The 115,343-nt window shown below is 62.5% G+C and carries 104 protein-coding genes, 1 tRNA gene and 1 pseudogene (1 of these 106 running past the window's edge); 30 read left to right on the top strand and 76 right to left on the bottom strand.

From position 1 onward, the window contains the following. Positions 1-113 precede the first annotated feature (113 nt). Genes ACREP4_RS15815 through lexA form a run of 4 tightly spaced genes read right to left on the bottom strand, consistent with a single transcriptional unit; the run spans position 114 to position 6,012 of the window. Positions 114-3,371 (bottom strand): error-prone DNA polymerase, encoded by a 3,258-nt coding sequence (locus tag ACREP4_RS15815; protein ID WP_431597156.1) that lies wholly within the window; start codon positions 3,369-3,371, stop codon positions 114-116. Then, positions 3,368-4,786: a Y-family DNA polymerase gene (locus ACREP4_RS15820; RefSeq protein WP_431597157.1), complete on the bottom strand. Its 1,419-nt coding sequence runs from the start codon at positions 4,784-4,786 to the stop codon at positions 3,368-3,370. The genes ACREP4_RS15815 and ACREP4_RS15820 overlap by 4 nt, the downstream gene beginning before the upstream one ends. Positions 4,787-4,792: 6 nt before the next feature. Beyond that, a complete protein-coding gene (imuA, locus tag ACREP4_RS15825; protein ID WP_431597158.1) occupies positions 4,793-5,407 on the bottom strand; it encodes a translesion DNA synthesis-associated protein ImuA in 615 nt (204 codons plus the stop codon). 2 nt (positions 5,408-5,409) lie between these two features. Continuing rightward, entirely contained in the window at positions 5,410-6,012 is a 603-nt protein-coding gene (lexA, locus tag ACREP4_RS15830) for a transcriptional repressor LexA (protein WP_431597159.1), read from the bottom strand. A 389-nt stretch (positions 6,013-6,401) separates the two neighbouring features. Between lexA and ACREP4_RS15835 the strand changes: the two genes are divergently transcribed. Both ACREP4_RS15835 and ACREP4_RS15840 read left to right on the top strand, forming a co-directional pair. Further along, positions 6,402-6,701, top strand: coding sequence for a hypothetical protein (locus tag ACREP4_RS15835; RefSeq protein ID WP_431597160.1), 300 nt, complete (start codon positions 6,402-6,404; stop codon positions 6,699-6,701). Between the two features lie 88 nt (positions 6,702-6,789). Next, a complete protein-coding gene (locus tag ACREP4_RS15840; protein ID WP_431597161.1) occupies positions 6,790-7,830 on the top strand; it encodes a formylglycine-generating enzyme family protein in 1,041 nt (346 codons plus the stop codon). Between the two features lie 293 nt (positions 7,831-8,123). Here ACREP4_RS15840 and ACREP4_RS15845 read toward each other — a convergent pair whose 3' ends face one another. The 5 genes from ACREP4_RS15845 to ACREP4_RS15865 are packed head-to-tail and all read right to left on the bottom strand — an operon-like array spanning position 8,124 to position 12,944. Next, the gene (locus ACREP4_RS15845; protein ID WP_431597255.1) at positions 8,124-9,068 is read right to left on the bottom strand and encodes a DUF6708 domain-containing protein; all 945 of its coding nucleotides are present in this window, start codon (positions 9,066-9,068) and stop codon (positions 8,124-8,126) included. Continuing rightward, positions 9,068-9,793, bottom strand: coding sequence for a hypothetical protein (locus tag ACREP4_RS15850; protein WP_431597162.1), 726 nt, complete (start codon positions 9,791-9,793; stop codon positions 9,068-9,070). Before ACREP4_RS15850 ends, ACREP4_RS15845 begins: the two co-directional genes overlap by 1 nt. Before the next feature lie 12 nt (positions 9,794-9,805). Then, a complete protein-coding gene (locus ACREP4_RS15855; RefSeq protein ID WP_431597163.1) occupies positions 9,806-11,635 on the bottom strand; it encodes a T6SS effector BTH_I2691 family protein in 1,830 nt (609 codons plus the stop codon). Next, the gene (locus tag ACREP4_RS15860) at positions 11,635-12,504 is read right to left on the bottom strand and encodes a DUF4123 domain-containing protein (protein ID WP_431597164.1); all 870 of its coding nucleotides are present in this window, start codon (positions 12,502-12,504) and stop codon (positions 11,635-11,637) included. The genes ACREP4_RS15855 and ACREP4_RS15860 overlap by 1 nt, the downstream gene beginning before the upstream one ends. Further along, positions 12,501-12,944 (bottom strand): DUF2345 domain-containing protein, encoded by a 444-nt coding sequence (locus ACREP4_RS15865; RefSeq protein ID WP_431597165.1) that lies wholly within the window; start codon positions 12,942-12,944, stop codon positions 12,501-12,503. Before ACREP4_RS15865 ends, ACREP4_RS15860 begins: the two co-directional genes overlap by 4 nt. On the opposite strand from ACREP4_RS15865, the pseudogene ACREP4_RS15870 reads away from it, so the two are divergent. Next, positions 12,936-13,415: pseudogene (locus tag ACREP4_RS15870) on the top strand (type VI secretion system protein TssA); the annotation flags it as partial. The gene ACREP4_RS15865 and the pseudogene ACREP4_RS15870 sit on opposite strands and share 9 nt — an antisense overlap. Positions 13,416-13,449: 34 nt before the next feature. Here the strand turns inward: ACREP4_RS15870 and ACREP4_RS15875 are convergent. Genes ACREP4_RS15875 through ACREP4_RS15885 form a run of 3 tightly spaced genes read right to left on the bottom strand, consistent with a single transcriptional unit; the run spans position 13,450 to position 16,228 of the window. Continuing rightward, positions 13,450-14,235, bottom strand: coding sequence for an OmpA family protein (locus ACREP4_RS15875; protein WP_431597166.1), 786 nt, complete (start codon positions 14,233-14,235; stop codon positions 13,450-13,452). After that, on the bottom strand, positions 14,235-15,218 hold the full coding sequence (tagF, locus tag ACREP4_RS15880) for a type VI secretion system-associated protein TagF (protein ID WP_431597167.1): 984 nt from the start codon (positions 15,216-15,218) through the stop codon (positions 14,235-14,237). Before tagF ends, ACREP4_RS15875 begins: the two co-directional genes overlap by 1 nt. Then, positions 15,215-16,228: a type VI secretion IcmF C-terminal domain-containing protein gene (locus tag ACREP4_RS15885; RefSeq protein WP_431597168.1), complete on the bottom strand. Its 1,014-nt coding sequence runs from the start codon at positions 16,226-16,228 to the stop codon at positions 15,215-15,217. Before ACREP4_RS15885 ends, tagF begins: the two co-directional genes overlap by 4 nt. Positions 16,229-16,348: 120 nt before the next feature. On the opposite strand from ACREP4_RS15885, the gene ACREP4_RS15890 reads away from it, so the two are divergent. From ACREP4_RS15890 to tssM, 3 genes are read left to right on the top strand one after another with little or no spacing between them, the layout of a single operon-like run. Beyond that, on the top strand, positions 16,349-16,609 hold the full coding sequence (locus ACREP4_RS15890; RefSeq protein ID WP_431597169.1) for a PAAR domain-containing protein: 261 nt from the start codon (positions 16,349-16,351) through the stop codon (positions 16,607-16,609). A gap of 38 nt (positions 16,610-16,647) precedes the next feature. Beyond that, positions 16,648-18,063, top strand: a complete 1,416-nt coding sequence (locus ACREP4_RS15895) for a hypothetical protein (protein ID WP_431597170.1) — start codon at positions 16,648-16,650, stop codon at positions 18,061-18,063. 15 nt (positions 18,064-18,078) lie between these two features. Next, positions 18,079-20,361 carry a type VI secretion system membrane subunit TssM gene (gene tssM / locus ACREP4_RS15900; protein WP_431597171.1) on the top strand — a complete coding sequence of 761 codons (2,283 nt, stop codon included), beginning with the start codon at positions 18,079-18,081 and terminating at the stop codon, positions 20,359-20,361. 10 nt (positions 20,362-20,371) lie between these two features. On the opposite strand, the gene ACREP4_RS15905 is transcribed toward tssM, so the two are convergent. Next, complete coding sequence (locus ACREP4_RS15905) at positions 20,372-21,247, bottom strand: M15 family metallopeptidase (RefSeq protein ID WP_431597172.1); 876 nt, start codon at positions 21,245-21,247, stop codon at positions 20,372-20,374. Positions 21,248-21,398: 151 nt separating this feature from the next. Between ACREP4_RS15905 and ACREP4_RS15910 the strand changes: the two genes are divergently transcribed. After that, positions 21,399-22,250, top strand: coding sequence for a hypothetical protein (locus ACREP4_RS15910; RefSeq protein WP_431597173.1), 852 nt, complete (start codon positions 21,399-21,401; stop codon positions 22,248-22,250). Between the two features lie 559 nt (positions 22,251-22,809). Here ACREP4_RS15910 and ACREP4_RS15915 read toward each other — a convergent pair. Then, positions 22,810-23,937, bottom strand: coding sequence for a CsgG/HfaB family protein (locus ACREP4_RS15915; RefSeq protein ID WP_431597174.1), 1,128 nt, complete (start codon positions 23,935-23,937; stop codon positions 22,810-22,812). A gap of 133 nt (positions 23,938-24,070) precedes the next feature. Between ACREP4_RS15915 and ACREP4_RS15920 the strand changes: the two genes are divergently transcribed. Beyond that, the gene (locus ACREP4_RS15920; protein WP_431597175.1) at positions 24,071-24,454 is read left to right on the top strand and encodes a hypothetical protein; all 384 of its coding nucleotides are present in this window, start codon (positions 24,071-24,073) and stop codon (positions 24,452-24,454) included. Between the two features lie 286 nt (positions 24,455-24,740). Here ACREP4_RS15920 and ACREP4_RS15925 read toward each other — a convergent pair. Further along, positions 24,741-24,827, bottom strand: a tRNA-Leu gene (locus ACREP4_RS15925). 124 nt (positions 24,828-24,951) lie between these two features. On the opposite strand from ACREP4_RS15925, the gene ACREP4_RS15930 reads away from it, so the two are divergent. After that, on the top strand, positions 24,952-25,320 hold the full coding sequence (locus ACREP4_RS15930) for a response regulator (protein ID WP_431597176.1): 369 nt from the start codon (positions 24,952-24,954) through the stop codon (positions 25,318-25,320). 73 nt (positions 25,321-25,393) lie between these two features. On the opposite strand, the gene ACREP4_RS15935 is transcribed toward ACREP4_RS15930, so the two are convergent. The 10 genes from ACREP4_RS15935 to ppsR form a co-directional block, all read right to left on the bottom strand. Continuing rightward, positions 25,394-27,778, bottom strand: coding sequence for a Tex family protein (locus ACREP4_RS15935; RefSeq protein WP_431597177.1), 2,385 nt, complete (start codon positions 27,776-27,778; stop codon positions 25,394-25,396). A gap of 109 nt (positions 27,779-27,887) precedes the next feature. After that, on the bottom strand, positions 27,888-28,103 hold the full coding sequence (locus ACREP4_RS15940) for a hypothetical protein (RefSeq protein ID WP_431597178.1): 216 nt from the start codon (positions 28,101-28,103) through the stop codon (positions 27,888-27,890). A 131-nt stretch (positions 28,104-28,234) separates the two neighbouring features. Continuing rightward, the gene (locus tag ACREP4_RS15945) at positions 28,235-28,711 is read right to left on the bottom strand and encodes a hypothetical protein (RefSeq protein ID WP_431597179.1); all 477 of its coding nucleotides are present in this window, start codon (positions 28,709-28,711) and stop codon (positions 28,235-28,237) included. A 15-nt stretch (positions 28,712-28,726) separates the two neighbouring features. Continuing rightward, entirely contained in the window at positions 28,727-29,101 is a 375-nt protein-coding gene (locus ACREP4_RS15950) for a DUF5329 domain-containing protein (protein ID WP_431597180.1), read from the bottom strand. Beyond that, positions 29,098-30,165: a class III poly(R)-hydroxyalkanoic acid synthase subunit PhaC gene (locus ACREP4_RS15955; protein ID WP_431597181.1), complete on the bottom strand. Its 1,068-nt coding sequence runs from the start codon at positions 30,163-30,165 to the stop codon at positions 29,098-29,100. Before ACREP4_RS15955 ends, ACREP4_RS15950 begins: the two co-directional genes overlap by 4 nt. Continuing rightward, positions 30,162-31,517: a class III poly(R)-hydroxyalkanoic acid synthase subunit PhaE gene (gene phaE / locus ACREP4_RS15960; RefSeq protein WP_431597182.1), complete on the bottom strand. Its 1,356-nt coding sequence runs from the start codon at positions 31,515-31,517 to the stop codon at positions 30,162-30,164. Before phaE ends, ACREP4_RS15955 begins: the two co-directional genes overlap by 4 nt. Then, on the bottom strand, positions 31,433-32,047 hold the full coding sequence (locus ACREP4_RS15965; protein ID WP_431597183.1) for a CDP-alcohol phosphatidyltransferase family protein: 615 nt from the start codon (positions 32,045-32,047) through the stop codon (positions 31,433-31,435). The genes phaE and ACREP4_RS15965 overlap by 85 nt, the downstream gene beginning before the upstream one ends. Before the next feature lie 135 nt (positions 32,048-32,182). Next, the gene (locus ACREP4_RS15970; protein ID WP_431597184.1) at positions 32,183-32,671 is read right to left on the bottom strand and encodes an NUDIX hydrolase; all 489 of its coding nucleotides are present in this window, start codon (positions 32,669-32,671) and stop codon (positions 32,183-32,185) included. A gap of 53 nt (positions 32,672-32,724) precedes the next feature. Next, positions 32,725-33,234 (bottom strand): DUF1249 domain-containing protein, encoded by a 510-nt coding sequence (locus tag ACREP4_RS15975; RefSeq protein ID WP_431597185.1) that lies wholly within the window; start codon positions 33,232-33,234, stop codon positions 32,725-32,727. Between the two features lie 295 nt (positions 33,235-33,529). Next, positions 33,530-34,351 carry a posphoenolpyruvate synthetase regulatory kinase/phosphorylase PpsR gene (gene ppsR, locus ACREP4_RS15980; RefSeq protein WP_431597186.1) on the bottom strand — a complete coding sequence of 274 codons (822 nt, stop codon included), beginning with the start codon at positions 34,349-34,351 and terminating at the stop codon, positions 33,530-33,532. A gap of 197 nt (positions 34,352-34,548) precedes the next feature. On the opposite strand from ppsR, the gene ppsA reads away from it, so the two are divergent. Beyond that, positions 34,549-36,927 carry a phosphoenolpyruvate synthase gene (gene ppsA, locus ACREP4_RS15985; protein ID WP_431597187.1) on the top strand — a complete coding sequence of 793 codons (2,379 nt, stop codon included), beginning with the start codon at positions 34,549-34,551 and terminating at the stop codon, positions 36,925-36,927. 120 nt (positions 36,928-37,047) lie between these two features. Here the strand turns inward: ppsA and ACREP4_RS15990 are convergent, their stop codons facing one another. The 12 genes from ACREP4_RS15990 to dapB all read right to left on the bottom strand — a co-directional run bounded on the left by ACREP4_RS15990 (position 37,048) and on the right by dapB (position 51,214). Continuing rightward, complete coding sequence (locus tag ACREP4_RS15990) at positions 37,048-37,905, bottom strand: EcsC family protein (protein ID WP_431597188.1); 858 nt, start codon at positions 37,903-37,905, stop codon at positions 37,048-37,050. A gap of 115 nt (positions 37,906-38,020) precedes the next feature. After that, the gene (gene orn, locus ACREP4_RS15995; RefSeq protein WP_431597189.1) at positions 38,021-38,593 is read right to left on the bottom strand and encodes an oligoribonuclease; all 573 of its coding nucleotides are present in this window, start codon (positions 38,591-38,593) and stop codon (positions 38,021-38,023) included. A gap of 90 nt (positions 38,594-38,683) precedes the next feature. Beyond that, entirely contained in the window at positions 38,684-39,199 is a 516-nt protein-coding gene (gene tadA, locus ACREP4_RS16000; protein WP_431597190.1) for a tRNA adenosine(34) deaminase TadA, read from the bottom strand. A gap of 317 nt (positions 39,200-39,516) precedes the next feature. Further along, entirely contained in the window at positions 39,517-41,193 is a 1,677-nt protein-coding gene (locus ACREP4_RS16005; RefSeq protein WP_431597191.1) for a PA domain-containing protein, read from the bottom strand. Positions 41,194-41,206: 13 nt separating this feature from the next. Beyond that, positions 41,207-41,584, bottom strand: coding sequence for a hypothetical protein (locus ACREP4_RS16010; RefSeq protein ID WP_431597192.1), 378 nt, complete (start codon positions 41,582-41,584; stop codon positions 41,207-41,209). Between the two features lie 567 nt (positions 41,585-42,151). Beyond that, positions 42,152-43,879 carry a single-stranded-DNA-specific exonuclease RecJ gene (gene recJ, locus ACREP4_RS16015; RefSeq protein WP_431597193.1) on the bottom strand — a complete coding sequence of 576 codons (1,728 nt, stop codon included), beginning with the start codon at positions 43,877-43,879 and terminating at the stop codon, positions 42,152-42,154. Continuing rightward, positions 43,872-44,795: a phosphoglycerate mutase gene (locus ACREP4_RS16020; protein WP_431597194.1), complete on the bottom strand. Its 924-nt coding sequence runs from the start codon at positions 44,793-44,795 to the stop codon at positions 43,872-43,874. Before ACREP4_RS16020 ends, recJ begins: the two co-directional genes overlap by 8 nt. Before the next feature lie 2 nt (positions 44,796-44,797). After that, a complete protein-coding gene (gene greA / locus ACREP4_RS16025; RefSeq protein ID WP_269790989.1) occupies positions 44,798-45,274 on the bottom strand; it encodes a transcription elongation factor GreA in 477 nt (158 codons plus the stop codon). Continuing rightward, a complete protein-coding gene (gene carB / locus ACREP4_RS16030; RefSeq protein ID WP_431597195.1) occupies positions 45,271-48,513 on the bottom strand; it encodes a carbamoyl-phosphate synthase large subunit in 3,243 nt (1,080 codons plus the stop codon). Before carB ends, greA begins: the two co-directional genes overlap by 4 nt. Before the next feature lie 54 nt (positions 48,514-48,567). Next, entirely contained in the window at positions 48,568-49,125 is a 558-nt protein-coding gene (locus tag ACREP4_RS16035; RefSeq protein ID WP_431597196.1) for a hypothetical protein, read from the bottom strand. Then, positions 49,125-50,252 (bottom strand): glutamine-hydrolyzing carbamoyl-phosphate synthase small subunit, encoded by a 1,128-nt coding sequence (carA, locus tag ACREP4_RS16040; RefSeq protein WP_431597197.1) that lies wholly within the window; start codon positions 50,250-50,252, stop codon positions 49,125-49,127. Before carA ends, ACREP4_RS16035 begins: the two co-directional genes overlap by 1 nt. 236 nt (positions 50,253-50,488) lie before the next feature. Continuing rightward, positions 50,489-51,214 (bottom strand): 4-hydroxy-tetrahydrodipicolinate reductase, encoded by a 726-nt coding sequence (dapB, locus tag ACREP4_RS16045; protein WP_431597198.1) that lies wholly within the window; start codon positions 51,212-51,214, stop codon positions 50,489-50,491. A 120-nt stretch (positions 51,215-51,334) separates the two neighbouring features. Here dapB and ACREP4_RS16050 point away from each other — a divergent pair, with 120 nt between their 5' ends. Next, on the top strand, positions 51,335-51,523 hold the full coding sequence (locus ACREP4_RS16050; RefSeq protein WP_431597199.1) for an SDR family oxidoreductase: 189 nt from the start codon (positions 51,335-51,337) through the stop codon (positions 51,521-51,523). Positions 51,524-51,575: 52 nt separating this feature from the next. Here ACREP4_RS16050 and ACREP4_RS16055 read toward each other — a convergent pair whose 3' ends face one another. From ACREP4_RS16055 to ACREP4_RS16065, 3 genes are read right to left on the bottom strand one after another with little or no spacing between them, the layout of a single operon-like run. Beyond that, the gene (locus ACREP4_RS16055) at positions 51,576-51,830 is read right to left on the bottom strand and encodes a DUF6587 family protein (RefSeq protein ID WP_431597200.1); all 255 of its coding nucleotides are present in this window, start codon (positions 51,828-51,830) and stop codon (positions 51,576-51,578) included. Beyond that, positions 51,830-53,686 (bottom strand): ferrous iron transport protein B, encoded by a 1,857-nt coding sequence (gene feoB, locus ACREP4_RS16060; RefSeq protein WP_431597201.1) that lies wholly within the window; start codon positions 53,684-53,686, stop codon positions 51,830-51,832. The genes ACREP4_RS16055 and feoB overlap by 1 nt, the downstream gene beginning before the upstream one ends. Continuing rightward, on the bottom strand, positions 53,683-53,931 hold the full coding sequence (locus tag ACREP4_RS16065; RefSeq protein ID WP_431597202.1) for a FeoA family protein: 249 nt from the start codon (positions 53,929-53,931) through the stop codon (positions 53,683-53,685). The genes feoB and ACREP4_RS16065 overlap by 4 nt, the downstream gene beginning before the upstream one ends. A 132-nt stretch (positions 53,932-54,063) precedes the next feature. On the opposite strand from ACREP4_RS16065, the gene ACREP4_RS16070 reads away from it, so the two are divergent. The 5 genes from ACREP4_RS16070 (at position 54,064) to yeiP (ending at position 59,905) form a co-directional block, all read left to right on the top strand. Next, a complete protein-coding gene (locus tag ACREP4_RS16070) occupies positions 54,064-54,852 on the top strand; it encodes an enoyl-CoA hydratase-related protein (protein ID WP_431597203.1) in 789 nt (262 codons plus the stop codon). A gap of 33 nt (positions 54,853-54,885) precedes the next feature. Further along, entirely contained in the window at positions 54,886-55,779 is an 894-nt protein-coding gene (locus ACREP4_RS16075) for a hydroxymethylglutaryl-CoA lyase (RefSeq protein WP_431597204.1), read from the top strand. Further along, positions 55,776-58,328, top strand: coding sequence for a sensor domain-containing protein (locus tag ACREP4_RS16080; RefSeq protein ID WP_431597205.1), 2,553 nt, complete (start codon positions 55,776-55,778; stop codon positions 58,326-58,328). Before ACREP4_RS16075 ends, ACREP4_RS16080 begins: the two co-directional genes overlap by 4 nt. A 93-nt stretch (positions 58,329-58,421) precedes the next feature. Beyond that, positions 58,422-59,192, top strand: a complete 771-nt coding sequence (locus tag ACREP4_RS16085) for an SDR family NAD(P)-dependent oxidoreductase (RefSeq protein WP_431597206.1) — start codon at positions 58,422-58,424, stop codon at positions 59,190-59,192. 146 nt (positions 59,193-59,338) lie between these two features. Beyond that, positions 59,339-59,905 carry an elongation factor P-like protein YeiP gene (gene yeiP, locus ACREP4_RS16090; protein WP_431597207.1) on the top strand — a complete coding sequence of 189 codons (567 nt, stop codon included), beginning with the start codon at positions 59,339-59,341 and terminating at the stop codon, positions 59,903-59,905. A 161-nt stretch (positions 59,906-60,066) separates the two neighbouring features. On the opposite strand, the gene ACREP4_RS16095 is transcribed toward yeiP, so the two are convergent. The 4 genes from ACREP4_RS16095 to ACREP4_RS16110 form a co-directional block, all read right to left on the bottom strand. Continuing rightward, entirely contained in the window at positions 60,067-61,179 is a 1,113-nt protein-coding gene (locus tag ACREP4_RS16095; RefSeq protein ID WP_431597208.1) for a two-component system sensor histidine kinase NtrB, read from the bottom strand. Then, a complete protein-coding gene (locus ACREP4_RS16100) occupies positions 61,160-63,013 on the bottom strand; it encodes a DUF4105 domain-containing protein (RefSeq protein ID WP_431597209.1) in 1,854 nt (617 codons plus the stop codon). Before ACREP4_RS16100 ends, ACREP4_RS16095 begins: the two co-directional genes overlap by 20 nt. Positions 63,014-63,057: 44 nt before the next feature. Next, positions 63,058-63,360, bottom strand: coding sequence for a DUF2388 domain-containing protein (locus ACREP4_RS16105; protein WP_431597210.1), 303 nt, complete (start codon positions 63,358-63,360; stop codon positions 63,058-63,060). 216 nt (positions 63,361-63,576) lie between these two features. Continuing rightward, the gene (locus ACREP4_RS16110; protein ID WP_431597211.1) at positions 63,577-64,965 is read right to left on the bottom strand and encodes an FAD-binding oxidoreductase; all 1,389 of its coding nucleotides are present in this window, start codon (positions 64,963-64,965) and stop codon (positions 63,577-63,579) included. Between the two features lie 206 nt (positions 64,966-65,171). Between ACREP4_RS16110 and serA the strand changes: the two genes are divergently transcribed. Continuing rightward, positions 65,172-66,413, top strand: a complete 1,242-nt coding sequence (serA, locus tag ACREP4_RS16115; protein WP_431597256.1) for a phosphoglycerate dehydrogenase — start codon at positions 65,172-65,174, stop codon at positions 66,411-66,413. Between the two features lie 80 nt (positions 66,414-66,493). Here serA and ACREP4_RS16120 read toward each other — a convergent pair whose 3' ends face one another. Then, positions 66,494-66,892: a nuclear transport factor 2 family protein gene (locus tag ACREP4_RS16120; RefSeq protein WP_431597212.1), complete on the bottom strand. Its 399-nt coding sequence runs from the start codon at positions 66,890-66,892 to the stop codon at positions 66,494-66,496. A gap of 157 nt (positions 66,893-67,049) precedes the next feature. On the opposite strand from ACREP4_RS16120, the gene ACREP4_RS16125 reads away from it, so the two are divergent. Then, the gene (locus ACREP4_RS16125) at positions 67,050-68,732 is read left to right on the top strand and encodes a long-chain fatty acid--CoA ligase (protein ID WP_431597213.1); all 1,683 of its coding nucleotides are present in this window, start codon (positions 67,050-67,052) and stop codon (positions 68,730-68,732) included. A gap of 269 nt (positions 68,733-69,001) precedes the next feature. Here ACREP4_RS16125 and lysS read toward each other — a convergent pair whose 3' ends face one another. Both lysS and prfB read right to left on the bottom strand, forming a co-directional pair. Next, positions 69,002-70,522 (bottom strand): lysine--tRNA ligase, encoded by a 1,521-nt coding sequence (lysS, locus tag ACREP4_RS16130; protein ID WP_431597214.1) that lies wholly within the window; start codon positions 70,520-70,522, stop codon positions 69,002-69,004. A 99-nt stretch (positions 70,523-70,621) separates the two neighbouring features. Beyond that, positions 70,622-71,747 (bottom strand): peptide chain release factor 2 gene (gene prfB, locus ACREP4_RS16135; protein WP_431597215.1). Its coding sequence is split into 2 segments (ribosomal slippage): positions 70,622-71,671 and positions 71,673-71,747, totalling 1,125 coding nucleotides; the frame shifts between segments, so codons are not numbered across the junction. 172 nt (positions 71,748-71,919) lie between these two features. Between prfB and ACREP4_RS16140 the strand changes: the two genes are divergently transcribed. Both ACREP4_RS16140 and ACREP4_RS16145 read left to right on the top strand, forming a co-directional pair. Further along, the gene (locus tag ACREP4_RS16140) at positions 71,920-73,092 is read left to right on the top strand and encodes a pre-peptidase C-terminal domain-containing protein (RefSeq protein ID WP_431597216.1); all 1,173 of its coding nucleotides are present in this window, start codon (positions 71,920-71,922) and stop codon (positions 73,090-73,092) included. Positions 73,093-73,222: 130 nt separating this feature from the next. Beyond that, positions 73,223-74,569 carry an ABC transporter substrate-binding protein gene (locus tag ACREP4_RS16145; RefSeq protein WP_431597217.1) on the top strand — a complete coding sequence of 449 codons (1,347 nt, stop codon included), beginning with the start codon at positions 73,223-73,225 and terminating at the stop codon, positions 74,567-74,569. A gap of 299 nt (positions 74,570-74,868) precedes the next feature. On the opposite strand, the gene ACREP4_RS16150 is transcribed toward ACREP4_RS16145, so the two are convergent. The 9 genes from ACREP4_RS16150 to ACREP4_RS16190 form a co-directional block, all read right to left on the bottom strand. Continuing rightward, entirely contained in the window at positions 74,869-75,567 is a 699-nt protein-coding gene (locus ACREP4_RS16150; RefSeq protein ID WP_431597218.1) for an OmpA family protein, read from the bottom strand. Between the two features lie 132 nt (positions 75,568-75,699). Continuing rightward, on the bottom strand, positions 75,700-77,109 hold the full coding sequence (locus ACREP4_RS16155; protein ID WP_431597219.1) for a cryptochrome/photolyase family protein: 1,410 nt from the start codon (positions 77,107-77,109) through the stop codon (positions 75,700-75,702). A gap of 12 nt (positions 77,110-77,121) precedes the next feature. After that, positions 77,122-78,546, bottom strand: a complete 1,425-nt coding sequence (locus ACREP4_RS16160) for a replicative DNA helicase (protein WP_431597220.1) — start codon at positions 78,544-78,546, stop codon at positions 77,122-77,124. 239 nt (positions 78,547-78,785) lie between these two features. Beyond that, a complete protein-coding gene (locus ACREP4_RS16165) occupies positions 78,786-79,343 on the bottom strand; it encodes an NADPH-dependent FMN reductase (RefSeq protein ID WP_431597221.1) in 558 nt (185 codons plus the stop codon). Positions 79,344-79,431: 88 nt separating this feature from the next. Next, the gene (gene cfa, locus ACREP4_RS16170) at positions 79,432-80,547 is read right to left on the bottom strand and encodes a cyclopropane fatty acyl phospholipid synthase (RefSeq protein WP_431597222.1); all 1,116 of its coding nucleotides are present in this window, start codon (positions 80,545-80,547) and stop codon (positions 79,432-79,434) included. Positions 80,548-80,563: 16 nt separating this feature from the next. Further along, positions 80,564-81,397 carry a DUF3298 and DUF4163 domain-containing protein gene (locus tag ACREP4_RS16175; RefSeq protein ID WP_431597223.1) on the bottom strand — a complete coding sequence of 278 codons (834 nt, stop codon included), beginning with the start codon at positions 81,395-81,397 and terminating at the stop codon, positions 80,564-80,566. Positions 81,398-81,454: 57 nt separating this feature from the next. Beyond that, positions 81,455-81,748 (bottom strand): GNAT family N-acetyltransferase, encoded by a 294-nt coding sequence (locus ACREP4_RS16180; protein ID WP_431597224.1) that lies wholly within the window; start codon positions 81,746-81,748, stop codon positions 81,455-81,457. Positions 81,749-81,960: 212 nt separating this feature from the next. Further along, positions 81,961-82,572, bottom strand: a complete 612-nt coding sequence (locus ACREP4_RS16185; protein WP_431597225.1) for a rhomboid family intramembrane serine protease — start codon at positions 82,570-82,572, stop codon at positions 81,961-81,963. Positions 82,573-82,596: 24 nt separating this feature from the next. Next, positions 82,597-84,174 (bottom strand): oligopeptide:H+ symporter, encoded by a 1,578-nt coding sequence (locus ACREP4_RS16190; protein ID WP_431597226.1) that lies wholly within the window; start codon positions 84,172-84,174, stop codon positions 82,597-82,599. A gap of 190 nt (positions 84,175-84,364) precedes the next feature. Between ACREP4_RS16190 and ACREP4_RS16195 the strand changes: the two genes are divergently transcribed. After that, complete coding sequence (locus ACREP4_RS16195; protein ID WP_431597227.1) at positions 84,365-85,171, top strand: endonuclease/exonuclease/phosphatase family protein; 807 nt, start codon at positions 84,365-84,367, stop codon at positions 85,169-85,171. A gap of 109 nt (positions 85,172-85,280) precedes the next feature. On the opposite strand, the gene ACREP4_RS16200 is transcribed toward ACREP4_RS16195, so the two are convergent. Next, positions 85,281-85,892, bottom strand: coding sequence for a superoxide dismutase (locus ACREP4_RS16200; RefSeq protein WP_431597228.1), 612 nt, complete (start codon positions 85,890-85,892; stop codon positions 85,281-85,283). Positions 85,893-86,153: 261 nt separating this feature from the next. Between ACREP4_RS16200 and ACREP4_RS16205 the strand changes: the two genes are divergently transcribed. Together ACREP4_RS16205 and ACREP4_RS16210 are read left to right on the top strand one after the other, a co-directional pair. Continuing rightward, complete coding sequence (locus ACREP4_RS16205; protein ID WP_431597229.1) at positions 86,154-86,618, top strand: ribonuclease domain-containing protein; 465 nt, start codon at positions 86,154-86,156, stop codon at positions 86,616-86,618. Beyond that, positions 86,611-87,066 carry a barstar family protein gene (locus ACREP4_RS16210; RefSeq protein ID WP_431597230.1) on the top strand — a complete coding sequence of 152 codons (456 nt, stop codon included), beginning with the start codon at positions 86,611-86,613 and terminating at the stop codon, positions 87,064-87,066. The genes ACREP4_RS16205 and ACREP4_RS16210 overlap by 8 nt, the downstream gene beginning before the upstream one ends. A 293-nt stretch (positions 87,067-87,359) precedes the next feature. Here the strand turns inward: ACREP4_RS16210 and ACREP4_RS16215 are convergent, their stop codons facing one another. Beyond that, complete coding sequence (locus ACREP4_RS16215) at positions 87,360-89,249, bottom strand: ATP-binding cassette domain-containing protein (RefSeq protein WP_431597231.1); 1,890 nt, start codon at positions 89,247-89,249, stop codon at positions 87,360-87,362. An 18-nt stretch (positions 89,250-89,267) separates the two neighbouring features. Then, a complete protein-coding gene (locus ACREP4_RS16220; protein ID WP_431597232.1) occupies positions 89,268-90,173 on the bottom strand; it encodes a LysR family transcriptional regulator in 906 nt (301 codons plus the stop codon). Between the two features lie 97 nt (positions 90,174-90,270). On the opposite strand from ACREP4_RS16220, the gene ACREP4_RS16225 reads away from it, so the two are divergent. Both ACREP4_RS16225 and dbpA read left to right on the top strand, forming a co-directional pair. Next, positions 90,271-91,326, top strand: coding sequence for a YeiH family protein (locus tag ACREP4_RS16225; protein ID WP_431597233.1), 1,056 nt, complete (start codon positions 90,271-90,273; stop codon positions 91,324-91,326). 267 nt (positions 91,327-91,593) lie between these two features. Then, a complete protein-coding gene (gene dbpA / locus ACREP4_RS16230; RefSeq protein ID WP_431597234.1) occupies positions 91,594-92,970 on the top strand; it encodes an ATP-dependent RNA helicase DbpA in 1,377 nt (458 codons plus the stop codon). 270 nt (positions 92,971-93,240) lie between these two features. Here dbpA and ACREP4_RS16235 read toward each other — a convergent pair whose 3' ends face one another. From ACREP4_RS16235 to ACREP4_RS16260, 6 genes are all read right to left on the bottom strand, one after another. Next, entirely contained in the window at positions 93,241-93,573 is a 333-nt protein-coding gene (locus ACREP4_RS16235; RefSeq protein ID WP_431597235.1) for a hypothetical protein, read from the bottom strand. A gap of 50 nt (positions 93,574-93,623) precedes the next feature. Continuing rightward, positions 93,624-94,406, bottom strand: coding sequence for a thioesterase family protein (locus tag ACREP4_RS16240; protein WP_431597236.1), 783 nt, complete (start codon positions 94,404-94,406; stop codon positions 93,624-93,626). Positions 94,407-94,441: 35 nt separating this feature from the next. Next, on the bottom strand, positions 94,442-94,972 hold the full coding sequence (locus ACREP4_RS16245) for an adenine phosphoribosyltransferase (RefSeq protein ID WP_431597237.1): 531 nt from the start codon (positions 94,970-94,972) through the stop codon (positions 94,442-94,444). Between the two features lie 25 nt (positions 94,973-94,997). Next, entirely contained in the window at positions 94,998-96,560 is a 1,563-nt protein-coding gene (locus ACREP4_RS16250) for a protein adenylyltransferase SelO (protein WP_431597238.1), read from the bottom strand. Positions 96,561-96,590: 30 nt separating this feature from the next. After that, positions 96,591-97,283, bottom strand: coding sequence for a glutathione S-transferase family protein (locus ACREP4_RS16255; RefSeq protein ID WP_431597239.1), 693 nt, complete (start codon positions 97,281-97,283; stop codon positions 96,591-96,593). A 141-nt stretch (positions 97,284-97,424) separates the two neighbouring features. Continuing rightward, complete coding sequence (locus ACREP4_RS16260; RefSeq protein WP_057631873.1) at positions 97,425-97,634, bottom strand: cold-shock protein; 210 nt, start codon at positions 97,632-97,634, stop codon at positions 97,425-97,427. A gap of 321 nt (positions 97,635-97,955) precedes the next feature. Here ACREP4_RS16260 and ACREP4_RS16265 point away from each other — a divergent pair, with 321 nt between their 5' ends. Continuing rightward, positions 97,956-98,429: a YaiI/YqxD family protein gene (locus ACREP4_RS16265; RefSeq protein WP_431597240.1), complete on the top strand. Its 474-nt coding sequence runs from the start codon at positions 97,956-97,958 to the stop codon at positions 98,427-98,429. An 83-nt stretch (positions 98,430-98,512) separates the two neighbouring features. Here ACREP4_RS16265 and ACREP4_RS16270 read toward each other — a convergent pair whose 3' ends face one another. Further along, positions 98,513-99,400 (bottom strand): pseudouridine synthase, encoded by an 888-nt coding sequence (locus tag ACREP4_RS16270; RefSeq protein WP_431597241.1) that lies wholly within the window; start codon positions 99,398-99,400, stop codon positions 98,513-98,515. Positions 99,401-99,442: 42 nt separating this feature from the next. On the opposite strand from ACREP4_RS16270, the gene ACREP4_RS16275 reads away from it, so the two are divergent. The 3 genes from ACREP4_RS16275 to ACREP4_RS16285 all read left to right on the top strand — a co-directional run bounded on the left by ACREP4_RS16275 (position 99,443) and on the right by ACREP4_RS16285 (position 103,366). After that, the gene (locus ACREP4_RS16275; RefSeq protein WP_431597242.1) at positions 99,443-99,991 is read left to right on the top strand and encodes a YaeQ family protein; all 549 of its coding nucleotides are present in this window, start codon (positions 99,443-99,445) and stop codon (positions 99,989-99,991) included. A gap of 7 nt (positions 99,992-99,998) precedes the next feature. Continuing rightward, positions 99,999-101,189: an NAD(P)/FAD-dependent oxidoreductase gene (locus ACREP4_RS16280; protein ID WP_431597243.1), complete on the top strand. Its 1,191-nt coding sequence runs from the start codon at positions 99,999-100,001 to the stop codon at positions 101,187-101,189. A gap of 104 nt (positions 101,190-101,293) precedes the next feature. Beyond that, the gene (locus ACREP4_RS16285; RefSeq protein ID WP_431597244.1) at positions 101,294-103,366 is read left to right on the top strand and encodes an EAL domain-containing protein; all 2,073 of its coding nucleotides are present in this window, start codon (positions 101,294-101,296) and stop codon (positions 103,364-103,366) included. Positions 103,367-103,565: 199 nt separating this feature from the next. Here the strand turns inward: ACREP4_RS16285 and fabV are convergent, their stop codons facing one another. The 10 genes from fabV to ACREP4_RS16335 form a co-directional block, all read right to left on the bottom strand. Beyond that, positions 103,566-104,825 (bottom strand): enoyl-ACP reductase FabV, encoded by a 1,260-nt coding sequence (fabV, locus tag ACREP4_RS16290; protein WP_431597245.1) that lies wholly within the window; start codon positions 104,823-104,825, stop codon positions 103,566-103,568. A 207-nt stretch (positions 104,826-105,032) separates the two neighbouring features. After that, the gene (gene secF / locus ACREP4_RS16295; RefSeq protein ID WP_431597246.1) at positions 105,033-106,001 is read right to left on the bottom strand and encodes a protein translocase subunit SecF; all 969 of its coding nucleotides are present in this window, start codon (positions 105,999-106,001) and stop codon (positions 105,033-105,035) included. Between the two features lie 61 nt (positions 106,002-106,062). After that, positions 106,063-107,910, bottom strand: a complete 1,848-nt coding sequence (gene secD / locus ACREP4_RS16300; RefSeq protein WP_431597247.1) for a protein translocase subunit SecD — start codon at positions 107,908-107,910, stop codon at positions 106,063-106,065. 60 nt (positions 107,911-107,970) lie between these two features. Next, positions 107,971-108,297, bottom strand: a complete 327-nt coding sequence (gene yajC / locus ACREP4_RS16305; protein WP_057631865.1) for a preprotein translocase subunit YajC — start codon at positions 108,295-108,297, stop codon at positions 107,971-107,973. Between the two features lie 123 nt (positions 108,298-108,420). Continuing rightward, entirely contained in the window at positions 108,421-109,560 is a 1,140-nt protein-coding gene (gene tgt / locus ACREP4_RS16310) for a tRNA guanosine(34) transglycosylase Tgt (RefSeq protein WP_431597248.1), read from the bottom strand. Positions 109,561-109,628: 68 nt separating this feature from the next. After that, positions 109,629-110,630, bottom strand: coding sequence for an ABC transporter ATP-binding protein (locus tag ACREP4_RS16315; RefSeq protein WP_431597249.1), 1,002 nt, complete (start codon positions 110,628-110,630; stop codon positions 109,629-109,631). After that, positions 110,627-112,279 (bottom strand): ABC transporter permease, encoded by a 1,653-nt coding sequence (locus ACREP4_RS16320; RefSeq protein ID WP_431597250.1) that lies wholly within the window; start codon positions 112,277-112,279, stop codon positions 110,627-110,629. The genes ACREP4_RS16315 and ACREP4_RS16320 overlap by 4 nt, the downstream gene beginning before the upstream one ends. A gap of 75 nt (positions 112,280-112,354) precedes the next feature. Continuing rightward, on the bottom strand, positions 112,355-113,434 hold the full coding sequence (locus ACREP4_RS16325; RefSeq protein WP_431597251.1) for a Fe(3+) ABC transporter substrate-binding protein: 1,080 nt from the start codon (positions 113,432-113,434) through the stop codon (positions 112,355-112,357). Between the two features lie 94 nt (positions 113,435-113,528). Beyond that, positions 113,529-114,572, bottom strand: a complete 1,044-nt coding sequence (queA, locus tag ACREP4_RS16330) for a tRNA preQ1(34) S-adenosylmethionine ribosyltransferase-isomerase QueA (RefSeq protein ID WP_431597252.1) — start codon at positions 114,570-114,572, stop codon at positions 113,529-113,531. An 83-nt stretch (positions 114,573-114,655) separates the two neighbouring features. Continuing rightward, on the bottom strand, positions 114,656-115,087 hold the full coding sequence (locus ACREP4_RS16335; protein WP_431597253.1) for an Lrp/AsnC family transcriptional regulator: 432 nt from the start codon (positions 115,085-115,087) through the stop codon (positions 114,656-114,658). A 116-nt stretch (positions 115,088-115,203) separates the two neighbouring features. Between ACREP4_RS16335 and ACREP4_RS16340 the strand changes: the two genes are divergently transcribed. Then, positions 115,204-115,343, top strand: the 5' end (the start) of a protein-coding gene (locus ACREP4_RS16340) for an aminotransferase class III-fold pyridoxal phosphate-dependent enzyme (RefSeq protein ID WP_431597254.1). Its footprint extends 1,357 nt past the window's final position; the window shows 140 of its 1,497 coding nt (coding positions 1-140); the start codon lies at positions 115,204-115,206; its stop codon lies off the right edge, out of view.

The following is a 115,343-nucleotide window of genomic DNA, read 5'->3' on the forward strand; positions in this document are numbered from 1 at the left end:
GGCGATGGTGGATACCGCGAGCGGCGACATCGTTGGCTTCGCGGCTGAAGCCGCTCCTACGTGTCCACATACACATTTCAAAGAACATTGGGCCGTACAAGCCAGTCCCGCACTCAATGGAAATCACGCGACCCCACCTGCAGCTCGCCCAACAATTCGCTCAGGTCGTAAAGATCACCGGCGATCAAATGCTCCACGCCATCTACCCGCTCCCAGCGCCCCCGCACCGCCATCAACCGTGATTCCAGCAATGCGCGACGGCGGCGCAATGCCACATGCGGCCAGACGATCACGTTGATCATGCCGTGCTCGTCTTCCAGAGTGACGAAGATCGTGCCCTTGGCGGTGCCGGGCCGCTGCCGCTGTGTCACCAGCCCGGCCACATGCGCGCCGCTGCCGTGCGGGCGGGCACGCAAGGCCTGCAGATCGATGATGCGACGCTGCGTCATCTGCGCGCGCAGCAGGGACATCGGATGCTGGCGCAGGGTCAGGCCAGTGCTGTTGTAATCGGCAAGAATCTCCTCTCCGGCCGCAGGCGCGATCAACGCCACCTCACGCTCCTCAGGGCTGCCCGGCAACAACGGCCGCCGCCGCTCGACACCGGCCACGGCCCAGCGCGCCGCATTGCGGTTGCCGGCCAACGACTGCAGCGCACCGGCTTCGGCCAAGGCTTCGCGCGCCCGGGCATCCAAACCCGCGCGCAGACACAGATCGCCCACGCTGCTGAAAGCACGTTGTTTGCGTGCCTCCATCAACGCAAGTGCTGCGGCTTCCGAGAATCCGGCCACTTGCCGCAGACCAAGCCGCAACGTGGGTTGCGCGCCCTGATCGGCCGCACTGCACCAGGCGCGACCACCTTCCAACAGATTGTCCCAATCGCTGTGCATCACATCGACCGGCAACACGTCCACCGGCTCACGCTCGGCGCAGCCACGACGCGCGTCCTGCACGAGCTGGCTGGCCGAGTAGAAACCCATCGGTTGTGCATTGAGCAGGCCACAGGCGAACGCCGCCGGCTCGTGCCGCTTCAACCAACAACTGGCGTAGACCAATTTGGCAAAGGAGGCGGCGTGGCTTTGCGGGAAACCATACGAGCCAAACCCCTTTATCTGCTCGAAGATCTGGTCGATGAATTCGGACGAATAGCCTTTGCCCTCCATCAGTTCCCGGATGCGTTTGCGATGCGGCTCCATATCGCCACCGCGCCGCCATGCCGCCATCGAGCGGCGCAGATGATCGGCCTCGTCGGCGTTGTAACCGGCGTGCATCACCAGCTCCATCACCTGTTCCTGAAACAGCGGGATGCCCAGCGTCTTACCGAGAATGTCCTTCACCCCATCGGACGGATACGTCACTGGCTCCAGACCCTGCCGGCGCCGCAGATACGGATGCACCATGTCGCCCTGGATCGGCCCTGGCCGCACGATCGCCACTTCAATTACCAGGTCGTAGAACGTTTTCGGCTTCAAGCGCGGCAGCATCGCCATCTGCGCCCGCGATTCAATCTGGAACACGCCAATGGTGTCGGCGCGCTGGATCATCGCGTAGGTCTGCGGGTCTTCGGACGGGATGCTGGCCAGGTCGAAGTCACGGCCGCGATGTTGACGCACCAGATCCATCGTCTTGCGCAGGCAGGTGAGCATGCCCAACGCCAAACAATCGACCTTGAGCAGGCCCATGCTTTCCAGATCATCCTTGTCCCACTGGATGATGGTCCGGTCGGCCATCGCCGCGTTTTCCACCGGCACCACCGACGACAGCGGCGCATCGGAAATAACAAAGCCGCCGACGTGCTGCGACAGATGACGCGGATGATCGATCAGCATCGACGTCACTGCCAACACGCGCGCCACCAGCGGGTTGTGCAGATCAAAACCAGCCTCGGCAATGCGCTGTTCCATCGGCGTGTCGCCATTGCCCCAGCCGTAGCAATCAGCCAGCAGAGTGATCTGATCCGGCGGCAACCCGAACGCCTTGGCCACGTCACGCACCGCACTCTTGCCACGATAACGAATGACCGTCGCCGCCAGCGCCGCACGCGAACGTCCGTACTTTTTATAGACGTACTGCAGCACTTCTTCGCGACGTTCGTGCTCGAAATCGACATCGATATCCGGTGGCTCGTCGCGTGCCTTGGACAGAAACCGCGCGATCAGCAGCTTGTTCTCACCCGGGTCGACCGACGTAATGCCCAGCGCGTAACAGACCGCCGAGTTGGCCGACGAGCCACGGCCTTGGCAGAGGATGTTGCGTGACCGCGCGAAGCGCACGATGTCGTGCACGGTAAGGAAGAAGGCTTCGTACTTCAGCTCGGCGATCAACGCCAGCTCCTGCTCGATATCCGCGCGCACTCGTTCCGGCATCGGCTTCGCATCGTTCCACCGCTCACGGACGCCGATTTCGGTCAGTTCGCGCAGGTAGCTGGCCAGCGTATGTCCGTCCGGCACCAACTCCGCCGGGTACCGGTAATCCATGTCGCGCTTGAGGTCGAAATTGCAACGCGCCGCCAACTGCACCGTCGCCTGCAACAACTCCGCCGGATAGATATTGCCGAGCGTGCGCCGTGCGCGCAGGTGATGTTCGCCATTGCGGAACAGATGCGCACCGGCCTCGGCCAACGGCAAGGTATGCCGAATGGCGGTGAGTGTGTCCTGCACCATGCGTTCGCGGCGCGTGGCCATGTGTACGTCGCCGCTGGCCAGCGGCACCAGATCCAACTGCCGTGACAACGCCAACAACTGCGCCAAACGTGCGGCGTCATCACACTCGCGATGCAATGCCACCGCGAGAAACACGCGCTCGTTGAAGACGCGTTTGAGCCAGCTGCCCTCCTCCACATCGGGCACCGTTGCCGGCAACCACAATGCGAACAGGCCCAGCGCCTGTTCCTTCAATACGTCTTCCATATCAGCGCGACTCAAGCGGTATTCGCCCTTGTTCGCCGCACGCCGCGCCTTGGTGATCAGGCTGCACAGCTGCGTATAGCCGATGGCGTTCTCCACCAGCAGCACCAGCTTCACGCCGTCGATAAGTTTGAACTCGCTACCGACAATCAGCTTCAAGCCGGTTGCCTTGCCGGCCTCCCAGCCGCGCACGATGCCGGCCAACGAGCACTCATCGGTGATCGCCAATGCTTCGTAGCCGCAGTGACGCGCACGCTCGAACAATTTCTCCGCATCGGACGCACCGCGCAGGAACGAGAAATCCGACATGCAATGCAGCTCCGCATACGCAGGACTGCCATCTCGGTCGTGATGCACGATGTCGTCATTGGCCGCCGCACTCAGCCGCTGGCCCACACTCCAACGACGCGGCGGGCGGGCGCCAGGTGTATCGGCTTGTACGCCCGGCGGCAGGTCATCCCAACTCATGCAAACCAGCCCTGCAGCATCCAGCCGTGCTGCTCGCCAGGTGCGGCGAATACCCAAGCACGCTGACCGTGCACGGTCTCCACCACGTAGTAATCGCGACGCGCATCGTCGCCATCCCACCAACCGCTTTCAAGTCGTTCGGGGCCGGAAAGAATGCGCACGCGCGTGTCACGCAACGGCACCGGATGCGGCAACAACCAGGTCGGGCGTGGTGGACGCTCGGGCGCAGTCACCTCTGGAAGTTCATCGCCGACCACGCGCCGCCATGCACGCTCCGGGCGCGGATCATCGCCAGCCACCAAGCGATACACCGCGTCGTCCCCCAATCGTGCGCGCAAACGCTCACGCAGATGCGGCCAATCCATCGCCTGTTGCGGGCGCGTGTCGAATAGATCGCGCGCCGCAGGAATGAACGGCGGCAACTGCCGCGCCAGCAATCGCATCGCCACTACCGGACGCGGTATCTCCACGCGTTCCAATCGGTTGCGCGACAGTTCAAACAACATCGACGGCGAACGCTCCGCCGCCAGCAGACCAACCTCCACATCGGTATGGCCTTCCTCGTGTTCCAGCCGCAATGCAAAACGCTGCACACCGCCATCGCGAATGGAGAGATAGGTGCACAAATCGCCGATCAAACGTCGCAGTGGGAACAACAGCGCAGTGTGCGTTTCAACTTCGTACCCCAGCTCCAACCGGGAGTCGAAATGATCCGGCGGCGCGTAGCAGGTCAATGGATCGTCGGCCTCGCCATAGAGCTTGCGCAGGTGCTCCAGCACGTCGCCGCCGAAACGACGACGCACGCCATCACTGGGCAGCGCCCGCAAGGCCGCCAACGTACGCACACCCATGCGATGCAGCCGTTCGCCCGCATCATCGGGCAAGGCCGCGCGCCGCACCGGTACTTTGTCCAACATGGACTGCATCTGCGCCAGCTGCGTCACCGCCATGCCATCGCGCAAACCAACCAATACCCGCGCCGCGCGCGGCGTTGGCGCCAGCGCGATGCGATGACGAAAGCCCAGCGTTTCCAGCTCACTGCGCAGGCGCCGCTCAAAACGTGGCCACGGCCCAAACAACTGAAAACTGGCCTGCACTTCCAGCACGATTGCATGCGACCACTGCTGGCTGACCAGCGAGCTGTGCCGGTACGCCCACGCCGCCAGAAACCGATGCCAATGCGCTTCGGCTTTGGGGTCGTAATCCAAGGTGCGCACCTGCGCCAACAACGCGTGCGCCGCAGACAAACGCATACCCGGCGTAAGCCCGTGCTCGGCAGCACTGTCGTTGACCGCATGCAAACGACGCAGCTGCGCCGGCCCTTCGACCAACGCCAGCGGCTCGTGCGGATCAGGCAGACGACGGAGGACAGCATCCAGCGCCAGCTGCGGCAGCAATATGCAGGCCCAGAGCATGGCGGCTTACTGCACCAGACGCAGTGGCTGCGTCGGAACCTGTCCGCCGCGGCATTTGCGCACCTGCCAGGCATCATGCGCAGGCAGATATTCCAGCCGCAGCGCCGCTGGCGACGCGTTCACTGCATGGCGGCGGTCGCGCAACGCAAAGCCGCAGCAATCACCGCTGTCGGCTGCCACCTGCAAGCGACGCAATGCGCGTGCATCGGCCGTCTTCGGCCAACCCAACACCGCCGCGCAGGCACCACTGCGCAGGCATTGCTCAAACGCCCACAACGCATCGCGCGGCTCGGCCTCCACCACGTCCATGCCGGCCAGTTCCACGCCACCGGATTGCCACGCCGCCGCGTAAGGTATGAACGGCGGCGCCACCAGCACCACGCGCTTGCCGGCGGCGGTCATCCGCGCCAGCGTCGGCAGCAACAAGGAAACTTCGCCCACGCCATCAGCGGGCAGCAGCAATTCGGTCAAGGCTTTACGCGGCCAACCACCGGTCGGCAGCACCGCATCCAGCGTCGCATGTCCCGTGGGTTCACCCTCATGGTTGAGCGCACTGCCACGGCTGGCACGCCACACCGTGCGCGCCGCCATCAGCTCATCCAGGGCCAACACTTCGCCCATGCTCAAGCCTGCCTGATCAGGCCGCAGTAAATGCCTTCAATCGCGAAGTCGGCATCGGCCGCCACCACGATCGGCGCATGCGCCGGATTGCGCGGCAGCAAACGGATGCCGCTCGATGAGCGCTCCAACCGTTTGATGGTGATTTCGTCGTCAACGCGCGCCACCACGATCTGACCATTGCGCGCATCGCGACTGCGGTGCACGCCCACCAGATCGCCATTCAGAATGCCGTCATCGATCATCGAGTCGCCCTGCACCTGCAGCAGATAATCCGGCTGCAGCGCGAACAGCCCACGATCCAATCGCAACTGGCGGTCCAAGCCGATGTCCGCCCCCACCGGCAGCCCCGCCGCCACCCGCCCCAGAACCGGCAAGGTCAGCAAAGCATCCGGCTCGCCACCGGGGATACGGATACCCCGCTTCTGCCCAATGCGCAGCTCGATCAGCCCCGCAGCCGCCAGCGCCTGCACATGCTTCTGCGCGGCATTGCGTGAGGCAAAGCCACAGTGGGCGGCGATTTCAGCCAGGCTGGGCGGCGCACCCTCCCCCACCCGCTCACGCAGGAAGGCAAGTACCGCAGCACGTTGTGAGGACAATTCGGACATGGTGTACATATGTACACCAATGGGCAGGGGCTGCCAATGAATGATTGCGGCGATGGCAGGAAGCAGGTGCCGGAAGGCGCTCTGAGGATTCGATGGCCGCAAAGTCCTCGACGACTCGCGTGGATGCACTACGTCAGCTTCACCAGGAAATAGAAGGCAGCCTGCCCGGATAGCTTCATGAAACTGTGGGGCTGCGTATCACCTTCGTCCCGGAGTCACCGCATCTATCTGCGCCTGGATGCCAGCCGCATCCAGCGGTGCCCCACCAACCTCAGCAAGAATCTCCGCCGGAAACGTCGACACCCTGCTCACATCCGTCTTCCGCAATTGATCCTTCGGTTGTAACGGCGGGCCGTCTTCTTCCATGTACTGGCGAATATGTTCCCACAATGCCAATTGGTCGCTGTCAAAACTATTGGCCTGATTTGCTCGATGCCGTCGAGTGTTTAGGCCGCCAGCACATCGCTGCCAAGCCAGATATGCAGCAGGAGGAATCGACGGGGTCTGCAGGTTTCGAGAGGCAGCATGATGGCTCAGCCCATGCTTTCACAGACGCCTCCCGGCGCGCATTTGCCGCGGCTGCGGTCAGCAAGCATCAGCATGTGCAAGCCGAAGTTTGCATCATCACTCTCTCACTCACACTCGAATTCAACGACCTGCATAGCCATGCAGCGAATCTCCTCGAATGAGGCCGGAATGAACACTCGGTCACTGCGGCAACGCAACACTCCAATGTGCAAGAATCCGAGCGACTTCAACGTATGGACACACTTTTAGATGAAGCCCTCCCTGTTCCTGTTTATTGGTAGCGCAGCTCTTCTGACGACGCAGGTGGCATGCGCTACCAGCCACGAAAAAGGCATATATCCGGATGAAATCGTCCACCCGATTCCTGAAGATCTGTCGGTATTCAAGCAACCCGAGAGCCTGGTGGCAGACTTGGCAAAGATCCAGAGGGGGTCTTTGCGAGATCGCATTCGCGCCTTGGCCGACAAATCCAAACGGGACCAGATATTCGTGGAGGGCGGCACTTTCCAGATGGGTGATTTCGGCCGTCTGCAAAGCGAAGAAAAGCTGCCGTGGGATGGCAATGTCAACAGCAGTCCATTGCATGAAGTGACGCTGGATAGCTACTCCATCAGCAAGTACAAGGTCACGCTGGCAGAATTCGATCTGTATGCCGAGGCCAACAAAGTGCCGACCGTACAAACCGAAGATATCTATACGAAAATATTGGGCGACCGTCCCGCATGGCGCGCGCCCGACAAGCCTGCTGGCGTAATCTGGGAACAAGCCGATGCCTACTGCAAATGGGTCGGCAAGATCACCGGCCAATCGTTTTCCCTACCAACCGAAGCGCAATGGGAATACGCCGCCCGTGATCGGGGTCGCTGGATTGTCTACCCCACTGATAACGGCAAGTTGGAATGGAATCGCAATGTGCCGAGTCGCCAGCTTATTGCAGCCATCAACGGAGGACGAGGTGGCAGCCCTTACCGTATCGCTTCGTTCTCACCCAATCCACTTGGGCTATACGATCTGACCAAAAACTCTCTCGACTGGGTGCAGGATTGGTACGCTGATGATTGGTACGACCACAGCGACAAAGCCCACAACCCAACCGGCCCAGAAACTGGCACTGAAAAGGTTCTGCGCAGCTGGCCGGCAAGCGATAGCCGCAGCACGATGACCATGACACGCCTACATGAGAAACCAGGGCAAGAAATTGACCAGAATGGGAATCTCAAATCCACCCTACTCTATGGTTTCCGCTGCACCGTCAACAATCCAGCACCCGTTTCTCTACATAATAAATAGCCTTACGCGTAGCGCGGCTGGCCATCATTGCCATTCTGCTAAGCAGCCCGTTCCGCCTCAGCAGACGCAGCTAGCCCCCCTGCGGCGGGAACTGCCGCCACTCCACCCATAAAGATGTCACAGCGGGTGTATTTACGTCGGCCCTGCTTAGCGTCACCAAAGGTCGGCCATAGCGGCGGATATTGCTCTGAAAACGCAATTGGCACCCTGATACTCCCGATCTAAACAACGCAGATTCACTCTAAATGAATGCTATTGTTTGAAAACTTAAACGTAATCATCAGCATCATCAATCAGCGCAGTCCAGGCGGATTTATTCTCGCATCAATGCAATATGAGTCATCCGTGCTCACTTCGTTCATCGCCTCAATTTCTGCAGGCCAACGCGGAACCTTGCTCGTACGCATTGCCACCCAGCGGGCGAGCGAAGACAGCGCCAATACTGGCCACATAATAACGTACATCACGAAGCCCAACACGGACTCCGTATCTCTATAGTGGGACATCAGAACTTCATAACCCACACGAAAGGATTCGCGCCTACCATCAATCGGCAGTACCTGCTTTACATAAGGCGCCACTGCCTCAGCTCCATCCTCCATATAACGCCGACAGAACTCCCAGTGCGCGTGAATCTTACGCAATCCCTCTTTATTATTAATACTCGAAACACCGAGTGCAAATGTTTCCCGCACTGTGATGCCGTCTGGATCAAGCACATGCCCCCTGGGCTCCCAGAAATTGGCATCGCTATCCAAGGTAAAGAACAGGCCATCCCATGATGTACTTAACACGCTACCGTCTTTGCGAAACACGTGGACCATGCGAGTCTTCCGATTAAAACGAATAGGGAAGTGAGTGTAGTGAATCCAGTCATGCCGCCCAAGCACGAAAGCCACAGCCCCCATAGAAAATAGAACAACCCCCACTACCAATCCGAAATACACGTCGGACCGGCCCTCCATAAAGAACTGGAAGGAAGAGAAAATGAACATTCCACCAGCAAAGAAGGTGAACAGACACATTACAAACGTCCAGGCAGTCAAATATCCTTTCCAGTCGAAATATTTATCCACCAGTTCCAAATAGGACGAATTGAGCCTGATCACCATAAGGCCCGCGCATGGAGTCAACTCATCCATTCGATGCCGTTGTTCAAGTCGATATGCATCATCCTGTTTGGTCAGATGGCGATTTACCGGAAACGGCCTTAAAGGAACAATCCCCTGATAGCGCATCAGCAAGCCCCCACGGCAAGCCGATATTCCGCTTGTTCGGTGTCCTTGTCATCATAACGCTCGCTGCTTAAAAATCCCCACATACAACGATCCAGCCACGCATGCCGCGAGTTATCACCCCAAACCATTAATGCGATAACAATCAGAACAACAGCCAGCAAGAGAAAAGCCGACAAAACGAGAGCACCATAATAAATCGCCACGGCCAATCCAAAGCCAGCCAAACCTGATAACGCGCATAGCGTTGCCATTTTATTGTTACCCCTCTGATACTCTTTCCAAGCCCTATAAAAATCCACAGCTGAAAGAATAAATCCACCAATAGCACTAAAAACGCGACCGATAGAAACCAGTCGTTCACCAATCGCTAAATAACGCGCAAAGCGAAGCTTCGCAGCCGCAAGCCTCTCCACCTGCTTTCCTCCCGCTTCCAGTGCAGTACCAATCAGGGCAGCGCAACTGGTCCAAACTCGCGCCCAAGACTCTTCGTACTCATGCTGCATCCCGTTGATCGCTTTCTTGTACACCGTACCCAATGCCACCGCTGATAGAACCGATCCAGCTAAACCTACACGCATGTCGGCATTAATTACTTCACGCCAGTTCGCCAACTTATTGTTGATAAAATTCGCGCGCTCTTGTCGATACCGCAGCTCTGGCACCAGGCTACCATCCTGACGAACCCCTATGAAACTGATATCCGAACGCGACTTCCGCAGATCCAACCCGAGTATCTGCTATCGCCTCAGCTCCGCATGAACTGCTTGGTAGGGAGTGCGCCGCCCTGTCGCTCTCTCCATCGAAGCCATCACCTGTCGCACAATGTCTCCCGATTTTTTCCCCATCAGCGTCACTTTTTCCAGCGGCATTTTTCCGGCCATACCCCATGCCAGTACGCCGTACAGCTTTACTGGACCATCGACCACCTTGCTCAACAGCTTTGCGACAGGCCCGATGGTTTCTTTGATGAGCCTCGCCACATATATATTCGCTGCCCCTTCGGAGGCAGCGAGCGCCGTACCATAGAGCCCGAACAAGGTGGACCAAGGAAGGCTGCCCCAGTCCATTGCTCCTGCACTCTCCGCAGCCTTTGAAACTTCGTCGGCTAGCTGATCCTGATTGAGCGTGTAGGCTCGTAGCAGCAAGTTATTCTTGTCCTGCGGACTGCTTTCCAGCCAGCGCGCATACAACTCCATCTGCGGCACCTTATCCTGCGTATCGACAATGCATGAAAGAACAGTGCCCAAGTAGGCTGCGCCGCTCAGCGCATGATTCGGGTCGTAGTTGCACTGCAAGTGCACCTGTAGATTAAGTGACTCCAGCAACTTCACATGTGCACCCGCTAGCGGGGCAATTACCGCCTCATCCAATGCTTGAAGCTCTTTGTCGTGAGCTAGCTGCCATTCCGCACGCTTAGCCTCGTCATAGCGTTCCTGGTAACCATTGCTCTTCCACGCACCAGAACGCACCCGCTTCAGGTCCTCAGCGGTGAGTGGAATGCTCTCACGCATGGGATCACCACTCCCCATCCCAGCTCGGAAATCTGCATAGTCCCCCAAAGAATCCGCTGCGGCTTGCATGGCCTCCCCTGCCTTCAGCACTGTCTGATGTTCCACAGCATCGCGTAACTGCAGGATCGCCGCAGATGCAGCCAAGGGCCGCACGCGATCAGGCTGCGACATCAATGCATCAAGTCGATCATTCATCAACTCCGCAATTTCGCTAGTGATGCCAACAGGATCATCCAATGCAACCATCGCGAACGGCTGATCGGGCGGCGCTGTATCGGGGTTCTTCCCCCACAACACCCCCTTGAAATCACTGCGATCCCGGGCTGCAAAATCGTAACTCGATAACATAAAGGCCGGCTGGGGCGATACATTCATACCACGCATGTTTACCGCACCGACTCCCGCACTGCCGCGATCTCTTTCAAGCTTGTCGAAATAGAGTGCTTCCGCAGCCGGCAATGCGTACTCACTGACCCGTTCAAATACATCTTTCAGTGTTGACAGATGTGCCTGTGTTCGTTTCCCGTTGCTTTGAAACCAGCCCCCCACATCAATACAGCTCATATGTTTTGAACGATATGCAGCTTCATCATGGCTAGCCTTCACCGCTGCCGTCCATTGCGCATCACTATGCGAGAGCCACAGCTTGCTCGCCTTGGCGGCATCCTTGACCTGAATGCATCGTGCAAGTGAGGGCGATATCGCACGACTACACATATCTGGCGCCGGTTTGCCCCCCGGACTGGGCCCGTCATCGATTTCGAAAGCAAACAGAGAACCATCGGAAGCCACTTCGTATGAGGACCATTCACGACGCGCCTCATCGTAGACATATAGATAGCCAGCTCGCAGCATCCGCAATGTGTAGTACGCCGACGCCGTACCCAGATCCGGGTATGTACCTGCATCGAACGGCGCATCCACGCGCGGAGCATGCTTGCCCTCAGGCACATCCTCGCCCGCCCAAGCCAATGCATAACGCAACGGCATGATTGGGAGGCCGACCATCGTGCATACCGGGCATTGATGGGATGGTGTTTGGCTGGCGACAGACATCAGAAATACCTCGTAACTGGTTCTATTTCATGCACAGAAAGGTGTTGATCATCCGCAAGAGAGCGAACCAAGGATTGCTGCCCTTGCTCCGCTTGTCGGATTGCCTCACGAATACGCGGAACTTCCGGCCAACGAGGCCCGTTACGCTCAATGCAAAGTGCGTACAGACAAGCGTCATCTCGATCTTTCAAACCTAGTGACCATGCTTCGTGCAAGGCAGTGTCCAAGCGCTTTGCCAATGAATGGTAATCACCCGAAATTTGCTCATCCTGCTTGATTTGTTTTAGGCATCGATTCAAGTAAGGCAGGCGCTGGAGAGCAGCCCATTGCTCAGCCTCCAGCCTGCCGGGCATGGCATTCTCTACCCGTGTCGGCCTTTGGCATATATGCCAATTGTCCGCCCACACGTCGAACCAAGCCCATGCAGTTATTGGACCGAATAGTCGACGCAGCTGAACATCATTGAGCAGCCAACTCAGCCGGGCGAAGACGCGTGGATCATGGAATCGCAGCCAACATTTCTGCTGCTTGAAACTAATCGTCATCTGACTAACAAGATGTGCCGACAACGCAACCCGTTCGCAATCACTGCGCATCAAGGCACTGAGTAATGGCGCCTGATTGTTCCTCATCCATCGCGCGCAACGCGCGAGTAGCTCCTCTCGCTGGCTATCGCTCATTTCATTGAGCGCAACCAAACGCGGAAGCACTTCTGGATTAACCCTAAACGCCGGGCTATTCAGGGCCTCGGAAGGCAAATCTCGCCATTGACTATCATCAACCTGCATTGGATTTATCAATGCGTATTCGTACGCGTTGAACTCCCGGTGTCCAATTTTCAGCGCAGGGCTCCTTCTCATTTGGCTCATGCCAGGGGCACCAACGCAGCACCATCGTTGTCGGCCTGCTGAGTGGTGAACCCACAGGGTTTGACGTCGGATTCCCCAAACTTCAAAGATTCCGGACCAGCACTCTTCGCCCCAACCCACTCCCTCTGACTCCCCCTAAACTCAATCCTTCCCGGCGCGCCCAACTCGATGTTGTCGCCTTCGATTCGGATATACGCACCAGCGGCGCTCGCCAACAGGTGTTTACTCGGTGCAGAAAGCAGCACATCTGCTTCAGTGCTGCTGATGCGCACCTGGGTTTTGGCGGCCACTTTCATTTGATTCTTGTGCGCGCGGGCGCTGACTTTTCCCTGTGCTGCATGCAGTGCTATGCCCCCCTCTTGATAGGGGCTTCCGGCAGCAGGGGCATTGCCTGCGGTGTACAGCACCAAACCATCAGCACCCTCCCCGACTGCAAACACGCACTGCTGGAACTGCAGGCCGCCGTCGACAATCGTTTGGGACTGGACGGCCCCAGCTTCACCGCAGCGCGTGAGCTACTGGATCAACTGGAGCGCACCACGCTGCGCTTTGCACGCGATGCCGGATTACTACTGGACAACGACGGCGAAGCCGCCAGTCCTACAGACATCGACGAACCGGATGCTTTCGTTGCAGACATTCCCCTCGCTGCAACCGGCGCCGTGACCACGCGTACCGGCCCGGCCGGCGCGCTGGCCACACGCAAAGAAGCCCTGGCGCAACTGCGGCAGGTGGCGGAATTCTTCCGGCGTACCGAGCCGCACAGCCCGGTCGCTTACATCGCAGAGAAGGCAGCGCGCTGGGGTGAGATGCCGCTGCATGTGTGGCTGAAGCGCGTCATCAAGGACCACGGCACGCTGGAGCAGATGGAAGAGATGCTGGACATCGCCGCGGACACGCACGGGGATTGACCCCGTGCGCAGCCGGCGCTGAAACGGCAATCCGTTACTGAATCTGGAATTCGATACGTCGGTTGCGCGCGCGACCGTCGTTACTGGTGTTGTCGGCCACCGGCTCGTCCGGACCCTTGCCGAGCACGTCCAGGTGCGATACGGGAATACGCTTCATCACCATATAGTTCTTCACCGCCAAAGCGCGCGCGTGGCTCAACGCCAGGTTCGATTCACGCTGACCGACGTTGTCGGTGTGTCCGATGATCAGGAAGCGACTGTCAGGCATCTGCAGCATCTTGGCGACCATCTCATCGAGAATGCTCATGCCGAACGGCGTCAGCTTTGCACTGCCGCTCTGGAACTCGATGATGCGGTTCGCCAAGGTCTGATCCAGCACTTCCTGTTGCGAACTCAGCTTGAGCGCATTGGTGACCGTGTACGACGTGTTGCTTGCCAAGCTGAGGTCGCTGGCCACTTGCTGCCGCAGCGCTTCATTGCTGACTTCACCGGTAATCCGCACGGATTGACCGCTGACTTCGAGCTTTCCCGGTGAAACGCGGGTCAGGCCGGAGCTGATCATGCTGGCGACGTAGTCGCCCCAGTTCGGTGGCATGGCGATGTCGTCCACCTGGATGCGGTCGACGACGCGGCTGGCCCCATAAACCGCTCTCAGGTTGGTCAGCAGCTTGGTTTTGGTCGCCTGATCCGGCACCACGCCTTCGATCACGACCGGGCGCTCTGCCGCTGCAAGCGCCGGGGCAGTTTGCTGTGCAATAGAGGGTGATGCCGCCAGCAGTAGCGCCAAGGCAACGGAAGTTGTTTTGAACAAATGCATCATCAGGTTCCCAGGAAGGTCTCGCCGAACAGCCGCCGTGCGGTGCCCAGGGCCAGGTCATCGCGTTGCAGAAAACTGTCCAGGCGATTGAGGTTGTAGTCGGCCTGCAGGAAGTCCTCGACCCATTCCGAATGTTGCAGACGGATCAGGAAGTCGCCCGCCTCCGCCGGATCCAATGCGGCACGCAAGGCCTGATGGTCCGCGCCCTTGAAGCCCACCACCATGGTCGGCGCAGCGTCATTGCGAATCAGCACCGCCAGTTCGAAGTCGGCGCGGGCGACAAAACAGGACACCATCTCCAACCAGAACGCCGCGACCAGAGGCCGGTACACCGGGTCGCGCACCAGCGGGAACACGAGCGCCTTGTCGACGTTCGCGCCGCCACCGCCAAGCACCGGCTGCAGCAGCATGCCCAAGGCTGGGAACGCGTTCTGCATCGACACTTCGCCGTGGCCGCTATCGCGCAGCCGTTGTTCCAGCTCGCCCAGCGTGGTGCCGTCCATGAAGTCCTGGAAGCTACCGCTGTAATCGGCCGGATCGGTGCTGATGCTGAAGCGTGCATCGGCCAATTGTGCCAACGCCGGGCCGGCATCCTCTTCCTGGCACGCATTGCGCGCCAAGCGGGCAAGCCCCGACCAAGCATTGGCCATTGCCAACGGACTGCAGCCGATAAAGCGCAGCGGCTCGGCCGCATCCAGGCGCACCGCCGAGAGCAACGGGAAGCGACGCTCGGAGGAATCACGGCTGGCCAGGAAGTGGCCACACAACACCAGCTTGCTGCGCGAGCCAAGGAAGGCGTACTGGATATCCGGCGACTCATCGTAGCGCTGCTTCCAGTCCGGACTCTGGCTCAGCAGGTCCAGACTTTCTCCTGCCCAGCGGTCCAACCAGCCCAACAGTTGATGGTTGTCACCGGCGCGGACGAAGTCGCCGCGCGAAGGCACTTTGCCGAAATATGAAACACCGGCATTGACGACGAGGCTCATGGCGAAGCTCCTGCATTGACCGATCCGGCCGGGCTGGCAGCCGCAACCGGTGCGCTCCCAGCAACCCGCTCAGGAAGTTGAAGACCCTTTTGCCAATCGCTGCCATCCGAGCCTGCCCCAGCACGGCGAACGATCCGCATTTCCACCGTCACACCCACACCTTCAGCTGCCCAGGTGATTCGGCTTGAGTCGCCAACGCGCTCGTAGCTACCTTCCGCCATCAATCGCTTGAAGCCGTTGGTGCCGGGCGCATTGAAGATTTCCAGCGTGCGGCCGTCACCAGTGACTGCCGTGATCCTTACGCCGGGCATGTGCCCCGGGTTCGGGTACTGCATGGTCATCCACTGCGGCGGCGTGTTGCGGTAGCGCAAGGCCTGGCCATCAATCTCGATGGTGTACTCCACCGCACCGGTGGCCGGCGCCGGCAGAATCTCGAAGATGGTGCTGTCCTGCGCGACGCCTGCTGCCGAACCGCTCACCCAGTTGCCATAGTTGGCCACCAGATCCGCCGACAGGTTGATGCCTATACCGGCCCAACGACGCGCCTCAAGCAACGGTCCGCGCTGGATCACCAAGGTTCCCATCGCATCCTTGTTGAACGTCGCGATGCTGCCCGTGGCGCCAAAAATGCCCGCAATATCGCTGGCTGCCGCGTCCACATCCGAATTCAGATTGAACGGATACTGCGCCCCAATACGCGCCTTGAATGGCCCGTACACCTGCGCCTTCCAGCTTTTATTGATTTCCTCTTCGGCCAACGGCGCCAGCGCCGCAAAGGTCTGTGTCAACGGACGCAGCAACAGCGGACGCAACGCCTCACGCTGTTTTTCATCCAGCCCGGTCAGCACTTGTTCGTCGACCAATGCCAAGGCGGCGGTAAACTCGGAACCTTCATTCTTGAAGGTGTCCTGCATCAGATTGCGTGCACCGACGCCGATATCGCCCTGACTCTTGATAGCATTCAAACGCCCGCGCAACTTGCTCAGCGTGTCGAAGTAGCGGCTGATCACGGCCGGCTGATCGCCACGCTCGTTGACCAGTCGCGCAATGCCTTCAAACGCCTTGCCGATCGCCAGTGAACAGGGGGCGATGGAATGACTGGATCACGCTGATCATAAGGAGCGTGACAAATGGGACGAGCATTTATCGTCGTCGGCGACAAGTTGGATCACGGCGGCAGCGTGATATCTGGCGCCAGTCAAACTGACATCAATGGGAAGGCAGTTGCTCGCAAGGGTGACCGCGCCGTGTGTTCGCGCCACGGGCCAACATCGATTGTCAGTGGAGATGTCAGCGTGCTGATCGATGGTCAGCCAGTTGCCAGGGACGGTGATAAGACTGCTTGCGGTGCCGCGTTGTTGGCATCGCAGACAAGTACGGACGTGCGCTGAGTACAGGTGCGAAACAAGCGCATGGAGCAGGACGATTGATGGCTGGATGGTCAAAAAAAGCCGTGCTGGTAGGCGTGATTGCTATCGCGACCTGGGGCGGGGCAATCATTTACTGGCGAAGCAGTGGCGTGACTCCCTCTGGTCTGCAGTTGCTTGCCTGGTTGGTCTTGCTGCCGGCCGGGTTGATCGGCGCTGGCCTCATGCTGCGCGGCGCTGTGCGTCAACGGAAGCGCGTGTCTTCCGATACGAGCGGCTCGCACAGCGGCGCGGTTGATGCAGTGGCCGATGCAACAGCGTCTGCTGTCGCACTGTTAGCGGCGGGGCTGCACGTTGGCGATGAGATGAATGCCAGTGCGCTGTTGAATTCAGCGGGTCGTTCAAGGGGACCAACGCTGAGTGCACGGTTCCGCGATATGCATGGTTTGCCGGTGCGCGTGAGCGCGGCGTCGGATTTGGATGAAGAACGCGTGTTGCTGTCGCAGCAGGATGGCCTGGATACCGCCGCCCACGAACGTCGTGCACTGGCGCTACTAGAGCCGGTTCTGGAGGAGTTGCTGGACGCTGCCGTTGGTGTGCTTCCTGTGTTGGAAAATGGCGAAGAAGTGGTAATCGCAGGTTTGCGTCGTCGCACGGATCAGGTCATTGATCGTGTGCTCGTTGTCGAATTGCTGGTTCCTCCGCAATGGTCGGAAGCGCTGCATGGCTGGGTAAAGACGTGGCTGCATCGGCAGGTCACGCAGACCGGATTGGATGAGCGGCGCTTTGAAGTTCGGCTGACGGCGTTGGCCGACGCGCGTGGTGTATGGCCGCATCTGCAACAGTTGATTGCGGCACTTACTGCAGGAAAGCCGCGTTGGCATGTGTTGTTAGCCTGTTGCTCGCATATCGATCAAGTCGTGATCAATGCGTGGCAGGCTAGCGGTGTGCTGGCGACTGCTGCACAGCCATCAGGACGCGTGCCGGGTGAAGGTGCCGCGGGATTGCTGCTATCCACGACACAGCTGGCAGGCGATGCAGCGACGCGATTGGTAAGGCCGCATCTGTTGCATCCGGATCAGATCGAAGTGCAGCGCCCCGCTGAGCGACGCCGCAAGCTGTCGGCGCTGGCGAAGCAATGGCAGCAGTCGTTGACACTGGATGAAGAGAAAATCCAGTTCGTCCTGCATGACGCGGACCGTGATGTAGACGCGGTGGTGGATGCGGCCGCAGTCACTGCGGCGCTGAATCCAGACCTTGAGTTCAGCCCGCAAAGTTTCTCGCTGGCGCTGCATGCCGGCGACATCGGGCTGGTCATGCCGTTGGCACAACTGGCATTGGCGCTGGCCCAGCGTGAGCAGTATCCCAATGACGCAGTGTTGTTGCTCGGTGTCGCAGACGAGCAGCAACGCATGTTTGCACTGGTCGACCCTCTTTCCCCCTCGTTGCGTGTGGCCGGAGTGCCACCCGCCAACTAACCCTTGGATCCCTGCATGAGTTTGAGCAATTACAGCTACTACTTGCGCGACTACCGTCTATGGATGGTGGTCGGCTTGGTGAGTGCCGCGGCACTGGCACGATACGGGGAGGCTGAGGCGAGACAGATCGGCATCTGGGTGGCCGCAGTGTTGGCGGCGCTTTTGTTGCTTGCCGGACTGATATGGGGCGTCAAGCGCCTGCTCGCTCGTCGTGCGGCCAAGCGTGTGGAAGCGATGGTGCAGGGCGAAGCCGACAAGGCGGTGACCAATGCGCAGCCAGCGCAGCGTGCTGACGTCGAGGCGTTGCGGCGCCGGATGATGGATGCGGTCAAGCAGATCAAGTCATCGCGCATGGGCATGTTGAAGGGCAATGCAGCGCTCTATGAATTGCCGTGGTACGTGATTCTTGGCAATCCTGCGGCCGGTAAAAGTACCGCCATTCTCAACTCGGGGCTGCAGTTCCCGTTCGAGGACAGTCGCGGCAACGTGATTCAGGGAATGGGCGGCACCCGGAACTGCGATTGGTACTTCACCACCAACGGCATCGTGCTGGATACCGCAGGGCGCTATTCGGTGAGTGTCGAAGACCGGATGGAGTGGCTCACCTTCTTGAGCCTGCTCAAGCAGAACCGCCCGCGCGCGCCGATCAATGGCGTGATCATCGCCGCCAGCATCGCGGAGCTTTCCGGCAGCAAACCGGAGTTCGCAATCGAACTGGCCAAGAACCTGCGCCAGCGTGTGCAGGAAATCACCGAGCGGCTGGAGGTGTTCGCCCCGGTGTACGTCCTGTTCACCAAGGCCGACTTGATCGCCGGTTTCAGCGAGTTCTTCCGGAATCTTGATCCCAGCGAGCGCGACCATGTATGGGGCGCGACGCTGCCGGCGGACCCGATGCACAACGACGCGCTGGCTGCGTTCGACGTGCATTTCGACGAGCTGGCCGAAGGCATCAAGGAAATGAGCTTGACCCATATGGCCATGCAGCGCGGCCGCGATGTGTCGCCAGGGATGCTGTCGTTGCCGCTGGAGTTTGTCGGCATCAAGCCGGCGTTGCGCACCTTCATTGCGACCTTGTTTGAAGAGAACCCGTACCAGTTCAAGCCGGTGTTCCGTGGCTTCTACTTCAGCAGCGCGCTGCAGGAAGGTCGTTCGGTACACCACGCCTCGGAGCGGGTGGGCCGCCAGTTCGGGCTACAACAGGGCTCGAATGAGGACGAGGCACCAAGTGGACACACGGCGTTCTTCTTGAAGAACCTGTTCCGCAAGGTGATCTTCGTCGACCGTGAGTTGGTCAAACAGTACTCCAGCCCCCGACAGAATCGCCTGCGTTACGGTGTGTTCTTCGCCGCAGTGAGCGCACTGGCGCTGTCGCTGGGCCTGTGGACGTGGTCGACCAGCACCAACGATGCGTACAACGCATTGAAGACGTATCTGATGCTGGGCAACGGCAAGTATGCTGAGAGTGCGCATCTGGCGCAGCAGCTGACATTGTTCTGGCGCACTTGGCTGGAGGCCAATCGCGGCCAGATGAGTCGCGAAGAGATGGTGCGTGCGGCCGAGAAGTTGATGAACTTCCACGTGGCCCAGGCTGCATTGCCGGGCTGGCCGCAGGTTGAAAACAAGGTCACGTTGGTCGCTGATACCCGCCAGGCCTTGTCACAGGTGATGAAGGGTCAACCCGCGATGGAGCGCGTGTTCGCGCAGATCAAGGCGCGTGCCGGCGCACGTTTCGGCACGGTGACGGTAGATAGCCTGGTCGGCGAAGAGCGCAATGCGCAGTTGATCAACGGCAGCTACGCCATCTCCGGTGCATTCACCCGCAAGGCGTGGGAAGAGTACGTGCGCGATGCCGTCAAGGAAGCCGCCAATACGCAGTTGAGCAGCACCGATTGGGTGCTGGGTACGACAGAAAAGAGCGACCTGTCGCTGGCCGGTAGCCCGGAGCATGTTTCCCGTGAGCTGGTCGGTTTGTACAAGCAGGAATACGCCCATGAGTGGGGCAAGTTCGTGCAGGGCTTGAGCATTGCCGAGTTCAGCACGTTTGATGAAGCGGTTACCCGGATCGGGCGTTTGGGTGATGCAGCCAACTCGCCGCTGCGTGCGCTGCTGGAAGCCATCAACCGGGAAACCGTGTGGGACAACCCGCCAGCGCTGGCGGTATCGGCAAAGGCGCAGAAGGGCATCAGTGCGTGGTTCCAGCGCACGGTGCTGCGAAAGAATCCGACGGCGGCCTTGGCGTCACAGCCGGTGGGCCCGACCCGGATCATCGGGGGCGAACCATACCAGCAGATAACCTGAGTTATCACTCCTACCGAGCAAGCTCCGCGCGCTTGGCGGTACGCGCCGCACGGCAACGATCACGCATTTCAACGTGCACGAAATCCTTGATGCTGCGCCAGCTCCCACCCCACTCAAGACCCGCTTGTTGCGCCAGTTCTCCGTACAAGTAATAGCCGCGCTGCGTCCATGGATCTTCCATGTTCCACTGCAACTTTCCGTTGCGGATGGGTGCGCTATCAACACCTAGTCCATACTGATGGCAACTCTGCCAGGCACCTGCTCGGGTGGCCTTTCCTGCTGCCATCAATTCGGCCTGACGTTCCGGACTTCGATAGCCCTCGACAAGCACCATCTCGTAGCCGTACTGACGTCGCATCACTTCGTAGATGGCCAGAACCCGCTGCTGAAGGTCAGGATCAATCTGCTCCCACCTTCGATCAGCAGTAACGATTTCAGGCTTTAATTTGCGCACTTCAGCGGTGGTGAATGCCTCCGGCGGCGGCGGTGGAGGCGGCCGCAGACGTTCACCGCGCAACAGCTGCGCAACCATCGTGCCGGAGGTCGAATGGTCCTCACCCTGGAAGTCGGCAAGCACTACGGTCTGACGCATCATGAAGATGATTGCCGGCGGCACCGTCAGCAGCGCAATTGAAAGTGTCAGGATCGGCCAGTGCCTGCGAATCGTACCGCCGGCGGCGCCGATTTCACGCTGAACTCCGTTTTTTGCGCGGGACATCCGCTGCTCTGCGCGATCACCCGCGTCGCCGATATGCCCACGCACCCCAACGGTTACACGCTGAACCGCATCGACAAGCCGGTTCATCGACGCCGGAAACAAAAGCCACCAACACACCAATGCCAACAACAGAAAGATCAACACCGCTGCAATTACGATCACCAACACGCGCCCTCCATGACGTTTGTTTCAGTTGACGCCCTGAAACGCTTTAACTAAGAATGCTGAAAATTCGCATCGGCATATGCCGACTCAAACCAAGGGCTGGATGCACTTGAATAGTGGCCGAATCAATCGACCGAGCCTGCTCTCTGGTGGGATGCAGATCAAAGACGCGGAGCCAACATCGGGCCGCATTCTCGCAGACATGGAAGGCCTTCCGGAAAAGAAAGCGCCGCGCGTTCCGGGCAGTTCGTTCCTGCACAACTACCCGCTTCGGTGGGTGATAAGTGCTGCCGTCCTAGCCATTACCGCTGGCATTTTCTTCTGGGATTTTTCACACGATGCGCCCCGAGTCGCCAACGGGAACTCGGCAGCATTGCCAGCCAAGGCGCTGACGATCGCCCCCACATCCAAGCCGGCCATTAGGCCCACTGCTGCACCCACTGACGGCGCGGCGCGAATAGTGAACGTGCCTGATGAAAGCGCAGTCGCTCCACAAGCTGAAATCCAGCCGGCGCAGCTCGCGCAACCGGTAGCGGCATTGCCGGACGCACCGAAGCAAGCGACGGCGACGGCGACAAAGCCCGCGGCGACACCGGCCGCGAAGTTCGCCCGTGTTGCACCACCCAAGGCAGCTCGTCATGCGACCGCAAGTCGACCCAAAGCAAAGACGCGTGCTACCGCAACATCCGACCAAGTGACGAGCGATGAAACGCTGCTCGTCACGTTGCTTGGCATCATCAAGGAAGAGGACAAAGCGCCTGACGCAACCAAACCGCAGACGCTGGATGATCTGATCGCACGCCTTGAAGTCGACCAGCATCAACGCACGCAAAGCGCTCGCGTCGGCTCCAATCAAGCAACTGAAAGGAAGCCCGCGTCCACGCAGTCGAACATCCAGGCACTGCTGCGTCGTTGCCCCAGTGCCAATACGCTTCAAGGTGTCGAGTGCCGCAGCACCATCTGTGCTGGTTTGGATGCCACAGATCCCGCATGTCCTGGCAGCTGATTACCGCTTAGTGTGGCGCTCGATCAGGCGGGAAATTAGAAGCATTGGCTTGGCCCAAAACTCCCACATTCCGTCAACGACAAGCGAAGAACGGCGCTATGACAGCAGCAGGAGTTCGTGATCCCAATAGAACGTCTTCAACATCGCCTTGTCGCAGCCCGCAATCTTCAAGCATTCGCAGAAGCAACAAAGCCCGGGAGCGCATTCCGCTTCCCGGGCTTTCATGTTTCAAGCAAGGCAACTGAACAAAGATCAGCAACGGATGACTCAGCAACACGCGTAGCCATAGGTCATTTACTTCGTGCCGATCAGGAATCCGCAGGCATCCGACTCAAGCACCTCGCTTCGCCGCCGACTTGCGTTCGCGCTCAACTTCGCCGTTACAACACCCGCCAAAAAACAATTCAGCCGCCTTGGCGTGCACCAAGACGGCTGAATTGGATTGACTACTGTCACCTTGATCGATGCAGTCAGCGCTACGGAACAGTAGCGCGCACCTCAAGAATTCCAGCGCTTGCGACCTCCATGCGACATGCGCATGAAGGTCGCTAGTGCGCGATTACTCCGCGATGATCACGGCCACGGCCGGCACCCAGCCCTTGTTGCCCATCTCATCTTCGACTTCGAGCATGCTGCCCTGCTTGTTGCCTGTCGGGAACAACAGCATGCCTGCAGCAAGTTCGGCCACCGCAGCCGCTTGGCTGCTGGCAGCGGCCAGCAAACGCGCGGTGCGACGCAATGCCAAGGTTCCACCACTGGCCAGCTTGTCGATATCAACTTCAACCCTGCCGGACGCTGCACCGGGCGCTTGCGGTTCGGCAATGGCCATTGCCGGCTGCATCTGCGCCGAGTGAACGGAAGGCGGCATCACCTCGTGCGCCGACGGCGGCATGACTTCTGCAGCAGAAGGCGGCATCAGCGGCGCGGGCAGGCTGGCAGCCATCATCGGACGAGGCTGCTCAACCGGAGCAGCGGCAATTGGCTGGTCCCGCAGGCGTGCCTGGATCGAACGACGTTGCTTCCGAAGTTCCTTCACCATCTCATCGAAAGCCTCTTCATAGGCTTCCATGATCACCTTGCCGATTTCGGTATTTTCCCAACTACCGACGCGGATACCCGCTTGGCCCTGCACGCTGGATGCGGCCACCATCGCCGACCATGCGCGATCGGTGATCTTCGCCTCGCCCGTCACGCTGATCAGCTGCTCGGAGCTGCGCACGTCCACCAGCGTCAACGCTACTTGTGCGGTCTGCTTGTTGCTGGACATCTTGCCGGCCAAACCCATCAACATGCCGCCCATCAGGCCCCGACTGCGTCCGGAAGACGCATCACCGCCGATGTGGCTACCGCCCGCATTGTGGTTCTGCGAAATGATGTCGGGAATCAACACGAAGTCGGCACCTCGCATCTGCCCAGCGCCGATGTTCTCGTTCTGCTGCAGGTGCCCGCCCAATGCCAATTCGCGCTCTGCCTGTGCCGCGGCAAAGCCAACACCGCGATCAAGCACGCTGAAGCACTTGGAGTCGTTCACCATCACCCGCAACATGCGCGTCGGCGCCGGCAAGCCGTAAGTCGCCCATGCGCCCAAGCCGTCATCCGGCTCGACGATTCGCAACGTACCTGTCGACTTGGAGCATTCCCGTGCACCCAGGCCGGGTAGCGCTTGGCTGGAAAAACTCGTTGCCATGATGACAAGCGCAGCAAGGCCGGCCGCCATACTGGACGACCGAAAAAACACTTTGGACATATCCCCTCCGATAGCCCTTCCCGGGGCAACCGCTGTTGGTGTTCTGGTAATTCGGAGCCGGCTGGAAACGCTAATGCCAGCAAAACGACGCACGACTTTACTTATCTGTGAAGAGAATGTGAAGTCAGGAATTGCCCTACAAAACCTCTTACGTTTCCGTGCACTGCGCCACCACGATTCGCCCTTAGAAACCGCAGCTGGCACACCCAGATGCCTGCAGCAGCGCGCTAGAGACGAGCAATTTCCGGACAGAAATCCCACGGAACCTCGTCGCATCAACGCACAACACTACCGCTGGCATCTGTATTTCGCGGGAAGAACAGATGGCTGCTTTCGGAACGCGGTCATCGTTCATTGCCTGCCAGACAACGACAAGCAACTGACCGGTGGCTTGAAGAAGATCGCCACGGTCACCGTGCTCAACGTAATGAGGGAAGCCGCAGATCTAACTCCGTGAGGATCGGCACCAGTCGCAAGTCGCTCCGGAAGTTCACGCGGGAAACCTTCACGCCGCCGACAGCGCTTGCGCACCGCAATGGAAGTGAGAAGCGAAAGGCCCATACGGACAAGGCGGAGGTAGCGAGCGCCATCTAAAAGGGCGGCAGCTGCAGGAGCGCGCCCTTCGCCAAAGTCGCCAGGACACGCAGCACCGAGGGAAAGACCACCCCGATTCGGCCGCACTGCAGAGCACACCCGCCAAATTTCAGGCAAAGAAAAAGGCACCTAAGTGCCTGTTTTCTTTATGGTGCCGAAGGGGGGACTCGAACCCCCACGCTTTTAAGGGCGGCGGATTTTGAATCCGCTGCGTCTACCGATTCCGCCACTTCGGCTGGCTGGCCGGCGAGTATAACGAAGGTTTGGCGTCTTGTGCAGACCTCTGATCGCCTTTTTTTGTGTAATCCCTGTTTCGGGGAGTGGCTATACTCCTTGCCTTCGGCAAACGGGGAGTGGCTGATGCCCTCGCTTCAAGGTCTGCGGGTTCTCATTGTCGAGAACGACGAGCTCAACGCCATGCTGCTGCAGCTGCAGTTGGAGGGCGAAAACATGCTGGTGACGGGGATCGCGCCTTCGGTAGCGGTGGCGTTGCAGATGCTGGAGGAGCTGCAGCCGCAGCTGGTGTTCCTCGACTATTGGCTCGCCCACGGCGAGACCAGCTCTCCGGTCGCCGAGCAGTTGTGCCGACTGGGCACGCCTTTCCTGGTTGCCACCGGCATGGACCTCTCGTTGTTGCCGGAGGTGTTTGATGCCGGCATCAAGCTGGCCAAGCCGTATACCGGAAACGATCTGGCCAACGCGCTGAAGCAGGCACTCGCGCTGGCCTGAGCTACGCGGTGACGCATACAAGAAGGCCCCGGAATCCGGGGCCTTTTACCATCACGCAAGTCGATCCGCTGACTCAGTCACCGCGACGCGCGCGTGCGAATGCATCGGCCAAAGCATTGTTGACTGGCGCCGCCGAGGCTCCGGGCCGGGCCGATTGTCCATTTCCATTCCCATTGCGACCGCCACGATTGCCGGCATTGCCACCATCGCGGCGCGCGCCATTGCCCTGCCCCGTCGCCTGCCGATTATCGCGCTCGACTTTCTTCGGCGCCGGCGTGTCTTCCAGGCGGCGCGTCAAAGCGATGCGCTTACGCGGCACATCCACCTCCAACACTTTGACCTTGACGATGTCGCCGGCCTTGACCACATCACGCGGGTCTTTGACGAAGGTGTCCGACAACGCGGAGATATGAATCAGGCCGTCCTGGTGCACGCCGATATCCACGAAGGCACCGAACGCAGCCACATTGCTGACCACGCCTTCCAGAATCATGCCTTCGCGTAGATCCTTGATGTCTTCGACACCATCAGCAAAGCGTGCTGCCTTGAATTCCGGGCGCGGATCGCGGCCTGGCTTCTCCAGTTCCTTGAGGATGTCGCGCACCGTTGGCACACCAAATTTATCGTCGGTGAACTGCTCGGCCTTCAGACCGCGCAGATAGCTGCCGTCTCCGAGCAGCGTCCTGATCGGGCGATCCGCTGCCGCAACGATGCGCTGAACCACCGGATACGCTTCCGGATGCACCGCTGACGCATCCAACGGCTCATCGCCGTCACCGATGCGCAGGAAGCCCGCGCATTGCTCGAAGGTCTTGTCGCCCAGGCGCGGCACCTTGAGCAGATCCTTGCGACGTTTGAACGGGCCATTTTCATCGCGGTGACGCACGATGTTTTCAGCCACCGTCGACGACAAACCTGACACACGCGACAACAACGCCGCCGACGCCATGTTGACGAACACGCCCACCGCGTTGACGCAGTCTTCCACGCGCGCGTCCAATGCCTTGGCCAAGCGGTACTGATCCACGTCGTGCTGGTACTGGCCCACGCCGATGGCCTTGGGATCGATCTTCACCAGTTCCGCCAGCGGGTCCTGCAAGCGGCGCGCGATGGATACCGCGCCGCGCAGCGACACATCGAGCCCCGGAAACTCACGCGCGGCAAATTCAGAGGCCGAATACACCGAGGCACCCGCCTCGCTGACCACCACTTTCTGCAGTTTCGCGTTGGCGCAAAGCGCGATGACTTCGCCGGCCAGCTTGTCTGTCTCGCGGCTTGCGGTGCCGTTGCCGATGGCGATCAGTTCGACATCGTGTTTGATGCACAAGTGTTTGATCGTCTGCAGCGACTGCTCCCACTGGCGACGCGGCTCGTGCGGATAGATGGTGTCGGTCGCGACCAGCTTGCCGGTCGCATCCACAACGGCGATCTTGCAGCCGGTACGAATGCCAGGATCCAATCCGAGCACCGCCTTGGGGCCGGCCGGTGCAGCCAACAACAGATCCTTGAGGTTGTCACCGAACACTGCGATGGCTTCGGCCTCGGCCTTTTCGCGCGCTTGGTTGAACAAGTCCAACAACAGGTGCATGTGCAGCTTGGCGCGCCAGGTCAGGCGGCAGGCGTCGAGCAGCCAGCGATCCGCCGCACGCCCCTTGTCAGCGATGCCGGCCTTGAGTGCCACGCGGCCTTCGCCGTACTGATGCCCGGCCTCGGCATCGGTGCCCGGGTCCAATTCCAGAAACAGAATTTCTTCGCGACGGGCACGGAACAGCGCCAGCAAGCGATGCGACGGAATCTTCGCCAGCGATTCGGCATGCTCGAAATAGTCCCGGTACTTGGCGCCTTCGTTCTCCTTGCCCTCGGCGACACGCGCACGAATGATGCCCACTTCGTTCAGCCATAGACGAAGCTCGCCGACCAGCGCGGCGTCCTCGCCCCAGCGTTCCATCAGGATTGCGCGGGCACCTTCAAGTGCAGCCTTGCTGTCGGCCACGCCTTTTTCCGCATCCACAAAACCGGCGGCGAAGGATTGAGGATCGAGCGTTGGATCGGCCAACAGACCATCGGCCAGCGGCTCCAGGCCTGCCTCACGGGCAATCTGCGCCTTGGTGCGGCGCTTGGGCTTGTACGGCAAGTACAAATCTTCAAGGCGGCTCTTGGTATCGGCGCCGAGAATCTCCCCGCGCAATTCGTCCGTGAGCTTGCCCTGTTCATCAATGCTGGCAAGCACCGTACTGCGGCGATCTTCGAGCTCACGCAGGTAGGTCAAGCGTGTTTCGAGATTACGCAGCTGGGTATCGTCCAAGCCGCCGGTGACTTCCTTGCGGTAGCGCGCGATGAACGGGACGCTGGCGCCCTCGTCCAGCAACGCAATCGCGGACTTGGCCTGGGATGTCTGGGCGCCGATCTCGGCGGCGATGGTCTGCGCAATCTGCTGCGCGAGCTTGGTGTCTTGCATTGCCTGCTGCGGAACCCACGGGGACAGTAGTCTGCATTCTGGCAATGCAGCGCCGCGGGCGAAAGCCATTGACAGCACGCACCGGACCTGTCGCCCAGCGCGCTGGGCATCAACCCAGATGCTGACTCAAACGTTGAGAGGCGATGTCGTCGCGCAGGTCTTCCAACACCATGACGCGCATGCGAGCGCGGCCAGTGATTTCCATCATCCGCTCCACATAGAACTCCGGACCATTCTCCGTGTCCGCGCGGGTTTTGCTGAAGCCGTAGGGCACGACGCCCTTGTCGCCATCCTTGCTGCCACCGATGTAAAGAACGATTGCCATGGTGGATTGGTACTCCTGTTAATTCTGCAACTGCGCCACCTTACGTGGGCGGGCGTTACCAGGATGTACATAAAAGGTTTGCGGCGCATGACCGCGGCATTTCCATATGACGACACTGCATGAATGCTGATTCAGCTCCACCACGGCCACCAGCCGCGACCATGCATTGCGTAATGATCCGCCGCGCGCTCGAACGGGTTACGCACGCTCACGCCACCACAGATCAAGTACAGCGGAAGAAACAGCGGGCCGAGCAACAAGTATTGGAAAACATGCGCACGTTCGTGATCGCCCAAGCGCACATGCGGATGCTGACAACGACCGGCACGGTGTTCATAGGTGAGGCAGAGGCTGTCCAGATCCTTGCCCGTATGCAGGATCACCATGCCCAGCGTGATCGCACCGCCCGGGCCCCACGGCCAATGCCGGAACACCAGCGCGCATTCGCGGCGACTCCAATACATACGCGCACCGGCTGCCATTCCGACAACACCTGCGAGCAGCCCGATCAACGTGTTGGGCAAGGTCCACAGCGCACCCAGGCCCTGCAGCACACGCAGGCCGATACGCTGAGGTGGCGCGACACGCGGAGATCGGGAATCAACCATGCGCGCTCACGGCATTTATGTCCGCGACTGCCGCTGGCGTTGCAACTGTTGCTGGAACCAGGTTGACGCATCCTGCTCTGCCGCACCCGGACACGCCACGCGATACGGCTTGCCACTGATGCTGCTGCGGCTGGCCGCGCGATCAATGAACTGCTCGGCGGTATCGGCCAGATTGCGCTTGAGCAGATAGTCGTACTTGCGCTGCAGATGGCTACGCGCCTCCGCAGATTCGTGCCAACTGCCGTTGCGCTGGAAGCGACAGCCCGACGTCTCCAATGCCTGCATCAAACCGCTGATCTCACGCTGCGTAGCGGCGCTCGGTGCAGCGCTGGCGACGAAAGCCGACGCGGCCAGTGCGATCGCTGCGAAGAACGGGAAGCCACGGTTCATATGCGCTTACTCAACCACTCGTGGATGGCGCCCGGCACTTCCCGCTGCGCGCGTCCGGAAACATAAATACCGATATGCCCGCCACGAAAACCCACTTCCGTGTAATCGCTGGCACCAATCTGTGCCTGCATCGCCTTGGAGGCGGAAGGCGGCACCAGGTGATCCTGCTCGGCATAGATGTTGAGCACCGGCATGGTCAGCGCTTTCAGATTCACCGCTTCCTCGCCAATGACGATGCTGCCGTTCATCAGCCCATTGGCCTGGTAGAACTGTTTGACGAACTGACGGAAGGTTTCGCCGGCGAGGTCGGGGGAATCGAAGATCCACTTTTCCATGCGCAGGAAATCCTCCAGCGCCTGCTTGTCGTCCAGGATGTCCATCAAGCCCACGTACTTCTGCACGTTCAAGCGGAACGGCTTGAGCATCAGGTAACTGGTGTTCATCAGATCGGCCGGGATATTGCCCAGCGTGTCCACGAACAAATCCACATCCACCTGCCGCGCCCAATGCGAAAGCATGTTGTCCGGCGTGTGGAAATCGACCGGCGTCACCATCGTGATCAGATTGCGCACCTTGTGCGGCCGCAATGCGGCGTAACACAGCGAAAACACGCCGCCCTGGCAGATGCCAAGCAGGTTCACCGGCTCACCCGCATGCTGCGCGCGCAGGTGATCCACCGCGCCGTCGATATAGCGCAGCAGGTAATCCTCCAGCGTCAGATAACGCTCGGAGCGCTCCGGGTAGCCCCAGTCGAGCACATAGATGTCCTGCCCCAGCGCGAGCAATTTCTGCACCAGCGAACGGCCGTCCTGCAGGTCCACCATGTACGGCCGATTGACCAGCGCGTAGACGATCAGCAGCGGCGGCTGTCCGTTATTGGGTTGATCGCCGACAAAGCGATACAACTTGACCTTGCCGTCACTCCACACTTCTTCGCGCTCGGTAACACCGTAGTCAACATCCTCGACGCCGGGCAACAGCTTGAGGCCATCCAACAACTTGCGCTGCCACTGCATTGTTTCCTGCAGCAGATCATCGCCACCGAAACCCAACGGCCCTTTCATGCTTTGGCTCCGCTACGTGCAGCGTTTGCGCGGGTGGTCTGGGTGACGGACTTTTTGGGCCTCGCCTTTGTTGCGGGCTTTGCTTTTGTCGCTGGCTTTACTTTCGCAGCGGGCTTTGCTTTTACCAACGGCGTCGTCTTTGCAGTTGGCTTCGTCTTTGCGACAGACTTTGCTTTCGCAACGGGCTTCGTCTTTGGCGTTGCTTCCGGCTTCATCTTGGACTGGGCCTTTGACTTCGCCGCAGGCTTCGCTTTCGATCCCGCCTTCGGTTTTGTCGCAGCGGCTGTGCGCTTGCTGGAAACCGACTCAACGTGATCAGCCGCTTGCTTTGCAGCAGACGCCGACGCGATCAAGCGCCGCAACTGACGTTCCAGCTCGGTGATGCGGCGATGCGCAGCATCCATCTCGGAACGGGTCGGCATGCCCATGGTTTCGCAGGCGCGCTCCAACTCCTGCTGCGACGCTGCGCGCAGGCGCATCTGCGCATTGGCCAGGTCGGCATAGATGCGCTGGAAATCTTCGGACATCGCAACCTTGGCGTAAGCCTCTTCGGCGGCGTCAATCCACAGGTCAAACATGGCACGGGCACTGGTCAGCTGACTGCCGGGCACTTCGTGTTCGGCCAGCTTCGCCTCAAAACGTGTGAAGGCGTCATCCAACACATTCCGAATGGTTTCTACATAGGCATCGGCGCGGCCTTGATATTCGCGCTGCATTTTCAACAAGGCCTGCCAGCGCGCCTGATGCTCGCGCGCCGGGCCAAAAGCCGGCGCCTGCAGCCATTCATCACCACCAAAACCAGCCTGCACGGTGCGAGCGAATTCGCGCATCCACGGCTGGTCGTTGAACGCATTGCCGCCACGGGCTGCGCCCAGCATCCAGCGCAACAAACCATCCCCTTGCCCGTGCACGGCCTCACGCCACGCGCCGGCCACTTCGGCGGCACTGGTGTCCTGCCCGGCAAACCGGGCGGCCACCTGTTGCATCAGGCTGAACCAGTCACCCGCCTGATGCTGGAAACGCGCGCCAAGGTCCTGCACATCGGCCGGCGCGTCGGTGCTGATCAGTCGGGTCCATTGCTCGATACTCTCGCGCCAAGGGAACTCGCCACCGGCGGCTTCCGCCTGCGCCTGCGATGCCTGCGCCCACGCTTCCCAATGACGGCGCATGTCCGCTTCAAAGCCTTCGTTTCCGTTGTTACCTGAGCCACTCATTGCAGAATTCCCTGATTGCCCGCCGATGATAGCAATGCCACTCGGAGCCCGGTTCAGGGTTTGGGAATGCGCAACGTTTTGCTGATCATCAGCGAGCCGGACAGTGCGAACAGCAACACCAGTGGATGCAGTTGCCACGGGCCCAGCTGCCAACTACCGCCCCACAGCGCTGGGCCAATGGCATTGAAATGGGCTGCCAAGGCCAGCACGATCACCAGCGCCAGGCTGGTCGGGATCGGCGTTCCCTCGAAATACGGCACCTTGTCCGACTCGCCGGAAATCGCCTCAGCGGTGACGTTGTAGCGGGCCAGACGGCTGACGCCGCAGCAGACGAAGTAACTGAGCACCAGCCAATCCCAGCCACCCTGCATTCCGCAGGCGTACGCCAGTGCTGCTGGCGCCACGCCAAAGGAGATCACGTCGGCCAGCGAATCCAACTCCCGGCCCAACGTGGACGAGGACTGCCGCCAGCGTGCGACGCGCCCGTCCAGCGCGTCGAATATGAAAGCCAATGGGATCAAGGCCATGCCGAACATCAGAAAACCGCGCTGCCCGTCCTGCAGAAAGCGCATCGCGGCAAACACCGCACCAGTGCCACAGAAGGCGTTGCCGAGCGTGAACCAGTCCGCAAGCTGAAACTCGCGAAGCATTGAAAAGTGACGTTTCATGGGGACTCACTGGGCATGGACGGCCACAGATTACGCGAGCGCCTGTATATGGAACAGCAAGACGTGCGGCCGGATTCAGCCGTTCAACAAGCGTCGGCGCAGCAGCCGGGCCGAGCGCTGCGCAACTGAGCCGGGTTACAGCCGGGTGTAGCTCCAGGATTGCATCCGGCCGTCCCGATACGGCATCACCCCGTGGAACGGCCGGGAATCGTCATCGAACACCAGCGGCAGGAAATGACGGTCGCCTTCCCACAGTGGCAACGACTCCAGCTGATCCAACGCTACCCATTCCAGCGTGCCCTCCGGGTTGGATTTCATCGGCGTGCCGGTGTAGTCATCAATGACGAAGATGAAAGCGAACCAGTCTTCACCGTTCTTGCCGAAGCCCGGCCAGCTGATGGTGCCGCGCATCCGGGTGGTGCCACATTCAATGCCCGCTTCTTCGCGGATTTCGCGGTGCATGCAGGCCAGGATGTCCTCGTCCGGCTCCATCTTGCCGCCCAACCCGTTGTACTTGCCCAGGTGGATATCGCCAGGACGGGTGTTGCGGTGGATCATCAATGCCTGCGTACCGTCAGCGGACAATACGTAGCCAAGCGTGGCCAGAATCGGGGTGTACGGCATCTGCGGCAACCAGAAACAGGGGAGCGCGCATTATGGCCGATCAATGCAGCGCCTCAGTGCTCCAGTGCGGAAGAACGGCCTGCGGCTTCAGCCGCATCAGCGTCAATGCGGCGCAACGTGGCCACGCCATGACCACGCTCAGCCAGGTATTCCAGCCACTTGCTGAGGAAGGTGTTCATGCGCATGCGGTGGCTGATCAATTCATCGGCCGGCGGATACATGCCGACCACATCCTGCCACCGCCGGCCCACATAGCAATGCGTGGCCTCAGCCTGTCGCGCATCGCCGTACAGGCGCACGTAAGCCGATGGATCGGGCTCGCCGGTGACCGGATCGCAGAGGTCGTACGTCATGCGCAATTCCACCGTGTAACGATGGCATTCGATGACATCCAAGCGCAGATCCAGGCCATCGCCAATGGAGGAAGAATAGGTGCCAGCTTCCAGTCGCTGTGGCGCAAACAACCGCACCAAGTGCCCGTAGTTCTCCGCGTACAAGCCCATCAACCAACTGAGGCGGCTCAGCCGGGGAATGCGATCAATACGGGAAAGTGCCTGTGACATGGGCTGATCGTACACGCGGCGCCGTGTCCGGTGCAGCCTTGTGGAGCCGGCGACTACACGCGCAGACTGGGAAGTACCAGGCATTGCTTCGGTGAAGCACGACCGAAGTAGCGCCGCGTGATGTTCGGCAGCGGCGTTTCCCGGCAAGCCCGCAGCGCACGAGGAATCAGCGCAAGAAACCAGCGTAGTGCCAAGCCATGCTCGGCAACGACTTTATCGGGAAAGCCAGCGCAGCATGGCTGCGCTCTACAGGTGCGACGCAGCTCCCTTGCCACCGGCAAAGGAGCACGCTGAATCAGTACATCTCGCGCTGCAAACCCAGCGTTGCCAGCACCTTGCTGGAAATTTCCTCGATGGAGGTGTGAGTGGTGCTCAAGGTCGGGATGCGCTCCATGCGGAACATGGTTTCTGCCGCCGATACCTCCCGCTTGCAGACCTCGGCACTGGCGTAGCGCGAATTGGGTCGACGCTCCTGGCGGATCTGCTGCAGACGGTCCGGGTCGATGGTCAGCCCGAACAATTTGTTGCGGTAAGGGCGCAGGCGCGGCGGCAGACGGTCGTTCTCCAGGTCTTCCTCGGTCAACGGATAGTTGGCTGCGCGGATGCCGTGATGCATCGCCAGATAGATACAGGTCGGCGTCTTGCCGGCACGCGATACCGCCACCAGCACCACGTCGGCTTCGTCGTAGTTCACCGCGATGCCGTCATCGTGACTCAGCGCAAAATTCATCGCATTGATGCGCCGATGGTAGGTATCGAAGTCGACCATGCCATGGGCCTGACCCACTTTTGAATGCCGTGCCGCGTTCAGCTCGCTTTCCAGCGGGCCGATAAACGGCGCGAACACGTCCAGCACCAGCGCCCCGCTCTCTTCCAAGATGCCGCCAAGGCTCGAATCCACGCAGGAGCTGATGACGATCGGCCGCACCTGGTAACGCTCGCCGGCCGCCCGGATACGATCTGCGGCCTCGTGCGCCTTGTCGGCATCATCCACGAACGACATGCGATCGGTAACGAAACTGAAGCCATTGAACTGGGTCAACAGGCTGTGACCAATGGTTTCGGCGGTGATGCCGGTACCGTCAGAGACATAGAAAACCGGCCGAATTGCCGTCATGCGCGATCCTTCGTGGTGATGATCCTGACTGGGAGTCAGGGGGTCTGGCCGTACTCTGTCCCGGGAAAGACAAGCACAAGACAAAGTATTGTCACAAGCTTGTGCGGCTTGGGTGTGCACTGCATCATATTGGCTTCTTCCTACGGACGTGGCCATCCCCAGCCCGACCAGGGCGATGGCCAAACGGAGCATCGCGCTTGAACGAGAATATCCTGTGGTTGCATGAGCTGCGCTTGGCCGACCTGGCCCGCGTAGGTGGCAAGAATTCCTCGCTCGGCGAGATGATCGGCAATCTGGCCGGCTTGGGCGTATCGGTGCCGGGGGGTTATGCCACCACCTCCGAAGCGTTCAAGGACTTCATTGCCCATAACGACCTGTCCAAGCGCATCTTCGACAAGCTGGCCACGCTGGACGTGGAAGATGTCGCTGCCCTGACCGTCGCCGGCAAGGAAATCCGCAACTGGGTGATCGACGCCCCGCTGCAGCCGCAGCTGGACAAGGACATCCGCGATGCCTACGCCAAATTGAGCGCCGAGAACGGCGGCGGTGATGTCGCCGTTGCCGTGCGCTCCTCGGCCACCGCCGAAGATCTGCCCGACGCCTCGTTCGCCGGCCAGCAGGAAACCTTCCTCAACGTGACCGGCGCCGATGACGTCGTGCACAAGGTCAAGGAAGTGTTCGCCTCCCTGTACAACGATCGCGCCATTGCTTACCGCGTGCACCACGGCTTCAAGCATGAGGACGTGTTCCTGTCTGCTGGCGTGCAGCTGATGGTGCGCTCGGGCGTGGGTTCGTCCGGCGTGCTGTTCACCCTGGACACCGAGTCCGGCTTCCGCGACGTGGTGTTCGTCACCTCGTCGTTCGGCTTGGGCGAAATGGTTGTGCAGGGCGCGGTCAACCCGGACGAGTTCTACGTCTACAAGCCCACGCTGCAGGCCGGAAAGCCGGCGATCCTGCGCCGCTCGCTGGGCTCCAAGGCCATCCAGATGGTCTATTCGGACGTCCCGGGCGAGCGCGTCAAGATCGAGGACACCCCGGTCGAGCTGCGCAACACCTTCTCGATCAGCGATGAGGACGTGCAGGAACTGTCCAAGCAGGCGCTGGTCATCGAAAAGCATTACGGCCGCCCGATGGATATCGAGTGGGCCAAGGACGGCGTCAGCGGCAAGCTGTTCATCGTCCAGGCCCGCCCGGAGACCGTGAAGTCGCGCGCCAAGGCCACCCAGATGGAGCGCTACGCGCTGCAGGGCAAGGGTGAAGTGATTGCCGAAGGCCGCGCGGTTGGCGCCAAGATCGGCGCCGGCACCGCCCGCGTCGTGAAGTCGCTGGAAGACATGGCCCGCGTGCAGCCCGGCGACGTGCTGATCGCTGACATGACCGATCCCGATTGGGAGCCGGTGATGAAGCGCGCTTCGGCCATTGTCACCAATCGTGGTGGCCGCACCTGCCACGCCGCGATCATCGCGCGCGAGCTGGGCGTGCCGGCCGTGGTCGGCTCGGGCAATGCCACCCAGCTGATCAAGGACGGTCAGGAAGTGACCGTCAGTTGTGCCGAAGGCGACACCGGCTTCATCTACGACGGCAAGCTGGCATTCGAGCGCACCACCACCGACCTTGAGAACATGCCGCCGGCACCGCTCAAGATCATGATGAACGTGGCCAACCCGGAACGCGCCTTCGATTTCGGCCAACTGCCGAACGCCGGCATCGGTCTGGCCCGCCTGGAAATGATCATCGCCAGCCACATCGGCATTCACCCGAATGCGTTGCTGGACTATGACCGCCAGGACGCTGCCACCAAGAAGAAGATTGACGAGAAGATTGCCGGCTACAAAGACCCGGTGAGCTTCTATGTGGACCGTTTGGCCGAAGGCATCGCTACGCTGACCGCCTCGGTGGCCCCGAACCCGGTGATCGTGCGCCTGTCGGACTTCAAGTCCAACGAGTACGCCAACCTGATCGGCGGCAGCAACTACGAGCCGCACGAAGAGAACCCGATGATCGGCTTCCGCGGCGCCAGCCGTTACGTCGACCCGAGCTTCTCCAAGGCGTTCGCGCTGGAATGCAAGGCCGTGTTGCGCGTCCGCAACGAAATGGGCCTTGAGAACCTGTGGGTGATGATCCCGTTCGTGCGCACGCTGGAGGAAGGCCGCAAGGTCGTCGACGTGCTCGCCGCCAACGGCCTGAAGCAGGGCGAGAACGGCCTGAAGATCATCATGATGTGCGAGGTTCCGTCCAATGCCTTGCTGGCGGACGAATTCCTGGAAATCTTCGACGGCTTCTCGATCGGCTCCAACGACCTGACCCAGCTCACCCTGGGCCTGGACCGCGATTCCTCGATCGTCGCGCACCTGTTCGACGAGCGGAACCCGGCGGTGAAGAAGCTGCTGTCGATGGCGATCAAGAGCGCGCGCGCCAAGGGCAAGTACGTCGGCATCTGCGGCCAGGGCCCGTCCGATCACCCGGATCTGGCCGAATGGCTGATGCAGGAAGGCATCGAGTCGGTGTCGCTGAACCCGGACACCGTGGTCGACACCTGGCTGCGTCTGGCCAAGCTCAAGGCTTCGACGAATTAATCCGTCTGCCGATCTGAGGTTGTGAATGGAAAGCCCCGCATTGCGGGGCTTTCTGTTTCTGGCGACTGCCTGATGCGCGATTGGAAGGTAGGAGGCAATGCCCCGCCCTCGCCCATCAAATCAGCCCAGCAACCGACCACTCAGCTGCGTGTACGCCAAGTGCACCGCCGCCTCACCGTACTTACGCTCCAGCCTGCGCACGATGAAGTGACCGCGCGCCATGTCCTGGTAGTAATCGGTGAACATCGTATTGAGCGTCGCACCCGCCGCCGCGCCCAGAATCGGCACGGCCTGTGCGGCAAATTTCTCGGTGACCACCACGCCGAAACGCGCAGCGACCTTTTCCACCAATTTGGCCAACAGCTTTCCCGCTTCTTTCGGCGCCACGCCCAAGGTCAGGTCACGCCCGGCAACAATGCGCCCTGCCAGTTCTGCCGACAGGTGGCGCATGACATCGGTGGTGAATCCGCGCGCAAGGTAATAGCCGGTCTCGCTGGCATCGTCACTGGGCGAGTTGCCGCCCAGCGCGAAGACCTCCAGGCACGCCTGACGGGTACTCATCTCGGTGAGATCAAAGCCCTCGCTGCGGGCCACGTCGGCAACCGCGCGCATCATGATGGTGGTGGATACCGGCAATTCGATGAACAGCGCAGTGAAGCCAAACGCGCCACCGACCGCGCCTGACGTGGCCGCTGCCAGCTTGTGCCAACGCGTGGAGGCGGCCTTGTTGGGCACATTGTCCATGCTCCACAACGCGGTCTGCGTCGCCTTACTCAGGGCCGCCTGTACGGCCCCATGCATGCGCTTGGATACCGACACCGGCAGCCGGTTCACCGCGAACTCCAGCGGCACGCCGACAATACTGGCCATGCGCGCAGTCAGTGTCGGCGCCTCCAGCAACGCGACCGCGCGCTGAAGATCGGTCCAGTCCTGATCGTGGTTGCGAATGTCGCTCGACAGCACCGTCATCTCGTTCATGCGGCCGATCATAACGGCAGCGGCTTGAACGGAAAGTGCAGCCGGCGGAGCGGAGTCATGCTCCGCTGCCGTTGAATCGGGGAAGCTTCGGCCGAGCATGGCTCGGCACTACCACTCAGGCTGCGGGCAAGCCCGACAATGCGCCCATGAACTGCCGGTAATGCCGCAGTTCGGCAATGGAATCCTGCACATCGCTCAGCGCCGTGTGGCTGGAGGTCTTGGTCACGCCAGCGGCGACGGCCGGCGCCCAACGCTTGGCCAACTCCTTGACCGTGGACACATCCAGGTTGCGGTAGTGGAAGTACCGCTCCAAGCGCGGCATTTCGCGGTGCAGGAAACGGCGGTCCTGGCAGATCGAGTTGCCACACATCGGCGAGGCACCGGCCTTGATCCATTCCTGCAGGAACGCGATGGTCTGCGCTTCCGCCTGACCCAAGGTGATGGTGCTGTCGAGCACGCGCTGCCACAGGCCGGAGCGCTGATGCTGGTTGCGGTTCCACTCATCCATCGCTTCCAGCGTGGCCAGCGGATGACTGATGGCGAACTCCGGCCCTTCGGCCAGCACATTGAGCTGGGCGTCGGTAACGACGGTGGCGATCTCGATGATCGAATCGTTGTCCGTGTCGAGCCCGGTCATCTCCAGGTCAATCCAGATCAACCGGTCGTTGCCTGCCTTGTTATCCGCCATTTTGTGCCTCGTGCTGTGGGCCAGCGGAACACTACCGCCGGCCGGAATATCGAAGCGCACATGATACGCCGCCACTGTACCCGGACAGCGTCAAAGGTCGTCAGGCGTCAGCAGCGGGCGGCCGCGCTTGGCACGGAAATAGTTGGTCAGCCGCAGGCTCGCGTCCTGTGCCAACAGCCCGCTGACAACCTCAACGCGGTGGTTGTGGCGCGGATCGTTGACGAGGTCAAACACGCTGCCGCATGCGCCGGTCTTGGGATCAGCCGCGGCAAACACCAGCCGCGCGATACGCGCATGCACCAACGCCATCGCACACATCGCGCAGGGCTCCAGAGTCACGTACAGCGTGCTGCCGATCAGCCGATGGTTGCCCAAGCGCTTACCCGCCTCGCGCATGGCCACAATCTCGGCATGCGCACTGGGATCATGGCTGGCGATGTTGAGGTTCCAGCCCTCGCCCAGCAGCTCGCCATCGGCACCGACCAGCACCGCCCCGACCGGGATTTCGTCGAACTCACGCTGGGCGCGGTCGGCGAGCGCGAGGGCGTGGTGCATCCAGTGGAGGTCGGTGTCACTGCTTGCCGCGTTCGCTGGCTTATCGGTCATGGAAGCAGCCCTTCCTGCCGGGCAAGCGCGCCCCAACCGGCAGAACGCAAGTGCGTGCTCAGCGACAACCTTGTGGGACAACGGGCGAACACGTTACGGACTCCGGAAGAACAGCGTGCGTCAATGCGCCTGCATTCTAGGGAATAACGCCACCGGATTCACTTGCCCCAGATACCAGCCAGACGACACGCCGTGAAATCGAACAGCTCGCGACTGTTCGCCGATTTGCGCTCGATTGGGAATCGACAATCAACGTATCCATGGAAAATCGCCACCTCACCACGGTGATGAGGCAGCGACCTCTTACCCGCTCTGCGTCAGAGCTTTGCCACGCATTGCCTTGCCTTCATCATTTCCGCCGAGGTAATCAGCGACTGTTGATGCAGTGATGCAATCTGGTCATTCATGCAGCGCAACTGCTTGCTGCGACTGCCACCGGAGCTGTTCCGGCACATGTTGTTGTGCGCGATCAGGTTTGCGCCGGGAATGAACGTATCGCGGTAGACCGGCACCGTGGTGTCGCAGCCAGCAATCTTGGCCGTGCCATTGCGGTTGGTCGGCCAGCCCAGGTCCTCGAACATATCCAGCGCCACATCGACCGTCACATCAGCACGCAGCGTGCTGGTTTCGGCAGGTTCCATCAACGCATTGGGCGACATGTCGGTATCCACGTGCGAGAACGTGGAACCGCCGGCGTAGGCCGCTGGCGTATACAGGCGCATGCGCTTGTTGCTGTCCAAGCCGAAGAACCGATCAGGGTCGGCGGCAACACCCGCAGCAATCACCTCCGCCTGGCCACGCAACGCTGCGCCGCTGGCCTGGGAGACGCCGATTACCGGGATGGTGACCTGGCCGCCTACCGCTCCGGCGCTGGCAGCCAAGAGATCGGACACGTTGTTGGCCAGAATCACCGCCACCGCGCCCTGCTTTTGCGCATTGAGCGCCTTGCGCCCGAACTCACAACCGCCACGGTCGATCAAGGCGATTTTCCCGGCCAACGCTGAACCATTTGCAATCAGCGGCTGGCCGCTATCACCGTCGCAACCGAAGTGCGTAGCCGCAGCGCCTGCAGTAACCACATCATTCAACAGAACGATCTGATTGCTGGTGAACACCGACAGATCGGCACCGCCAAAGGCAGCCGGACTGAAGTCGTGATTGGCCGGCACTGGCGCGCTCACTTTGAGTACCTGCCGGTTGTCAGCCAACAACGCAGCGGTGCCACTGGCGCGTACGCCCGTCCATCCGGTCTGTCCGGGAGTGGTGAGTGCAATGCCCATACGCGCATCATTGAAATCGCCGAACTCGTTGAAACTCATCGAATGCGTGTTTGACCACGCCATGCCGTCCCAAGCGCTCCTGGAAGCGCGCGAAGGGATCAGTCCAAGGAAAAGCTGCGAGTTTCCGGAGATGCCAAGGCCATGGCCAATCTCATGCATGATCACATTCAAAAAATTGGAACCTCCCTTCAGATTTGCAGCATTGCCGCCCAGCCCGTAGTACCAGCCGCCACCTCCAATTGCCTGGCATGCCGGCTGATCAAGCGCGGAGCTGAAGTTGGTGAGGATATGGTTCCTGGCAGGGGTGAAATCCTGCTTGGCCAATGCGTTGCCCAAGGCCACCGGATAGGTGTAATCCGTTGCCCCGTCCGGCGAAAGCTGGCGAGCAGTGACGCGACTGATGGCTCCGGCCTGTCCCAGCACAATACGGCCCGGGGTGCATTCCAATGGCGCGAAGGAAGCAGTCACGCGAATTTCCGTTTCGCTACTCAGCAATGCACCCCAGAGATCCATCGCGTACTGGTAGGCAATCATGCGCTGCTGCCCCAGCGTCGTGCCGGGGTTGGTCCCTACCGGTTGCGCAGGTGTTTTATCGTTCAGTCCCACACCCGCTGTATCTAGATTCACCAGCGTGATCTTGGCCTGTGCATTGGCCACCGACACACCGGCACACAACGATGCGGCCACACAGACCGCTAGAAGCGTCTTGTTCATCCCTAATCCCCGATCAGTAAGTGATGTCGTCAGCAGTGCCATGCGAAGCGCTGATGCCGCCGCCTCGCTTGGGAACGGCATACATTGGCTCCAGCTCCTGTCGGGAGATCAGGGTTATGGTCGAATCACCGGGCCCCTTGAATGACTGACGCAACGCCAGCTCCTGGGTCTCGGGCAGCTTGTCCAACTCGCGATTGATACCCAGCGATGCACGCTGCTGTTCCGGTGTGCGGGCAATACCCGCGGCCTGCACCCTGCGCTGCACGTCCAATGCGCTACTGCGGCGCGTGCGTGCCTCCTGCACCTGCTTGGCGGTCATCGGCACGCCGATCAACGCCGCGTGGTCCGGCACCTCGGCCGTCTGGCCCTGCGCCGACGCACTGGAAACCACGGACACTCCCGCGAAAATCAACGCAACCCCAAGACAACGAGCAATACGTTCATGCTTGTTCTGCATAGCGGCTTTCTCTCGATTGAACTGCACTAGGTCAAGGTCTTCGGGAAGCGGCCGCACCATCCCGCGATGGACCGCCGGGCCGCTTTCGCGGTGATCCCGATACAGCCACATGCGCTGCGTCATCGCTTGCAGCCGCACAGGCCGCAAACCCCCTTCAAAAACCCCATTGATGTGCGCCCTTGGCATCCCTGACGGAACCCCCAACACCGCACCGGCCGAATGGTAGGTGCGCCATCTGCGCCAACGCTGCGATGCGCATGAAAATCATCGAAAGCGCCGAAATGACTCACCTATCCGCCGGGATACTGCGGAGTCATATTGATGAATTGGCGAACTGTATCCGCGCAGTTCGCGGACGGTTGGACGCTGTGCCTCGCACCTTGTACCTGCGTGCGCAAACGCTATGTACCGCGCTCAAGTGGACGCGCACGCACAACTGCGCCCAGCGTTGAGCGCCGCTCTGGCCTGGCTTGCTGTGTTGAACGTTACCGGCGACGCGGCTCAGGCCGGGTCGAGGTGCTCGACGATCAATTGAATCGCCTGACCGCCGCGATAGTCGTCACTGACCAAGCGATACGCGATATGGACGTGCTGGCCCGGCGCGTTACCCTTCCAGCCGCTGAAATGAATCGCATTGATGCGTGCTGTGGTGCCGGCTTGGCGCAGCACCAACTTCAGATGACGCTCTTTGAGTACGCGCCATTCCACGACTTCAAACGCGCCATCGAACAGCGGCTCGGCGAAGCCCTGTCCCCACGGACCGGCCAGACGCAACGCTTCGGCATGCTGGAAATCCAGCTCCGCACCGGACAGCTCGCCATCACTGAGCAATTGCTGCTGCAGCAACGCCGGCTCCATCGATGCCACTACCTGCGACTGAAACGCCACCTTGAATGCCTCCAACTGCGCCAACGGCAAACTCAATCCGGCTGCCATCGCGTGACCACCAAACTTCTCGATCAAGCCCGGATGCGTAGCATTGACCGCCGCCAACGCGTCACGAATGTGGAAACCGGGAATCGAACGCGCAGATCCGCGCAGCGACGCGCCACCTGGTTCTGCTGGCGCAAAGGCAATCACCGGCCGGTGCAGGCGATCTTTCATCTTCGAGGCGACCAAGCCGACCACGCCGGGATGCCATTGTTCGTCGAACAGGCACGCGGCGACCGGGCGCTGCCCGTCGTCGTCAATCAGTACACGCGAGACCGCCAGCTCCGCGTCGTCGGTCATGAGCTGCTGCACCGCGCGGCGCTCGCTGTTGATCTCTTCCAGCAGCGCGGCAATCTCGCGCGCTTGCGTGGCGTCTTCAGTCAACAGCAGCTCAATGCCGAGCGCCATGTCCTCCAGCCGCCCCGCCGCGTTCAAACGCGGCCCCAATGCGAAGCCGATGTCGCTTGCGCTCAAGCGCCGCACATCGCGGCCGCTGGCTTCGATCAATGCACGCAGGCCGACGCAGCCCTTGCCCGAGCGCAGCCGACGCAGCCCTGCCGACACGAGCGCGCGATTGTTTTCGTCCAGCGCCACCAGATCGGCCACCGTCCCCACGGCAACCAGATCCAGCAGCGTCAGCAGATCCGGCTCGGGCTGCTCGGCAAAGACACCCTGCTCCCGTAGATGGCGGCGCAGCGCCATCAACACGTAGAAGATGACGCCCACGCCGGCCAGCGCCTTGCTTGGAAACGCATCGCCATCCACGTTCGGATCGACGATGGCATCGGCCGGCGGCAGTCGTTCGCCGGGAAGATGGTGATCGGTAACCAACACCTGCCACCCCAGCGCCTTGGCTGCGTTGACGCCGGCGTGGCAGGCGATGCCGTGGTCCACGGTCACCAGCAGATCCGGCTTGAGTGCTGCCAGTTCTTCGACCAACGTCGGCGACAAACCGTAGCCGTGCAACATGCGATTGGGCACGGCGTGCACCACATCGCGCGCACCCAGCATGCGTAATCCACGCACGCCAACCGCACATGCGGTAGCGCCATCGCAGTCGAAATCGCCGACGATCAAAATGCGTTTGTCTGCAGCGATGGCCGCAGCCAGCAGTGCGACCGCGGACTGCATGCCGCCGAGCAATTCCGGCGCATGCAACTGTGCCAAGCGCGGCTGCGCCTGCTCTGGCGACAACGCGCCGCGCGCAGCATAAATACGCTGCAGCAACGGCAACATCTCCTCGCCCCATTGACCGTCGTCGAGTACATCGCGACGAACGATTTTCAGCGACTCAACCATCGGCCAATGCCGTCAACGGCTTCTTCCAGAAACGCCAACGTTGGCCACGGTGAATCCGGTAGTGCACGCCGTCCTCGAAATCCAGGCGCAGCTCTTCCAGTTCGCCGCGTGCGATGGCATCCAGCAGCGGCGTGATCGCGTCACGGATGAGTTGTTCGAGCGAACGCAATTGGCGCAGATCCACCAGGGCATCCACCGTCTGCTCGCCGCCGATGCGCACACCGGCCATCTTCGCCAGACCTTGCAGCAAGGCATCACGGCTACGCACCTGCGCATGCACGGTGCGCACCGACGCCGGCAATGTGCCCGCGCCCCAAAACCACAGTGAATTGACCGCGCGCTTGCCGTCGGCAACACGCTGCGCGTTCCAGGGATGCTGATGCAACACCACCTGCGCCTCGGTCATCAAACCGCGCCATTGGCGGCCGTTATCGCCGGTCGGCAGATGCTCGAACAGATCATCACCCAGCGCGACTTCGGGCTCGACGAACACCGGCAGTGGGGTTGCCTCGGGCAACCGCAGATACCAGCGCGAAGGCGTCGGTGCGTCCAGTTGATAACCGAAACCGGCGAACAGCGTCTGCAATTCAGGCAACAACGCGTCCACGTCGGCCTGCTCCAGGCGCAACGTCTCAGCCGAAGCCATCATCCGCGCGCCCTGCATGTCGGGCACGATGTTGGCCGGGTCCGCACGCAGCCACAGGCCGCCATCGGCATCGCCGGCATCGGCGTGGCGGCTGAGTGCAGCCGCCGACCAACTTGCTGGTTCAATGGTGAAATGCCGACGCAGCTGCGCCGACTCACCGGCATCGGCGAGCCCGTGTTCGGCTCGCCCCAGCGCGGTGGCCACCCGTGCCGGCAAAGCGCCCGCCGGGAACCGGCTGCGCGCAGGCAGCAGCAGCGTGGCCTTTGCCATCGTCAGTCGAGGTATTCGACGCTGACGATTTCGTATTCGCGCTGACCGGCCGGCGCGTCGATGACGATGGAATCGCCCTCATTCTTGCCGATCATTGCGCGCGCCACCGGCGAGGAAATGGCGATCAAGCCCAGCTTGATGTCCGCTTCCAGGTCACCAACGATCTGGTAACGCTTCTCTTCGTCGCTTTCCACGTCGGCCAGCGTCACCGTGGCACCAAACACCACTTTACTGCCGGCATTGAGCTTGCTGATGTCGATGACTTCAGCGTGCGACAACTCACCTTCCAGCTGCTTGATGCGGCCTTCGATGAAGCCCTGCTCTTCGCGCGCGGCGTGGTATTCAGCGTTTTCCTTCAGGTCGCCGTGCTCGCGTGCTTCTGCGATGGCGGCGATGACCTTCGGGCGCTTTTCCGACTTCAAATGGTCGAGTTCTTCACGCAGGCGCTTGGCGCCCTTCATCGTGATGGGAGCTCTCATGCATTCAACTCCTTATGCAGTTCCTGCAGCGACAAGACAGGGCCGGTGCCACGGAATTCCAGCGACTGCACCAGCGCCTTGGCGCCAGCCACCGTGGTCGAGTACGTGACGCGGTGCTGCAGCGCTTCACGACGGATCGAGAACGAATCGTTGATCGCAGCACGGCCTTCGGTCGTGTTGACGATGTACACAATCTCGCCGTTCTTGATGCGGTCCACGATGTGCGGGCGGCCTTCGACCACCTTGTTGACCACTTCGCAGGTGTAGCCCTGCTGCTGCAGCCATGCTGCGGTACCGCGCGTGGCGACCAGCGAGTAACCACGCTCGACCAGCCCCTGCACCGCCGGCATCACGCGCTGCTTGTCCGCATCACGCACCGAGATGAACGCCTTGCCCAGCGGCGGGATCTTGATGCTGCCTGCTTCCTGCGCACGCGCAAACGCGGCACTGAAGCTGCGGCCAACGCCCATGACTTCACCGGTGGAGCGCATCTCCGGCCCGAGGATCGGATCCACGCCCTGGAACTTGGCGAACGGGAAGATCGCTTCCTTCACCGAGTAATAGCCCGGCACGACTTCCTTGGTGACGCCCTGCTCGGCCAGCGTCATGCCGGCCATGCAGCGCGCTGCGATCTTGGCCAGCGGCACGCCGGTGGCCTTGGACACGAACGGTACGGTGCGCGAGGCACGCGGGTTCACTTCCAGCAGGAAGATCACGTCGTTGCCGTCGGCATCGGGCTGGATCGCGAACTGGGTGTTCATCAAACCGACCACGTTCAAGCCCTTGGCCAACTCACGCACCTGGCGACGCAGTTCATCCTGCGTGGCCTGCGACAGCGAGTACGGCGGCAGCGAGCAGGACGAATCGCCCGAATGCACGCCGGCTTCTTCGATGTGCTCCATCACGCCGCCGATCAGCACGTTGCCGTCCTTGTCGCAGATGATGTCCACGTCGGCTTCAACCGCGGCGTCGAGGAAGTGATCCAGCAACACCGGCGAATCATTGGAGACCTTGACCGCGTCACGCACATAGCGCGCCAGGTCGGACTCGCCGTACACGATTTCCATCGCGCGACCGCCCAGCACGTAGCTCGGGCGCACCACCAGCGGGTAGCCGATTTCGCGCGCCAGCAGCAGCGCTTCCTGATCGTTGCGGGCGATGCGGTTCGGCGGCTGCTTCAGGCCCAGCTTGTCGACCAGCTGCTGGAAACGCTCGCGGTCTTCGGCCAGATCGATGGAGTCCGGCGAGGTGCCGATCACCGGTACGCCATTGGCTTCCAGTGCACGCGCCAGCTTCAGCGGGGTCTGACCGCCGTACTGCACGATCACGCCCTTCGGCTGTTCCAGTTCGACGATTTCCAGCACGTCTTCCAGCGTCAGCGGCTCGAAGTACAGGCGGTCGGAGGTGTCGTAATCGGTGGAGACGGTTTCCGGGTTGCAGTTGACCATGATGGTTTCATAGCCGTCCTCGCGCAGGGCGAGCGCGGCATGCACGCAGCAGTAGTCGAACTCGATGCCCTGACCAATGCGGTTCGGGCCACCGCCCAGAATCATGATCTTGTCGCGGTTGGTCGGGTTGGCCTCGCACTCGTCCTCGTAGGTCGAGTACAGGTACGCGGTGCTGGTGGAGAACTCAGCCGCGCAGGAGTCCACGCGCTTGTACACCGGGCGCACCTTGTGAGCGCGACGCAGCGCACGGATGGCCGCTTCATTGGTGCCGGTCAGCTGTGCCAGACGTGCATCGGAGAAGCCTGCACGCTTGAGCGAGCGCAGGCGCGCCGCGTCAAGTGCGTCGATACCTTCGGCATGCACCTGGGCTTCATCGGCAATGATTTCTTCGATCTGGTCGAGGAACCACGGGTCGATATGCGACAGGCCAAAGATATCCTCGACGCTCAGGCCGCTGCGGAATGCATCACCAACGAAGAACAGACGCTCCGGGCCCGGGGCCTTGAGCTCGCGCTTCATGGTGGCGATGTCGTCTTCGTTGCTCAGATCCAGGCCGGTCGGGTCCAGGCCGATCTTGCCGGTTTCCAGGCCACGCAGCGCCTTCTGCAGCGATTCCTTGAAGGTGCGGCCCATGGCCATCACTTCGCCCACCGACTTCATCTGGGTGGTCAGGCGCGCATCGGCGGCCGGGAACTTCTCAAAGGCAAAGCGCGGAATCTTGGTGACGACGTAATCGATGGACGGCTCGAACGACGCCGGGGTCAGGCCACCGGTGATTTCGTTCTTCAATTCGTCCAGCGTGTAACCCACGGCCAGCTTGGCAGCGACCTTGGCAATCGGGAAGCCGGTGGCCTTGGAAGCCAGCGCCGAGGAACGCGACACGCGCGGGTTCATTTCGATCACCACCACGCGGCCGGTGGTCGGGCTGATGCCGAACTGCACGTTCGAGCCGCCGGTATCCACACCGATCTTGCGCAGCACGGCGATGGAGGCATCGCGCAGGCGCTGGTATTCCTTGTCGGTCAGCGTCTGGGCCGGCGCCACGGTGATCGAGTCACCGGTGTGCACGCCCATCGGATCGAGATTTTCGATGGAGCAGACGATGATGCAGTTGTCCGCGGTGTCGCGGACTACTTCCATCTCAAATTCCTTCCAGCCCAGCACCGACTCTTCCACCAGCACTTCACTGGTCGGTGACAGTTCAAGGCCGCGGCCAACAATTTCGATCAGCTCTTCGCGGTTGTAGGCAATGCCGCCACCGCTGCCGCCCAGGGTGAAGGACGGACGGATGATGGTCGGGTAGCCCACGCGGGTCTGGATTTCCAGCGCTTCTTCCAGCGTATGCGCGACGGCTGCGGTCGGGCATTCCAGACCGATCTCGCCCATCGCCACGCGGAACAGCTCGCGGTCTTCGGCCATGCGGATGGCTTCGCGCTTGGCGCCGATCAGCTCGACGTTGTACTTCTCCAGCACGCCGTTGTCGGCCAGGTCCAGCGCGCAGTTCAGCGCGGTCTGGCCACCCATGGTCGGCAGCAGCGCGTCCGGGCGCTCCTTGGCGATGATCTTCTCGACGGTCTGCCAGTTGATCGGCTCGATGTAGACGGCGTCAGCCATCTCCGGGTCGGTCATGATGGTGGCCGGGTTCGAGTTGACCAGCACCACGCGGTAGCCCTCGTCACGTAGCGCCTTGCATGCCTGCGCGCCGGAGTAATCGAACTCACAGGCCTGGCCGATGACGATCGGGCCCGCGCCGATGATGAGGATGGTCTTGAGGTCAGAGCGCTTTGGCATTGTCTTCTCTAAGTCAGTACAGCGTGTCTGGGGGAAGTGATCGCACGCTGTCGATCAGGAAATCTGTTCCGGGTTCAGCGCGATGTTGCATTCGCGCTGCAGCACATCAACCAGTTGCTGGCCGATGTCTTCAGGCAATTGGTTCTCGCTGCCAAACCCATCAATGAATCGCAGGAACGCCGGGGTCGCCATGAAGCGCGAAATTTCGGCCTTCCTGTCTTCGTCCAGCCCGGCATCAAATTCGGCATCGCCGCTGGCGATAGCCACTGCCGTGACCTGGAACGTACGCGCCATGTCGCTGCCCGATTCCGTGGCCAAGAATTGCTTCCATTCCTTGATCAGCTGGCTGCCTTCGGTGCCCATGCTGTCCACCACGCCCTGCTGGAACTGCACGTCCAGCAATGCCGAAACCTGCTTTGTCGCGCACGCTTTGCCTGCCACATCCTGCGTCTGCAACGCAGGGAAGTTCGCAATCAAACCCGCTGCCGAATCCGTGCCCAGCGCACCCATGCCCAACTGCTGCATGATCTGGCCGACATCGGCGCGGTCCGCAGGTGCCGCCGAAGCAGCACCCGCCAACAACAAACCCGCCAGCAGCGCGATGCCGCGCATCAGGCCTTGGCCCCTTCCATCATCGTGATGAAGCGGTCAAACAGCGGCGCCACGTCGTGCGGACCAGGCGATGCTTCCGGGTGACCCTGGAACGAGAACGCCGGTGCGTCAGTCAGCTCGACGCCCTGGATGGTCTGGTCGAACAGCGAACGATGGGTGACGCGGATGTTGCCCGGCAGCGTGCTTTCGTCGATGGCGAAGCCGTGGTTCTGCGAGGTGATCATCACCCGGCCGCTGTCGATGTCCTGCACCGGATGGTTTGCGCCGTGGTGGCCGTGGCCCATCTTCATGGTGCGCGCGCCCGAGGCCAGACCCAGCAGCTGGTGGCCCAGGCAGATACCGAAGGTCGGCACCTTCTTGGCCACGAATTCCTTGATCGCAGCAATGGCGTAATCGCACGGTTCCGGATCACCCGGGCCGTTGGACAGGAACACACCGTCCGGATTCATCGCCAGCACCTCGGCCGCAGGCGTCTGCGCCGGCACCACGGTCAGCTCGCAACCGCGTTCGGCGAGCATGCGCAGGATGTTGGTCTTCACGCCGAAGTCGTAGGCCACAACCTTGAACTTCGGTTCGGCGCGCACGAATTCGTTGCTGTCCAGGTCCAACTGGCCATCGGCCCAACCGTAGGACTTGTCCGTGCTGACCACCTTGGCCAGGTCCATGCCCTTCAGGCCCGGGAACTTGCGGGCGGCTTCCAATGCCTTTTCGACATCGATGTCGCCAGCCATCAGCGCACCGTTCTGGGCGCCGCGCTCACGCAGGATGCGGGTCAACTTGCGGGTATCGATACCGGAGATGGCGACCACGCCGCGCTGGATCAACCAATCCTGCAGCGACACCTGGTTGCGCCAGCTGCTCGGACGGCGCGGCACATCGCGCACGATCAGGCCCGAAGCCCACACCTTGGCGGCTTCGTCATCCTGGTCGTTCATGCCGGTGTTGCCGATATGCGGATACGTCAGGGTGATCATCTGCCGAGCGTAGGACGGATCGGTCAGCATCTCCTGATAACCGGTCATGGCGGTGTTGAACACCACCTCACCCACGGACAGGCCGGGCGCGCCTACGGATTCGCCCTCGAATACGGTGCCGTCTTCGAGCACGAGAATTGCGGCTTGGGTCACGGGAATCTCACTTTGGCTACCGGGGGACTCCGAAGCCACGCCTGCGTCCACGGTCAAAAACCGGTTGCAAAAAAGCGCGGACGGCGGTCTGGGAACCGGTCCGGCTGACGTGTTTCGGCGAGCGAGAATTGTACTGGTATGGGGGGCGCCAACGCCAGCGCCCTGTGATCACTGAATTACGCATTCATTGCACTGGGCTGACAAAGGCCAGCCCGCGCATTCAGATTCGTCTTGAATCAGCCCGCCTTGCCGACCAGATCACGCACCCGGTAGTTACCCGGCGCCCGTGCCGCCAGCTGGCCGGCCACATGCAGCGCGCCACGGGCAAAGATGTCCCGGTTGGTTGCCCGATGCACCAACTCCACCCGCTCACCCAGCCCGGTGAACTGAACGAAATGCTCGCCAATGATGTCGCCGGCACGCAGGCTGGCGTAACGCGGCCGTGCCCCGCCCTGCTCGGCCGACTCGCCCAAAGTAATGGCAGTGCCCGACGGCGCGTCCTTCTTATGGACGTGGTGCGACTCGACAATGTCGCAGTCCCAACCCGGCAACGCCACGGCGGCACGCTCGACCAGTTCGGCCAGCACTGCTACGCCCAAGCTGAAGTTGGTCGCCCAGACCAGCGGAATGCGCTGCGCTGCCGCCGACAACGCCGCCTGCTGCGCATCGCTGATGCCGGTGGTGCCTGAGACGAATCCCACGCCGCGCGCCACGCACAGCGCCAGGATCGGATCAAACCCTTCCGGCAGGCTGAAGTCGATGGCGACATCAAACGGCGGCGCGCCGGCCAGTTCACTGACGGCGAAATGCGGAATGCCGTCGATCACACGCTGTATCGGCGGCTTGCGCACCACGGCGGCGGCGACCTGCAATGCGGCGTCTTCTGCTGCCAGACGCAGCAAGGCTTGGCCCATGCGACCGGAAGCACCATGGATCAGCAAACGAATCGGAGTGTTGTTCATGCCGGGCAAGCTACGTTCAAGCACGGCAGGACACAAGAGGCGTTTCAGCGGAAACGGCTTTGCGGTGACAGCTCGCATCGCTGCTGGTCTTGCCGATCGACGTTTACGTTCTGGAGATTCGTGACGCGGCTCGCCCAGCAACTTGCCCTCATCACCATTGCCGACAAAGGCGCTGAGGCGTCGTTTTGTGCGCGAAGTTCATCGACGCCGGAGCCGCTCGCTGTTGCCACATTGTTCTTCGCCTCTCCGCGGTCGCACGCGGTGACCGGGCAGAACCTGATTGTCGACGGCGGACTGGTCCGCGACTGAGCGCTGCCAGTACAGACAAAAAAAACGCCGGCAACGCCGGCGTTTTTTTTGCTCAATGCTGCTTCGGCTCACTGGGCCCGCAGCTGTCACAGCCACCGCAGGCACCACCGCCGCTGGAAGGCGCGGGCGCCAACTTCCGCCCCCATGCTTGCAGACGCGGCGAGCGCTGCGGCTTGACCAGCCACAACGCCAACGCGCCGCGTACACGCCGCACGACGCCCGGGAACTGCTTCTTCAGCACCACCCACACGCTGACCACCACGGCCAGCGCAATCAACAGGTATTGAAGCAGCAAGCCGGCATCCATCAGCCCGCACCCATCGCCACGGCCACCTGGTAGGTGACCAATGCGGCCAGATACGCCGCACCGAACAGGTAAACGGTGGCGAAGGCCATCTGCTTCCACGAGTTGGTCTCGCGCTTGATGGTGGCCAGCGTGGAAATGCACATCGGTGCGTAGATGAACCACACCATCAGCGACAAGCCCGTCGCCAGCGTCCAGCCATCGCTGATCACCGGCGTCAGCGCCTGGATCGCCGCGTCATCGTCGGCGGCAGAGAGTGCGTAGATGGTGGCCAGCGAGGACACCGCCACTTCGCGCGCGCCCATGCCGGGGATCAGCGCAATACATATCTGCCAGTTGAAGCCCAACGGCGCGAAGATCACCGCCATCCAGTGGCCAAGCTGGCCGGCGTAGCTGTAATCGATGGCCGGCATCGTCGCGTTCTCCGGTGCGCCCGGGAACGACAGCAGGAACCACAACAGGATGGTCAGCGCCAGAATGATGCCGCCAACGCGCTTGAGGAAGATCATCGCGCGCTCGTACAAGCCCACCGCCAGGTCACGCGGATGCGGCAAACGGTACGACGGCAGTTCCAGCATCAGCGGGTGCTCGCTCTTGTCGCGACGGAACTTCTTCATCGTCCACGACATCACCAGCGCGCTCAGAATGCCGGCCAGGTACAGGCCAAACAACACCAGCCCTTGCTGGTTGAACATGCCCCACACCGTCTTGGCGGGAATGAACGCACCAATCAGCAGCGCATACACCGGGAGACGTGCCGAGCAGGTCATCAGCGGCGCCACCAGAATCGTGGCCAAGCGGTCACGCGGGTCCTGGATGGAGCGCGTGGACATGATGCCCGGCACCGCGCAGGCGAAGCTGGACAGCAGCGGGATGAAGGACCGCCCGGACAAACCGGCCGCCGCCATCATGCGGTCCAGCAGGAACGCCGCACGCGGCAGATAGCCGGATTCTTCCAACGCGAGGATGAAGGCGAACAGGATCAGGATCTGCGGCAGGAACACCAGCACGCCACCGACACCGGCGATGATGCCGTCCACCAGCAGGCTGCTCAGCGGGCCTTCCGGCAGGGTTTCGGCCACCACCGGCCCGAGCCAGGCAAAGGCCGCCTCGATGCCGTCCATCAGCGGTGTGGCCCAGGCGTACACGGCCTGGAAGATCAGGAACATCACCACCGCCAGCGTCAGCAACCCGAACACCGGGTGCAGCAACCAGCGGTCCAATGCGTCGTCGATCTTCGCGGTGCGGGTCGGCATCTGCACGGCAGTGGCAAGAATGTCACGCACCTGCACGTGCAGGTCTTCACCGGCGACCGGGGCATGTACCGGCGTTGATGCCAGCTGTGGCACCAGCGCGTCGATGCGCTCCACCAGCGCCTTGGCACCGTTGCGGCGCACGGCGATGGTTTCCACCACCGGCACACCCAGCGCCTTCTCCAGCGCCGGCACGTCGATTTCAATGCCACGGCGACGCGCAGCGTCCACCATGTTCAACGCGATGATCATCGGCTTGCCGAGCTCACGCACTTCCAGGGCGAAACGCAGGTGCAGACGCAGGTTGGTGGCATCGATGACGCACACCAGCGCATCCGGCGCGGCCTCGCCCGGGTAGAAACCCCGGCACAGATCGCGGGTGATGGCTTCGTCCAGACTTGCCGGTTGCAGACTGTAGGCGCCCGGCAGATCCAGCACGGCGTACTCACGGCCGGACGGCCCGCGCATGCGGCCTTCCTTGCGCTCGACGGTTACGCCGGTGTAATTGGCGACTTTCTGGCGGCTGCCGGTCAGCTGATTGAACAGCGCGGTCTTGCCGCTGTTGGGATTGCCGACCAGGGCCAGGCGTGCAATCGACTCACTCATGACTCAACTCCATTGCGCTGCACCTGCACGCGCACGGCTTCACTGCGGCGCAGCGCGAAGCGGGTGAAACCCACTTGGCACAGCAATGGTTCGCCGCCGACTGGCCCACGGGCCACCACACGAACCTCTTCGCCGTTCACGAATCCCAACTCCCGCAACCTGCGGGCGATGGCGTCATTGGGGTGCATATCCTGCACGTCCTCCACCCGAGCGGGGGCATGCAGCGGCAAATCTGACAACGTCACTGAATGGGCGCCTATGTAGAAAGTGATGAATAAGAATGGTTATCAATTCTAGCATCGCCGCGCCGCGTCATGGCGTCCCACCCCGGCACCGCTATGATTCGCCGGATTTCCTCGATACACAGGCTTTCCCAGATGAGCGATGCACTGCTCGTGCAGCATGATGGCGCGATTGCGACCCTGCACTTGAACCGGCCCGAACTGCACAACGCATTCGATGCCGCACTTATTCACTCGTTGACCGAGGCCTTGCTGGCGCTGGGCGCTGACTCTACGGTCCGCGCCGTGGTGCTTGCCGGCAACGGCCCGTCCTTCTCCGCGGGCGCCGATCTGCAGTGGATGCGGGCCATGGCCACCGCCACCCAGGACGAAAACCGCACCGATTCGCTGGCGCTCGCGCGACTGATGCGCACCCTCGACGAACTGCCCAAGCCGACCATCGCCCGTGTGCAGGGCGCAGCATTCGGCGGCGGCGTGGGCCTGATTGCCTGCTGCGATATCGCCATTGCCGCCGAAGGCGCGCGCTTCGGCCTGACCGAAAGCCGCCTCGGGCTGCTGCCAGCGGTCATCTCCCCGTATGTGATCGCCGCGATTGGCCCGCGCCAGGCTCGGCGCTGGTTTGCCACCGGCGAGCATTTCGATGCCGCCACGGCCGAGCGCATCGGCCTGGTCCACCAGGTGGTGCCAGCCGATGCGCTGGATGCAGCGGTGCGCACCCAGCTCGACCTGCTGGCCAAGGCGGCGCCGGTCGCCGCCGGTTCGGCCAAGGTATTGGTGCGCGAAGTCTGCGCCGCCGTCGGCGACCGCGACGGGCTTGACCGGGCCAACGCCGGCCTGATTGCCGCGCTACGCGCCTCCGACGAAGGCCGCGAAGGCCTATCGGCCTTCCTGGAAAAACGCGCACCTGCCTGGGCGACGAAGTAATCCGTCGCCCTCCCCGCCTTGCCTTGGAACACCATGAACGACTTCGTCCGCATCGTTGAAGTAGGCCCACGCGATGGTCTGCAGAATGAAAAACAGCTGGTCAGCACCGCCGACAAGATCGAGCTGATCGACCGGCTCTCGGCCACCGGCCTGCGCAGTATTGAAGCGACCAGTTTCGTCAGCCCGAAGTGGGTGCCGCAGTTGGCCGACGCCGCCGAGGTCTTTGCCGGCATCCAGCGCCGCCCGGGCATCAGTTACCCGGTCTTGGTGCCGAACGAGCAGGGTTACGAACGCGCCCTCGCCGTCGGCGCGCAGGAAGTGGCGGTGTTCACCGCGGCCTCGGAACAATTCAACCGCACCAATACCAACGCCGGCATTGATGAATCGCTGCTGCGCTTCGAGCCGATCCTGGCCCGGGCCAAAGCCGATGGCATCAAGGTGCGCGGCTACGTCTCCACGGTGCTTGGCTGCCCGTATCAAGGCGAAGTGCCGCTGGCCGATGTGGTGCGCGTGGCGGTGCGCCTGCACCGCATGGGCTGCTACGAGGTATCGCTGGGCGACACCATCGGCGTCGGCACGCCGCTCAAGGCTAGGGCCATGTTGCAGGCGGTGGCGACGGAGATTCCGATGGACGCGCTGGCGGTCCATTTCCACGACACCTACGGTCAGGCACTGGCCAATATCGCCGCCTGTCTGGAGCTTGGCGTGCGCGTGGTGGACGCGGCCGTGGCCGGCACCGGCGGCTGCCCCTACGCACGCGGTGCAAGTGGTAATGTCGCCAGCGAGGACGTCGTTTATATGTTGCAGGGGATGGGCTTGGCCACCGGCATCGACCTGCCGGCACTGGCCGCCACGGGGAACTGGCTCGCCGATCGGCTGGGCCGGCCAACAGGCAGCAAGACAGGAAAGGCTTTGTCAGTGTCATGAGCGGTACCGGCCAGCGCATAGTCCACGACCAAGGCGAGCATCCTGCTGCCCATGTCAATGCGTTGGCCGAACTGGAACAAGCCCTGCACCAACCGCTGCCGCACAAGCTGCAAGGCGTGTTGCAAGCCGCCTGCGATGCGCTGCGCGAAGCCATGAGCGAACGCCAGGCCGCGCAACGCCGCTACGAAGCCCTGTTTGATGCGGTGCCCGACCCGGTCAGCATTCTCAACGCCTCTGGCGTGGTGTTGGACGTCAACACTGCCGGGGTCAACGCCTACGGCCGCAGTCGCGAAGATATCGTCGGCCAGCCGATCGAACTGCTCAATCCCGACCTGCCGGCCGACCATCTGGAGCCGGTCTGGGAAACGCTCAACCGCGGCGAGACCTACGTGGTCGAAGTCACCAACATGCGCGGCGATGGCAGCCGCTTTCCGGTGGAAGTGCATTCGGCCGGCTTCGAGCACGATGGCCAGCCCTGCATCGTTGCGGTTGCGCGTGACCTGAGCCGCCGCTGGCAGGCCGAAACGCGTTATCGCCTGCTGCTGGAATCCATCGACAAGGGCGTGCTGCTGTTTGATCGCAACCTTGGCATCGTCTCGGCCAACCCGGCCGCACACCGCATCTTCAACATGAGCGGAATGGCGACCGGGCGACTGCCGCTGACCGGCGACGAATGGATCACGGTTGACGAACATGGCCGCCGCCTTGGCCTGGATCAATGGCCGGTGTCCAAGGCGTTCCGCAACGGCCGCATCATCCCCAGCACCATCATCGGTCTGTACCACCGTCCGCACGGCCGCATGATCTGGATTTCGATCACCACGGTGCCGGTATTTTCGTCGGACTGTGACCTGCCCGACCACGTGTTTTCGTTGTTCAGCGACATCACCGAACTCAAACGCGACCACGCGCTGTTTGACCGTGCGCAATCGCTGGCGCATATCGGCGGCTGGGAATGGGACAGGGGCCAACAATGCCTGTACCTCACCGGCGAAGCGCAGCGCATCCTCGGCCAGGAGCAGGCGCCGAGTGATCTGGAACAATTGTTGCTCTGCCTGAACTCCTCATCACGCCAACTGCTACGCGACGCCATCGAACACGAACCCGAGCACCGCAACGGCTTTGAGTTGGAACTGCAGGGCCAGCGCGCCAACGGCCACAGCTTCTGGATCCGCATGATTGGTGAAGTGGAACCCGGCGACCTCGCCTCCACCCGCATCGCTGGCACATTCCAGGACATCACCGAGCCCAAGCATGCCGAAGAGACACTGAAGAACCAGGCACGCACCGATCCACTCACCGGCATCATGAATCGCGATGCGGCGCTGACCGATCTCGAAATGCGCCTGAACAATCCATCGCATGCCGGCGTGGCGGTGCTGTACATCGACCTGGACCGCTTCAAGACCGTCAACGATGTGCTTGGTCACAACGCTGGCGACCAGCTGTTGATCGAAGCCAGCCGGCGCATTCGTGATGCGGTCGGCACCGAGGGTTTGCTGGCCCGTTTTGGCGGCGACGAATTCGTGGTGACCTGCGATGCGCGCGATCTTCCGCAGCGCCCGGAGTTGTTGGCCGAAGCGATTACGCAGGCGTTTGCGCCGTCATTTTCGTTCGGCAAGGACGAGTTCTCGGTGACCACCAGCATCGGCATCGCACGCGCACCGCAACACGGATTGCGCCCGCAGCAGCTGATCCAGAGTGCTGACCTTGCGATGTACGAATGCAAGCGTCGCGGCCGCAATGGCTGGTTGGAATTCAATCTGGAAATGGAGCAGCGTCAACACGACCGGCTGCAGATCGAACGGCGCCTGCGCAAGGCGCTGGAACGCAATGAATTCCGCTTGGTGTACCAACCGCAAGTGGACCTGCAAAGCGGCAAGATCATCGCCTGCGAGGCGCTGATCCGCTGGCGCAACCGGCAGCTGGGCGAGCTGCGCCCGGACATCTTCATCAGCCATGCCGAAAACACCGGCGACATCGTGCGCATCGGCGAATGGGTGCTGCATCAGGCCTGCAAGCAGATCCGTCAATGGCAGGACGACGGGCTGGGCCTGATCCGCGTGGCGATCAATGTATCCTATCGCCAGTTCAGCGGTGACCGGCTGGCGCGGCAGGTCCGCGAAGTGCTGGACGAATACGGCCTGCCCGGCGCCGCACTGGAGCTGGAATTCACCGAGCGGGTGTTGATCGAAGATGCCCCTTCCACCCTGCGCACCTTCGCCGAGCTGCGGCAGATGGGTGTGATGCTGACCATCGACGATTTCGGCGAGGGTTACAGCGCCTTGAACTACCTGCGCACCCTGCCCATCCACGGCCTGAAACTCAGCCAGCTGTTCATCAGTGGCGTGCCGAAAAACCGCTCCGACGTCGCCGTCTGCGAGGCGGTCAGCGGCATTGCCCGCAGCCTCGGGCTGGGCTTGGTAGCCGAAGGCATTGAGTCGGAAGCACAGCGCCAGTACTTGTTGCAGTTGGGCGTGCCGGTCGGCCAGGGGTTTCTGTTCGCGCCCGGCCTGTCGCCGGCCGAGTTCGTGCACAAGCTGCGCTGAGCGTCCACGCCGGTCTGCGCAGGTCTGATCGGTGTCTTTTCGCATTGCCGGCATCAGCTAGAATCGGCGGCTCTTTCACACAGGGTCGATCCAATGCAGCTGTCCTCCGTTCGCGCCGTCATTACCGGCGGTGTCTCCGGCCTCGGCCTGGGTGTTGCCCAGTTCCTGGTTGCCAATGGCGGCAAGGTCGCCCTGTTCGATCTCAACGATGAGAAAGGTGCCGCCGCGGTCGCCGAACTCGGCACTGACAATGCCCGCTACTTCACCACCAATGTCACCGACGAAGCCGGCGTGGCCGCCAACCTCGCCGCTGCAAAAGAATTCCTCGGCGGGCTGAACGTGGTGATGAACTGCGCCGGCATTCTCGGCGCCGGCCGCGTGCTGGGCCGTGAAGCGCCGATGCCACTGGCCAACTTCCAGGGCACGGTGATGGTCAACCTGGTCGGCAGCTTCAACGTCGCCAAGGCCGCCGCCGACCTGATGCAGCACAACGAGGCCAGCGCCGACGGCGAGCGCGGCGTGATCATCAACACCGCCTCGGTGGCCGCCTATGAAGGCCAGATCGGCCAGGCCGCCTACTCCGCCTCCAAGGGCGGCGTGGTTGGCATGACCCTGCCGATGGCGCGCGAGCTGTCCCGTTTCGGCATCCGCGTGTTGACCATCGCCCCGGGCGTGTTCTGGACCCCGATGGTCGATGGCATGCCGGCCAACGTGCAGGAATCGCTGGCCGCCTCCATCCCGTTCCCGTCGCGTCTGGGCCAGCCGGCCGACTTCGCCAGCCTGGTCGGCCACATCATTGGCAATACCTACCTCAACGGTGAGACCATTCGCCTCGACGGTGCCGTGCGTCTGGCACCGAAGTGACGATGGAGCGGGGAATGGGGAACAGGGAATGGGGAATGACGCCCCGCTTCCGCTCCACCATTCCCTGAACCTTGTTCCCCGTACTCAGGGTGGAGGCCGCTGGTGATCCTCCATTCCCTGTTCCCCATTCCCCATTTCCTGCACTTATGAAAGCCAACGACATCAAGAAAGGCAACGTCGTCGAGTACAACAACGGCGTCTATCAGATCCGCGACATCGAGCGCAGCTCGCCGCAGGGCCGTGGCGGCAATGTCCGCTTCCGTTTCATCATGTACAGCGTGCCGGGCGGCAACAAGCTCGATGCCAGCTTCGACGCGGATGACAACCTGCCGGAAGTCGAGCTGCTGCGCCGCCAGTCCACCTTCTCCTACATGGACGGCGACGCCTTCGTGTTCATGGACGACGAGGACTACACCCCGTACACGCTGGATGCGGACGTGATCGGCGACGACGCCGGCTACATCACCGAGGGCCTGAACGGCATCTTCGTGCAGGTGATCGACGACCAGCCGGTCGCGATCCAGCTGCCGCAGCACGTCACCCTGGAAGTGGTGGAAACCCCGCCGGAACTGAAGGGCGGCACCGCCACCAAGCGACCGAAGCCCGCCAAGCTCAGCACCGGCCTGGAAATCATGGTGCCGGAGTACATCACCAACGGTGAGCGCATCCTGGTGAACACCACCACGGGCGAGTTCGGCGGCCGCGCCGACTGATTGCCGTGAATCAAGCCCCTTCCGCCCAACAAGGCGGGAGGGGCTTTTTTTTTTGCGCAGCATTTGCCGTGACGCGGGCGATGCAATCCTGCCAGCCGCACCGCAAGTGCGGGCTTGGACTTAAGCCGCAATCTTCGCCGGCTCGACGACTGGCGCCGCGCTCAAACCACCACAGGCAAATAGATGGACACCGCAGCCCCGCCCAACGGCGAGGTGCCGATGGTCGCCACGCCACCGGACTGCGCGGCAAAACCGTAGACCTGACTCAAGCCAAGCCCGCTGCCATCGCCCACCGCCTTGGTGGTGAAAAACGGCTCGAACACGTTTTCGCGAATGTCCCCACCGATGCCCGGGCCACTGTCACCGACGGTGATGCACACGAATGGCCGATCCGTGCCGCTCATCGCGGGCAAGCACATAACCTCCGGCCGCGCCTCCACCACCACACGGCCGACGCCGTTCATTGCATCGCGACTGTTGCTCAATAGGTTGAGCAATGCCGCCTCGAACTGCGCAACGTCCACCGTAATCTGCGGCAAGCCGGCATCGGCACGTATTTCCAGCGCGACGCCTTCACCGCAAACGCGGCCATAGAGATCACGTGATGCGTGCAGCAGCCCGCCCACTTCGCTGAGCTGCGGCACCAAGGTCTGCCCGCCACCGAACGCCAGCATCTGCCGGGTCAGCTGGGTGCCGCGTTCGACCGCGCGCAACGCGATGTCCAGAATGCGCCGTGCGGCCTCATCGCCGGTGCGGCGCGCAACCAACATATCCAGGCTGTTGCCGATGATCGACAGCAGATTATTGAAGTCGTGCGACAGCCCCAGCGTCAGCTTGCCCACCGCATCCAGGCGCTGCCCGCGCAAGGTGATTTCCTGTGCATCGCGGACACGCTTCTGGGTATTGAAGAAGCCGGTGATGTCGCGAACCACCATCACCACGCTCATCGCTGCATCGCCGGGGATGCGTTCCAGCATCAAGCTGGCACGGAAGCGGCTGTCGTCCTTGCGCACCATGGCCAGCCCCATCTGCTCGAATTCGCCGGCCAGAACCTGCGAAAGCACCTGCTGATCCACCCCGCGTTCCACGTCCGATTCGCTGAAAAGACACGAGAAGTGCCGCCCAATCAACGCTTCAGGTGCGTAGCCGAAGATCGCCTCAACACCGGCATTGCAACCACGCACACAGCCATCGGCGTCCAGCCGCACGATCGCGTAGGAACGCAGCTTCAGAACGTCCTGCAGCAATGCTTCATCAGTGAGGTTTGTCGCCATTCGCCCCGTGCCCAGCCGCGTTCCCAAGGTCATCCGCAGCCGACAACGCGGGCAATGCGGACCCGCTACCGTACCGTAAACGCAGCTGTTCCCGCAGGTAGTCCAGGTTGGCCTCTATGCCGGCCATCTGCAGCCGCTGGCCAGCGGGCAGCACGTCCACGGCTTGTTGCCGCAGCGCTTGCCACTGTACCCCTGCCTTTTCGGATCCAGCGACCACGTCCGCCTGCAAGGTGAGGCGTTCATGCGCGATGGGAATGCCGTAGCCCGGCGCCGGCAGGTTGCCGGGTGCCAGCAGTACATCGGCGCGCGCCATCAATTCGTTGAACTGCTCAAGCGCGTCATCCGCACCCTTGGCCGACAGCAAACGCCGTTTCAGGACATCCCGCGCCAACAGCTCCTGCCGTCGCCATGCGGCCTGCTCCAGCAACAGCATGGCTGCCAGCACTTCATTATCGGCCTGCGCCATCCACGTCCGGCGCTCGGTCGCCGGCAACGCCAGCCAGCTTTCGACGCTGGATACCGGCAAGGGCAGCGCCTTGCGCGCGACATCAAACACCAGCGCGTAATGGCTTTCGGCCGATTCAAAGTAGTACCCATTGCGAATGGCCTGCTGCCGATCTACCGGCGCCACCGACGCAATCGCTTGCTCGCGCAGACGCCGCAGCAAGCCCGTCGGCGTGATCGACGACAACGATGCCGCATCCAGACGCGGCACGCCTTCGTGCAGCAGCTTCCACGTCTCCACCGCGCAGTTGTTGCTGACGAAAAAATAGCGGCCGTCGTAGCTCCAGTGCAGCCGCGCGGCCTGCAGCAGAAGCTGGTCGACCTCCGCCCGCGACAGCGCCAGCGGCGTGGATGACAGCCCGCGCAGCTCGACCCTCGTGTATTCCTCCACCACGCGACTGAGCGGCAGCACGAACAACCGCGACGGGTAGGAACCGGTCAATCCGCGCCAGCTGGATATCTGCACATCACCGACAAACGCGCGGAACGACAGCACCAAGTGATGTTGCAGATCCATTCGACAGGCCGGCCCCGGCGCACGCCCCGGCGCGCAGATGACCAGCCGCAACATGCTGTGGCCCCAGCGGCTCATCAACTGCGCATTGCCTTCGGCCAGCAGGAAATCGACTTCGTAGATCCGCGCAGGATCCAGTTCCAGCAGATCGGCCAGGCCGTCCTGCTCGCCGGCCTGCATGAACGGCAAGGTCGAAGCGCACGCTACATCGGTCAGCGCCGAAACGTCGCCCAAGTGCTGCACGAACCACGCATGCAAGGCCGGCCGCCGGCAACGGTAGTCGCCGTCCAGCAGATAATGTTCAAGGTTGACCGCGAAAAACTCTGCCGGGCTGTGCAGTTCGTAACGATCCGGGCTGCGCAGCGCAAAGTTGTTGCGGCCACGTCCGGGCCATAGCGGGCGTTGCTGCCAGCCAGCCAGATCGAGAAAACGTGGCTGCTGCGACCAGCCGCCATGTGACGAGCGATCCAGTGCATGCGCCAGTTCGTGGATCAACGCAGCGCGTGCCGGTTGCCAAGCGGCGGCTTCGGCCTGCCTGGGATCAGCCGCATTCGCAGCGGCAAGCAGCGGCGTCAGCAAGCGACGATCCAGGCCCAGTTCGTTTCCGCGCGCCCTGCCCTGCACATGCGCGGGCAAGTCGTCGCGCCAGCGCAGGCGCAATTGCAGATCGTGTTGGTCGCGCGCGGCCGCCGGAAGCTCATTGAGCACGTCGGCCACCAGCCGCTGACTGACCTGTTGCTCGGCAGGCGTCAGCCCGTCTTCCTGCACGCTGATGACGAGTGCGGCATGCAGCGGCCCTGCTACCAGCAGGGCCAACAACAATACCAGCCACCGCGTGGGCGGCGGCCGGCAACACACGGTCACAGCGCCAGGATCTTCCGGGCCAGTTCCATGTCGCTGGCATCGCGCGCAGCCACATCCTTCTCGCGCAGGTGGATCAGCGCTGCTTCCAGCCAGGCACCGCGAATGGCGCCATTGCTGGCGACGAAACCGGCGGCGTCTTCGCGCGCTTCCAGCACCACCTTGTCATCACCTGACGAACTACCCGAACTGTTGGACGAAGCACCCGTCGCCGAGCCGGCCGACGTACCGGCAAAACTGGAAGCGAACACCGACATCGGCAGGGCAACCAGGGCGCAGAACAGGATCGAGCGAATTTTCATCGGGGGACGCACTGCAAGGAAAGATGGCAAAGAATACCGGCGACCGGCGCGCAGGTCGAACCTTATACGCGCCGCGCGCGCCTCATATTCAGCCAGCAGAAGCGGTAGGCATTGCCGAACTAGCCGCTGTTTGGTGACGCTGTGCTTCGCCGAGGCATTACCGCCGAGGCGCATGCCGAGCATGGCTCGGCACTCCATATCCATTGCCGCGTCGCTTTACAGGTCGAATACCTTGCCCGGGTTCATCAATCCCTTCGGATCAAAAACACGCTTGACCCCGCGCATCAACGCGACTTCAGCATCACTGCGGGTGCTGGCCAGATAGGCCTTCTTGACCAGGCCAATGCCGTGCTCGGCCGAGATGCTGCCGTGGAAACGGTGCAGCACCTGCGCCAACAGCTTGGTGACTTGCTCGCATTGGCTCAGGAAGTCGGCATCGGTCGTGTCGTCCGGCTTAAGCACATTGATGTGCAGGTTCCCGTCGCCGATGTGGCCAAACCAGACCACGTCAAAATGCGGATACGCGCCATTGATCAGCGACTGGGTTTCAGCCAGGAACGCCGGCATTGCCGAGATCCGCACCGACACATCGTTCTTGTACGGCTTGTAACGTGCCACCGCCTCGGTGATGCCTTCGCGCAGACGCCACAGCTGCTGCGCCTGCGCCTCGCTGGTGCTGATCACGCCATCCAGCACCCAGCCTTGCTCCATGCAGTGTTCAAACGCCGCCATTGCCGCCGCTTCGCCCGCGTCATCGGCGGAGGCGTATTCGGTGACCACGTAATACGGGTGGATCTCGTCGAACGGGTATTGCGCGCCATGCGCGGTGACGTGCTGAACCGCGCGGTCGGTGAAGAACTCGAATGCCTCCAGCTGCAGCTTCTCGCGGAATGTCGAGAACACCTGCATCAGCACCTCGAACGACGGCAGCGCCAGCAGCATCACGTTGGTGGTCGGCGGCGGATCGGTGAGCTTTACCGTCGCCTCGACCACGATGCCCAGTGTGCCTTCCGAACCGATCATCAATTGGCGGAAGTCATATCCGCTGGAGTTTTTGATCAGGCCCTTGTTGAGCTCCAGCAACTCGCCGTTGCCGGCCACTACTTTCAGCCCCGCCACCCACTCGCGCGTGTTGCCGTAGCGAATCACGCGGATGCCGCCCGCGTTCGTGGCGATGTTGCCGCCGATCGAGCACGAGCCGCGCGCGGCGAAATCCACCGGGTAAATCAAACCGTGTTCCCGCGCCACATTGTGCAGTGCTTCCAGCGGCATGCCGGCCTGCACGGTCAGCGTGCGGTCCACCGCATCGAAGCCCAGCGCCTTGTTCATGCGTTCCAGGCTGAGCACCAGCTCGCCGTTGGCCGCCACGGCGCCACCGGACAAACCGGTGCGGCCGCCCGAAGGCACCACCGCCACCGCTTCCGCATTGGCCCAGCGCACCACCGCCTGCACCTCCTCGACCGTGGCGGGCAAGGCAATCGCCAGCGGCGCTGGCGTCCAACGCCGGGTCCAGTCGCGGCCGTAATGTTCCAGGTCGGACGGATCGGTCTTCAAACGCAGGCTGGGGCAGGCTTGCTGCAGGGAGTGCAGGCGCGGATCGGTCATGGCAAGTGTTTCTGCGGCGCGAAAGCCGGCAAGCGTGCCAGCCGCGCAGCGCGCCGTCCAGCCACCGATGCTGGCAACGGCGAGCGTGCAACTGAATTCAGATGAAACCTTTAGCCATCAATGCCTTGCCGCGTTGCGCAGCGCACCAAACCGCCGCCGCTTCTGGCATAGTGACCGGCCAACCCACCAGTGCCGTCGCCCCCGACATGTCGCCCAAGAAAACCTCGTTTCCGAAGCAGGACATCCGCGTTTTGTTGCTCGAGGGGGTCAGCCAGACCGCCGTGGACACCTTCCGTGCTGCGGGTTACTCGCAGATTGAGCTGTACAGCAAATCGCTGCCGGAAGAAGAGCTGAAAGCCCGCATCGCCGAAGCCCACATCGTCGGCATCCGCTCGCGCACGCATCTGAGCGCCGACGTGCTGGCGCATGCCAAGCGGCTGATCGCCGTGGGCTGCTTCTGCATCGGCACCAACCAGGTGGAGCTTGAAGCCGCCGAGCTGGCTGGCATTCCGGTCTTCAACGCGCCCTATTCCAACACCCGCTCGGTCGCCGAGCTGGTCGTCGCCGAGGCGATCCTGCTGACCCGCGGCGTGCCGCAGAAGAATGCCGAATGCCATCGCGGCGGCTGGTCCAAGTCGGCATCGGGCAGCCACGAAGTGCGCGGCAAGACGCTGGGCATCATCGGCTATGGCCACATCGGTACGCAGGTCGGTGTGTTGGCCGAAGCGTTCGGCATGAAGGTGATCTTCCACGACATCGAAACCAAGCTGTCGCTGGGCAACGCACAGCCGGCCATCAGCCTGGATGACCTGTTGCAGCGTTCGGATGTGGTCACCCTGCACGTGCCGGAAACCCCGTCCACGCAATGGATGATCGGTGCCGACCAGCTGGCATGCATGAAGCCCGGCGCGCACCTGATCAATGCCGCACGCGGCACCGTGGTTGATATCGACGCACTGGATGCGGCACTGCGCTCGGGCCATATCGGCGGCGCGGCGGTGGACGTATTCCCGGTCGAGCCCAAGGGCAATGGCGACAAGTTCGAGTCGCCGCTCACCGCGCACGACAACGTCATCCTGACCCCGCACGTCGGCGGCTCCACATTGGAGGCGCAGGACAACATCGGCATCGAAGTGGCCGCCAAGTTGGTGCGTTACAGCGATAACGGCTCGACCCTGTCGGCGGTCAACTTCCCCGAAGTGACCCTGCCCGAGCACGCGCAGAGCACGCGTCTGCTGCACATCCACAGCAACGTGCCGGGCGTGCTCTCCAAGATCAATGAGATCTTCTCGCGCCACAACCTCAACATCGATGGCCAGTTCCTGCGCACCGATCCCAAGGTTGGCTACGTGGTGATCGACGTGGCGGCCAGCGAAGAACAGGCCGGCACCATCCGCGACGAACTGGCGGCCATTCCGGGCACCCTGCGCACGCGCGTTCTGTACTGATATACGCAACACCACAACGGCGCGGGTCGCGCGGGCATTCAAGCCTGTTGCGGTCCGCGCCGTTGTTGCATTGAGAACGGTCAGTCCGCGCCCATCGGCTTCCACGACGCGCTATACAGGCGCCACTGGCCCTCTTCTTCGCGCCAACCACTGACCAGCTCCTGCATGTCGCCGCGCTCGGGAACAAAGCGTCCGCTGCCACCGGCCAGCAACATACTGAAGCGCACCGTCGCTGTCGTATCGTTTGCGCCCATCTCCACTGACAGTGGGCCTGTCTGCACCGTCACGTTCGGGCTGAGCAGCAATTGCCCCTTGAGCAGCCGTTCCAGCCCGGCCCGGTCCAGCCCGCCGTTGCCAACGAAGTCATCGGCCACCGGTTCCATGAAGTCTTTCGGCTTGCCCTTCTCCACCGCCTCTTGCATTGCAGCAACGGTCAGCCGCAGCCGCTGCTCCGGCGGTTCCCGCCCACAGGCAGCCATGGAAAGCACAATCACCGCACAAAGCATGCAGTTGAGCACTGTTCGGATCATCTAATCCCTTCGCCTTTTCAATTCGGAACGGTATGCTGCGCCAATGATCCCGGCATCTGAATGCCGGGCATTGCCACTAGATCACATCCATTTCCTGGAGGGGAAGATGAATCAGGAACGTCCCTGGCTGCAGAGCTACCCGGCTGGCGTGCCGGCTGAAATCGACGTCAACGAGTTCCGCTCCGTCGCCGCCGTGTTCGACACGTCCGTAGCCAAGTTCCGTGATCGTCCCGCCTACTCGAACTTCGGCAAGGTACTCACCTACGGCGAAGCCGACGTGCTGGTCACCCAGTTCGCCGCCTACCTGCTGGGCGAGCTGCAACTCAAGAAGGGCGACCGCGTTGCGGTGATGATGCCCAACTGCCTGCAGTACCCGATTGCCATCTTCGGCATCCTGCGCGCCGGCCTGACGGTGGTGAACGTCAACCCGCTGTACACCGCACGCGAACTCAAGCATCAGCTGGTGGACGCGGACGTCGCCGTGCTGGTGGTGGTCGACAACTTCGGTGAGACCGTGCAGCAGGTCATTGCTGACACCCCGGTCAAGCAGGTCATCACCACCGGCCTGGGCGACATGCTCGGCTTCCCCAAGGGCCCGATCGTCAACTTCGTACTGAAGTACGTGAAGAAGATGGTGCCGGACTATCGCCTGCCCAACGCGACCCGTTTCAAGGAAGCACTGAGCATTGGCAAGCGCCACACGCTGCCGGTGGTGGAAATCGACCACGACGACATCGCCTTCCTGCAGTACACCGGCGGCACCACCGGCGTGGCCAAGGGCGCGATGCTCACCCATCGCAACCTGATCGCCAACATGCAGCAGGCGTCGGCCTGGATCGGCGCATCCGGCGTAAAGGCCGGCGAAGAAGTGATCATCACCGCGCTGCCGCTGTACCACATCTTCGCGTTGACGGCGAACGGACTGGTCTTCATGAAGCTCGGCGGCCTCAACTATCTGATCACCAATCCGCGTGACATGAAGGGCTTCGTCAAGGAGCTGAAGAACAACCGCTTCACCGCCATCACCGGTGTCAACACGTTGTTCAACGGGTTGCTCAACACCGACGGTTTTGCCGACGTGGATTTCTCCTCGCTCAAGTTCGCACTGGGCGGCGGCATGGCGGTGCAACGCGCCGTGGCCGAGAAGTGGAAGAAGGTCACCGGCGTCACTCTGGTGGAAGCCTACGGCCTGACTGAAACCTCGCCGGCGGCCTGCATCAACCCGCTGGATCTGAAGGAATACAACGGCGCCATCGGCCTGCCGATTCCGTCCACCGATGCCTGCGTCAAGAACGACGACGGCCAGATGGTGGCCTTGGGCGAAGTGGGCGAGCTGTGCATCCGTGGCCCGCAGGTGATGAAGGGTTACTGGCACCGTCAGGATGAAACCGACAAGGTGCTTGACGCTGATGGCTGGCTGCATACCGGCGACATGGCGCGCATGGACGAGAACGGCTTCTTCTATATCGTCGACCGCAAGAAGGACATGATTCTGGTGTCCGGCTTCAACGTCTACCCGAACGAAATCGAAGACGTGTTGGCGATGATGCCCGGCATCCTGGAAGTTGCTGCAGTGGGTGCGCCGAGCGAGAAGTCCGGCGAAGTGGTGAAGGTGGTCATCGTCAAGAAAGACCCCAACCTCACCGAGGAGCAGGTAAAGGAATTCGCCCGCGCCAACCTCACCGGCTACAAGCTCCCGCGCATCGTCGAGTTCCGCAAGGAACTGCCCAAGACCAACGTCGGCAAGATCCTGCGCCGCGAGTTGCGGGATTCGAAGCCGGAAGCCTGATTTCAGCAGTCACTGCTTGAAACCAAAGCCCTCCCCTCACCGGGAGGGCTTTTTGTTTGGCATGTAGGAGCGGCCTTGGCCGCAAAAACCATGCACCTGGCAGCTACACGGATTGGCCGCAGTTGCGGGCATTCCTTGCCTTGTCGCATTACCGGCTTCGCGGCCAAGGCCGCTCCTGCGCGCATCAGCCGCCTCGACGCGCGCCGTATGACGCCCATGAAAAAGCCTCCGTGTTTCCACGGAGGCTTTCTACATCGCACAACGCTGGATCAGTTTTCCGGGCGCATGTACGGGAACAGCAGCACGTCGCGGATCGAGGCGCGGCCGGTCAGCATCATCACCAGGCGATCGATGCCGATACCCAGGCCGCCGGTCGGCGCGAGGCCGTACTCCAGGGCGCGGATGTAATCGGAGTCGTAATGCATGGCTTCGTCGTCACCGCCTTCCTTCGCCGTGACCTGCGCCTGGAAACGTGCCGCCTGGTCTTCCGGATCGTTGAGCTCGGAGAAGCCATTGGCCAACTCCTTGCCGTTGACGAACAACTCGAAGCGGTCGGTGTAGCCCGGCTCGTTGTCGCTGGCGCGGGCCAGCGGCGACACTTCGACCGGGTGATCGGTGATGAAGGTCGGCTGGATCAGCGTGTGCTCGACGGTGGCTTCAAAGATTTCCAGCAGCAGCTTGCCCCAACCGTAGGACGGCTTGACACGGATCTTCAATCGTTCGCAATGCGTCAGCAACGCAGCGCGATCGGTGCAGTCGGCGGCCGAGATTTCCGGGTTGTAGTGACGCACCGCTTCGTCCATGCGCCAGCGGCGGAATGCCGGAGCGAGGTCGATCTTGGCACCGTCCCACTCCACTTCGGTGGTACCCAGCACCTGCTGGGCAACGTCACGGATCACGCCTTCGGTCAGGTCCATCACTTCGTTGTACGTGGCGTAAGCCTCGTACAGCTCCATCATGGTGAACTCCGGATTGTGGCGGGTACTGACGCCTTCGTTGCGGAAGTTGCGATTGATTTCGTACACGCGCTCCAGGCCGCCCACGACCAGACGCTTGAGGTACAACTCCGGCGCCACGCGCAGGTAGAGGTCCAGGTCCAGCGCGTTGTGGTGCGTGTTGAACGGCTTGGCCGTGGCGCCGCCGGGGATGTAATGCATCATCGGCGTTTCGACTTCGAGGAAGTCGCGGTTGTCCAGCCACGCGCGCATGGCGCGGATGATCTTGGAGCGCTTGATGAACACGTCGCGCGACTCCGGCGTCACGATCAGATCCACGTAACGCTGACGGTAACGCTGCTCGACGTCGGCCAGACCGTGCCACTTGTCCGGCAACGGACGCAGCGACTTGACCAGCAGGCGGATGCTGTCGGCACGCACCGACAGCTCACCGGTCTTGGTGCGGGTCAGCCCGCCTTCGACGGCGATGATGTCGCCCACGTCCCAGCCCTTGAAGGCGGCGTAGACATCGCCCAGTGCGGTGGCCTGCAGGAACAACTGGATGCGGCCGGATTCGTCCTGGATGGTGGCAAAGCTGGCCTTGCCCATCACCCGCTTGGCCATCAGGCGGCCGGCCATCTTCACCTTGCGGCCGGAAGCCTCCAGCGTTTCGGCGGTCCAGGCGTCGGCATCGGCGAACTCGTCCTGCAACTTGCCGGCGAAGTCTTCGCGACGGAAATCATTCGGGTAAGCGATGCCCTGCCCGCGCAGCGCCGTGAGTTTCGCGCGGCGCTCGGCGATGAGGCTGTTCTCGTCGACGGGGGGCTGCGGCGTTACCGGGGTCTGTTCGTTCATGGCATTGGTTTCGATTGGGGGAGAAAAACGCAGTGCGGCGGCTCAAGAGCGTCGCCGCACCGTACAACAATGCGGTGGCCCTTGCCGGGCCACCCGGGATTACGCGTCGCTGCGCTTGGCGCCGGCTTCCAGGCCGGACTTCAAGCTGGCCTCGATGAATTCATCCAGGTCGCCGTCCAGCACTTTCTGCGTGTCGGTACGCTCAACGCCGGTGCGCAGATCCTTGATACGGCTCTGGTCGAGCACATAGTTGCGGATCTGGCTGCCCCAGCCGATGTCGGACTTGGTGGCTTCCAGCGCGTCACGCTCGGTGTTGCGCTTCTGCACTTCCAGCTCATAGAGCTTGGCGGCCAGCATCTTCATCGCGGTGTCGCGGTTCTGGTGCTGGCTGCGGCCGATCTGGCAGGCCACCACGGTGTTGGTCGGAATGTGCGTGATACGCACCGCCGACTCGGTCTTGTTGACGTGCTGACCACCGGCACCGGAGGAACGGTACACGTCGGTGCGCAGGTCGGCCGGGTTGATGTCGATTTCGATGTTGTCATCGACTTCCGGCGACACGAACACCGAGGTGAAGCTGGTATGGCGGCGGTTGTCCGAATCGAACGGCGACTTGCGCACCAGACGGTGCACGCCGATCTCGGTTTTCAGCCAGCCATAGGCGAACTCGCCTTCGACACGGAAGGTGGCCGACTTGATGCCGGCGACGTCGCCGCCGGACACTTCCATCAGCTCGGTCTTCCAGCCGCGCGATTCGCACCAGCGCAGGTACATGCGCAGCATGATCTCGGCCCAGTCCTGGGCTTCGGTGCCGCCGGCACCGGCCTGGATATCGACGAACGCATTGCAGCTGTCCATCTCGCCGGAGAACATGCGCTGGAATTCCAGCTTCTCGATATGCGACTGGTGCTTTTCGAGGTCAGCGATCACCGCCAGCGCGGTGTCTTCATCCTGCTCGCTCTCGGCCAGTTCCAGCAGCTCGGTGGCGTCGTCCATGCCGTCCAGCACGGCGGCAATGCCGCTGACGGTCTTGTCCAGCATCGAACGTTCCCGGCCCAATGACTGGGCGTACTCGGGCTTGTTCCAGATGTCAGGGTTTTCCAGTTCGCGGGTTACTTCTTCAAGACGCTCTTTCTTGGCGTCGTAGTCAAAGATACCCCCGGAGCGAAAGCGCGCGATCGGTGAGATCGGCGATTCGCTGGCGGATAGGGTTGAGTTCGATCATGGTCGGTCTATCAAAAATGAGGCAGACAAGCTGGCAATTCTAACATCCGCTGACGGCCTGGACCGAGGCCGCGGGCATTCTCACTGAATAGACGCCGGTTGCCGTTAGAATCGCGACCGGACCCGCCCATGCGGGGAACGGAAACCACCTCAAGAATCAAAGGACGTCCTGCTTGAATACTCGCCATGCCCGCCTGTTCGCTGCTGTCTCGATGACACTTGCGCTTGCTGCCTGCCAGAAGCTGGGGGGCGTCGCCGGCGGCGACAACTCTCCGAAATTGGCCGTCGGCGACGCCGTATCTGGCGAAATCACCTCTTCCAGCAGCCTTAACTACAACGACGGCAGCCGCCACCAGGGTTACAAGATGACCCTGAAGAACGGCGAGGCAGTGTCCTTGGAGCTGGGCGGCGCACTCAGCGGCCAGTTGGCCGTGTTCGACGGCCAGAGCATGCTGGCCAACGCCACCTCGGGCAGCTCCAGCGAAGGTGACTCCAGCGGCAGTTCGGTCAGCCTGGCCTTCCGTGCACCGAAGGACGGCACCTACCTGGTGGCCGTGAACAGTGCCGATGCGCAGAGCTTCGGCCCATTCAAGCTCAAGACCGCGCAAGTGGTGCCGTACGACGGCAAGCCGCTGGGCGCCGACAGCCAGGCCATTGATTGGCTGGTGGGTGACAAGCAGGAATACAAGCTCAAAGTGGACAAGGCCGGCCTGTACTCGATCAAGCTGGAATCCAGTGCGTTCGACGCCTACCTCCACCTGAACGGTCGCAACGTGGAGCTGGAAGACGACGACAACGGCGGCCAGCTCAATGCCCGCATCCAGACCTACCTTGAGCCCGGCGAGTACACCATTGGCGCTTCCTCGGTGAACAGCAATACCGGCTCATTCAAGCTCAGCGTCGCCCTCACCCCGACGCCCAATGGCTTGGTCACCCGTGACGGCACCGCACTGACCATCGGCCAGCCGGCACAGTCGATGATGGATTCGCGCGGCCGCCGCACCTTCGTGCTCAACCTGGACAGCCCGCGCCATGTGCAGTTCGACGCCATCGCCGACAGCTTCGACTCGGTGCTGAAGATCACCGGCCCCGGCGTGGACGCCGAGGACGACGACGGCGGCAATGGCACCAACGCGCAGCTGATTTTGGACCTGCAGGCAGGCCGCTACATCGTCGCGGTCTCCAGCCTGGGCAGCCAGCAGGGTGTGTTTGAGTTGGAAACCACCGACCTGGGCTCGGACGTAGCCGCACCGGCCAACAGCAACCGCAAGGACGGCGCTGCTGATGCTGCCGCCGATGCCGCGGCAACCGTTGACGAAGCGGCCGCATCCGCCGTCATCAACTAAGCTCCGCTGATTCGCTCCGCCCAGTCCCCCGACGGGCGGAGCCTTATTCCCCGCAGCGTTTCCCATGCCCCGACACCGGGTCGTGGGTACCTGCACAACACCCCCGTTCCACCCACGAAGGAAGATTGAAGTGAAGCGATTTGCAGCAGGACTGCTGTCCCTGGCCATCGCCGCCGCCGTGAACGTTCCCGCTCACGCCGCCCCGGCTGCCCGCCCGCTGGCCCTCAACGCCGACGTTTCCGGCGAAATCACCTCCGCTACCCCGGTCAACTATGCCGACGGCACCCGCAGCCAGTTGTTCTCGCTGCAGCTGGCCGCCGGCCAGGCGGTTTCGCTGAAGCTGGAAGGCGCCCTCAACGGCACGCTGGCGGTGTTCCACCGCGACGCGCTGGTGGGCCGTTCCGAAGCCAGCGAAAAGGGCGACAGCGCATTGAGCGTGCGCGCCGACAAGGCCGGTTCGTACGTGGTGGCCGTCAGCGGCGCCGATGCCCGCGCCTTTGGCCCGTTCCAGTTGTCGGTCGAGCCGATCGTCGCCTATGACGGCAAGCCGCTGACCGCAGGCCAGCGCATCACCGATTGGCTGCGCGGCGGCGACAAGAGCTACACCCTGCAGGTCACCAAGCCGGGCCTGTACACCATTGACATGGAATCCAGCGAGTTCGATTCGCGTCTGGAACTCAGCGGCAATGGCGTCAGCATGGAAGACGACGACGGCGGCAACCAGTTGAACGCACGCCTGATGGCGCCGCTGCAGCCGGGCACCTACACCCTCAAGGCAGCCGGTTTCAGCGATGGTGCTGGCGCGTTCTACCTGAGCGTGGAACAGGCCGACCTGCCGGAAGGCCTGGTGTTTGAAGACGGCAGTGCGTTGCCGGTGGATGGCTCGGTCAGCGGCTTCGTCGCCTCCGACGCCACCCGCAGCTTCGTGTTCACCCTGCCCGAGCGTCGCCGCGTGCAGTTCGATGCCAGCAGCAACGACATCGACACCCTGCTGACCATGCAGGGCGGCGATCTGGTTCTCAGCGACGATGACGGCGCCGGCAACGGCACCAACTCGCGCCTGACCCAGGTGCTGGAAGCCGGCGAGTACAACATCTCGGTGCGTTCGGTGAACGGCCGTGGCGGCGTGTTCCAACTGGCTACCGTGACCTCGCCGGCTGGCGAAAGCGCTGCCCGTCCCGAGCTGAAGATCGGCCGTGAAGTCCAGGGCCAGCTGCGCCCGGGCAACCGCGACCTGTACAACCTGGACATCCCGCGCAAGGGCACCTACGTGCTCAGCATGGTCGGCAACGGCGGCCTGGACGGCATGATCACGCTGATGCGCAACGGTGAAGAAGTCGCCAAGCAGGATGACAGCGACTCCAGCCTGGATCCGTCGCTGGAAATCGAACTGGAGGCTGGCCGCTACGTGCTGCTGGCGCACAGCTTCGACTCCAATGCCACCGGCGGCTACCGCCTGCTGGCACGCCGCAAGTAATACGCAGTGGTTGATACGCGGAAGCCGGCATCACGCCGGCTTCCGTTGCGGCAGTTTCGACAATGCCGCGCCATGCTCGCCAGGCGTTTCGCGGATGGAAGCCCAGTGATGCTCCGCTTCCGTTCAAGCCGCTGCTGACCGCACTCAACCTGCTGTTGATCACCGGCCTGTTGGCAATGCCGGGACTGCCGCCAACAGAACCTGATTAGCGTCGAATCCCAGCTGAGACTCGGCTCTGATCAGGCCAACAGAAAGGGCCGCTTTCGCGGCCCTTCTGCATACTCACTCGAACACTTCGATCACGAACGCAGCGGGATCACGCGGATCTCGACGCGGCGGTTCTGCGCGCGGCCGGCGTCGGTGCTGTTGTCGGCAATCGGGTACGACTTGCCTGCACCCAGCGTTTCGATACGCGCGCGCTGCACGCCCTGCGCGCTGAGGTAGGCCGCCACGGCGTCGGCACGCTCCTTGGAGATGCGGTTGTTGACCGCGTCGGTGCCGATGCTGTCGGTGTGGCCAACCACTTCAATCATGGTCTGGTTGTACTCGTTCAACGTGCTGGCAACGCCATTGAGCGCGCTGTAGAACTGCGGCTTGAGCGCGGTCTTGTTGAAGTCGAAGGTGATGCCGTCGGGCAGGTTCAAGGTGATGTTGTCACCATCGCGCTGCACGTCGATGCCGGTGTTGGCGGTGCGCTCACGCAGCGCACGTTCCTGGCGATCCTGGTAGTTCCCAACGGCAGCACCGCTGAGTGCGCCGATACCGGCGCCGACCATCGCACGTTGGCGACGTTCGGTGGCGTCGCCACCGCTGAGCAGGCCGGCAGCCACACCGATGGCGGTGCCGATCAGCGCGCCCTTGCCGGTCTTGTTCTGCTGCTGGGAGGTGTTGCCGTACTGATCCTGCTGTACGTACGAGCCGCCAGTGGCGCAGCCCGAAAGAACGGCAGCAGCCACCAGGCCAATGGAAAGATTGCGAATCACGTTGCGGGTGGTCATCTGGAACTCCTTCGGGGGCCGCTTGGCCATGTGTGTGCCGGGCAAGGATAAACAGAGCAATGCGATGCCGACATGATGGAAACCGCACTATGCGGGTCTCCATTCATCTTTCTGTCTGAACCGTTCAAACTCTCATCGGCTGCGGTGGTAGGCGTCCAATGCCGCCTCCCGGCCTTCGGCCAAACCCACCAGCGGCTGGCCCGGATACGACGGCGCAACCTGTGCCAGCAGCGTCGGTGACAACCACGGTGCAAACCGCGCCTTCACCGGCAAACCCGCCAACTCCGGCACCCAGCGCGTGATGTAACGCGCCTGCGGATCAAACTTCTGCGCCTGCGTCACCGGGTTGAACACGCGGAAGTACGGGGCAGCATCGGCGCCAGTGCCGGCCACCCACTGCCAGCCCATGCTGTTGTTGGCCAGGTCGGCATCCACCAGCGTGTCCCAGAACCACCGCGCGCCCTCCTTCCAGTGCATCAGCAGGTGCTTGCACAGGAAGCTGCCTACCAGCATGCGTACCCGGTTGTGCATGGTTCCGGTGGTCCACAACTCGCGCATGCCAGCGTCGATGATCGGAATGCCGGTACGGCCTTGCTGCCAGGCTTCCAGCAACGCAGGTTGCGCAGGCGCCCAGGCAAAGTGTTCAAAACGCGGATTGAGGTTGACGTCCGAGGTCTGCGGAAAGTGGTGCAGCAAATGCCACGAGAATTCCCGCCAGCCCAGTTGCCGCAGATAGCCGTCGATATCCGCATCGCGGCCGGCGCTGCGCTGCGACTCCAGCACCTGGACAATGCGCCACGGTGCGATTTCACCAAAGTGCAGATGCGGCGACAGCAACGAGGTGCCGGTGCGGTCGGGCAGATCACGTCGCTCGCGATAACCGTTGAGCGCGCCATCGATGAACACGTCCAGCGCTTCCAGCGCACCGGCCTCGCCGGGCTGCCAATGCGTCCAGAAACCCGCATCCCAGGCACGCCCAGGCTTCAGGCCCAACGCGTCCAGCGCAAGGCTATCGACCTGCGGCGACGACAGCGCAACCGGTGCGGCCGACACCGCCGGCAAACGCCAATGGCGCAGCGCGTTGCGCCAGAACGGGGTGAATACCTTGTACGGGCCGCCCTGCTGCGTGGACAGCTCCCACGGCTCGAACAGCAGGTAGCCGTTGTGGCTTTCCACCTGCAGGCCCTGCTCACGCAGGCCACGCTTGATGGCCGCATCGCGCGGTTGCGTGGCCGGTTCGTATTTGCGGTTCCAATACACGGCGTCGGCACCGCTTTGTGCGATCACCGCCTGCAGCTGCGCCATGCTGTCGCCACGGCGCAGCACCAGCGACGAGCCAATGCCGCGCAGATCGGCATCCAGCCGCTGCAACGAATGGTGCAGCCAGGCATTGGACGCCGCGCCAGGTACCCAGGCGCCCTCTTCGTCCGGGGCGTGTATGTAAACCGGCAGCACCTGATGGCCGGCATCGATGGCCGCCTGCAACGCGGGGTTGTCACGCAGGCGCAAGTCACGCCGGAACCAAACGACTGCGACGGACATGCGCCTTCCTGCTTACTCGAATGAACCCACCGAATCGTGCGACAGGTTGTCGAACCGGGTGTACTCGCCGAAGAACTTCAGCTTGCACGAACCGGTCGGGCCGCCTCGGTGCTTGCCGATGATGATCTCGGCCAGGCCTTTGTCCGGGGACGTTTCCTTGTTGTAGTAATCGTCGCGGTAGATGAAGACGATCATGTCCGCATCCTGCTCGATAGCGCCGGATTCGCGAAGGTCGGCCATCACTGGGCGCTTGTCGGTACGCGTTTCCAGCGAGCGGTTGAGCTGCGACAACGCGATCACCGGCACGTTCAGTTCCTTGGCCAGGCCCTTCAGGCCACGCGAGATTTCCGAAATTTCGGTCGCACGGTTTTCGCTGTTGCCCGGCACGCTCATCAGCTGCAGGTAGTCGATGACGATCAAACCCAAGTCGTGCTCGCGCTTCAGGCGGCGGCACTTGGAACGCAGGATTTCCGGCGACACGCCCGGCGTATCGTCGATGAAGATCTTGGTTTCCTTCAGCATGCGGATGGCGCCGGTGACGCGGCTCCAGTCCTCATCTTCCAGCTGGCCGGTACGCAGTCGCTGCGCGTTGATGCGGCCGTTGGACGAGATCAAGCGCATGGCCAGCTGCGAGGCCGACATTTCCATCGAAAACACCGCCACGCCCTTCTTGGACTTGATCGCGGCGTACTCGGCGATGTTCAGCGCCAGCGTGGTTTTACCCATTGCCGGACGCGCGGCCAGGATGATCAGATCGGTCGGCTGCAGGCCGGCGGTCATCGCATCGAAATCGGTGTAGCCGGTCGGCAGGCCGGTGATGTTGCCGCCGTTCTCAAAGCGGTTGCGCAGCTCCTCGAAGGCGTCCTTCAGCGCGCCTGGCATGGCCACGAAATCGGTACGCCCGCGCGCACCTTGTTCGGCGATGGCAAACACCGACTTTTCCGCGGTCTGCAACAGCTCGGAACTGTCGCGGCCTTCGGGCTGAAAACCGTCATTGACGATGTCCGTGCCCACTTGAATCAGCTGACGCAACACCGCCTTGTCACGGACGATTTCCGCATAGGCGCCGATATTGGCGGCCGATGGCGTGGTGCTGGCCAGTTCAATCAGATAGGCGCCATCGCCCACCTGGTCCATCTTGCCCTGCGACTCGAACCACTCGCCCAGCGTCACCGCATCGAACGGGCGGTCGCGCTCGGACAACTCGCGGATGGCGCGGTAGATGAGCTGGTGGTCGCGGCGGTAGAAATCTTTCTCGGTCAGCGCTTCGTTGACCCGGTCATAGGCCTCCGGCGCCAGCATCAAGCCACCCAACACCGCCTGTTCGGCTTCCACCGAATGCGGGGGAACGCGCAGGGCGTCGATGCGCTGTTCCGTACGCTCGGAGCGGTCATTGCGGTCTTTACGGTCGGATCGGAAACCAGTACGAGCGGACATGAAAAGCGTATTTCCTGCAGTAAGGCCGTGCGGCCATGGTAGGTGGGCGTCAGCCACCGGGGTACGGACAACTCTGTGGATAACCTGTCCACAACTCAAGCCCCGAGCGGAGGCCCGGGAGGTGCTGATTGGGTGGTCATACAGAAAGACGCGCCCGGCACCGTTGCGGCACCGGGCGTTGATTATCGCAAATGTTGACGTCGGCAGCGGCCTTGCGCCGCCACCGCGCCCGCCGGGGTTCAGCCCTTGTGGTGAACCTGTATCCAGCCGAGGAAAGCTTCCACGTAGTCCTGCAGGAACTTGCGCGTGCCTTCGTTGCTGACCGTGCCGTCTGCCTCGATCAGGCCATCCTTGTAGTGCACGAAGGCTTCCGGCTGCGCCATCACCGCCAGGTTCACGAACACCAGCACGTTGCGCAGATGCTGCTGCGCCAGCGCACTGCCGATGGCGCCGATGGAGCTGCCGATCACCGCTGCCGGCTTGCCCGCGAAGGCGTTGTCGCCATATGGACGCGAGGCGGTGTCGATGGCGTTCTTGAGCACGCCGGGAATGGAGCGGTTGTATTCGGGCGTGACAAACAGCACCGCATCTGCCGCACGGATCAGGCCTTTCATGCGCGATCCCTGCGCCGGGAATTGGCTGTCGTGATCCTGGTTGTAGAGCGGGATGTCGTCGATCTTGATGTATTCAAAGCTGGCGCGGTCACCGGCCAGTTTTTCCAGCGCATGTGCCAGCCGGAGATTGATCGACTCCTTGCGCAGACTGCCGACGAATACCGCGATCTTGTAGTGGCTCATGACGACCTCGCTGCGAATGGAGCGATCAGGCTAGCCAGTGGGGGCTTTGGGTGGGGTGAAGGTTGCTTGCCTCCCCCCAGCCCCCGCCTCACCGAACCCCCAAATACCCCCCACGCACCCCGCGCGGTGACAGCATCAGCTGCCACAGCTGCGAATGCCGAGTGCGGAACGTCGCCATCGAAGCCGCCAGATAGAACCGCCACATGCGCCGGAAGCGTTCGTCGTAACGCGAATCAAGTTGATCCCACGCGGCTTCGACGTTGTCACGCCAGGCACGCAGTGTGCGGTCGTAATCGGTGCCGAAGCTGTGCCAGTCCTCCAGCACGAACAGCCCTTCCATCGCGTCGGTGATCTGGGCGGCTGAGGGCAGCATCGAGTTGGGGAAGATGTACTTGGCGATCCACGGGTCGGTGCGATCACGACTGACGTTGGTGCCGATGCTGTGCAGCAGAAACAAGCCGTCGTCGCCGAGGCAGCGCCGCGCCACTTCAAAGTAGCTGCGGTAGTTCTTGACCCCGACGTGCTCGAACATGCCCACCGACAGAATCGCGTCGAAGGGTTCGTTCAATTCGCGGTAATCCTGCAGGCGGATTTCCACCGGCAGGCCGGCACACAGCTCACGCGCGAATGCCGCTTGCTCGGCGGAGATGGTCACGCCGACGCCCTGCACGCCGTAACGCTCGGCTGCGTACTTGAGCGCCTCGCCCCAGCCGCAGCCGATGTCCAGCACGCGCATGCCCGGGCGCAACCCGAGCTTGCAGCAGATCAACTCCAGCTTCGCTTCCTGAGCGTCGTCCAGATTGTCGGCATTGCGCCAGTAGCCGCAGCTGTAGACCAGCCGCTTGCCGAGCATTGCCCGGTACAGATCGTTGCCAAGGTCGTAGTGGCGCTTGCCCACTTCGTAACTGCCCTGCCCGGCCTGCAGGTTGAACAACTTGGCCTTGAGCGCGTCCCAGACTTCGCCGCTGCCATGCACGCGCTCATCCAGGCGCGCGTCCAGCAGGTGCGTCATGAAGCCATCCAGCGAGTGCGCCTGCCACCAGCCATCCATGTAGCTCTCACCCAACCCGAGCGAGCCGTTGGCCAGCACCCGCGCGTGGAAGCGCGGGTCAAGGATGTCGATATCCTGCGGACGCGTCCCACCGGGAACCACGTCCGCTTCCTGCAGCAATGCTTCGACTCGTCGTTGCAACCCTGCATCCATCGCTGGCCTCCACCAATCAGTTACGCGAGAACAACTCCCGGTAATCTGCCGCCACGTTGGGCAGCAGCGCTGCCGCCGGCACGTCCACCGTCTGGGTGCCGTCGGAATACGGGCCTACCTGGTACGGCGGGAACACAAAGCGCAGCGCACTGATCTGGCCGGCGTCATCCAATACCGGCTGGAACTGCGAGAAGTTGGCCGGCTCCGGGGCGGTGCCTTCATTGATCATCCGCGACAGGTTGCGCACCTGCTCCTGCTGATCCTCCGGCGACAGGTCCTCGCCTTGGGCGCGGACCATGGCCTGCTCCAGCAGTTTGTCTTCCACAAAATCACTGACTGCCTGCCAACCCTTGGGCGTGTTGATCAGATCCTCGGCCTTCAGCAGTTTCTGCTGCTCCGGCAACCAGACAAAACGGGCTACCAGCGGCTGGCCGTGCGCGCCGCCGGTGTAGCTGCTGCCATCGGCCGACACCGCGACCACCTTGGGCGTGTCGGTCAGCATGTCGAAGGACAGCGACAGCTCGTACGGCGCGGTCGGTTTGTCGTTGCCCAGTTCACTGGCAGCTTTGAGCAGCTCCGCCTTGGCGTGTTCGGCGTAGCGGGTCAGCTCCTGCGCCAGGCCCGGGTATTTGGCCGCAGCCGGCGGGTAGCTGATGCCCACCATGTAGTTGGGCGTATGTTCGATGACATCACTCAGGTTGATCGGCGCGGGCCCCGCAGCGGTTTCGGTGGGTGCCACCGCGGGTTCCGGTGCCGTCGTCACCACGTCCTGCTGCCCGTCCTTCTTGCATCCTGCCAACACCAGCAGCAACGTCGCTGCGGCTAACGATCCCTGTGCAAACCTGTTCATTCGTTCTGTCCTCGATGATCCTGCGCAAGCCCCCTATGGGCCGGCCGCCCGCGCCGATTATCCCAGTAGATCCGTGTACTCGGAATGACGCTGCATGAAAGTCGCTGCATAGGCGCAGGCCGGCACCACCTTCCAGCCGACCGCGCGCGCATGGGCGAGTGCCGCGCGGGTAAGCTCGGCCGCGATGCCGCGCCCGCCGATGGCTTCGGGCACCCCGGTGTGGGTGATGACCATGGCGCCCTCCTCAAGCACGTATTCCAACACCGCGCGGTGGCCATCCACCGTGGTTTCAAAACAGGATTCGGCCGGATTGTGGTCGATGGAATGCGCTTGTCTGCTGTTGGACGTCATGTGCGGTGTTCCGTGGATACGAAGAAAGGTGGGCGGTCCACAAGCGGTCACCCCGAGCTGCAGTGGCGGCTACTTTGCGCCGATGCGGTTGATGATCAGGTCAAGACAGCGCGCGCGCCAGCCTGCGCATCGCCTGCATTCCCGGCTGGCCCGGAAACGAACAAGGCGGTGCAAGCACCGCCTTGTCGATCACATTGCACCACCGCAAATAGTCAGCGGCCGAAGCTGGGGTTCATCAGGTTGGTCATGAAGTGCTGCAGCAGGTCCGGCGACATGAAAAGCATGAACATCACGCCGAACGCCGCGCCGGCCAGATGCGCGCTGTGGTTGACGTTGTCGCTGCCCTTCTTGTCCATCCAGATGCTGTAGCCCACGTAGAACACGGCATACAGAATGGCCGGTGCCGGGATGAAGAACACGAAGATCAGCGACCACGGCGACACCAACACGAAGGCGAACAACACCGCCGACACCGCGCCCGACGCACCGAGGCTGAGGTAGTTCGGGTTCTTCTGGTTCTTCAGATAGCTGGGCAGGATCGAGATCACCAATGCCGCCAGATAAAACGCCGGGTACACCCACCAGTGCCCGGTGAGCTGCAACATGATCCTTTCGATCGTCCGCCCGAAGAAGAACAACGTGATCATGTTGAACAACAGATGCGAAAAATCCGCATGCAGGAAGCCGTAGGTCACCAAGCGGTCGTACTGCTTATGCCGGTCGATGGCCGGTGGCCACAGAATCAGCCGGTCGGACAGCTTGCGGTTTGAAAACGCGAGCCACGACACCAGGGCGGTGATTGCAATCAGGATCAGGGTGAACATTCCACTCGTCTCTTCTTGGGTGGCTTAGGCCGCAGCGCGGTAGTTGTCGACCACCTTGTAACTGCGTGCGTACCAGCCGAATGCAAGGGCCGCCAACAACGCGAACCCGGCAAAGAAGAACATCTGGAAGGCGGTCACGCTCAAGCCGGTGGTGGCGATGTTACCGGTCACCGTGTCGTTGCGCACCGCGAAGTTGGCCAGCAGCACCCACAGGTTGCCGATGGTGGTGGTCAAGTTCCAGAAGCTCATCACCACGCCCTTCATCGACTGCGGCGCCTGGCTGTAAGCGAATTCCAGGCCGGTGGCCGAGACCAGCACCTCACCGAAGGTCAGCAGCGCGTACGGCAGCACCTGCCAGACAATCGACATCGGCTCGCCGCCGTCCATCACCACCTGGATGCCACCAATCACAATCCAGGCCAGGCCGCTGAAGGCGATACCGGCGGTCATGCGGCGCAGCGCGGTCGGCTCCCAGCCGAACTTGGCCAGCATCGGGTACAGCACCAGGTTGTTGAACGGGATCAGGATCATCACCAGCGCCGGGTTCAAGGCCTGCATCTGCGAGGCCACGAACCACGCCGGCTTGGTCATCTCTTCGCCCTGCAGCACCCAGGTGGATGCCTTCTGGTCGAACAGCGAATGGAACGGCGTGACCAGCGCAAAGATCACCAGCACCCGCAGCACGCTGCGCACGCCGTTGACCGCTTCATCCGGGTGGATGCCACGGGCACGGTCCAACTGCAGCCAGGCACCGCCACCCACACCGGCAATGATCAATACCAGCGAGATACAGGCGGCAATCACAAAGCCCAGCACCGGCGTCATCGCCAGCGACACCACCGCAGCCACTACGCCCAGTCCGGCCAGCAACATGCCCGGACGGCGCTTGCCGGCCTTCTGCGCGAACAGTGCGGTACGGATCACCTTGCTGAAGGAATGCGGGTTCTCAGCCGTATCCGGCTGGATCAGCACGTACTTCTTGCGACCCAGCCAGAACACGAAGGTGGCAATGAACATCAACAGGCCGGGAATACCGAACGCAATCGACGGGCCAAAGTTCTTCAGGAACAGCGGCATGCTCAGCGAGGCGAACAGCGAGCCGAAGTTGATGATCCAGTAGAAGGCGTCAAACACCTTCTTGGCCAGGTGCTTGTTGGTCTGGTCGAACTGGTCACCGACAAACGACGCCACCAGCGGCTTGATGCCGCCCGCGCCGAAGGCGATCAGGCCAAGGCCGGCGAAGAAGCCCATGCGGCTGTCTTCAAACACCGCCAGGAACGCGTGGCCCAGGCAGTAGATCAGGCTGAAGGAAAGAATGGTGTTGTACTTGCCGAAGAAGCGGTCGGCGACCCAGCCACCCAGCAGCGGGAAGAAGTACACACCAATCATGAAGGTGTGCATCAGGTCCTTGGCCGCCAGCGCGCGCTCACCCGAATCCAGGATGTGCTGCAGCAAGGTGGAGGTGATCAGGAACTGCACCAGGATGTTGCGCATCCCGTAGAAGCTGAACCGCTCACAGCCCTCGTTGCCGATGATGTAGGGAATCTGGCGGGGCATTTTGCCGGTTGGGGCGGGTGTTGCTGCTACATGGTTGGTCGTCATCTGGAGGCGATCAGTTGCTACAAAGGTTGCAAGCGTAACCCATCATGCCGCCATCACGCGCCCCGTGCGTACCCGTATCCCGGTACGCTTGCAGCGCTGTGCACGCGGCTTGGACGGCGCCCGGATTACGATAAGCACCTCCTTTCCCTGAGCCGTTGCAATGTTGCGTCTGGGTTGTTTTGGATTACTGGTGCTTTCGTTCTCTGTGTTGGCCGAACCGGCGATGCCGGTGATCAAGATCGCCAGCCTGCGCTTGCCGGCCGCCGAAAGCAGCTGGGCCGGCAGCCGCGACCGTATTGCCGCGCTGATGGAAGAACTGCATGCCGACGTGATCGTGGTGCAGGACGTGAGTCAATCCAGCAGCGGTTCCAACCCCGCCTGCTGGCTGGGCAGCCGCTTGAAATACAGCTGCGACTTCATCAGCGCCGACCGCCCCAGCCAAGCCATCCGCCACGGTCACGCGGTGCTCTCCCGCCTGACCACCCTGGAAGATGCGGTCACCCTGCTCCACGGCGACCTGGCTCCCGCCGCCGCCGGCATGCAACGCCTTGAACTGCAGCGCGCGCGGATGAATCTGTATGCCGCCACCATGCGGCCGGCTGACAACACGCCAATCGCACGCGGCCACCAGGCTGCCGACCTGCGCTCCTGGATGGATGCCACCAGTGATGGCCTGCCGTCGCTGATCATCGGCGACTTCGCCGCGCCAACCGAAGAGCTGGTGCGGCAACTGCCCGGCTTCCAGCCGGCGCGCCGCAACCCATCGATGCGCCAAGGCGACGGTCGCCCGCGCAGCAGCAGCGATGCGCACGGCATGGACGTGCTGTACCAAGTGCGCAGCTTCGCCGATATCCGCCAGCAAGCCATCGACCTGCCTGCCAATGATTCCGGCCCGGCGCAGCGACTGGGCGCGATGGCGACCTTGCGGCTGACTCAGGCCATTCCAGCAGAAACCACCGAAGAAGAAGAATCCGCCCCGACCAGCGGGACACGCTGACCCACCTATATGGCGCGGGTCAAAAAAGAAAAGGCCGGGCAATGCCCGGCCTTTGTACTTCAGCCCACTTCAGCGCCACCCGGACGCCGAAGCAGCTTCATCGCCCGTCTCAGGCAATGGCTTCCTGGTAACGACGCTCGACTTCATTCCAGTCAACGACGTTGAAGAACGCGCCGATGTATTCCGGACGACGGTTCTGGTACTTCAGGTAGTACGCGTGTTCCCACACGTCCAGCGCCAGGATCGGGGTGTTGCCGTCCATCAGCGGGCTGTCCTGGTTGGCCGAGGATTCCACGACCACCTTCTTGTCCGGGGTGACGCTCAGCCACGCCCAGCCGCTGCCGAAACGGGTCAGCGCCGCCTTGGTGAAGGCTTCCTTGAACTTCTCGAAACCACCCAGCTGCGAGTCAATGGCCTTGGCCACGTCGCCAACCGGGTTGCCGCCGCCGTTGGGCGACATCACCGTCCAGAACAGCGAGTGGTTGGCATGACCGCCACCGTTGTTGCGGACCGGGCCCTGCAGGTTTTCCGGCAGCGACTTGGTCTTCTTGACCAGCTCTTCAACCGGCAGGTCGGCGTACTCGGTGCCTTCCAACGCCGCATTGACGTTGTTGATGTAGGTCTGGTGATGCTTGGAGTGATGGATTTCCATCGTTGCCGCATCGATGTTCGGCTCGAGGGCGTCGTAAGCGTAGGGCAGCTTGGGCAGGGTGTAGGCCATGAGGGATCTCCGTCTGATTGCCTGGGTTCTGCGCCCGGCGAAAAACCGGGCGATGCGCAGTGAATAGTAGGGACGAAGCCGCAACTTACCAAGGCCGGTGTAAAGGAAACTTTGTCCCGCCGTTGGGCCTGACCTTGCGCCACGTAACTTCTGCCCGCGTTGTTACCTCGACGTGAAACGCGGCCGATGAATCCGCCGTTCAAAAAAAGCGCCGCATGCGCGTGATAATCAGCGCCTTGTCCGCTGAACTCAGCCACGCCGATGCGCAAGCCCCAATTACTCGTCACCGCTGTCATTCTGCTCATCGTTGGACTGTGGGGAATGCGCGCGCTGCAACAGCCGCCGCCTCCCACGTTCGCACCGTCGTTGAGCCAAGACGTTGCCGACAGCGTACCGCCCCCACAGCGTTCGGCGGCCGCTCGCACCGATCCGCTGCCGGCCTTCCTGCCGCCCGAAGCGCGGCAGACCATCGCCTTGATCCAGCGTGGCGGCCCCTACCCGCACAACAAGGACGGCAGCGTGTTCGGCAACCGCGAACGGCAACTGCCGCAACGGCCACGCGGCTACTACCGCGAATACACCGTGGACACGCCCGGCCTGAGCCATCGCGGCGCCAAGCGCATCGTCACTGGTGGTGATCCGCCGGATGCTTGGTATTACACCGACGACCACTACGAGAGCTTCCGCAGCTTTGAAGTGCCCGCCACCGGAGAACGTCATGAGTGACAGCGGTTTCGACATGGGGCTGGAAGATGCCAGCAAAGCCGGCGTCTACGGCGTCGGCGATGGCGACCTGGGTGGCCTGGCCGCCGCAGCGCGCGATGCCGGCTTGAAAGTGCTGCGCGTGGATCTGGAAGGCTGCACCGACAAGCGCACGCTATTGATGCGGATCGGCACCCAACTGGATTTCCCACCGGGCTGGGGCCGCAACTGGGACGCGCTGTCTGACGGCCTGCGCGACCTGTCCTGGCTGCCGGCGAATGGCTATGCGTTGTTGTTCAGTGACGCCGACGACCTGCGCCAAGCCAGCAGCGGCGACTTCGACACCCTGCTCGACATTCTTTCCGAAGCAGCGATCAGCTGGGCCGAGGACAAGGTCCCGTTCTGGGCCTTCCTGGAGCTTCGCGATGCGGGTGCCGGGGTGGAGGTTGATGGGGATGCTGAGGAGGGGTGAGTTGGCGTGCTGTCTGCGCGGAGCGTCATTGATGGCCGGCAAAGTGCTGGCAGCAAGGCCCGCGACAGATGCGACGGAACCATCCCTTCTCCCGCCAGCGGGAGAAGGTGCCCCGAAGGGGCGGATGAGGGGGGCTCTTGAGCTTTTGGTTCTGCTCGCTAGAAGCTTCCCCTCACCCCAACCCCCGCTCTGCGCCCCGGCCCTTGCGCTGGCGCAAGGGCGTTCGATGGGCAGCGAACCGGGGGTTCGCAAACTGCCCCTCTCACCCCGCAAGCGGGAGAGGGGCTTAATCCTCAGGCATCCAACTCCTGCCAACGCGCATACGCCGCATCCAGCTCGGCCTGCACCTTGGTCAGCTGCTGCGTGTGCGCGGTGACTTCAGCGCTGGAGCGCGTATAGAACGACGGATCGTTCATTGCGCTGGTCAGGCCTTCCACGTCCATTTCCAGCTGTTCGATCTTGAGCGGCAACTGCTCCAACTCACGCGCGTCCTTGAAGCTGAGCTTGCGCTTGGCCGGCGCAGCCTCTGCAACCGGTGCCGCTTTGGCGGCAGGCGCGGCGGTCGCCGAGGCCTTGGCCACGGCCATGCCGCTCATCGCCGGTGCCGGGCGCTGGCGCAGCGAGTCGCTGTAACCGCCGATGTAATCGCCCACCTTGCCCTCGCCTTCCAGCACCAGCGTGGAGGTCACCACGTTGTCGAGGAAGTCACGGTCATGGCTGACCAACAACAAGGTGCCGGTGTAATCGCCCAGCAGCTCTTCCAGCAGCTCCAGGGTTTCCACGTCCAGGTCGTTGGTCGGTTCGTCCATCACCAGCAGGTTGGACGGCTGCGCGAACAGTTTGGCCAGCAACAGGCGGTTACGCTCACCACCGGACAGGCGGGTGATCGGCGCGCGCGCACGCTCCGGGGTGAACAGGAAGTCCTGCAGATAGGCATGCACATGCTTGCGCTTGCCGTTGAGGTCGATGAAGTCCGCGCCTTCGGCCACGTTCTCGATCGCGCTCCAGTCTTCGCGCAGCGTGGCGCGGTACTGGTCGAAATAAGCGATCTGCAGGTTGGTGCCCTGACGCACTTCGCCGCTGTCCGGCTGCAGCTCACCCAGCAACAACTTGAGCAGCGTGGTCTTGCCGCTGCCGTTCGGACCGATCAGGCCGATGCGGTCGCCGCGCAGGATGACGGTTTCGAAATCCTTGATCATCACCCGCTCGCCAAAGGCGAAGTTGATGTTCTTGATGTCGATGACCTTCTTGCCGGAATTCTCGGCACCGGAGGCTTCCAGCTTGACGTTGCCGCTCAGCTCACGGCGCTGCACGCGCTCGTTGCGCATCGCCTTGAGGCGGCGCACGCGGCCTTCGTCGCGGGTACGGCGGGCCTTGATGCCTTGGCGGATCCACACTTCTTCCTGCGCCAGCAGCTTGTCGAAGCGTGCGTTCTCCTGCGCTTGCGCATTGAGACGTTCTTCGCGGCGGCGCTCGTAGTTTGCCCAGTCGCCCGGCCAGCTGGTCACCTGGCCGCGGTCGATCTCGACGATGCGGGTAGCCAGCGCGCGCAGGAAGCGACGGTCATGGGTGACGAACACCACGCAGCCGTTCCAGCCCTTGAGGAAACCTTCCAGCCAATCGATGGCTTCGATGTCCAGGTGGTTGGTCGGCTCGTCCAGCAACAGCACGTCCGGGCCGGCGACCAGCGCACGCGCCAGCAGCACACGGCGCTTCATACCGCCAGACAAACGGCTGAATTCAGCGTCGCCATCCAGCTCAAGTTTGGTCAGGGTTTCTGCAACGCGCTGGTCCAGGCCCCAGCCGTCGGCGGCGTCGATCTTGGCCTGTACGTCGCCCATGGCGTCGCCATCGAACACCTCGGCGTGGCTCAGGCGGTGGAACTCGGCCAGCCAGTGGCCCAGTTCGCCCAGGCCTTCGGCGACCACGTCAAACACGCTGCCGGCCGCGCCATGCGGCACTTCCTGCTCAAGCCGAGTGACGCGCACGCCCTGCTGGACGCGCACTTCGCCGTCGTCGGGCTTGAGCTCGCCGGCCATCAACTTCATCAAAGTGGATTTGCCGGCGCCGTTGCGGCCGATCAGGGCGATACGCTCGCCTGCTTCGATCGACAGTTCGGTTTTTTCCAGCAACAACGGGCCGCCGACGCTGTAGTCGACGTTCTGCAGAGTAATCAAAGACATCCGCCTATTGTACGGGACTCAGCCGTCGACGAAGACGTCCCCTGACAAGCCAAGCAACTGGCGCAGGCTGGCAGGCACCCGCTTGCCCGGGTGGCGCACCAGCCACAGCCGTCGGCGCAAGGGTGGCAACGGGGTGTTCAGCACCTGCAACTTACCCAGCGCGACCAGGTCGGCCACGGCATGCCGCGACAGGCACGCCAGCCCCAGGCCGGCCACCGCGCCCTGCTTGATCGCCTCGGTACCGCCCAGTTGCAGCACCTCGGCGAAACCATGCAGATGCGGCAACAAAGCCTGTTCAGCAGCCTCGCGGGTGCCGGAACCCGGCTCCCGCAGCAGCCAGCAGGCCCGGCGTAGCTGGCCCATATCCGCGCCTTGGTTCAGTTCCGCCGCCAAGGGATGGCGCGCGCCGAACACGATGACCAACTCGTCATCCATCCATTCGGCAACATCCAGCCCGGGTTCATGGTTGGGGCCTTCGATCAGGCCGATATCCACTTCCAGCCGCTGAACGGCGCTGGTCACCTCGCGGGTATTGCCAATGACCAGATCAACGTGCGCCTGGCCATTCACTTCCAGCAAGTCGGCAATACGCGCCGGCATCAGGTAATTGCCGATGGTGGTGCTGGCACCCACTCGCCACCGCACCGGTGCGGCAGCTTCCTGCCGGGTGCTGAAGCGCCGCTCGATATCGGCCATGCCGGCCAGCAGCGCCCGCGCTTCCGGCAGCAGGGCCCGACCGTGACCATTGAGCACCAGCCGGCGCCCGACCCGATCAAACAGCGAAAGCCCCAGCAGGCTCTCCAGCTCGTTCAGTGCTGCACTCACCGCGGACTGCGACAGGCCAATGGCTTCGCCAGCCGCCGTCGTGGTGCCGGCCTCTGCAATGGCCGAGAAGATCTGCAGCTGGCGCAGGGAAAGATGCATGACCTACCCATAAAACCGATTGAATGTACGAATTCTATCTGTTTTACAGCTGATTACTTCGGAGGCAGGATGGGCCATCTTCTGATAACCCGTCGTTATGAACACCGCCACTCAAGGCCTGATCCGCCCGACCCCCAAACTTCTTCCCGGCTTGTTGCTGACCGCCGCCATTGCTGGCGTGTCGATCTGGCTGGGAACCTTGCCGTGGATGCAGGCCCACGGCATCAGCGCGCTGACCTTGGCCATCGTGATCGGCATTGTCATCGGCAATACGACCTACGCCTCGCTTGCGCCGCGTGCTGCGGCCGGCGTTGGTTTCTCAAAAGCCACGCTGCTGCGGGCCGGCATCGTCCTGTACGGCCTGCGCCTCACCCTGCAGGACATCGGCCAGGTCGGCGTTGCTGGCGTGCTGATCGACGCCCTGGTGCTGTGCTCGACCTTCGCCCTGGCGTGGTGGCTGGGCACGCGCGTACTGGGGCTGGATCGCAACTCGGCGTTACTGATCGGCGCTGGCAGCTCGATCTGCGGCGCGGCTGCGGTGATGGCCGCCGAACCGGTGGTCAAAGGCCGCGCCGAACAGGTAGCGGTCGCCGTGGCCACGGTGGTGGTGTTCGGCACGCTGGCGATGTTCCTGTACCCGCTGCTCTATCAATGGGGCGCCAGCGCCGGCTGGATGCCGCTGGATGAAACCGCGTTCGGCGTGTTCACCGGCTCTACCGTGCACGAGGTGGCGCAAGTCGTGGCCGCCGGCCGCGCGATCAGCGAACCGGCTGCCGATGCGGCCGTCATCACCAAGATGGTCCGGGTGATGATGCTGGCACCGTTCCTGGTCGGGCTGTCGGCCTTGCTGGCCCGTGGTGAGCACAAGGGTGGCGGCGAACGCTCGAAGATCACCATTCCCTGGTTCGCGTTCGGCTTCATCGCGATGGTCGCGTTCAACTCGCTGCAGCTGCTGCCGGTCACTCTAGTGAGCGCGCTGGTGGATCTGGACACCGCCCTGCTGGCGATGGCGATGGCCGCATTGGGTCTGACCACGCATGTGTCGGCGCTTCGTCAGGCCGGTGCCAAGCCGATGCTGCTGGCGGTGCTGTTGTTCGGGTGGCTGCTGGTGGGCGGGATGGTGATCAATGTGGGGGTGAGGGCGGTGCTGTGATCCACCAACAGCTCGCGGTCCCTTCTCCCGCGAGCGGGGAGTTTTGATTGTCCCTTCCCCCGCAGGTTCCCGTAGGGCGGATGGGGGCAGCTTTGAGCTATGTGAACCATGTGAGCTAGAAGCCCCCCTCACCCCAACCCCTCTCCCGTAAACGGGAGAGGGGCTTAGCGCGCTCCGGCTTCGGCCAGGGGCTTAGCACGCTCCGGCTTCGGCTTCGGCTTCGGCACTGGAGCAGGCACAGCCCCCCGGCATCTGCGAAAATGCCGCATGAATGATTTCTCCTCCCTGCCGCTGTCCCCGGCACTCGCTCCCGGCATCGACGCGCTGGGCTACACCTCGATGACTCCCGTGCAGGCGCTGAGCCTGCCGCCGATCCTGGAGGGCCGCGATGTGATCGCGCAGGCCCCCACCGGCAGCGGCAAGACCGCCGCCTTCGGCCTGGGCCTGCTCAACCGCATCGACCCGGCCACCAGCCGCATCCAAGCCTTGGTGCTCTGCCCTACCCGCGAACTCGCTGACCAGGTCGGCAAGCAGCTGCGCAAGCTGGCCACCGGCATCCCCAATCTCAAGCTGCTGATCCTTACCGGCGGCATGCCGCTGGGCCCGCAGCTGGCCTCGCTGGAAGCGCATGACCCGCAAGTCGTGGTCGGTACGCCCGGCCGCGTGCAGGAGCTGGCGCGCAAGCGTGCGTTGAACCTCGGCCAGGTGCGCACCTTCGTCCTGGACGAAGCCGACCGCATGCTCGACATGGGCTTCGAGGAGCCCATTCGCGAGATCGCCGGCCGCACTCACAAGGAACGCCAAAGCCTGCTGTTCTCGGCCACCTTCCCGGAAGAAATCCGTGAGCTGGCACGCGCGCTGCTCAACGATCCGCTGGAAGTCACCGTCGACGGCCAAGCCGAAGCACCCGCCATCCAACACCTGTTCTTCGAGGCCGAACCCGCACAGCGGCAGAAGGCACTGGGCGGCTTGCTGCTCAAATACACGCCCGAGTCGGCGGTGGTGTTCTGCAACACCCGCAAGGACGTGGCGGAAGTCGCCAACTCGCTGTGCCAGTTCGGTTTCTCTGCATTGGCGCTGCATGGCGACATGGAGCAGCGCGACCGCGATGAAGTGCTGCTGCAGTTCTCCAACCGTAGTTGCAACGTGCTGGTCGCCAGCGACGTTGCCGCGCGCGGGCTGGACGTGGAAGACCTCGCCGCAGTCATCAACTACGAGCTGCCCACCGACATCGACACTTACCAGCACCGCGCGGGCCGTACCGGCCGCGCCGGTCGCCGTGGTCTGGCGATGAGCCTGGTCAGTGGCCGCGAACGCAACCGCGCCGATGCACTGGAAGCAGCGCACGGCACTCCGTTGAACTGGCAGAAGACGCCGCTGGCCACCGCACGCCCGGCCGAACTGCCGCAAGCCGCGATGACCACGCTGCGCATCGATGGCGGCAAGACCGACAAGCTGCGTGCCGGCGACATTCTCGGCGCACTGACCGGCGACGCCGGCCTGCCGGGCAAGGCCATCGGCAAGATCGACATCTTCGCCACCCGCTCCTACGTGGCCATCGCTCGCGAACAAGCCGGCAAAGCCATCTCGCGACTGGAAGCCGGCAAGATCAAGGGCAAGCGCTTCCGCGTCCGCAAGATGTAAACCGCGATGACGTAAGCAAAAAATCGATGGCCGCGAAAGCGGCCCTCTTTTTGTGCGCTCCCGACGTGAACCGGGCTGACGCTACCCGAGCAGCGTTTGTAGCCCGGGCAAGCAAAGCGCACCCGGGAAGCTGGCGATGCATCCGTTACGCACACTGATGACTCGCAGCAAAAAACTGAGCACCGGTTCGCGCATGCACTCCCGGGTGCGCGGCGCTAACCCGGACTACAACGGCTTGGACATCCAAGTGTCATGCCGATGACCGGGTTTTCATTCCGACCTGCGTATCGCTTTGCGCGTCCAGACCAGAATGCCAACGCTGATGATCAGCAGCGCTGCCAACGCGATGCCCTCGCCCGCGCCGCGATGGTTCAACAGCAAATACACGCCTACGCTGGCCGCCAATCCACATAGCGCCCAGCCCCAACGTGCGCGCTGGCGTGATCGCCAAGCGCAGATCCAACCCAGCAGCGCCATCAGCCAGCCAACAGCCAGTCCCCACGGATTCAGCGCCGGGGCGAATTCGTACACATTGCAGATAACGAACCAAGCGCTCCAACCGAGCATCGCCATCAACAGCACCAACGTGCCAACTATCCGCATGCGCTTCTCCCCAGGGAAATCCAACAGCGATCATTGCCCGTGGCGCTGGCTCAGGCAAACACCGCCACACTCTGCCGGCCGCGCATCAGCAACTGCCCATCTTCATTCCAGACATGCATGTCTTGCGACGAATAACCGTCGCGCGCGTGCTCGCTGAAGGAGCGCAGCAGGAACCATTCACCTGTCGGCACCGGCTCCAGCAGATCAAAACTCCAGTTGATCGAACTGATCGGCGCAGGTGCGGTGAAGCTGGTGAACGCCGCCGGTGGCAGCGCATCGGCCATGGCCACCAGGGCCACGCCCGGGTCGATGTCGGTGGCGTCGTTGTGCCGCATCCAGATCAACAACTCCGGATGTGTTGCACCGGAAATCGGTAACGCGCCGCCAGCCGGGCGCATCTGGAAGTTCTGCGTAAACGCCGGTGCGAACGGCATCTCCGACATCTTGAATTCGCGGCAGGCCAGCGGCGCTTCAACCTGCGGCCGTTCGCAGAAGTCGTGGACGACGGCGCTCTCACGCGCGCGGCCAAACACCAGGATCAAGCGCGCTATCAGAACGTCATCGGCCTGCACGTCCACGCCGACATTCACCACCGACTTGCCTTCGCGCAGCACCTGCGGCACAAACGTCAGCACGCCAACCGCCGGGCCGATGAAGGACACCTGCACCGAGCGCAACGGCGGCAGTGGGCCGGCATGCGCCTGCATCGCCGCCGTCACGCCGAGCGCGGTGATGATGCCGCCATACGCGGTGCGCCCCTGGCGCCAGCTGTCGGGCAACAACAGTCCGTGCTTCACATCAAAAGACGACAACAGTTCGCTCAAACTCGGCATGGCAACTCCACGGAAAACGGGAAACGCGCGGTGACTCAGTAAATCAACGTCGCCTGCAGCGGAACACTGGCCGGCAAACGCGCGCGTCCGCCCAGGCCATCCAGTTCCACCAACACTGCAGCGCCAAGCACATCGGCTTGCAACTGCCCGGCCAACAACAGTGCTGCCGCCAAGGTCCCGCCGGTGGCGAGCACGTCATCGACCAACACTACGCGCGTGCCCGGGGCGATGGCGCCGGCACAGACTTCAATGCGATCGCTGCCGTATTCCAGCGCGTATTCCTGCTTCAGCGTGACACCCGGCAACTTGCCCGGTTTGCGCACCGGCACGAAGCCGGCATTCAACTCCAACGCCAATGCCGCGCCGAGGATGAAACCGCGCGCCTCCACGCCAAGCACCGCCTGCACGCCGGCATCGCGCCACGGCGCAGCCATCGCCTTGATCGCAGCACGCAGGCCGTCGGCATCAGCCAGCAGTGGCGTGATGTCCTTGAACAGGATGCCGGGCTTGGGGAAATCAGTTACGTCGCGGATAGCGTGAGACCACGCGGGGTAGGAAGTCGTCATATCGAATCAATAAAGAAAGAAGAAATCAGGAGCTGCACGAAAGCATCGAGCAGCCCGCACGTTCGCGCGCCCATTCCGGGCGCTTGCGGGCGTAAGCCTCGCGGCCGGGCTGTTCGTCACAAGGATGCCGCATCACATCGAGCAACTCCGTGATGCCGGCCGGATCGCCACGTTCGGCACGATCAATGGCTTCCTGCGCCAACCAGTTGCGCAGCACATATTTGGGATTGGCGGCCTGCATGATGCGACGGCGCTCGTCCTCCGCCTGCCCTGCATCAAGCACACGACGCGCATGACGCTGCAGCCATTCCTGCAATCTGGGCAGTATCTGCGCGCGCGCTTCGGCTGAGTAAAACGTGTCATCCAGCACAGCGACATCGGGCGCGGCCAACGACACATCCACAAGCGCCCGGAACGCGAGCGTCATGTCCATCTCGCCCTCATGCAGCAGTTCGCGGAACTGCTCCATCAGCTTTTCGTCACCGTCACGGAATTCACCCAGGCCGAGCTTGGCGACCAGGTGCGCACGGTCTTCCGCCGCATACCGCTCGCGGAAGGCATCCAGCCCGGCCTGCAGCGGCTGCACCTCCGTAAACAAGGGCGACAGCGCCTGCGCCAGACGCGTCAAATTCCAGTACGCCACCTGCATCTGCGTGCCAAAGCGGTAACGCCGGCCCTGCGCATCGGTGGTGTTGGGCGTCCACTCCGGGTCGTAATTCTCTACCCAACCATAGGGACCGTAATCGATGGTCAAGCCGAGGATGGACATGTTGTCGGTGTTCATCACGCCGTGCACAAAACCCACCCGCATCCACTGCGCCACCATCACCGCGGTGCGTGTGCAGATCAACTCGAACCATTGCGCGAAGCGCTCTTCACCGGCATCGGCAAGTTCGGGGAAATCACGCGCGATGCAGAACTCGGCCAGCTGTCGCAGCAGCGCGACGTCGCCCCGCGAGGCAGGCAACTCGAAGCTGCCAAAACGAATGAACGACGGCGCCACCCGACACACCACCGCCCCCGGCTCGGCCTGCGGATGGCCGTCGTAGAACATGTCGCGCACCACCGCATCACCGGTCGCCACCAGACTCAGGGCACGCGTGGTCGGCACGCCAAGGTGATGCATGGCTTCAGAGCACAGGAACTCACGGACAGACGAACGCAACACCGCGCGGCCATCGGCACCACGCGAATACGGCGTCGGCCCGGCACCCTTGAGCTGCAGCTCCCAGCGCCGGCCATCGGCAATCAGCTCACCCAGCGAGATCGCGCGGCCGTCACCCAACTGCCCGGCCCAATGGCCAAACTGGTGACCGCCGTAGTTCGCCGCCCACGGCTGCATGCCCGGATACAGCGCATTGCCACCGAAAACCTCGGCGAACTCCGGCGCATCCACCATTGCCGTATCCAAGCCCAGCAGCGCTGCAACCTCCGGCGAATACGCGAGCAGCTGCGGCGCGGCCACCGGTGTCGGCGCAATCGGCGACCACACCGCGCCCAGTACTTCGCGACGACGTGCGCCGGTCTCTGTATCGCCGGGCAGCTCAGCCAGGAATCGGTTATCGAAATGCAGGTTCACGTTATTCATCAGTCAGGTGTGGCATCCAAATGCCTGGATTCAACGCCCACTCGCCGCCAGATTCAGCGGACCACCGCGCGCTTCCGCACGTTGATAGGCCGGACGTTCGGTAATGCGCGCGAGGAAGGCACGTAGCTGCGGATAGTTGTCCAAGCCGCCGCTGCGCGTCGCAGCCGCCTGGACAGGGAAACTCATTTGAATATCGGCTGCAGTGAAGCGCTCGCCGGCAAACCACCTGGACCTGCCCAACTCGGCGTCCATCCAGCCCAGATGCAGCTTCAACTGCGGACTGACGAAGCCCTGCATCGTCTTGTCGGCAATCATCCGCGCCACCGGCTTGATGAAGAACGGCATAGGCGCCTTGCGTACACGCGCAAACACCAGCGCCATCAACAAGGGCGGCATTGCCGAGCCTTCCGCATAATGCAGCCAATAGCGATAACGCAGACGCTCCGGGGCCTGCGGCGGCATCAGCTCCGGCGACAAGCGGCGCTCGCTGTCGTAACGATCAACGAGGTATTCCAGAATCGCGCCGGATTCGGCCAGCACCAAACCCTCGTCTTCCAACACCGGCGACTTGCCCAGCGGGTGCACATCGCGCAACGCCTTGGGCGCCAGCCAGGTTTTCGCATCGCGCTGGTAGCTCACCAGCTCATACGGCAGGCCAAGCTCCTCGAGCATCCACAGCACCCGTTGCGAGCGCGAATGGTCCAGATGATGAACCTTGATCATGAGCCGTCCTGCGATTGCCAGCGGCCATCGTACCCGCCCGCCCTGAACAGCAACGTCGTTGTTCTGCACGACGCACAATAGAAAACGCCGGAAGCTTTCGCTTCCGGCGTTCTTGGCTACCTTACGGTGGCGGGGGGTCGATTAGACCGCCTGCACCTGGTCAGCCTGCATACCCTTCTGGCCCTGGACGGCGACGAAAGTCACCTTCTGGCCTTCCTGCAGGGTCTTGAAGCCGTTGCCCTGGATGGCACGGAAGTGCACAAACAAGTCCGGGCCGCTTTCCGGGGTGATGAAGCCAAAGCCCTTGGCGTCGTTGAACCACTTAACCGTGCCGGTCTGACGATCAGACATTACAAACTCCTGAAACATAAAGTTGAAAAAAATCGCAGCCACCGGGTATCGGGGCCGAGACTGAGTTGCAGGCGTTGGTAAAGCGGATCGATGGAGCGGATCGGTAAGATCAACTGCATCAGGCCACGATTCACGGTGACCCTTGCAAGCACAGTGGGATGAAAGATACGCGGCTTTTGCCGAAAAAGCGATAACTACCGTATTCATCCAGCCCGAATTGTTCATCGCCACCCACAATTTCAATAAATTCATCGAGTTGCGTGTTTTTTTCGCATTTCAGGGGCAAGCCATTGTCTTCGCGGCAACCGATAGACTGCGCAAATGGAACCCGAACACCCCGCTCCACGCATCTGGGTCGATGCCGACGCCTGCCCCGCCGTGATCAAGGACATTCTATTCAGGGCCGCCGAGCGGACCCGGATCGAAACCATCCTGGTTGCCAACCAATGGCTGCGCACCCCGCCCTCACGCTTCATCCGCTCCATGCAGGTCGCCGGAGGCCCGGACGTGGCCGATGACGCCATCGTTGAACGTGCGGCGGTAGGCGACCTGGTGGTGACGCAGGACATTCCGTTGGCAGCGCGGGTGCTGGAAAAGAACGCCGTGGCACTCAACCCCCGCGGCGAGCTGTATACCGCCAACACCATTGCCGAGCGCTTGTCGGTGCGGAACTTCATGGAAGAGCTGCGCGGCGCCGGCGTCCAGACGGGCGGACCCGCCGCGCTGCATCCACGCGATCGCCAGGCCTTTGCCTCACAACTGGATCGCTGGCTTGCGCAGCAGCCCAGCCGGTGACACCGCGATGCTTCGCTTTCGCATCCGGCCAGTGAGAACCCGAAGTCCCCGGCACCTTCAACGCGAATCGGAATACTGAAACGTCATCCCAACGTGCGCTCGCTGCGGAATTCCCGCCGCACACCCGTCAGCGGATCGACAAAGGCCAGCTGACTGGCCAGCAGTTGCAGGGGCGATGTGTAGTCTTCCATCGCCCGTTGCAGCGTCTGCGGATAGCAATCATCACCCAGGATCGGCGCGCCCAGCGCTGCCATATGCACCCGCAACTGATGCTTGCGGCCGCTCACCGGTTCCAGCGCATAGCGCCAGATAGCTCCCTCTGCATCGAGCACATCGATCCGGCTCAAGGCATTGGGCTCGCCACTGCTTTCGCGCATCACATGGAACGGCTCTCCGCGCTCGATACGACTGTGACGCTGCAGCGGAAACGACAGCGATGGCAAGGCTGGCGCCAGCGCCTGGTAATGCTTCTCGATCTGCCGCTCGCGGAACAGCACCTGATACCGCGCCCGGCTTTGCACATTGCAGGAGAACAGCACCAGCCCGGCCGTGCCCCGGTCGATGCGATGCAGCGGCACCAGCTCACGGTTGCCGGTCTGCACCACCAGCCGGGTCAACAGCGTCTCGCGCACGTGGCGGCCGGCCGGCATGACCGGCAGAAAGTGCGGCTTGTCGGCCACCAGCAGGTGCTCGTCCAGATGCAGGACACGCGCCTGGAAGGGAATCACCGGCTCGTCGGCCACTTCGCGGAAGTAGCGGATTTCCAGCCCCACTTGCCACGGCTGCGCGGGCGACAGTGCCCTGCCCTGCGCATCCTGCACGCGACCGCGCGTGAACCGGTCCAGCCACTGTGAACGCGGAATACGCGGAAACCGCGCGCAAAGCCCGTCCAGCAGGCAGCTCCAGTCGCCGGGTGGCAGCTGCAGGCGACTGGAAACGGGCACGTCAGTGGTCAATTCAAACGGGGTCATGGCGCAACCATTATCATGGCGCTCTTTGTTTCTGGTGTTCCCATGGCTCTCACCGCCACCATCCGCAAGGCCGAACTACAGATCAGCGACATGGACCGCGGCTATTACGCGACCCACAACCTGACTCTGGCCCAGCATCCTTCCGAAACCGACGAGCGCCTGATGGTGCGCCTGCTGGCCTTCGCACTGAACGCCGACGACCGCCTGGAATTCGGCCGTGGCCTGAGCACCGACGACGAGCCGGACCTGTGGGAACTCGATTACACCGGCGACATCGCGCAGTGGATCGACCTGGGGCATCCGGACGAATCGCGCATCCGCAAGGCGTGCAATCGCAGCCGTCGCGTGCAGGTCATCAATTACGGCGGCAATGCCTCCGACATCTGGTGGCAGAAGCAGAGCAAGCACTTCACCCGTTTCAACAACCTCACGGTGCTCGACCTGCCAAGCGCGTTCGTTGAGCTGTGGAGCACCCAGATCCAGCGGGCAATGCGCTGGAGCGTGTTGATCCAGGACGGCGAAGTGCAGTTGATCAACGACCAGATGCAGTTGGATGTGATCCCGACCTGGCGCAAGCCGAAGGCGGAGTAAGCAGTCCGTGGCAAGCCAACCCATTCGTTGCGACGTGCTGGTCATCGGCGCCGGCGCTGCCGGCCTGATGTGTGCACTCACCGCCGGCCAGCGCGGCCGGCTGGTGCAGGTGATCGACCACGCCAACAAGCCGGGCAAGAAAATCCTGATGTCCGGCGGCGGTCGCTGCAACTTCACCAACACCGGCACCACGCCAGCCAACTTCCTGTCGGCCAATCCGCACTTCTGTAAATCGGCATTGGCGCGCTACACGCCGGGCGACTTCATCGACATGGTCGAACGCCACGGCATTGCCTATCACGAGAAGGAACTGGGCCAACTGTTCTGCGACATTTCCTCCAAGCAGATCGTCAGGATGCTGCTGGACGAATGTGCGGGCGCCGGCGTGCAGGTGCGTACCGACTGTGCCGTGCAGGACATCGAGCGCGGCGCCGACGGCTTCCGCGTGCAGACCGCGCAAGGCCAATTCCATTGCGCATCGGCGGTGATTGCCACCGGCGGCCTGTCCATTCCCAGCATGGGCGCCAGTGGCTTTGGTTACGAGGTGGCGCGCCGCTTTGGCCATGAAGTGCTGCCAACCCGCGCCGGCTTGGTGCCCTTGACGCTCAGCGGCAAACACCAGGAACGTTTCGCCGAACTCAGCGGCGTCGCGCTGCCGGTGGAAGCGCGCTGCAACGGGCAGAGCTTCCGCAACTTCATGCTGTTGACCCATCGCGGCGTCAGCGGCCCGGCAATTCTGCAGATCTCCTCTTACTGGCAACCGGGCGACGACCTGCGGCTGGACTTGCTGCCCGGTCAGGACGCCGAGGAGTGGCTGCGCACGATGAAATGCGAGCGCGGCGCCTCGGAACTGCGCACCGTGCTTTCCGAAGTGATGCCGCGCCGCTTCGCACTACGCCTGTGCGAGCAATGGTTGGGTGACAAGCTGGTGCGCCAGTTCGACGAGCGCGAACTGAAGAGCGCCGCCGACCTGCTCAACAACTTCCCGCTGGTGGCCAGCGGCAGCGAGGGCTACCGCACCGCCGAAGTCACCTTGGGCGGCGTGGACACCCGCAAGGTGTCGTCCTCGACCATGGAGTCGCAATTGGTGCCGGGGTTGCACTTCATCGGCGAGGTACTCGATGTCAGCGGCTGGCTCGGTGGCTACAACTTCCAATGGGCGTGGGCCTCCGGACATGCGGCCGGACAAGCGGTTTGAGACGGCGATCCGGTATTGCGTCGGAATTCCGACACATCAACCGGTTCGCGCATAGACGCCGCGCCCGCCCTTCGTGTATTAAATCCCGTCCCAGGGAGTACTGAATGCAGAACGCCAAAGACATCACCTTGCGCCTGCTGATCGTTGACGACAGCGCCGAGAGTGCCGAAGCCATCGTCAGCGCGCTGCGCAACAGTGGCATCGCGGTGCGCCCGTTCCGGCCGCAGAGCCCAGCTGAATTGGCCCAGGCAATTGCCACCCAGCCGATTGATCTGGTGTTGGCGGCCACCTCGTACAGCATCCCGCAGCTGTTGCTGACCCAGCAGATCGCCGCCAGCGGCAAGGACATTCCGATGATCCTGCTGGCCGACCAGGTCGATGCGCAGCAGTTGCTGGACTCCGCCGCCAACGGCATCCGCGCCATTGCACTGCGCCAACAACCGGATCATCTGTTGTCGGTCGTCCGCAATGAATGGGTGGACCTGCAGGCGCGTCGCGGCTTGCGTCGTATCGAAGTGCAGATGCGCGAAACCGAGCGCCGCTGCGATGCATTGATCTCCTCCTCGCGCGATCCCATCGCCTACATCCACGAAGGCATGCACATCCGCGCCAACGAGGCTTACCTGGAGATGTTCGGGTACGAATCGTTCGAGGACGTGGAAGGCATCTCCTTGCTGGACATGGTGGCGCCGCAACACGTTGAAGATTTCAAGAACCTGCTCAAGTCGCTGAGCAAGGGCGAAACCCCGCCGCCGCAATACGAAGCGCATGCGCGCAACCAGGACGGCGACACCTTCCCGGCGACGATGGAATTCACCGCCGCCACGTACGAAGGCGAAAGCTGCTTCCAGGTGGTATTCCGCCGCCGCGAAGAGTACGACCCGGAACTGGCACGCGAAGTAGAAGAACTGCGCCAGCGCGACCAGGTCACCGGCCTGCTCAACCGCCCGACGTTCATGGTGCACGTGGAAAACGCCGTCGCGCAGGTCAGCCGCAGCGATGGCCAGTACGGCTTCCTGCTGGTCGAGCCCGATCATTACGCACGCCTGCTGCCGGAGATCGGCCTGGATTCGGCCGATGCACTGATCGCAGCGATGGGCCAGCACTTAGGCACGGCGCTCGGTGACGATGCGCAGGTCGCACGCTTCGGCGAGCACAGTTTCGCGCTGCTTACCCAAGGCCAGTACACGCACACCACCGAGATGGCCGAGCGCGTGCGCAAGGCGTTCGCCTCGCATGTCTTCAGCATCGGCGAGCGCTCGGCGACGGTCACCGTCAGTATCGGCGGTGTGCAGGTGGGCGAAAAGATTGCCAGCGTCGGCCAGGTATTGAACCGCGCCAACGATTGCACGCGCGCTGCGGTCGAACTGGGTGGCAACACGGTCAAGGTGTTCGACCCGGGCGCCGCTGACCGCGTCGAGGAAGAGCGTATCCAGCGCTGGGTGCAGCGCATCCGCGAAGCCATTGCCGGCGACGGTTTCCAGCTGCGTTTTCGCCCCGTGCTGAACCTGATGGGCGAACCGCTGCAGCTGTACGACACCTCGCTGCTGATGGAGAACAACGGCGAACTGGTCGGCCCAAATACGTTCCTGCCCATTGCGCAGGACCATGAGCTGCTGGCGCCAGTCAATCGCTGGGTGGTGGCAAGCGCCATCCGTGCACTGGGCGAGCGTCGCCGCGCCGGGCACACCACGTACCTGATGGTGCGCATCACTCCGGAATCGTTCTCCGACGCCGCGCTGTTGCAGGTGATCCGCGACGGTCTGCAGGCCGAAGGCGTGGACGGCAGTCAACTGTGGCTGCAGATTCCCGAAGCCAAGGTCTTCACCCATCTGCGCAATGCTCAGCAGTTCCTCGCTGCAGTGGCGGCAATGGGTTGCAAGGTCGGCCTGGAGCAATTTGGCTCAGGGCTGGATTCGTTCCAGCTACTGGCGCATTTCCAGCCGGCTTTCCTCAAGTTGGACAGCAGCTTCACCGCTGACCCGGCGTTGGCCAAGGAGCAGCTGGAGAAGACGCAGGAGATCACCGCAAAAGCACAGTCAGCCGATATCCGCACCATCGCCGAGTTCGTGGCCGATGCGGCGACGATGAGTTTGTTATTCAGTGCCGGCGTGGATTACGTGCAGGGTGATTTTGTCGGACCGCCGGCTGCGGTGATGGATTTTGAGTTCAATTGATTTGCTTTAGAGCTTCCCCTCACCCCACCCCCTCTCCCGTAAACGGGAGAGGGGCTAAAGCTCAGGGCTGTTGCATCTGAAGCCCCTCTCCCGCTTGCGGGAGAGGGGTTGGGGTGAGGGGAAACTTCCAAATCACAGCGCCAAACAAACAGGAAGGCCGCGCATTGCGCGGCCTTCCTGCGTTACCTGTCTCGCGGAATCAGACTTCCACGATCCCAGGAATCGCCACATCCGGATTCACATCTGCGTCGTAATCCACGCCGTCGATGCCGAACCCGAACAGACGCAGGAAGTCGGCCTTGTAGCCGGCCAGGTCGCTGATCTCGTACAGGTTCTCGTTGGTGACCTGCGGCCACAACTCCAGCACCTTGGCCTGCACTTCCGGCGCCATTTCCTTGTAGTCCGCACGCAGACGGCCTTCGGCATCGACCAGTGCGATCTCGCGCCCCTTGCCGTCTACCAACGCCTTACGAATGTGCTCGGCCGCGTTGCTGCCGCCTTGCTCGCCGTTGTACAGAATGTCGTACAGCGTATCGAGCTGCTCGATGCAGCCTTCGTGCGTGCCCTGCTCCTTCATCACCTTGAACAGCAGCGACAGATACAGCGGCATGGTCGGAATGGCCGAGCTGGCCTGGGTCACCACGGCCTTGAGCACGGACACGCGTGCGTCGCCGCCGATGCCCTGCAACTTGCCGCGGATATCCAGCACCTTGTTGTCCAGGTCTTTCTTGGCCGCGCCAATGGAGCCATTCCAATAAATGGCCTGGGTGATTTCTTCGCCCACATAGGTGAAGGCGGTGGTGGTCGCGCCCGGCGCCAGCACGCCAGCTTCCAGCAGCGCATCAATCCACATCTGCCAATCTTCGCCGCCCATTACCTGCACGGTGCCGGCGATTTCCTCGGCCGTTGCGGGCTGCAGCGTGGTTTCGGTCAGCACTTCCTTGTCAGTATCCAGACCGCGCAAGGTGATCGGCGCGCCGATCGGCTTGAGCGTGGAGTTGATGATCTCGCCGGTCTTCGGGTGCTTGCGGCGCGGCGCGGCCAGGCTGTAAACCACCTGATCCACCTGACCGAGATCGGCCTTGATGATCTCGATGACTTTCTGCTTCACCTCATCGGAGAACGCATCGCCATTGACGCTGCGCGCGTACAGGCCCGCCTGGTGCGCGTACTTCTCGAACGCGGCCGTGTTGTACCAGCCCGCCGTGCCCGGCTTGGTCTCGCTGCCCGGACGCTCGAAGAACACGCCCAGCGTGGCAGCGTCGCTACCGAAAGCAGCTTTGATACGCGCGGCCAGGCCATAACCGGTCGATGCACCCAGCACCAGCACCTTCTTCGGGCCATCGGCCAGCTTGGGCTGCGCCTTGATGTAGTCGATCTGTTCCTTGACCGACGCATCGCAACCGGTCGGATGGGTGGTGACGCAGATGAAGCCGCGCACACGCGGTTTGATGACCATGAAAACCTCAACTAGGTAAGCAGGAAAACAGCGGCGCCATACGGCAGCAGAAACCACCGGCAAACACTGAACCGGGAGGATCGTAGTGTGCGCCCGCAGCGAACACAACCGACGCTACCGCATGGAAATTCTTTGATCTGCCGGTCGAACCGCCACAAAGAAAAGCCGCGCTGGGCGCGGCTTTTCTTCGCAGGGAGAACCGAACCGTCAGGGACGACGGGCCAGCTCTTCCTCGTCACGGGCCTTGGGCAGCAGATCCTGCTTGCTGACCTTGAACGGGCCGATACTCAACAGCGGCACCGCCACGATGATCGAGGAGATCACCACGATCACCGCACCCACCATGTGGGTTTCGGCCAGGCCTTCCATCGACTCGCCACCGTAGATGTACAGGGCAAGTGCCGAGAGGAAGAACAGCACCGCGGTGATCACCGTACGCGACAGCGTCTGGTTGATCGAGCGGTTCAGCACTTCCAGCGGCTCCACGCGCAGGCTGCGGAAGTTCTCTCGCACGCGGTCGAACACCACGATGATGTCGTTGATGGCAAAGCCCATCACCGACAACATACCGGCCAACACGGTCAGATCGAACTCGCGCCCGACCAGCGACATGTAAGCCACGGTCAGGATCAAGTCGAAGAACGCGGTCAAGCTTGCCACCATCGCGAACTTCCACTCGAAGCGCGCGGCGATGTAGATCAGGAAGCCGATCACCATGAACAGCGTGGCGTACACGCCGTTCATCGCCAGGTCCTTACCCACCTGCGGTCCGACGAACTCGCCGGGCTGCACGGTGGCGGGGTTGTCGGCACTGTTCACTGCCGCATGTACGCGCTGTGCAACCTGCTGGGCGGCATCGGCGGCATTGTTGTGCTCACCGTCCGGCTGCAGACGGATCATCACGTCGTTGCCGCCACCCACGCTCTGCACCTGCGCATTTTCAAAACCCGCCTTGGACAGGTTTTCGCGCACGACATCGGCGTTGATGGTCTTTTCAAAGTGGGTACGCACCACGGTGCCGCCGGTGAACTCCAGCGCGTAGTTGAAACCCTTGAAACCAATGATCGCGAACGAAACCAGCAACAGGAGCACCATCAGCCACAGCACGGGCTTGCGGTGACGCATGAAGTCGATGTTGGTGTCGTTCGGGACGATATGAAGCGGAAACAGTTTCATGCAAGGATTTTCCTTAAAAAACCCGCACACGGAGGTGCGGGCTTTTGCGAAGGGATTCGCTTTAGATCGCTACGGACTGGAGCTTCTTGCGGCGACCATAGATCAGCACCGCCAGCGCACGCGACACGGTGATCGCAGTGAACATCGAGGCGAAAATACCGATGATCATGGTCAACGCGAAGCCCTTCAGCGGGCCGGTACCGAACGCATACAACGCCACGCCGACGATCAAACCGGTGAGGTTGGCGTCGAGAATGGTGCCCGATGCCTTCTCATAACCGGCTGCAATGGCCGCCTTGGCCGGCATACCCAACCGCAGCTCTTCTCGGATTCGCTCGTTGATCAGCACGTTGGCGTCCACCGACAAACCCACCGACAGTGCCAAACCGGCAAAGCCCGGCAAGGTCATGGTGGCGCCGAACATCGACATCACCGCCACCACGATCAGCAGGTTGAACAGCAGCGCCACCGAGGTGATCGCGCCGAACATGCGGTAGTAGATGGTGAAGAACACCAGGGTGAACACGAACGAGAACACCACCGCCTTGACGCCGCGGTCCACGTTTTCCTTGCCCAGACTCGGGCCGATCACGTATTCCTCGACGAAGTCCATCGGTGCGGCCAACGAACCGGCGCGCAGCAGCTTGGACAGGCTGTCAGCTTCGGCCTTCTCCAGGCCCGTGGTCTGGAATTCCTTGCCGAACACGCCGTTGATGTTGGCCACCGAGATCACTTCTTCCTTGACCCGGAAGCTGCGCTGCTCTTCGCCATTGACCACGGTCACCTGCGGAATCCGCTCGGTGTAGACCACGGCCATCGGCTTGCCGACGTTGCCGCTGGTGAAGTCGAACATGCGCTGGCCACCGACGCTGTTCAGCTTGACGCTGACGGCCGGCATACCGTTCTGATCGGTGCTGGTCGTGGCCGAAACCATCTGGTCACCGGTCACGATGGTGCGCTTGTTCAGCAGAATCGGACCACGGTTGTCACGCTGCTGGTACAACTTGGCTTCCGGCGGAATGCGGCCGCTGGTGAGAGCGTCCTGCGCATTGCCGTCCACGACAGCGCGGTATTCCAGCGTCGCGGTCGCACCGATCATGCGCTTGGCTTCGGCCGTGTCCTGCACGCCCGGCAGCTCGACCACGATGCGGTCTTCGCCCTGGCGCTGGATGATCGGCTCGGCAACACCCAATTCATTCACGCGGTTGCGCAAGGTCGTCAGGTTCTGCTCGATGGCACCGGAGGCGATTTGGGACATCTCCGTCTGCGGCACGCTGATGGTGATGCGATCACCATTGACCGAGTACGTGAAGGTCGGCTGCGACTTGGCCAGTGCGGCGCGGGCCTTATCGGCATCGGCAGCATTGGCCAGGGCAACCTGGATGTCACTTTCGCCGCGACGTTCCACCGAACGGTAGGAAACGCGGTTGTCACGCAGCGTGGTGCGCACGTCTTCGGTGAACGCCTCGAAGCGCTTGTCCACCGCAGCCTTCTGGTCGACCTGCAGGGCGAAGTGAACGCCGCCCACCAGATCCAGACCCAGCACCATCGGCTTGCCGCCGAGGTTGGCCAACCAGTCCGGCACGGTCGAGGCCAGGTTCAGGGCGACCGAGTAGTTCTCACCGGCCGTATCGCGCAGCACGGCGGAGGCCTTGGCCTGCGCATCAAGCGAAGACAGACGGACGATCAGGTTGTTGTCGCCTTCCTCTTCCACCGACTTGGGCGTGATGCCCGCTTCGGTCAGTGCAGCGGTGATGCGCTGCTTGAGTGCGTCATCGACCTGCCCGCCACGACTGGCGGTGATCTGTACGGACGGATCCTTCTGATAGATGTTCGGCAGCGCATACAGCGTGCTGACCGCCAAAACGATCAGGATCAGAAAGTACTTCCAGCGTGGAAATTCGAGCATTGCGGATTCCTGCGTGACGCCTTCCCCGGCGTCACGACATGACGGAAAGGAAACTCAGTCTCAGGCAGCAGACTTCAGCGTGCCCTTGGGCAGGACGTTGCCGACGGAAGCCTTCTGCACGCGGATGCGGACGTTGTCGGCCACTTCCACGGTGATGAAGTTGTCGCCGATGTCGGTGACCACGCCAGCGATGCCGCCGGAGGTCAGCACTTCGTCACCCTTGGAGATCTTTTCCAGCATCGCCTTGTGTTCCTTCTGGCGCTTCATCTGCGGGCGGATCATCAGGAAGTACATCACTGCGATCAGGGCGATCGGCAGCAGGAAGGTGCCCATGCCCGGGGCCGGAGCGGCCTGTGCGACGGGAAGGAAGATAGCCATCAGATTCATCTTTTGTCCTAGGTGTTGGGCGGTAACCGACCCGGCCGGGAGCCGGAGGTCACCACGAAACGGGGTCAGCCGTGAAGTATGCCATGCCCCCGGGACATCGTCCCGAGCGGCGTGAACGCGCTGCTACTCCCCCGACAACGCCGGAACGCTGGCGCCCCGGGCTGCATAGAAGGACTCGCGGAAGGCCAGGAAGGTTCCCGACTCGATGGCCGCGCGCATGTCGGCCATCAGTTTTTCGTAATAGAACAGGTTGTGCAGGGTGCCCAGCATCGGCGCCAGCATCTCGTTGCAGCGGTCCAGGTGACGCAGGTAGGAGCGCGTGTAGCCGCTGGTGCAGGCGTGGCAGCCGCAGCCCGGCTCAATCGGATTCATGTCCCGCCCGTACTGGGCGTTGCGGATGCGGATCGTGCCGGTGGAGGTGAAGTAGTGGCCGTTGCGGGCGTTTCGGGTGGGCATGACGCAATCGAACATGTCCACGCCACGGGCCACACCTTCGACCAGATCCTCCGGACGGCCGACGCCCATCAGGTAGCGCGGGCGGTCGGTGGGCAGGATCGGATGCATGTGATCGAGCATGGCGTTGCGCTCGTGCTCGGGCTCGCCCACCGCCAGGCCGCCGATGGCGTAGCCGTCGAAGCCGATCTGCTGCAGGCCTTCGGCCGAGCGGCTGCGCAGGTCGGTATGCACGCCGCCCTGGACGATGCCGAACAGTGCGGCGTCATTGCCCATCGCGTCGTGCGCGTTACGGCTGCGCTGGGCCCAGCGCAGGCTCAGTTCCATCGAGGTGCGCGCCACCTGCTCGGTGGCTGGATACGGGGTGCATTCGTCGAAAATCATGACGACATCCGAATCCAGCACCTTCTGGATCTTCATGCTCTCTTCCGGGCTCAGGAAGACCCGGGCGCCGTCGGTGGGCGAAGCAAAGGTGACGCCTTCTTCGGCGATCTTGCGGCGATGCGCCAGCGAGAACACCTGGAAACCGCCGGAGTCGGTGAGGATGGGGCCGTCCCAGCGGCAGAAGCCATGCAGGCCGCCGTGGTCCGCAATCACGTCCAGACCCGGGCGCAGGTACAGGTGGAAGGTGTTGCCAAGGATGATCTCGGCGCCAAGCGCACGGACCTGCTCCGGCAGGATGCCCTTCACCGAGCCATAGGTGCCGACCGGCATGAATGCCGGGGTCTGCACGGTGCCGCGCGGGAAGGACAACTGGCCGCGGCGGGCGCGGCCATCGGTGTTCTGGAGCTTGAACTGCAATCTGGACATGGAAATCGATAGCTGACGAATGCGTGCAATTGTCGCGGATATGCGCCGCCGGGGCGAATTTCCGCCCGCTACACCTCGCTCGCGAAGCGCACCGGCGCTGGATTATTCCAACGCAGGGCAATGCCCTCCCCCACTGCCGGCGGTACGCCATTGAAATCCAGCGCCAAGCGCTGACCACCTGGCAGACGGAGCCAACCGCTGTAGCCCGGCCCACGGAATACCACCGACTCCAGCACGCCGCGCAAACTGCCGGCGGGGTCGAGCTGCAGGTCTTCGGGCCGGACCAGCACACTGCCCTCGCCCATCCCAAACAACGCGGCCGGCAGTACCACGCCGCGACCGATGAAGCCGGCGACGAATGGGTCGCCCGGCGCCCGGTACAACTGCGGCGCGGCATCCCATTGCAGCAGATGCCCCGCCTGCATCACGCCAATGCGGTCGGCCATGGCAAACGCTTCGGACTGGTCATGGGTGACCATCAACACCGTGGTGCCGGTGGCCTTGAGCAGCTGCCGGAGTTCCTCGGCCAAGCGCTGACGGGTGCTCACATCCAGGTTGGAGAACGGCTCGTCGAGCAACAGCAGTTCAGGCATCGGCGCAAGTGCGCGGGCCAGCGCCACCCGCTGCTGCTGGCCACCGGACAACTCATGCGGATAGCGGCTGCCCAAACCTTCCAGACCCACCTGCAGCAACATCGCATCGATCCGCTGCTGCCGCTGCACCCGCGCAACCCCGCGCAGCCCGAAACCGACATTGGCGGCGACATCCAGGTGCGGGAACAGCGCGTAGTCCTGGAACATCATCCCGACCCGACGTTTCTCTGCTGGCACTGCGCCACCGGGGCCGTCCAGTTCGCGCCCACCCAGGACGATGCGCCCCTGCTGCAAGGGCTCGAAACCGCTGATGGCGCGCAGCACCGTGGTCTTTCCGCAACCGGAAGCGCCCAGCAGGCAACCGATTTCCCCGCGCGCCAACTCCAGCGACAACCCATCGACCACCGTCGTAAAGCCGCCCGCACCGGCATAGCCGACCTGCACCGCCTGCAACTGCAACTGAGGTGAATCCGTCATGGCCGCGCTCCATGGGCTGCACCAGCACGCGCCAGCAGAATTACCGGCAACAGGCCAGTCAATACGATCAACAAAGCCGCCACTGCGCCTTCCTCATAGGTTCCCCGTGCGGCCTCGGCATACAGCCAGGTCGCCAGGGTTTCAAAATTCATGGGCCGCAACACCAGCGTGGCCGGCAGCTCTTTCATGGTGTCCACGAACACCAGCAACGCCGCCGCGGCAAACGCCGGGCGCAACAGCGGAAGATGCACGCGCCGCAGCATGCCGCCGGCACTTTCGCCGAGGTTGGCGGCAGCGTGGTCCAACGATTGCGGCACGCGCGCCAGCCCGGCCTCGATGCCACCCACCGATATGGCCAGGAAGCGCAAGGTGTAAGCCACCACCAGCGCCGTTGCCGTGCCCATCAGCAACATCTGCGCCCGGCCGCCGTCGATGGCAAAGCGCAGCTCAGCAAATACCGCATCCAGCGCACCCATCGGCACCAACAGGCCGATCGCCAACACCGTGCCGGGAATGGCATACCCCAGCGAGGCAACACGGCTGCAGGCCGCCGCCAGCCGCCCGCCACGCCGCACCTGCGCAAGCCGCAGCGCCCAAGCCACGGCCAGGCCCACGGCCATCACCACAGCGGTTGCCGCCAGGGCAATGCCGATGGTGTTCTGCAAGGCGCCCCACAACTGTGGCGAGACACCTGCAACACGCACTCGCTGCGCGGCCTCCCACGCCAGATAAGCCGCAGGCACCACAAAACCCACCATCACCGGCAAGGCGCCCAGTGCGAAGGCGAACACAGCCTTGGCTCCGCGCAATCGTTGCGGCTGCATCGGCCGTGGCCGCAAGGTGCTGGCATAGCGCTGACGACGCCGGCCGTGCTTTTCCAGCATCAGCAGCACCGCCACCAGCAGCAGCATCGCCAAGGCGATCTGTGCCGCGCCCGGCAGATCACCGCGACTGACCCAGGTGGTGTAGATGGAGACGGTCAGCGTCTGCACGCCCAGGAACTCGGACGCACCGATATCGTTGAGCGCCTCCAACAGCGCCAACGCCACGCCCACCGCAATCGCCGGACGCGCGAGCGGCAACGCCACCCGCCGGAACAGCTGCGCCCGCGTCGCACCCAGCGTTCGCGCCGCTTCCAGCAGGCCTGCCGCCTGGGTCATGAACAGGGCGCGGGTTGTCAGATAGACGTATGGATACAGAACGAAGCCGAGCAGGACGATGCAGCCCGCAAGGTGTCGAATGTCCGGCAAGCGGAATTCACGCGGGCTGCCATAGCCCAGCAGATCGCGGATGAGCCCCTGCACCGGTCCGAGCGGATGCAACACATCCAGATAGGCATAGGCGGCAATGTAGGTCGGCACCGCCAAGGGCAGCAGCAAGGCCCAACTCAACAGCCGCTGACCGGGAAAGCGGTAGGCCGTGACCAGCCACGCACTGCCGGTGCCGAGCACGGTGACCAGCGCGCCAACCCCCAGCAGCATCAACACGGTATTGCGCAAAGCCACCGGCAACACGTTCGCCCACAGGTGACTCCACAAACCCGCACTGCCCTGCAACGCTGAGAATGCAAGCGCCATCACGGGCGCAAGCATGACGATTGCCGCCAACACGGCGGTCGTCAGCCAAAGATTCCATCGACGCATCATCATCACGCAGGCACTCCGAAAAAAACGATGCCGGTGCCCCTTGCGTGGGCACCGGCTGATCGTATTTCCGAGTGACCTTTAGTTGTCGAAACCAACCTTGTCCACCAGCTCACTGGCCAGCTTGCGGTTGGCGACCACCTCGGTCAGCGGCAGCGGGTCGATATGCATCGTGCCGAAGCTGGCCACCACCGGATCCAGCTCAACGCCAGCCTTGACCGGATATTCGTAGTTGGCGCGCGCATACAAACTCTGCGAACCATCGCTGACCAGGTATTCCAACAGCTTCACGGCGTTGTCGCGGTTGGGCGCGTGCTTGGCCACCGCAGCACCGGAAATATTGACGTGAGTGCCGCCATCGGCGCCGGCAAACACCGGACGCACCACCTGGATGGCGTCACCCCAGGCGCGCTGTTCGGAACCTTCCTCTGCGTTCTTCATGCGGCCAACGTAATAGGCATTGGCAATGCCGATGTCGCAGATGCCGGCAAGGATGTCGCGGGCCACATCGCGGTCGCCGCCGGCCGCCTTGCGCGCTAGATTGCTCTTCACTCCGCGCAACCAGGCTTCGGTTTTCTCGGCACCGTCATGCGCGATCATCGCGGCGAACAGGCTGGTGTTGTACGGATGCTGGCCCGAGCGGATGCAGACGCGGCCTTTCCATTTCGGGTCGGCCAGATCCTGATAGGTGAAGCCGTCCAGCTTCAGGTCCTTGTCCGCGTACAGCACGCGATCCCGCAGCGACAGGGCAAACCACTGGCCGTCCGCGCCACGCAGGTTGGCCGGGATGGCGGCATTCAGCACGTCCGACGTCACTACCTGGGTATGACCGGCTTCCACCACGTCCAGCAGACGGCCGGTGTCCACGGTCATCAGCACGTCGGCGGCCGAGCGCTCACCTTCGGCAGCCAGACGCTCGGTCAGGCCGTCCTTGAGCAGCACGGTGTTGACCTTGATGCCGGTGTCAGCGCTGAAGGCATCCAGCAGTGGCTGGATCAGGCCCGGTTCGCGGGTGGTGTAGAGATTGACCTCACCAGCGGCGGCAAGCACCGGCTTGTCGCCCGCCGCCGCGGGCGCGGTGTCGGTCTTGGCGCAGGCGCCCAGAAGAATGAGGGAACACAGGGCAGCCAGATGGCCGGCGGCGCGCTTCGGATGACGCATTTGATTCTCCAGAAGTGGTCGTCGGAGCCGACATCGTGGCCGGCAACGGTTTCAAATGAGAACTTATCTCATTTTCATTGCCGCGCACACTGCGTCAAACCGCCGCACCCTCCTGCGCGGGAAACAGCAACATCGCATCGCCATAGCTGAAGAAGCGGTACTGCTGCGCGATGGCGTGTGCGTAAGCCTCGAACACCCGGGCCTTGCCGGCGAATGCGCTGATCATCATCAGCAGCGTGCTTTCAGGCAGATGGAAGTTGGTCACCATCGCATCGACGCTGCGGATGCGGTAACCCGGGGTGATGAAGATCTGGGTTTCGCCGGAGTACGGAAGCAGTTCGCCGTCGCGCATTGCACTCTCCAGCGCACGCACCACCGTAGTGCCCACGCCGATCACGCGGCCGCCGGCAGCTCGCGTGCGGCGCACTTTGTCGACCAGTTCAGCGCCGACGTTGAGCCATTCGCGATGCATTACGTGATGCGTCAGATCATCCACGCGCACCGGCTGGAACGTACCGGCGCCCACATGCAGGGTGATATGGCCGAACTGAACGCCGCGCTCGCGCAGCTCTGCCAGCAGGGCTTCGTCGAAATGCAGGCCGGCCGTCGGCGCAGCCACCGCGCCCACCTGCTTGGCGAACACGGTTTGATAGCGTTCGCGATCGTCGGCACCCGGCTCACGATGGATATACGGCGGCAGCGGCAGGCGGCCTTCGTGCACCAGCCAGGATTCCAGCGGTTCGGGAATATCGAAACGCAGCACATAGAACTCGCCGTCGCGGCCCAGCACTTCAGCCTCGCCACCGGCATCCAACTGGATGCGGCTTCCCGGCTTGGGCGACTTGCTGGCGCCAATCTGCGCACGCGCCTGCTGGCCGCCGAGCAGGCGCTCGATCAGTATTTCGACACGCCCACCGGTGGCTTTCTGCCCGAACAGGCGCGCCGGGATCACCCGCGTGTCATTGAAGATCAGCAGGTCGCCGGGCTGCAGCAGCTGCGGCAGATCACGCACATGGCGGTCATCGAACGCCTCCGGCGCGGGCGGCACCAGCAGCAAACGGCTGGCCGAACGCTCGGCCAAGGGGGCCTGGGCGATCAACGCCTCGGGCAGCTCGTAATTGAAATCGGACTTCTTCAAGGCCGGAACGTCTTGCGGGGAGCCGGCTATTGTAGCCCTCGCAGGGTTTTCGGACGTGTGGAAGCGAAGTTGGGTGAATGCGCTCAGCGCTCGAACTTGGTCGAAAGAATGATCGCGCTGGTGGTCCGCTCCACGCCATCCACCGCGCCGATGGCATCAGTGACGACATCCATCTCGCTGACGCCGCCCACCACCACCATGGCGATCAGGTCGTGGTTGCCGCTGACCGAATGCAGCGAACGCACCTCTGAAATGTCGCGCAGCGCCTTGACCACGGCCGGCATCTTCTTGGGCAGCACGGTAATCAGGACGTGCGCACGCACCTGCCCTTGCTCGTAGTCCTCGTGGGTGCGCACGGTGTAGCCGGCAATCACGCCTTGCTGCTCAAGCCGGTCGATGCGGCTCTGCACGGTAGTACGTGACAGGCCCAGCCGCCGGGCGATCTGTGCAGTGGAGGCGCGCGCGTCTTCGCGCAGAACGGAAAGCAAGCGCTCGTCGGCAGGAGAAATCTTCACATTGCGCACCAATTTCGTCGATTCGCCGAAATTAACCGAAAAACCGTCGAGATCACAGCTGCCATGTGTCCAGAATCTCCAGATAATGGCTATACAAGATAATTCTGGAGATGAGCATGACCGTACTCGGCCCCCTCGCCCCGCTTCGCGCGCACGCCGGCACCCGCCTTACCCAGGGTCTGGACGATGCCAGCGTCGAGCGCCTGGCCATCGCCCATCCCGACCTGGCCCGCGCCATCGAGGCCGCTGGTAATGA

Origin of the sequence: Stenotrophomonas sp. (genome assembly GCF_050737575.1) — a bacterium.
GTDB lineage: Bacteria > Pseudomonadota > Gammaproteobacteria > Xanthomonadales > Xanthomonadaceae > Stenotrophomonas.

Bases quoted from the DNA above. Each gene is read 5' to 3' on its own strand.
- ACREP4_RS16055 (WP_431597200.1), bottom strand. From the start codon at position 51,830: ATGGATGCCGGCTTGCTGCTTCAATACCTGTTGATTGCGCTGGCCGTG.
- tssM (WP_431597171.1), top strand. From the start codon at position 18,079: ATGAGTTTGAGCAATTACAGCTACTACTTGCGCGACTACCGTCTATGG.
- ACREP4_RS16180 (WP_431597224.1), bottom strand. From the start codon at position 81,748: ATGACGTCCAACAGCAGACAAGCGCATTCCATCGACCACAATCCGGCC.
- ACREP4_RS15895 (WP_431597170.1), top strand. From the start codon at position 16,648: ATGGCTGGATGGTCAAAAAAAGCCGTGCTGGTAGGCGTGATTGCTATC.
- ACREP4_RS16245 (WP_431597237.1), bottom strand. From the start codon at position 94,972: ATGACGACTTCCTACCCCGCGTGGTCTCACGCTATCCGCGACGTAACT.
- ACREP4_RS16190 (WP_431597226.1), bottom strand. From the start codon at position 84,174: ATGACGACCAACCATGTAGCAGCAACACCCGCCCCAACCGGCAAAATG.
- orn (WP_431597189.1), bottom strand. From the start codon at position 38,593: ATGGCGGATAACAAGGCAGGCAACGACCGGTTGATCTGGATTGACCTG.
- ACREP4_RS16260 (WP_057631873.1), bottom strand. From the start codon at position 97,634: ATGTCTGATCGTCAGACCGGCACGGTTAAGTGGTTCAACGACGCCAAG.
- ACREP4_RS15840 (WP_431597161.1), top strand. From the start codon at position 6,790: ATGAAGCCCTCCCTGTTCCTGTTTATTGGTAGCGCAGCTCTTCTGACG.
- secD (WP_431597247.1), bottom strand. From the start codon at position 107,910: ATGCTCGAATTTCCACGCTGGAAGTACTTTCTGATCCTGATCGTTTTG.
- ACREP4_RS15945 (WP_431597179.1), bottom strand. From the start codon at position 28,711: ATGGTTGATTCCCGATCTCCGCGTGTCGCGCCACCTCAGCGTATCGGC.
- ACREP4_RS15860 (WP_431597164.1), bottom strand. From the start codon at position 12,504: ATGAGCCAAATGAGAAGGAGCCCTGCGCTGAAAATTGGACACCGGGAG.
- secF (WP_431597246.1), bottom strand. From the start codon at position 106,001: ATGAAACTGTTTCCGCTTCATATCGTCCCGAACGACACCAACATCGAC.
- ACREP4_RS16215 (WP_431597231.1), bottom strand. From the start codon at position 89,249: ATGTCTTTGATTACTCTGCAGAACGTCGACTACAGCGTCGGCGGCCCG.
- dbpA (WP_431597234.1), top strand. From the start codon at position 91,594: ATGAATGATTTCTCCTCCCTGCCGCTGTCCCCGGCACTCGCTCCCGGC.
- ACREP4_RS16070 (WP_431597203.1), top strand. From the start codon at position 54,064: ATGAGCGATGCACTGCTCGTGCAGCATGATGGCGCGATTGCGACCCTG.
- ACREP4_RS16080 (WP_431597205.1), top strand. From the start codon at position 55,776: ATGAGCGGTACCGGCCAGCGCATAGTCCACGACCAAGGCGAGCATCCT.
- ACREP4_RS15915 (WP_431597174.1), bottom strand. From the start codon at position 23,937: ATGGCAACGAGTTTTTCCAGCCAAGCGCTACCCGGCCTGGGTGCACGG.
- carB (WP_431597195.1), bottom strand. From the start codon at position 48,513: ATGCCAAAGCGCTCTGACCTCAAGACCATCCTCATCATCGGCGCGGGC.
- ACREP4_RS16200 (WP_431597228.1), bottom strand. From the start codon at position 85,892: ATGGCCTACACCCTGCCCAAGCTGCCCTACGCTTACGACGCCCTCGAG.
- fabV (WP_431597245.1), bottom strand. From the start codon at position 104,825: ATGGTCATCAAACCGCGTGTGCGCGGCTTCATCTGCGTCACCACCCAT.
- ppsR (WP_431597186.1), bottom strand. From the start codon at position 34,351: ATGACGGCAATTCGGCCGGTTTTCTATGTCTCTGACGGTACCGGCATC.
- tgt (WP_431597248.1), bottom strand. From the start codon at position 109,560: ATGTCCAGATTGCAGTTCAAGCTCCAGAACACCGATGGCCGCGCCCGC.
- ACREP4_RS15930 (WP_431597176.1), top strand. From the start codon at position 24,952: ATGCCCTCGCTTCAAGGTCTGCGGGTTCTCATTGTCGAGAACGACGAG.
- ACREP4_RS16240 (WP_431597236.1), bottom strand. From the start codon at position 94,406: ATGCCGAGTTTGAGCGAACTGTTGTCGTCTTTTGATGTGAAGCACGGA.
- ACREP4_RS15990 (WP_431597188.1), bottom strand. From the start codon at position 37,905: ATGAACGAGATGACGGTGCTGTCGAGCGACATTCGCAACCACGATCAG.
- lexA (WP_431597159.1), bottom strand. From the start codon at position 6,012: ATGTCCGAATTGTCCTCACAACGTGCTGCGGTACTTGCCTTCCTGCGT.
- ACREP4_RS16270 (WP_431597241.1), bottom strand. From the start codon at position 99,400: ATGACCCCGTTTGAATTGACCACTGACGTGCCCGTTTCCAGTCGCCTG.
- ACREP4_RS15950 (WP_431597180.1), bottom strand. From the start codon at position 29,101: ATGAACCGTGGCTTCCCGTTCTTCGCAGCGATCGCACTGGCCGCGTCG.
- cfa (WP_431597222.1), bottom strand. From the start codon at position 80,547: ATGGATGCAGGGTTGCAACGACGAGTCGAAGCATTGCTGCAGGAAGCG.
- ACREP4_RS16210 (WP_431597230.1), top strand. From the start codon at position 86,611: ATGAGTGACAGCGGTTTCGACATGGGGCTGGAAGATGCCAGCAAAGCC.
- lysS (WP_431597214.1), bottom strand. From the start codon at position 70,522: ATGAACGAACAGACCCCGGTAACGCCGCAGCCCCCCGTCGACGAGAAC.
- tagF (WP_431597167.1), bottom strand. From the start codon at position 15,218: ATGAGCCTCGTCGTCAATGCCGGTGTTTCATATTTCGGCAAAGTGCCT.
- feoB (WP_431597201.1), bottom strand. From the start codon at position 53,686: ATGAGTGAGTCGATTGCACGCCTGGCCCTGGTCGGCAATCCCAACAGC.
- ACREP4_RS16125 (WP_431597213.1), top strand. From the start codon at position 67,050: ATGAATCAGGAACGTCCCTGGCTGCAGAGCTACCCGGCTGGCGTGCCG.
- ACREP4_RS15940 (WP_431597178.1), bottom strand. From the start codon at position 28,103: ATGGCAATCGTTCTTTACATCGGTGGCAGCAAGGATGGCGACAAGGGC.
- ACREP4_RS16265 (WP_431597240.1), top strand. From the start codon at position 97,956: ATGGAACCCGAACACCCCGCTCCACGCATCTGGGTCGATGCCGACGCC.
- tadA (WP_431597190.1), bottom strand. From the start codon at position 39,199: ATGACCGATAAGCCAGCGAACGCGGCAAGCAGTGACACCGACCTCCAC.
- ACREP4_RS15910 (WP_431597173.1), top strand. From the start codon at position 21,399: ATGCAGATCAAAGACGCGGAGCCAACATCGGGCCGCATTCTCGCAGAC.
- ACREP4_RS16220 (WP_431597232.1), bottom strand. From the start codon at position 90,173: ATGCATCTTTCCCTGCGCCAGCTGCAGATCTTCTCGGCCATTGCAGAG.
- recJ (WP_431597193.1), bottom strand. From the start codon at position 43,879: ATGGTTGAGTCGCTGAAAATCGTTCGTCGCGATGTACTCGACGACGGT.
- ACREP4_RS15815 (WP_431597156.1), bottom strand. From the start codon at position 3,371: ATGAGTTGGGATGACCTGCCGCCGGGCGTACAAGCCGATACACCTGGC.
- ACREP4_RS16105 (WP_431597210.1), bottom strand. From the start codon at position 63,360: ATGAAAATTCGCTCGATCCTGTTCTGCGCCCTGGTTGCCCTGCCGATG.
- ACREP4_RS16150 (WP_431597218.1), bottom strand. From the start codon at position 75,567: ATGACCACCCGCAACGTGATTCGCAATCTTTCCATTGGCCTGGTGGCT.
- ACREP4_RS16175 (WP_431597223.1), bottom strand. From the start codon at position 81,397: ATGAACAGGTTTGCACAGGGATCGTTAGCCGCAGCGACGTTGCTGCTG.
- ACREP4_RS15845 (WP_431597255.1), bottom strand. From the start codon at position 9,068: ATGCGCTATCAGGGGATTGTTCCTTTAAGGCCGTTTCCGGTAAATCGC.
- greA (WP_269790989.1), bottom strand. From the start codon at position 45,274: ATGAGAGCTCCCATCACGATGAAGGGCGCCAAGCGCCTGCGTGAAGAA.
- ACREP4_RS16325 (WP_431597251.1), bottom strand. From the start codon at position 113,434: ATGCGTCATCCGAAGCGCGCCGCCGGCCATCTGGCTGCCCTGTGTTCC.
- ACREP4_RS15935 (WP_431597177.1), bottom strand. From the start codon at position 27,778: ATGCAAGACACCAAGCTCGCGCAGCAGATTGCGCAGACCATCGCCGCC.
- ACREP4_RS16160 (WP_431597220.1), bottom strand. From the start codon at position 78,546: ATGTCCGCTCGTACTGGTTTCCGATCCGACCGTAAAGACCGCAATGAC.
- ACREP4_RS16165 (WP_431597221.1), bottom strand. From the start codon at position 79,343: ATGAGCCACTACAAGATCGCGGTATTCGTCGGCAGTCTGCGCAAGGAG.
- yeiP (WP_431597207.1), top strand. From the start codon at position 59,339: ATGAAAGCCAACGACATCAAGAAAGGCAACGTCGTCGAGTACAACAAC.
- ACREP4_RS15965 (WP_431597183.1), bottom strand. From the start codon at position 32,047: ATGAAACGTCACTTTTCAATGCTTCGCGAGTTTCAGCTTGCGGACTGG.
- ACREP4_RS16185 (WP_431597225.1), bottom strand. From the start codon at position 82,572: ATGTTCACCCTGATCCTGATTGCAATCACCGCCCTGGTGTCGTGGCTC.
- ACREP4_RS16035 (WP_431597196.1), bottom strand. From the start codon at position 49,125: ATGCGCGGCATCGCGCTGCTGGCGGGTTTGTTGTTGGCGGGTGCTGCT.
- ACREP4_RS15835 (WP_431597160.1), top strand. From the start codon at position 6,402: ATGCCAATTGGTCGCTGTCAAAACTATTGGCCTGATTTGCTCGATGCC.
- ACREP4_RS16005 (WP_431597191.1), bottom strand. From the start codon at position 41,193: ATGAACAAGACGCTTCTAGCGGTCTGTGTGGCCGCATCGTTGTGTGCC.
- ACREP4_RS15820 (WP_431597157.1), bottom strand. From the start codon at position 4,786: ATGCTCTGGGCCTGCATATTGCTGCCGCAGCTGGCGCTGGATGCTGTC.
- ACREP4_RS16085 (WP_431597206.1), top strand. From the start codon at position 58,422: ATGCAGCTGTCCTCCGTTCGCGCCGTCATTACCGGCGGTGTCTCCGGC.
- ACREP4_RS16020 (WP_431597194.1), bottom strand. From the start codon at position 44,795: ATGGCAAAGGCCACGCTGCTGCTGCCTGCGCGCAGCCGGTTCCCGGCG.
- ACREP4_RS15970 (WP_431597184.1), bottom strand. From the start codon at position 32,671: ATGCCGTACACCCCGATTCTGGCCACGCTTGGCTACGTATTGTCCGCT.
- ACREP4_RS16255 (WP_431597239.1), bottom strand. From the start codon at position 97,283: ATGATCAAGGTTCATCATCTGGACCATTCGCGCTCGCAACGGGTGCTG.
- ACREP4_RS16155 (WP_431597219.1), bottom strand. From the start codon at position 77,109: ATGTCCGTCGCAGTCGTTTGGTTCCGGCGTGACTTGCGCCTGCGTGAC.
- ACREP4_RS16315 (WP_431597249.1), bottom strand. From the start codon at position 110,630: ATGACGGATTCACCTCAGTTGCAGTTGCAGGCGGTGCAGGTCGGCTAT.
- serA (WP_431597256.1), top strand. From the start codon at position 65,172: ATGTCGCCCAAGAAAACCTCGTTTCCGAAGCAGGACATCCGCGTTTTG.
- ACREP4_RS15920 (WP_431597175.1), top strand. From the start codon at position 24,071: ATGCCAGCAAAACGACGCACGACTTTACTTATCTGTGAAGAGAATGTG.
- yajC (WP_057631865.1), bottom strand. From the start codon at position 108,297: ATGAATCTGATGGCTATCTTCCTTCCCGTCGCACAGGCCGCTCCGGCC.
- ACREP4_RS15955 (WP_431597181.1), bottom strand. From the start codon at position 30,165: ATGAAAGGGCCGTTGGGTTTCGGTGGCGATGATCTGCTGCAGGAAACA.
- ACREP4_RS16075 (WP_431597204.1), top strand. From the start codon at position 54,886: ATGAACGACTTCGTCCGCATCGTTGAAGTAGGCCCACGCGATGGTCTG.
- ACREP4_RS15975 (WP_431597185.1), bottom strand. From the start codon at position 33,234: ATGTCACAGGCACTTTCCCGTATTGATCGCATTCCCCGGCTGAGCCGC.
- ACREP4_RS16235 (WP_431597235.1), bottom strand. From the start codon at position 93,573: ATGCGGATAGTTGGCACGTTGGTGCTGTTGATGGCGATGCTCGGTTGG.
- ACREP4_RS16275 (WP_431597242.1), top strand. From the start codon at position 99,443: ATGGCTCTCACCGCCACCATCCGCAAGGCCGAACTACAGATCAGCGAC.
- ACREP4_RS16320 (WP_431597250.1), bottom strand. From the start codon at position 112,279: ATGATGATGCGTCGATGGAATCTTTGGCTGACGACCGCCGTGTTGGCG.
- ACREP4_RS16110 (WP_431597211.1), bottom strand. From the start codon at position 64,965: ATGACCGATCCGCGCCTGCACTCCCTGCAGCAAGCCTGCCCCAGCCTG.
- ACREP4_RS15890 (WP_431597169.1), top strand. From the start codon at position 16,349: ATGGGACGAGCATTTATCGTCGTCGGCGACAAGTTGGATCACGGCGGC.
- ACREP4_RS16095 (WP_431597208.1), bottom strand. From the start codon at position 61,179: ATGGCGACAAACCTCACTGATGAAGCATTGCTGCAGGACGTTCTGAAG.
- ACREP4_RS16285 (WP_431597244.1), top strand. From the start codon at position 101,294: ATGCAGAACGCCAAAGACATCACCTTGCGCCTGCTGATCGTTGACGAC.
- ACREP4_RS15855 (WP_431597163.1), bottom strand. From the start codon at position 11,635: ATGTCTGTCGCCAGCCAAACACCATCCCATCAATGCCCGGTATGCACG.
- ACREP4_RS16225 (WP_431597233.1), top strand. From the start codon at position 90,271: ATGAACACCGCCACTCAAGGCCTGATCCGCCCGACCCCCAAACTTCTT.
- imuA (WP_431597158.1), bottom strand. From the start codon at position 5,407: ATGGGCGAAGTGTTGGCCCTGGATGAGCTGATGGCGGCGCGCACGGTG.
- ACREP4_RS16120 (WP_431597212.1), bottom strand. From the start codon at position 66,892: ATGGCTGCCTGTGGGCGGGAACCGCCGGAGCAGCGGCTGCGGCTGACC.
- ACREP4_RS16205 (WP_431597229.1), top strand. From the start codon at position 86,154: ATGCGCAAGCCCCAATTACTCGTCACCGCTGTCATTCTGCTCATCGTT.
- ACREP4_RS15875 (WP_431597166.1), bottom strand. From the start codon at position 14,235: ATGATGCATTTGTTCAAAACAACTTCCGTTGCCTTGGCGCTACTGCTG.
- ACREP4_RS16250 (WP_431597238.1), bottom strand. From the start codon at position 96,560: ATGAATAACGTGAACCTGCATTTCGATAACCGATTCCTGGCTGAGCTG.
- dapB (WP_431597198.1), bottom strand. From the start codon at position 51,214: ATGAACAACACTCCGATTCGTTTGCTGATCCATGGTGCTTCCGGTCGC.